Here is an 88344-nt window from a genome sequence, read left to right on the forward strand (position 1 = left end):
CCGACATTTTCAAACTCACGCTCGCCATGTTCATCTTCAGCGCGCATGTCATCACCCTTAAAGGCTTCGACACCCATAGTCCAATATAGGTCTGTTGGCGCAACATAGTCTAGACGTACACCATCATCAAAATAGTGACCGCCAAGGAAGGCGCGGTAAGCAGCAGGTCTGTCTGAGAAAGAATCTGTGTGGACATGCTGGTTGTTTAAGTAACCAACATCAGATAAGAATCGACCTGCGCGAACTGAAAAGCCACCTGGCATCGCCAGTGTTTGGATAAAGGCTTCTTCTAGCCCTAACTCTGTATCGCCGTCATGCATTTCAACGATGGCAGTGACTTTACCGTAAAACATATCATCGATATTGGCACTCATCGCAAACTCAGTATGACCAAGACCAAATCCTTCAACGCGCTCAGCCATTGGGCGTTCACCCGACTGATAGTAGCCATCTAATACCGCACTAATGTTTGGATTAGTCAGTGACGAATCCTGTGCAGAAGCTGACATAGATACCATAGCGCACGCTACCGCAACCGAAGATAAACGGGTAGTAAGGGTTTTCATATTTTCTCCAAATAACTCTAAGTCCCTTTCAGCTCGCAGCCAAAAGGTTAATTTATTAAATTTATTGTTAAATTAAGGAACGACTATATTTGGGGAGGCGCGCGGCTGTGGAAGTAGTGGCTTTGAGGGTTATCAACCTCTTGCACCAATTCCACCACAGGAATATGAACCTGCTTAGCAATTTCAAAACTATGCAGTGAGCAAGGTAGAGCGGTATTAAGCTGCAGCTTCTGAATACACAGCGTACAGTCATTAAGTGCACCATGGTCAATATGCTCAACGCTATGTGCGGATGTTGCAACAGAAAAGCAAAACAATAGGGCGCTAAGCCATATTGCTACTCCTCGTGTTATTTTCCGCCGCATTGAAAACATCAAAGTGTGCTCTAAATCAAAATTGTCACCAAGTTTAGGGATCACAACCTTGAAGTCAAGCGACTCTTTAACTACAAACTGCATTTATCTGCTAATAAAATGTAACGGTTTGAGTCATAATTTAGCTTAAAATAATGCAAAACCATGAGCTTGGTCACTAACAGCCTGATACAATTAATACTGGCTTAAGTTCGGCGCAGTAATATGGATTGATAAAATCGACTTAGCTAAAGTAAACTAATGTGAACCAGTTTACTCATCACTTTAACAAGACAGGAAACCTGACAATGAAGGAATTTTTTCGCGAGAACTTCAAAATGATCTTCTGGACAACAGTGTTCTTTATCGCTGTTGGTGGTGGTATCTACTATGTAGAAGCAGCACTAGAAGCTCAAGTTCAAGTGATCGATTAATCACTTAGCTTGTTAGCACTTGGAGTGACGTTGGCCCATATGATTACCAACGTCCTCCCGGTGAAAACACACAAGGCAAAGCCTGTACTGACAACCCCTTAGCAAAACCTCCCAGCAAACCACTTCTGCTTAACAAGTCAGCATTATCGCCAAGCAATGGATTGGTATTCACAACCCAAACAGCCATTATCGACTTAGTTTAGCTTGGGCCCAATGAGTTTACCGGCCAAATATCCTGCAAAGTACATTCCGACGACAAAGACAAAAATGGCCACCAATAACAGTAACGTTTTTTGCGGCACATTGCGCTTCGCCCACCAAGTCTGTAACCCGCTAAACATATCCCTATCCTTATTGTTGGTAATCGCGAATCATTAGCGATATTTTTGTCTGTGCTCTTCGTCCGCCGCATCATCCTGTTCCGGGGCTTCAATCACCTTAAGGTGGTCCATCATGTGACTAACCAATAGCATCATAGTCGACAAAATCGCCACTGGGGTTGTGACCGTTCGCCACTCGGCATAAAAGTAGCCAATCAGCAATGCAATAGCCCCAATGTAAAAACCGGTAATCTTGATATAAGACAACGCGACACTTTTACCCAACCAGGCAAAACAGTGCGGACACTGCACTTCAGCACTCAGCCCTTTTCCACGTTGGGCGTTAACGGTATCGACACGAAATGACTGACTACAATGGGTACACAACACAATACTGGCTCCGAATAATGGGGGCGCTAGTTTACCAGAAACTCACTATTTTCGCTGAACTCAATTTACATTCGGCAAAACAAAGGACTATCATAGTTAACTACAAACGTAACAGGATATTACCTATGAATCGCGTCCTTGCTATCGTGTTGCTCACCTTAGCGACACTTATTGCCTATCCGGCGGCCGCCGAAACCACCTACGCTGAGATCAATCAACTTCAAAACAACATCATTAAAGATGCAGAGACCCTTAAGAAGTCGAGCGGTGAGTTTAAAGGCTTTACCGAATACCGCATTAAAGAGCATGTAAGAAAGTTAGAGGCCAAGCTACAAGAGTTAATGGAGCGCCCTAACCCTGATGCGAAAAAAATGGTGCCACTTTTAGAAAGCCACTTAAACTTTTTAGATCAAGTATTACTGTACTTTCATAATGACATGGTCACTAAAGTGGCTGAGCTTGGTAAAGGCAATGATACCGATATCATGCTGGCATTGGCTAAGCGAGAGCGTGAACGAGATGAGATCTATTTATCCACCCACCATACATTACAATGGCTGGCGACTTTAGGTGTAGATGTCAGTAGCAAGCAAGCCACTTTTGTTAAAGAACTCAAAGAGCGCGCAGATAGCTTAAATAGCTTTGTGCAATATACTCAAGATCAGCTTAAATCTGCCGTCGAAGAAGCGGCGGCTGCGGGCAAAGATGTCAGCACTGAGCAAACAGCTCGTGTTACAAGACTCAATGAGCGGTTAGGGCTAAGCAACACCACCTTAAGCTCATTAATTGAATTACTTGACAGTTTAGGCCAAGACACCACCGAACTGAAACAAACCTTATTCAGTGTCTCCGGTGATATTACCCAAGATGTACTTAACTTTGATGTTGCCACCAGCTTACTCGAAGATTGGGCCACTGCCGCGCAAAACCAAATTGTTGAAAATGGCCCAAGTGCCATGTTCAAACTGTTTATTTTTGTGTTGATTATTTTTATCGCCAGCCTAGTAGGCAAAGGCGTGCAGCGTATAGTGAGCAAAACGGTCAGCAATTCTAAACTGCGCTTTAGTCACCTGTTGCAGGATTTCTTTATCTCACTATCTGGCAAAGCAGTAATGACGCTGGGGGTATTAATTGCCCTATCGCAGCTCGGCTTTGAACTCGGGCCACTACTCGCAGGTTTTGGTGTCGCCGGTGTGATTATTGGTTTCGCTTTACAAGACACGCTATCTAACTTCGCCTCAGGCATGATGATTTTGATTTATCGTCCCTACGATGTCGGCGACTTGATTAATGCCGGTGGCGTCACCGGTAAAGTTAGCCATATGAGCCTAGTGTCAACGACGATCAAAACCTTAGATAACCAACGCTTAATCATCCCTAATAATAAGATTTGGGGTGACACCATCAACAATATTACTGTGGAACATCAACGCCGTGTCGATATGACCTTTGGTATTGGTTACAGTGACGATATTGAAAAAGCGGAAAGGGTACTCAACAGTATTGTTGAAAAACATCCTAAAGTGCTACAAGACCCAGAGCCTATGGTGAAATTACACCTACTTGGTGAGTCATCGGTTGATTTTGTGGTGCGTCCATGGGCCAAACCCGAAGACTACTGGGATGTATATTGGGATATCACTCGTGAAGTGAAAATGCGCTTCGATGCGGAAAATATCTCAATTCCGTTCCCACAACGCGACGTTCATATCTACCAAACCAAAGATTAATCAACTAACAATAACGGGGCCTCTGGCCCTGTTATTGTATCGATTACCCTGCAAAATTCGGAGCCACTGTGTCAGATACCCCTTTAGAATTGTCTCGCTTTATTGCCGGCTTTTGGCGCTTGTGTGACTGGCAATACACCACCCAGCAAACCCTAAGTTTAATCGAACACTATCTTGAGCGTGGCGTGACGAGCATGGATCATGCGGATATTTATGGTCAGCAACAATGCGAGGTTCAGTTTGGTCAAGCATTGGCGCTAAAACCGCACCTGCGCGACAAGATGCAACTGATCAGTAAATGCGGTATTAAACCGGCTTTTGACCATACTCCTAAACGTTATGTCAATCACTACGATACCAGCGCAGCACATATCATTAGCAGCGCCGAGCATTCTTTGCGGGCCCTGCAAACTGATCACCTTGATCTGCTGCTTATCCACCGCCCAGATCCTTTGATGAATGCCGATGAAGTCGCGCAGGCATTTACCCAGTTACAGCAACAGGGCAAAGTCCTCAATTTTGGTGTATCTAACTTTACGCCAGCGCAATTTGAATTACTGCAGTCTCGCTTTAACAGCAAATTGGTCACCAACCAAGTAGAGTTATCGCCACTGAATATGAGCACATTAGAAGACGGCACCTTAGATCAGGCGCAGCGACTTGATTGCCCGCCAATGGCCTGGTCCTGTTTAGGCGGTGGCGAACTACTTTCTGGGCAATCTGCTCAAGCTAAACGATTACAAAGTTGCTTAAGCCACATTGCTGAGCAACATGGAACCGATGACATTAGCCAAATTGTCTATGCCTGGGTATTGGCGCTGCCCTGCAAGCCTCACCCTATTATCGGCTCAGGTAAACAGCAGCGGATTGATATGGCAGTAGCCAGCGAACATATCCAGCTAGACCGCCAACAGTGGTTCAGTATTTGGCAGGCAGCCAAGGGCCACAGCGTGCCTTAGTCGGCCTACCTCAGTGCAATAATAAAAAACCGAAGCATTGGCTTCGGTTTTTTTATCTAAAGACGACTTTATCTCAAAACGGCTTATAAGTAACTTATCGCACCGCTTAAGTGTGGTCGGCGGCCGCGGCTATCTCGCAGCTCGAAGCGCACGCTGTCATTGCCATCTTCCTGCACACACTCAAAGCCAAACTTAACATCAGCAGGTAGCAACAAGGGTAATTTAAAGGCCACATCCACAGTACAAGGTCTGTCAGCAATTTGTGGCGCTAACGCCGACACAACGCGCGCTTTTGACCACATACCATGGGCCAAGACACGATCAAACCCAAAACGCTTAGACACCACAGGATGCAGATGAATCAGGTTGTAGTCACCAGACGCTTTAGCGTAGCGGCGGCCTAAATCATCGTTTAGTTGCCACTCACTTGGATTCTCCCATGCCATTGGGCTAGCTTTAGGTGGACGCACTCGACGTCCACCGCTTTCAATACGATATAAGTAAGTCGACAAGGATTCCCACACTAGTTCATCGCCCACGTAGGCTTTAGAGACTAAGGTAAACTCAAGTCCAGCGTCTGTTTGTTGGCTGCTGGTAAGCGCACAATCAAGATTGAACGATTCATCAACCGACAAGCTGCGATATTGGGTAATGCTGTTTTTAAGGTGAATCATCCCCAGTAACGGGAACGTAATGGCTTTGTGGGTAAAAATTACCGCATGCAGACGAAAAGCCATCACATATAAGTAGGTCAATGGTAGTTTTTGGCCATCAAACTCAAAGCCGCACACTTGCGCATATTGCGCAACTTTGTCAGCGCTTAAACCAACATTGGGGCAATTGACTTCGATATGAGGTAAAGCCTGTTGATCCCAACCAGGTTTACGACCTAAAAAGATCTTACGATAAAGCGAAAACAGTGACGGCATCGCCTTTAAATCTACCGATATTTTACTTTCCACGCGTATTGGACCTTTTAAAAAAACACCACTGAAAATTTTAAGAGCGCGAGTATACCCAAAAATTTCATTGAAAGCTAAATTCAACGCTTGCATAGCAAGGCACCGCCAACCACGAGGCACTCACTCTATTGCAGCCAGTATCAGTGGCCGATTGACTCAACGCGCTGTTGGTAAACATCTTCAAGGCCGGCACCTGAAAACATGCTTGCTGCCTGCTTGAGCTATTCAAGCCAAAAGTAAGCAGCCCAAACGCACCCAAATGACCCGCTTTAGTGGCTCAGTTTCAACAGTAACCCGCTTAAACGTAGCAAAACGGGTTGCCTATCTCAGTATCACTAAATTTTTGCCGAGCGACCTAATCTTTATACTGATTAGCATGAGTTGTATGGCAAAATAACCCCGTAAGAATTAATAGCCCTGCGGGTGGAGTACACAGTTGCAAGACAAAAATTTTGACGCGTTGGCACACAAGTTTGCCAATAACATCTATGGCTCAGCAAAAGGTCAAGTACGGGAAACCGTTGTATGGCGCGATCTTAAATGGGCACTGCAACAACTAGGCAACGGTAAACAATCATTACGTATTTTAGACGCTGGCGGCGGATTTGGCCCATTTAGCCAGAAACTCGCTAAACTGGGTCATCAAGTCGTGCTATGTGATATTTCACAAAAAATGCTCGATATAGCCAAAGAGCAAATCGAGCAGCATCAACAACAGAGCGGCCAGCAGCTTGATATTCGTTTAGTTCACGGTCCAATTCAGGGTTTGTCTGCCGGCGAGCATGGCAAATTTGATTTGATTCTTTGCCATGCCGTCACCGAATGGCTAGCTGATGCGCAAACGACCCTTAGCCAACTGCCAAGCACGCTTAAAGACGATGGACTCCTGTCTTTGATGTTTTATAACAAAGAAGCCATGCGTTTCTTTAATCTCGTATCTGGTAACTTTGATTATGTGAACGCTGGGCTAAAAGTGAAGAAAAAGGTGGGCTTAACCCCTACGCATCCGGTTTACATCGATGAGGTGCGTGATTGGGTAACTAACTGGAATATGGGCATCATTTATCAATCCGGTGTGCGAGTAATATGTGATTACCTTAAAAATCATCAGCCCGAGAGCGCGACTTTCGAGCAACTACTGGCAATGGAGCTGACCTATTCAACGCAACCTACTTACATTCCACTGGGACGTTACGTGCACTTTATCTGCCAACCCAACTAATCTATTGCCCAATAGTCATGGGCTAGAACTGGTAACGGACTCCCGCTATTGCTTCTAGCTCAACACTGACGTTATCGATTAAGTAAACACTGGGCTGGGCTTCAATAAAAAACCGGAACTGTTCGACGGCGGTGTGGGCTCCAAATACCGCCCTGACAGCAAGCTTGGTATCTTTATCACCACTGAGGTTGTCGAGCTTACCGCCGAAGCCATAATAAAAATGCTGGGTATTAGCAAAATTGAACAGTTTGTCTGCCGTTAATGACACATCATCAAGTCCGACACCAATTTTTATATCGTCAAACTTAACGTTAATACCCGAATCAGAGCCTAGCATGATGCCAACTTGCGGGGCTGACATGGCTGCACTGCTTAACGTGGTTAACGCAGCAGCGACTAACAGGTGATTTAGGGCAATACGCGGCATGGCTTGAGTCTCTATTTACTAAAAACTAGCCAGCCTAATTAACTCTGTTGTTTTTGTAAAAGTGTCCTAATCGTAATCGGCTAATTTGGCGTCAAATTCAGAATCAAGCAACGTTATTCATGCTTATTTTCAGCACCATCACAACAGTTAAAGGCATAACAAAGCAACTTAACAACAGCTGTATCAGCAGCGTCATTAAAAGCAATGAGCCTACCAAAAGGCGCCCACTTGAAGTCTCAGCGTTAGCGAATTATTGACAACTTTGCTGCCAACAATTACGCACCTTACCACCGTGGCTGCGCATCTCATCGACAATACTCTGTTTACCGACAACATGTCCGGCACCCACCACAATAAATAGTGGCTCAGCAACCGTGGCATCTTGCATTAAACGGCGAATACCTGTAGCCATATCAACATTGCGCCGCCAAAGGATCTGTTCAATCATCTGAGTGTCGCCATCTTCGACCATCTGCTCGGTCATTAATTCACTTAAAGCCTGTTCATCACCGTTACGCCATGCCTCAACTAAAGCCAGCATCTCTTTATCAGAGCTTTCAATGGCATCGGCGACCATCTGCCATTGTTGCTCGCGATTGAAACCTGACAGTAGCTTAAATTGAAACTCACTGGATTCAAGCTCATACAGGGGGCGCTGACGATTTTGTTTTACAAAACGGCCATCAACGCCATATTCAGCACTGAACCCCAACTGCTCAAAACGCACCATGCCAATTTGCACTGACTGCAACCAAGGCGAGAAACTGGCAATAGACTGGCACAGCGGTTGCTGACTTTGGCAGTATGTGGTCTTTAATGACTGAGTGTGTGGATCAATACCTGAAGGATCTAGCCCGTACTGACGAATCATCGCCATTACATCAATATTGTCGGTATCCACTTCCACCACTAAGCCTGACGCGTTAGCAAACTTCTGTTCGATAATGTCCGCCATAGGGTAAAAGTCAGGCTGTCCGACATGGATTGAGCCAAGTAGATAGGCAGTCTTACCTTGGTAGTTAATTTGATAGAATGGCGGCGTATCGGCAGCGACAGCGGATGACCAAACCCAAATTGCCATTATGGATGCACCAATAGTTTGCACTAATCTGTTAGCGTGACTTGTTGCCATCTGCTTCGCCCCTTATAATTCGGCTAAATTTTTAACCCAGAGGCTGTTATGCCACATACTCGTGTTATAGAGCAACTTAAACAGAACTTACAAACAGCTTATCGCCAAGCCATTGATGCTGATGCCAAACTCGATGAACTTAAAAAAGTGGGACATGGCAAGTTTGCTAGCATATTTGGCAAACAACAAGGTTTTAGCACCGAGAGCAATCGCTTTGGTCCTTACGTGCAGGAGCTTGCACAGCAATTAACCGAAATATCAGCAGATAACGCTAATATTAATGAGCAAATAGAGCAGTTTGTGCCAAAGCTAGCTGTGCTACTGCAAACCTTGCAAGCGTTTAAAAACCAAGCAAAATAGTCAATTTGTGACAGCAAACAAATATTGTCATATTGCTGTCATTGTCTGGTAATAACATTTCGTCCGATATTAAAAAAGGCGGACGAAATGACAGCGATAGATCTTGGCAAGGAGCTAGATAGAATAATTGGTCAGCAAAAGATCAATGCACTATTTCAGCCCATTTTTAATATCAACACCCACTCGGTTCATGGTTTTGAGGCTTTAAGCCGCGGCCCCGAGCATAGCCCTTTGCACTCACCTGTGCCGTTATTTAAAACCGCTGCTTATGAAGGTCGACTATCAGAGCTAGAAGAGGTGTGCCGACGGATCTCCATCAACAGTTTTGATCAACATGCTCTACCGGGAAAACTGTTCATCAATATCTCTCCCAAAGCGTTGCTGGAGCCCAATCATGCGAAAGGGCTAACATTAGGCTTAGTACAAGAGCTGGGGCTCAACCCCAATCAAGTTGTCATTGAGCTTTCTGAGCAGTATCCAGCAGACGATATCGATCTACTCAAAGAGTGTTTGAATCATTACCGCAGCCAAGGTTTTATGACCGCCATTGACGATCTAGGTACCGGGTATTCTGGGCTAAGATTATGGTCAGAGCTGGCTCCAGATTATGTCAAAATCGATCGCCATTTCATTAAAGATATTGACCAATCGCCGGTGAAACAGGAGTTTGTTCGCTCCATTATTGATCTCTGCCAAAGTCTCACTTGTAAGGTGATAGCTGAAGGCATTGAAACCAATAGTGAAATGGCACTGCTCCAGCAGCTCGGTATCATCTATTGCCAAGGGTATTTACTAGGCCGACCGGAAGCACAGCCTAATAAGGTGTTTCAGCCCCTGTGCCTTCCCGACTTACCTAAGCAACAAACCCGCTATGCTGAATCGGCAGAAAGTTTATGTACCAACGCCATCACGGTATTACCAGGCACTAAACTCAAACATGTCAGCGACATGTTTATCGCACAATCTTCGTTGCAAGCCATTGCAGTAGTGGAGAATGAGTACCCGCAAGGATTGGTCGATAGGGCCCACCTTATGGAGCTGTTTAGCACCCCTTACGGTCGCGCCTTACATGAAAATACCAGTGTGGCCGAGGTCATGAATGGCAAAATTCTGAAGGTGGAAGCCAGTGACCCAATTTCGACAGTCAGCCAATCCCTTACTGCCGAGGATAATCACGGTAACGTTGCGCAACAGTTTATCGTGATGCGTCAGGGAAAATTCATGGGCATTGGCCACACCAAGGATCTATTGCAGCAGCTCACTGAACATCGAATTAAGATTGCCCGTCACGCCAACCCACTCTCTGGATTACCGGGCAATATCCCTATCCAAGAAGAGTTGCAACGATTGCGAAATCACCAGCGGGACTTTTATTTAGCTTACTTTGATATCAGTTACTTTAAACCCTATAACGACATTTATGGATTTTGTCGCGGTGATGAAGTGATTCAAGCGGTGGCACAATTACTGAATAAGCAACAAAGTAGCGACAATTTTATCGGCCATATTGGCGGTGATGACTTTGTGATCATCAGTACCAGCAATGACATCTTGCAGCAGTCGATGCAGATTTTAAAAGCCTTTGAACAAAGCAAGCAGCTGTTTTACAGTCAAATGCATTGGCAACAACAAAAAATGGTCGCCGAAGATCGCAAAGGCCACATGTGTGAACACGAACTCATTGGCTTATGCGTCGGCATTCTCCCGCCAATTGTGACATCTCGCTGCAGTGAGCAACAGCTATCGACTTATAGCGCCGCAGCTAAAAAGCAGGCCAAAACCGCCGCCAACTCTTTCAGTTTGTTTGAAGTCATCGACGAGCCCAGTGCAGCCTAAATAAAAGAAGGCGAATCGGATAACCGATTCGCCTTAATCAAATAATGTTTGACTTACTGCAATTTAGGCTCAATGCTCTTTTTAAGCCAATCTTCCATTAAGCGATATTCATACCTTAATGGCTTGTCATCCATGCGGCCGACTTTATGCATAAACCCTAAATCGGTCAGCTTTTCATCGCCCGCCATAATCACTTTGTCACCTTCTAGCACCTGATAGCTAAAATTCATGCGCGGTGGGTAAATATCTTTAATCACCCTAATATCGTTCATAGTGGCGCCAAATGTCGGCCGCACATCACCTGCTAAATCGACATCTGTGACTACTAGCTCCAGTTTTTGATTCGGCTGGAATCGCTTCTCAACCTGCTTGCTGAGCTCTTTGGTTAAATTATCAAAAGTACGTTGCTCGTAACGAGATTGAATGTCACTTGCTGCTTTGACATCGCGATAGCTACTCGGATCTTGCCAAGTAATCTTAACCTGACCCACTTCAGTGACAGGATCTGGCTTTGCTTCTTCCGCTACAGCCACATTAACAGAGGCAAGAGCGCCCACAAATAGTAGATGTTTTAACTTCATATCCGCCTCCTCAGGCTGCATGTTGTGATTTCAAGCCATACTCTACAAAAGCTAACCTGAATATTAGCTTAATGCAAAGCACGCTAATACTAAGCCACTGTCATTTGGATTTTTTCATGACCAAACAGCAGTTATCAATGCGGGCTCACACGCCGACACGCAAGATGTATCAATTAGTAACCCACAGCGTTAAACTCTTGCCGTAACTATATAGACAGGCGAAATCATGAAAAAATTCACTCCTTTTTTATTTATTGTCAGCATTATCGCTATTGTCGCGTTCGCAATAAGCCAAATAAATCAGTCGGAGCAGCACCATTACAGTGAGACTTGGTCTGCATTTGTCTATACCCACGGCTATAACTCCGGCCGCTACCAGAAAACCGATGACTTCAGTGATTATCAACAATGTAAGACGTTTGCTCAGCAACAATCTGCCGACCAGGGCGATGTGGTGTGGCAGTGTGGATTAAACTGCCGTTTTGATAGCAGCCGCCAGGGCTTTCAATGTGAGACAATGAAAAATCACTAATTCAGCTTAGATTCAAGTTCAGACTGCTAAAATACGCCTCTTTTGGCACTGGCAGCAACATGGCTACCAGTGTAATCGTATCACCGTTTATTTAGGAGTCATCAATGGCCCGTTCAATTAAGGCTTACCTGCCTCTATCCGCTGTCGCTTGTGTTCTAGTGCTTAGCCAAAGTGCCTTTGCTGCAAATTCAGATCAAGAAGCATCATTGGCCCACATCGAAGGAGTCAATGAAATACTCGCTGACAACACCCTGGCATTTCCCAGCGCTGAAGAACAGCTACAGCAAATTCAAGCGGAACTCGCCAATGAGGATCAAGGCAGTGCAAGCATCTATTGTGATGATACCCAAGTTCAAGATGAGTTTAGCACCTGTCTAGAGCGTGACAAATAAATCAATAACCGCTGTAAATGGCGCTTAGAAAAATGCTTGGTTTTTGTTCAGCAAGAGTTCAGCATCATTGTCGTAACATTCGTATCAAGCAAACGAGGTCACTAAAAACGACCTCAGCAACTAACCACTTTTAGCAGATACTTTGTGACCTTGAAATGATATCTCCACCATGGAGAACACCATTGCCGACGTTAGGTCAACGACATAAATTGGAGTGAACAACATGAGCAATTCAATCTCACTAAAGCAAGTTAACTTTTCTGGCAAAATGGCCCTATTTGCAGCAATCATTTTCGGACTAGCAGCCACGTCACAAGTGAAAGCGGAAGAGTTTACCGCAGCAGAACAGGCAGCTATAGATCACCACCACGCTATTCTTGATCAACAGCAAGCCGTTGTAGAAGACGCGATTATGGATGAGCAACAAGCCGAACTTGAGCAACAGATCGAGCAGCAAGAAACCGCATTTATGCACGAGACTTGCGCTGATTATGGTCGTGACTATGATGAAGAAACAGAAGTTTGTTACGAATAAGCACACAGCTGTGCGATAACAGTTAGTGAAAAAGCGGGCTAAGCCCGCTTTTTCTATTTGGTTTTTTTAAAAAGGGAATCGAGCACTTAACTGCGGATAAACCGCTTTGAGATGCTTTTTCTTGTTGTTGAACTTTTTGCCTTGAGGGCTTGCCTGTCCAGATGGCACAAAAGGCAACTCCTTACCTGTTCGGTCTTCATAAATTTGCCCAGCAATTAGATCATACTCATCAACAAACGGATAAGCGTAGCCATCTTTTTCAGGCCACTGTTCAAGCTGACCTAGCGCATCTGGATCGGCAATAGCTTGTTCAAACCATGTTTTTCCTAGCGAGATAACAAAACAGCGAAATTCCGCAAATGCATACTCTGAATCGCATCCGGTGACCACATAGGCAGCTCCCCATAGCGACCATAGGTAACTGCGGCGCATCTGTATCGCAAAGTGCTTATCAAATGCAGCGAGCTGCTCATCGGACAAAGCCATCAACTTATCATGGAGTTGTTCTGCGAGACTCTGCTGATCTTGCTCTGGGCTCTGGCGAGTGACTAGCTGCCAAAATTCTGCTTCATTCATACCGTACTCTATCTACAACATCAAAGCGCATTGTAACCATGTTAAACCCTTTGACCAATATCTCCCACCTGGATAATTGCTTTGGAAAGCTAAATAAATGGACTATAGACGATGATTTTTCTAAACTCGCATCCCAATATTATCGCCAATTGCTGAGCCATACGATGACCAGACCACCGCTACCTTTGCTTTTATTGATGTTAATGTATTTGCTACTGGCTATCGTTGCGCTGTGGCGAGCAATCGATACCCAGTCGATGGATCTGTTCAGTCTGGGGGTTATTCCGGTACTTATTGGCATGGTACTCAAAGCCAAATGGGCAACGGTTGTATTAAAAGTTTATATTGCAATTCAAGCGCTTGGTTTTAGCGCGTTGGCCACAACCGCCATTTTGGCCTATCAGATCAGTCCTGAAGATGTAAAAGTCGTGGTTGATGGCCAGTCGATTCCAATCCCACTTATCGCGGCGATTGCTATTTTACTGCTTGCTTTTCAGCTGTTTATCGCTTTTTCAAAATCAACAAAGAGTTACCTAACATCCGAACAATCAATCGGGTAGTATAGGTTATCACTATTTAACAACCCCGCTATTAAACGGGGCAATAATAACAAAAACATTTAGAGATCAGGGATTATGAACACTTTGCTCCCCAGTGAGCTGTCGATACTGCTTGTCGAGCCATCGGATACCCAAAGAAAGATTATTGCTAACCATTTGCAAAATGAAGGCATTAGCCAAATCCAAACGGCCAGCAGCATCAGCGAAGCAAGCGACATCATTCACCGCCACCAACCAGACTTGATTGCCAGCGCCATGCATTTTGCTGATGGTACCGCTATCGATCTCCTTAAAACCATCAAACAAAACGAAGCCTTACAAGACATTCAGTTTATGTTGGTGTCGAGCGAGTGTCGCCGCGAACAGTTAGAGGTGTATCGCCAGTCAGGCGTAGTGGCAATCCTGCCTAAACCTTTCACTGCAGAGCATTTAGGTAAGGCGCTCAATGCCACCATTGATCTACTCAGCCAAGATGAACTCGACCTAGCCCATTTCGATGTGCATAACTTACGGGTACTGGTAGTCGATGACAGCAAAATGGCCCGTAATATTATTCGCCGTACCATTACCAACCTGGGCCTAAAGCTGATCACCGAAGCCACCGACGGCGCTGAAGCCATTGAGTTATTACAAGAGCATATGTATGACTTAGTCATTACCGACTACAACATGCCCAATGCCGATGGTCTAGCCTTAACAGACTTCATCCGTAAACACAGCCAGCAATCGCATATCCCTATTTTAATGGTGTCATCTGAGGCTAATGATGCCCATTTAAGTAATGTATCCCAAGCTGGGGTTAACGCACTTTGTGACAAGCCATTTGAGCCACATATTGTAAAACAACTGTTATACACCCTACTTGATGATGAATAATCCACCAATTTGGCAATAATTAGCATTTTATTCAGCGTAAAGCTCTTTCCAATTGTTTCGCCTTATGGCATGTTAGGTCTCAGCGTTACTGAAATTGCTAAGAAAATCTACGGAAAGAAGAGAATATTCAAATGAATAAAACTGAACTTGTTGCAAAAATGGCTGAAAATGCTGAACTAACAAAAGCAGAAGCTGCACGTGCACTTAAGTCTTTCGAAGAGACTGTTGCACAGGCAATGAAAGACGGTGATAAGATTTCTATCGTTGGCTTTGGCTCTTTTGAAACAACTGAACGTGCAGCTCGTACTGGCCGTAATCCACAGACGGGTAAAGAGATTCAAATTCCAGCAGCAACTGTACCTAAGTTTAAAGCTGGTAAAGCACTAAAAGACAGCGTTAACTAAATCGTTACGCTTGTTATGATAAAAACCTCCTTACTGGAGGTTTTTTTGTGCCCCCATTTTATCGGCGCCGATATTGAATGAGCTCATAAGCAAACAACCACTATCGCCTTGAAATAGCCCACCAAATATCCCCTTAAAAAGATCGACTTGCTATACACGTCAATTTTGAACACTCCCTGCACCAAAATAGAGCGGCATTGCTCTTTTTTACACCAATTTGGACATGTATTTAGCCGGTGATTTATTAAGCTATTGATTAATAATGGCTTAATTTTTGGCACGTTCATCGCATTTATTTGTATCAGTACTTCCTAAAAAAATACTTATAGCGGAAGTGATAATTCAAATCACGATGAAGGAATGAATATGAAACAAGCAGTGTCAACATTGACCTTAGTGGCAAGCGCTATGCTAATGAGTTTGCCCGCCAGTGCAGCAGTCAGCGGAAATATTGGTGCAACCTCGAACTACCTATGGCGCGGTGTCAGCCAAACGGATGATTCAGTGGCTGTACAAGGTGGCATTGACTACGAGCACGACAGTGGATTTTACTTAGGCGGCTGGGCATCAAACGTTGATTTTGGCGACAGCACAACCTTCGAGCTGGATTTATACGGTGGTTATGCCGGTAGCATCGGCGAGGACTTCGGTTACGATGTGTATTACTTATACTATGCCTACCCCGATAGCGACGGCAGTATTGATTTAGGTGAAGTCACTTTAGCCCTCAGTTACAAATGGCTTAGTGTGAGCTACTCACATCTTGTCAATGCAGGTGATGATGTGGCCACTGAGCCCCTAAGCAACACAGACATGGGTTACCTCACTGTCGGTGTCTCTATTCCACTTTCTGATACATTATCGCTTAATGGCCACTATGGTTACTCTCAAGGTGATGTGGTATCTGCTTGGTATGACACTGAAAACTATTCTGATTACTCGGTTTCTATCGCTAAAGACACCGATTATGGCACCATCTCGTTTTTAGTCAGCGATACTGATCTCAAGGGTGACGATCCTAAACTTGTGCTTGGCTATAGCTATAGTTTTGATCTGTGATCTTGCTCTAATTGAGTTATTGCTCATGTAGCAATAACTCTGCTTCCCCTCTCCCTGTTTACCCCTTAAATTTCATAGATATAAGCCAGAACAATCTCCCTTTCAAACTGGACAAACCAGTGTTTTTTACAGATCTAAATAATGTTATCTCGATCGCATTTTTATTTTCAATGACTTGGTATCTTTCACATCAGCGCTTACTAATGTTAAAGCTAATCTACTGAAGTGTATTACTTTATTAGTATATCTCTAGCGCTTTTCGGAATTAACAATTGCAGTTTACGGCGAACGCATCGACGGAAACTCTACGTACTTAACGGCACAACGCATAGAGTGCCAACAAGTACTCACTTGCGAGGAGTTCATCATGACTCAGATTTTAGATGTAGTGCCAAATGATGTTGAAATTGAAGCGATGACCGCACCTAAAAATGCCCAAGCTTTGGACGATCTTAAACATCGACGTGAAGTAAAAAAACGCCTTGAGGAGCTGCTAGAAGAAGCAGAACTTAAACGAGCCATGGGTGGTGACTTTTACTAGCCCAAAGAAAAAGCGCCCAAGGGCGCTTTTTTTATCTCTGATTAAGCCTATCGCAATCAGATTATGATTTGGCTTTTAGCTCCGCGTCTTCTTGTCTTTTCTTCAAGAAGTATTCGCGAGTTAAACCAAACACCACAGGGCTAAGCAACGCAAGAGCTATCAGGTTAGGAATAGCCATCATTGCATTAAGTGTATCGGCAAGTAGCCAGATAAAGTCCAGTGAACTCACAGCGCCCAGTGGCACCACTAAAATCCAAATCACTCTGAATGGCTTAACCGCTTTAACCCCCAGTAAATACTGGACACATTTCTCACTATAAACACTCCAGCCCAAAATAGTGGTGAAGGCAAAGACGGCCAAAGCGATCGCGACAACATAGTTACCAATTGGCAACGCATGTGAGAAAGCAAAAGAAGTTAATGCAGCACCATTCTCACCTGATGTCCAAGCGCCTGAAACAATAATCGCTAGACCAGTAATGGTACAAACAATCAAAGTATCAATGAAAGTACCTAGCATCGCCACTAAACCTTGTGCCACTGGGTTGTTGGTTTGTGCCGATGCGTGGGCAATCGGTGCGCTACCTAGACCCGCTTCGTTGGAGAAAATCCCGCGGGCAACACCAAAGCGAATGGCCGCCCAAACTGCAGCACCAGCAAAGCCACCTTGGGCAGCAACCGGATTGAACGCACTGTGCACAATCAGTGCAATTGCATCAGGGATTTCTGCCGCGTGAACCACCAACACCGCCAAGCCCGCAGCAATATAGAACACTGTCATTAATGGCACAAGCTTACCAGCGACATCAGCAATACGTTTAATACCGCCCATGAGCACTGCACCAACAAGCACCATGAGAACTAAACCGGTGACCCAATCGGGCACACCAAAGTTACTTTGTAGTGCATCAGCCACAGAGTTAGACTGCACGGTATTACCAATACCAAAACCTGCGAACGAACCAAATAAAGCAAACGCAGTGCCTAGCCATGCCCACTTGCTGCCTAAACCATTTTTGATGTAATACATCGGGCCACCGATGTGATTACCGTTATCATCGACTTCACGGTACTTAACCGCCAATACGGCTTCGGCAAACTTGGTTGCCATACCGACCAAGGCGGTACACCACATCCAAAATAATGCGCCTGGGCCACCAATAAAGATTGCCGTGGCTACACCGGCAATATTACCAGTACCAATGGTGGCAGATAATGACGTCATTAAGGCGTTAAAGGGGCTAATCTCACCTTTGATTTGTTTATCTTTGTCTGGAATACGTCCAGACCAAAGTAGCTTAAAACCTGTTCCCAGTTTTAGGATCGGCATCAATCGGAGTCCGATTGATAAAAATAGACCGACACCTAAGATCATAACTAACATGGGTGTGCCCCAGACAAACCCGTTGATCATACTGATAATTTCAGTAATACCTTCCATTCAAACCTCGTTTTTCTTATCGCTATATGTTTGTGATCTACGCCACTATTCATTGATTGCTAAGCCAGAGTACAACGAATAGCGCGGGATTGGAAAGGGGCAAACAAGGCTGTCAGGCCTCATTTTGCTCATCATGACTCATTAAGTGCTGTTAGCATTGCCCTATTGCAATGCCTTGATAAGGGGAGAAAAGCTAAGCTGCCAGCTAAACTAACTGGCCTGCTGCGGCTGCTTAGGTAGGTAAACACTGATAGCCACTGTGACTAATAAAAACCCAGCGGCAATCCATAGACAAGCCACTAACCCGGCGACTTGATATACCCAACCAGACAAAATGGTACCTATGAGTCGTCCCATCGCATTGGCCATATAATAAAAGCCAACGTCTAATGAGACACCGTCATCACTGGCATAACTGACAATCAGATAGCTATGCAATGAGGAATTAATCGCAAATACGACCCCAAAGAGGATCAATCCAGCAATAAGCCACCATTGTGGATTTGGAAGTACTGTCATCGCGATTGCAATGACAATTGGGATGATGGCCAACATGCTCACCCAAAACAGGGCTGCGCGGCCACCAGGAGCTTGACCCGCCCCAGCAAATTGGCTACCCGTGATTTTAGGCGCGAAGCTTTGTACTACACCATAGGCAATCACCCAAGATGCGAGAAAACCACCAACCCAATAATGATCCCAGTCAAACTGGCTAGCTAAATAAACCGGCAGCGCGACAACAAACCAAACATCCCGTGCAGCAAACAAACACATTCTTGCTGCCGATAGAATATTGATGTTACGGCTCTTTGAAAAAATCTGATTAAACTTAGGCTTAGTCGATGCCTTACCTAAGTCTTGCTTGAGTTTCACTAAGCTCAAGCCCCACACTAGGCTTAGACCCACTGCCATCAGTAATATCGCACCATGGAAACCAAACAGTGCCAATAGCGCGCCGCCTAAAAAGAAGCCGACCCCTTTTAGGGTATTTTTCGACCCAGTTAATAGCGCGATATACTTGTACAGCGTGCCTTCAGCACCTTTGGCGACCAGTGCCTTAATACTGCTTTTGGCACTCATCTTATTTAGATCTTTGGCGATACCAGACAGCGCTTGTGCAGCCATAACCCAAGCGATAGTGAGTAACTCATTGGGCACTAATAACATGGCTAAGGCACCGATTTGCAAGCCTAAACCAATATTCATGGTGCGATTAAGCCCAAACCGCGCCCCTAAGTAGCCACCAAATAGGTTGGTAACAACACCAAAAAACTCATAGAAAAGGAACAACATGGCGATCGCCAACGGGCTGTAACCTAACTGATGAAAGTGCAATACCACTAACATCCTTAGCGCACCATCGGTGAGTGTAAATGCCCAATAGTTTGCAGTGACCAACATATACTGACGTATTTGCTCTGGTAGCGCCCGTAGACTGGCTAACATGTTGAACCCTTATCTCTTATGATTGAAAGCCTATTACGCTTTGTCTTGCTGACCCACTAAACGCGCCAGTTCCACGGTGCGGTTAGCGTAGCCCCACTCATTGTCATACCAAACATAAAGTTTAAGTTGTGAGCCATTGACTACCATAGTTGATAGGGCATCAACAATGGCTGAGCGAGGATCGGTTTTGTAGTCAACCGAAACCAGCGGACGCTCTTCATAACCTAGAATCCCCGCTAAATCAGTTGCTGAGGCTTGCTTAAGCATGGCGTTCACTTCAGCTTCAGTGACATCGCGTTGTAGTTCAAACACACAGTCAGTAATGGATGCATTGGCGAGTGGCACTCGTACTGCATGACCATTCAACTTGCCCTTTAACTCTGGAAAGATGTGGGTGATCGCAGTGGCTGAACCGGTTGTGGTGGGGATCAGTGACTGGCCACATGCCCGAGCGCGACGCAAGTCTTTGTGAGGTGCATCTAAAATAGTTTGGGTGTTGGTGATGTCATGAATCGTGGTCATTGAGCCGTGCTTAATACCAATTTGCTCATGAATGACTTTAACAACTGGCGCTAAACAGTTTGTCGTACATGACGCTGCAGTCACAATCGGATGTATCGCTTTATCATACAGGTCCTGGTTGACTCCCATAACAACGTTCAGTACCCCTTCCTCTTTCACTGGAGCGGTAACAACTACACGTTTTACACCTTGATCAAGATAGGCTTGTAGCTTGGCCTTGGTTTTCATCTTGCCCGATGCTTCAATAACCACATCACACGCTGACCAATCCGTATCTTCAATTCGGCTATTAGCGGTAGTTTTAATGTGGTGCTCGCCAATGATTATTCCTTGGTCATCTGCAGTAGCCTCATGCTGCCACGTGCCATGGACTGAATCGAAGCACAATAAATGCGCCAAGGTAGCCGCATCGCCGGCCGGGTCATTAATCTGTACAAATTCTACATCTGGCCATTGCCATGCTGCTCGTAGTGCTAAACGTCCCATTCGGCCAAAACCATTGATACCGATTTTAATAGTCATGCTTTCACCTTCATTAAGATTTGTTAAAACGTGTTTGTATCGTAAAGCCAATTTATTACTGAATTTGTTGCTGGTACTTTTCACGGCGACGATTAACAAACGCCACCAATGACAACATCACAGGTACTTCAACCAATACCCCGACAACCGTTGCTAAGGCTGCCCCAGAATGCAAACCAAACAATGATATCGCTACCGCCACGGCCAACTCAAAAAAGTTCGACGTAGAAATCATACAAGCCGGCGCGGCAATATCATGACTTAAGCGTAATTTTCTCGCAGCATAGTAGGCAATGAAGAAAATGCCATAGGTTTGAATTAACAAGGGTATGGCAATCAGTAAGATATTTTGCGGCTGAGCCAATATGGTTTGCGCTTGAAAGCCAAACAACAACAATACGGTAGCAATCAAACCAACCATAGACCAAGGTTTAAGCTTGGCGATAAACTGGGTAATGCGTTGCTCATCATGTTGTTTATTAAGCTGCTTGCGGGTCAACACCCCTGCGACTAAAGGTAAAACCACGTAGAGTAAAACAGAGAAAAGTAAGGTTTCCCATGGCACCTGAATATCGCTTACTCCTAACAGCAAGGCACAAATCGGGGCAAAGGCCACAATCATAATCAGATCATTCACCGACACTTGTACCAAGGTGTAGTTGGCATTGCCTTTAGTCAGTTGGCTCCAAACAAATACCATTGCTGTACAAGGCGCAACCCCGAGTAAGATCATGCCTGCGATATATTCGGTGGCAGTTTGTGGGTCAACCCAATCTGCAAATAAACCGCGGAAAAATAACCAACCTAGCAGCGCCATGGTAAATGGTTTAATCAACCAGTTAATCACCACGGTCAATATTAGCCCTTTGGGACTTTTGCCCACATCTTTAACGGCAGAAAAATCTATCTGTACCATCATCGGGTAAATCATTACCCAAATAAGGACCGCAATGACAAAGTTCACTTGCGCATACTGCAACTGCGCAATGTAAGCAAAAGGCTCAGGCGCAAAATTACCGAGTATGACGCCAGCAACAATCGCTAGGCCGACCCATAGCGTTAAATAACGTTCAAATAATCCCATCTCTTATTCCCCAATAAGCTATTTAAATCATTCGCTACAACAAGCTTGTGCTCGTTGTGGCCTTTCTCCCATGGCTTGCAATCTTGCCAAAGGAGCTTTAATAAGTGATTGATTTGCTGAAAATGTTTGTTCTAACAACTGTTTTACCCAAGTCGGAATATCGGGGTTCAGGTGATAAAAAACCCACTGGCCTTGGCGTCGGTCAACCAAAATCTGTGCCTTTTTCAACTGAGCTAAATGACGTGAGATTTTCGGTTGCACTTGCTCGAGCGCTGTCATTAACTCACAAACGCAAAGCTCATTTTCCGCTCTAATTAGCAATAGGCTTTTAAGCCGAGTCTCATCAGCAAGGGCTTTAAAGAATGTTGTTGGCATCATTTCTCACTTAGTCGCATCATATGCAAGCTTCAACATAACATACGAAAAATCATATATACGTTATTACGTATATGCAAGTTATTTTAAGCAAGAGATAAAAAATTTACGATATTGACCGGTAGATACCGAGACAATCCATTTGATTTTAAATCAGCAATCTACTATTTACACTATACTTAGCAAGTACTTAGCGGCATAGTTACTCAGGGACCTTTATCAATCATTGCATCAAGGAAAAGCAGGAATGCCACTCACACACAAATTATTATTTGCTTTAGTCCTGCTAATTCTGAGTGGCTGCGGCCAGTTTAAAGCCCTTAAACAGGAGTTAGTCACCTTAGATAATCAATACACTCAGTACCATATTAAGGTTAACGGCCGCCAAAGTAGCGATTCAGTGGTGTTAGTACTACTGAGCCAAGCCCACGCTGAGCAAATTGATGGCTTTGACGTGATGATAGGCGACAACGATATTGATATTCAGGCTTATAGTCATAGCCAGTTTTTGTTTGTATTTATCGATGAAAACCACGACCTGCGCTTTCAACCCAACGAGCGTTACGAATGGCTAGCCCTTGATAGCCAATCCGCCGACACTCCTCTTACACTCGACTTAAACAGCAGCGCAAAAGATTACCCAAAGCAATTGGTCGATAAACCGCTACAAAACATCACTAATATGCAAATCACTCAAGCCCGTTTTGACGAAGTTATCCCCCTAAATGACCCAATTTTTTCTCGAGAATATGCACAAATGGGCTTGTGGAAACCGATTAGTCATATCCAGAATGGCTATACCGGACTGTTTTTTCTTGAGCCATACCATACGAGTAAAATCCCAGTCATTTTGGTCCATGGTATGGCAGGTAGTGCCGCAGATTTCGCTCCGCTTGTGGCTAATATAGATCAAGAGAAATATCAAATTTGGGTGTTCAATTATCCCAGTGGTTTACCCTTGCTAATGATTGCCAAAGGGCTCGACAACTTAATCAATATTACCCGAGCTAAGTATCAATTTAGCCAGGCACATATTGTCGGTCATAGTATGGGGGGGCTTAGTGAGTAAGCGGTACCTTAACCATTGTTACCCCACTGCAAGTTGCCCTGAAATCCTCAGTTTTAGCTCAATATCTTCGCCTTTCCTTGGGGTTAAATCAGCGCAATACGGTGTGGACTATGCGCCAGTTGCTATTCCTGCTTGGCATGATTTACTGCCAGAGAGTCAGCTTATCTCTGAGCTGTTTACGCCAAATAAAGCTGCACCACACATGCTAAGCTTTGGCTACAAAATCTCAGGGGTGATTAATCAGCAAAGCGGAGATGGCGTGATCAACCTCAGTAGTCAACTTGCCCCCCAAGCACAGCGGCAAGCGATAAAGGTTCGAGGTTATAATGATGACCATGTCAGCATTTTAGCCAATGAAGAGCTCGCACAAGATATCATGCAATTTTGGCAACAGATCGAGAGCACTAACACTGAGCAATAATCTTCGTGGCAATAGTACGACTATGGTTCAGGTAATAAAAAAGCGAGCAGAGGCTCGCTTTTTTATATTGCAGGTATTTGTTGTCTAGCTGCCAGCTATTTTCATGCTTTCTAGCAAAATACCGCCTGTACGAATAGATGAGCGTAAGTCTCTATCATGGCTTACGGCGACGATATTGCGATACATATCTTTTAGATTGCCAGCAATGGTAATTTCTTCCACAGGATATTGGATCACCCCATTCTCAACATAAAAACCGGCAGCGCCGCGAGAATAGTCGCCGGTAACGGCGTTGACACCTTGGCCCATGACTTCAGTCACAATAAGCCCTGTGCCCATCTGCTTAATCAGCTCTGCAAAACTCTGATCGGTGTGGCTTAACGTCCAGTTATAAATACCACCAGCATGGCCAGTATTAGTCATGTTCAACTTACGCGCTGAATAGCTGGTTAATAGATAACTACTCAATATGCCATTGTCGATAATATTACGCTCTTGGGTAGCAACGCCTTCACTATCGTAATAACTACTGGCTAAACCACCCAATAAATGAGGCTGCTCATTAATGGTAAACCACTCTGGGAAAATCTGTGTATTGAGCGAGTCTTGTAAAAAGCTCGACTTACGATATAGGCTGCTACCACTAATCGCGCCAACGAGATGCCCCATTAAGCCTGTGGCAATATCTGGTGCCAATAACACAGGCAACTGTGTCGTCGGAATTTTACGGCCTCCAAGGCGAGACAAGGTTTTTGCAGCAGCTTTTTCTCCCACTTGTTGCGGGGTCCACAAATCGGCAAATTTACGCGCGACACTGTAGTCGTAGTCACGTTGCATCTGCTCATCTTGTTCACCAATCACCACACAGCTTAGGCTATAACGAGAACTTGCATAACCGTTAAGGAAACCATGGCTATTGCCGTAGACCTTCATCCCCACATGGGCATTGGCACTGGCACCATCTGAGTTGGTGATTCTACTATCACTATCAAGTGCTGCAGCCTCGGCTTGCACAGCTAGCGCTTCGAGATCTGCTGGAGAAAGTGACTCAGGATGATAAAGATCTAAGTCTTTAATCTCTGTCGCCATAAGATCAGTGTCAGCTAAGCCATTAAAACTATCTTCAGAAGTAAATTTAGCAATGTCATCAGCTGCTTTTACGGCGCGCGCAATGGCATCGGGGCTTAAGTCAGAGGTGGACGAGCTACCCTTACAATTACCACGGAACAGAGTAATGCCTAATGCACCGTCTTTATTAAACTCTACCGTTTCTACCTCTTTTAATCGGGTAGAAACCGACAAGCCTTGTTGCTTACTAATAGCAACCTCGGCACCGGTTGTCCCTAACTTTGCGGCGTACTCTAACGCAATGGCAACCGCATCTTTTAACGAATCTAATTCCAACTGAATGCTATCTGAAGACACAAATTTACTCTGTAGGTAACTGACAATGGCGTTAGCATAACAAACCCGCTAAACGATCACATTAAATAACTGGCTCGCTCATTGCAATTCTCCGCTTAAACCTAGGTGGACTCACTGCGATTGAAAATTTTCCTATCAGTCAGTTAGGCGAAATTCTGACTAAATGGTATTATTACTACAGTTATTGTTAGAGATTTTAAATATGAATATTGTTGGCGACTCCGAACACTTTAAACAACCTTTCGACCATGACGAAGATTACGTCAGCCGCGCAGATGCAAAACGAGAAATTGCGATTTACCAAGACTTAGGTAAACAGCTGGTTGTATTAAGTAAGAGTCAAATCAAAAAGCTTAACCTTGATGAGTTAATTTATGACAACCTCATGAAGGCTAAAACCATCAAGATCAACACCGAAGCCCACCGACGCCATCTTCAATATATTGGCAAACTGATGCGCGGCGTTGACATAGAGCAACTGCAAGCAGATTTAAAGAATGTGCTTAATCAAAACCGTAATGAGAGCTCAAAGCAAAATGTTGCAGAGAAACTTAAAGATCAATTACTTGAACAAGGCGATGGCGCCATTCAAGAACTGATCGAAGCCCATCCACAACTTGAACGTCAAAAACTGCGTCAACTTGTCAGGCAAAGTAAAAAAGAGCTTGAGAAAAAGCCTGAAGCAGTGTCAAAATCAGCAACAGAGTTAGTAAAATACTTACTGGCCGAAACAACAAAATAATCTTTGGCTCGCACACTATTAGCGAGCCACCTTTCCTTTTTTAGTGTCACAAGGATGTTGCTTATGCGACTGATAACTAAAACGCTTTTCTTGCACCTATCTCTACTTACCTTATTAATTCTCGGTGGTTGTAATGGCTCAGCCGACGGCACCGATCCTGGTGGCGGAGAAGGGGAAGAAAACTATACCCTGTCGCTTAGCTATAAGACTGTGGTCGAGGGGCAATGCGACGAGCCAACCGACAATATCAGTTTTGCACAAGGCGCTAGCATCTGTGTTGCAGCGACGCTGAAAAATAACAATAGCAACCAAAGTGGCGCACTCATTAGTTTTAGCACCACTTTAGGTGAGCTGTCCCCTACCACCAAACTCACTGACAGTAGTGGTGTTGCTGAGGTCATTTTAGGTGATAGCACAGCTTCTATTGGCGCTGGAACGGTAACGGCGAGTTTCACCCCAAGCAATACAGATATCACCACACTGACCGCCACTAAAAATTTCGAGTTTATTAATAGCGGTACAGCCCCAGAACAACAACCGAAATTCAGCGCAGGCGTGGTCAATAATGGCGTTGCTGTCACTCAGTTTAAAATTGGCGAGACTGTACAACTGCAAGCATTGTTTGTTGACGCCGAAAGCATCGGTATTGCTAATCAGCAAGTCACTTTTAGTGCGGGCAATGCCACTTTGTCGCCCAGCAGCACCTTAACTAACGCCCAAGGATTAGCCCAAGTTAGTTATACCCCACAAGACAGTGAACTTGGTGCAGCCAGCCTAAATGCAACACTAGACTATGACGGCACTAACTATCAATCAAACAGCCTATATGAAGTATTGCCTAGTGATGCTATCGGCGATGATGGCGAGATAAAAATTGGCCACTTTGATAGTAACAACCAGTTTATCGACGGCGAACTAGGGACCACATTAACTGACACTAATGGTCAATATGTAATCAGTGCAGGTGGCAGTTTTGGCGTGTTTGCCGACATTATCAGTCAAGCACAAGATGGCTCAATTACTCGCCTACAAACACCCACCTCGGTGAGCTTTACCTCGGACTGTGTTGCCAGTAACAATGCCAGTATTGATACCCCGGTAACGTCATTATCTGGTACTGCTAACTCAACATTCCAAGATACCAGTTGCAGTGGTAACAGCGAACGTGATGATATTATTGTTGCCACTACTCAGGTAGGCAACCAAACCTTGTCGGCAAGTTTAGCGTTTACGTTATCTCGTCAAACTTTGGCTAGCTTGAGCTTTATCTCGGCTGAGCCTACCAATATCCGCATTAAAGGTGCTGGAGGGACGGGTAGCAGTGAATCATCATTAGTCACCTTTATGGTCACCAGCGCCAATGGCCAACCTGCAGCTCAGCAACAAGTTAATTTTGAACTCGATACCGTGGTCGGTGGATTGTCTTTCTCAAATGGCGAACCTAGCGCATCAGGGTTAACAAATTCAGCCGGTCTTGCCAGTATTCGCGTATTAGCCGGCACCGTGCCGACACCAGTTCGCGTTGTTGCTTCTGCCACCGATGCAGATACTGGTGATACCATCACCAGTCAGTCTGAGCAATTGACGGTCAACACAGGCTTACCACAACAGTTAGGCTTTAGCCTCAGTAGCAGTATTCTAAACCCCGAAGCCGATAGCTATAACGGTGAAACCGCCACGCTGACGGCCTATGCTTCTGACAGCTTTGGTAACCCAGCACCCGATGACACTACAATCAACTTTACCGCTGAAGGCGGCCAAATCGTATCAAGTTGTTTAACCGTCAATGGCCGCTGTAGCGTGGAATGGACCTCTGCAGACCCTCGAGTGCCAGACCATCGTATCACCGTATTAGCTTATGCACTGGGTCATGAAACCTTTTTCGACACCAATGGCAATAACATCTTTGATGATGCCGATGGTGCAGCGGTAGATGCCTGCCTTGATAACAATGGCAGTGCCATTGCCTGTAGTGGTAATGGTATGGACATAGAAACCTATCGCGAAGGCGGCTTTAGTGATTTACCTGATGCGTTTAGAGATGATGATGAAACTGGCCTCTATACTGATGGCGAAAAGTTCTTTAATACCGCAGGCAACACTGAATATCAAACTCAAGATGGTTTATTCAATGGCCCCCAGTGTGAAGGAAGCTTATGTGGAACAGGACAAGCTAATAAAACCTACATTCGCAAAGCCTTAGTCATGACGATGTCTGGCTCTCACGCAAACTTTATTGTGTGGCAGGATAGCACTAAGATTATCGATACCACCGACGGCACCAATAATCCCGCTACCGCGATAGCCCCAGGCACCAGCTCAAACTTTACGGTACAGTTCTTTGATAGTGCGGGGCAAATAATGCCTGCCGACTCAAGCTTATCGGTTACAGCCAGCACGGGGACGCTCATCTTTACGCCGTTTACCGTACCCAATGCGACGCGAGCTGGGGGTAACACAACCGGCTTTACTGTGGTCAACGATATCGATCCTGGTAGCAGTGGCGAGCCGAGTAAAACCAGTACAGTTGGGATAGAAGTCGTGACACCAAAAGGCAATCAATCTCAAACTGGCTTTAATGTCACCTTGACGGGTACTTAACCGCTAACGGATTTCGCAATAATCTAATACCAATCAAAGTCATACTTTGGTTGGTATTTTTTTAACTAAAACCTAGCCTTTACTCTGATTCAAATAATTTGCTATATCGTTATAATCTCGCGGTCTAAACGCAAAAATAAAGGAACTATCATGCGCTTACCGTTACTTACTACCGCTATTGCTATCACTACACTACTGACAGCTTGTGCCGCGACACCACCGCGCGTCGCCCAAGAAAAAACCGTTGAAATCGAAGGCCAAACCATCAAATTTGGTGGTCAATATGATGAAGAAAAAAATCAACTTAAACTAACGGTCAATGGCGAGCCCCTAATGCAAGGCCGCTTTCCTCCTTACACCCCCACACAGAACTTCAATGCCAAATATGGTGACATTCGCATCAAAAGTGCCTGTTACTTTGGTTCAGTGTTAGGAAATCAAGGCGGAGCGTTTGGTGCCATTGCCGGTGCGATTCAAGCGAGTAAATCATCCAGTGCCGATAAATGTGAAATTATCGTTGCTGGCGACACAGTAGAGACACTGTACTTCTAACAAGGCAGCGACACGAGTGCCTAAGTAGATGTCACTGCTTATTACGAGCAGTGACCCCCCACCAACTCAGCGCTAGAAACAACCCAAATAGCCCCCATAGGTGCCACCACATTGGCATAATGCTAGACCAATCTGCGCCCATTTGATTCAGTGTTAGCATGCCTTGAATCGCTGGAATGGCTGGCAATAAATCAGCGATAACCAACAAAGCTGTGGGGATCAGTTCTACTGGCCAAACAAAGCCAGACACGAATAAGATCGGCATTGAGATAAGCAGTAGCACCTGAGTCGGTAAATCTCTCCGGCTAAATAGACAACTAAACGCTATTCCTGCCGCTGCTGTAGCCAATATGAATGGCAGTAAAAATAAACAGACAGCTTGCCAACTCGCTTGTACGCTCACATCGTAGATGTAGTAACAATAGCCGACATAAAATGCACTGAACATAAAATAAATAGCGCTGAATACTGTCAGCCTGGCACTAATTAACATCCACGGCGATAAGCCTTGCCAGTAGCCTTTGCGCCCCCACTGTCCGGCCCCCAGTATGCTCGCACCAATCAATAGCGTTTGATGTAGCACGAGCAGCAACACGCCTGGCACCACATAAGGCGTATAACCCAAACTAGGGTTAAAAGCCGGCACACTGTTAAGCACAATCGGATTGAGTTGTTCGTTGACGACCGCAGCGCTTGTGCCACTAGCCAGCAAACCTTTAAATTACACCCATTTAGCCATATCAATGCCGACACTGACTAAGCCTTCGGCAACAGCCGAGTAAATAAGAAAATAGTTAGCATCGCCACCGTAAACTAAGGTCACGCCCTTACCTTGCAGCAGATCTGCACGAAAACGGGGCGGGATAACCAGTAATCCATGGGCTCTACCAGTTTCAATCCAACGTTGTGCAGACTCAATACTGGTCACTTCGCCAACGACAGATAACTTCGGGCTGGTGTCGGCATAGCGCACCATCTTACGACTTAAGCTCGACTTGTCTAAATCCACCACCACCAACCGCTGCTCTGTGGGCACTTGGTTGAGATAAGGCAGCGGATACAATACCGAATAGAATAACACCCCGCCAAATAGGGTAATTGCAATCGCTTTGTCGGTGACAATAGCGCGAAAGTCAGCCAACATACATTGCCAGAACGTCATCGAATGCCTCCCGCTGCTGCCGGCCCAGACACACTCGACTTACGCAACCTTAGTATTAACCCTGCAGCCATAGGCAATAACAGTAAGAACCCCCAATAACCCGCTATTTGCTGCGCCAGTACAGCCCATGGCTGGCCATAACTCACGACGCCAACATGGGTATCAATATAATGGCTAGAAGGCATCAGCACGCGCCAATATTGCGCCAATGCCGGCATATCTTCAGTCGGAAAAGTGATACCCATAAACGGGAAGCCCGGAGCAAACAGTGCAGTACAAAAACTGATCACGCGAGCACTGTCTTGCAACAGCAAAAATATCACCAGCACTAACAATCCAACTGCCGTCAACATAGCCACCTGCGCTGCCATTAGCTGCCACAGTGACCCAGCTAAGGGCAGTTGCAAATATTGATATAAAAATGCCAATACCAAATAGCCCTGCAGTAACAGTAAGCTCATATTGACCAATAACTTACAGCTCAATATCTTAATCACACCCAAACGCGGCCACTCAGCCATGGTTGACCAACGTAACTCTCTATTTAAGCTGTTGGCAAACACTAGCATCGCCAACAACTGCCCTAATGCCACCAAGATAGGCGGCAATAGAAACACCACATAGTTGCTGTTGCTATTGTAAAGCGCGGTGGTTTGACTACTCAGCAGATTGATATTCACCTGCGCTTGCGGTTTAGGTACGCCCGCCGCCAGCTGTTTGAGCAAGGCTTTATGCTTTAAGCCATCGGCAAGACTCAGTTGAATTTGGCTTGATAACAACTTACCCACCAGCAAATACTGACTGTTGTAGCGAATATCGATGGTGGGTTGATCAGCTCGGAGTAGATCGCGGTTAAGGTTGTGGGGAAAAACCACCATGGCATAGGCTTGGCCCTGCTGCATGGCAGACTTGGCGGCCAGCACATCTTGATAATGCCTAGGACTGATGACAGAGCTAGCCTGTAGCTGGCGTACCAGCATACGACTGGTCTGACTTTGATCATGGTCCACTACGGCAACGGGCAACATCCGCGGGATGCCCGCACTGAACATCCACCATAAACATAATATGCCAATCAGCGGAATATAACTGAGCAAAGCCAGTTGCCATGGATCATGCCAAATACCATGGAGTTCTCGCCTGATGAGTGCCCTCATGGCTACAAGGCTAACATGGCTGACATACCCACTCTGAGCCCAGCAATGGGTTGGCTTGGGCGCAACTCCATCTCAAAAGTACGCATATCAAAATCATGGCCACTTTCAGTTGAGCGCCAAGTGGCAAATTGCCCCATGACACTAATATGGGCCACTTCAAACATCACTTGCTCACCTAAGGCGGGAATAGTGAGCTCCACTTGCTGACCTAGCTTGAAATCTTTAAGTTGATCTTCGCGCACATGGAACACCGCCCATGCATCTTGCATATCGATGATACTCACCACAGGAAAACCACTCGGTGCCAATTCTCCTCTTTGCAACAGCACTTCACTGACTTCACCAGACATTGGGGCTCGCATCTGACTATCGGCTAAAATTGCACTCACCTCATTGACTGCACCTTCCGCCATCAGGGCATTACCTGCCGCTGCGGCTTTGGTCTCTTCTCGAGCACCTTCTTCTGTCATCTGGTACATCGCGTAAGCGGCTTGCTCGGTATATTGGGCAGCTTGCCACTGCGTATACGCTTCATCACGCTTTTGACGAGCCAACACCCCTTCATTAAATAGTGCTTCAACCCGTTGATAAGTGGTTTTAGCTAAAGTCGCCGCCGCCTGAGCTTTTAGCCACTGCTCTTTAGAAGCCATAACTTGCTGTTTACGCGCGCCATTATCCGCTTCTTGCATCATTGCCTGCGCGGCATCGCGGCCGCCCTGCGCTTGCATCAGCTTTGCATTAAGCTCGGGGCTGTTAATAGCAAAAAGTAGATCGCCAGCAGACACTTGGTCACCGCGCCTCACCATGACCTGCTCCACTCGTCCCGGCACCTTTGAGGAGATGTTATATTCTCGCGCTTCAATTTGCCCCTGCAGCCGTTGCGCTTTAGGCGCCTGAGCGAGCCACATACCATAGGCTAAAATGATCACTAACAATCCCAATGCGCCAATGGCAAGTATTCGATTTATGCGCATTAACTTTTCTCCTGTGTAAGACTGGCTCGACCTATAAACTCATCGAGTTGACCACTGACGGCCATCAATCTGGCATAAGCCTGTATATAACGATACTGCGCGGCTAACTCTTGCATACGGACCGCGCTTAACTTAAGTTCAGCATCAACCTTTTCTATCGACGTCGACAAGCCTTGGCTAAAGGCAATATCCCGCAACCGTTTGTTCTCAGTCGCCAGTTCCATCGATAGTTGTAGGGAATTCACTTCTTCTTGCGCCTGCAACAACTGACGATAGCTTTGTTCAACCAACAAGCTTAAATCTTGCTGAGTTTGCGCCTTGGTATAGCGGGCCTGTAGCAACGCGCTTTTAGCGGCCTCTACTTTGCCACTGCGGCCATCACGGCTAAGTAGTGGCACTTTGACACCGACCCCCACCATCCAATCCGGCTCCATCTTGGCAAATAAGCTGTCATCTTCGTATAGGGTATAGTTACCGTACAAAAACACGGTGGGGTAATATTGACCTTGCTCTAAGGTGACTAACCCTTGTGCTTGCGCCTCTTTGGCCTCCAGTAATTTTAATGCCGGATGCTGAGATAGAGTTAACGATGTAAGCTGTGAGATTGCCGGTGGATTAGCTAACATAAACAGTTGTGACTGGGTGGCAACATCACGTTCGTGCAGCATTTTAGCCAAGGCAATTTGGGCCATCTCGAGCTGGCGTGTCGCGCTGGTGTAATCGACTTTGGCATTCTCTAATGCCACTTGTGCATTCAAACGTTCAACTTTTGCTATTTGGCCTTGCTGCTCGAGTATTTCAGCATGAGAAGCATGCTTTGTGAGCGAGTCGACTAGTTGGCCACGGGTATCGACCAAGGCCTGACTGACAGCCACGGCATAATAGCGATCCACTAGCTGGACAAACAAATCCCGTGCCGACAACTCGTGCTCATGCTCTTTTTCAGCGACATGAGCGGCTTTTATGCCCTGCGCCGCAGTGATCTTACCGCCGGTATAAATTGGCCACATAGCTTGCAAGCTTGAGCGAAACACATCTTGTTCGGTAAACGGGGTAATAAATAGCGATCCTGGAATGGCACCTATGGCACCACCAAGGGCTGACGGTAAGGCACTGGGATCTAACGAAGCAATGGGGTTAAGGTCGCGCAAATCCAATTCGAGGGGCTTTTCAAGCCGAGTGTAGCTGCCATTAAGACTTAAGGAGGGCATGTTAAGGTCATCAGCTGCGCGCTTTTCAGCTTCCGCCCGATGCACCTCTTGCACGCTCGCTTGCAGCTTATCACTGACTTGTAACAGCTGCTGCCAAGCCGCCGCAAAAGGGTAGTCTTTTGCTTGAACACTAGAAACACTAAAGGCCAACAATGGCCAAATTATCCACCTTGTATACTTCATTAGCACCTCTAGAGCCTTTACTCTAATTCCTTTTGGGCATGGTATCACTATTCACACGACGTGCGAAGTGATATTCACAGACCACATATGGCATGTCGTCTGTGCAATACTAATCGGTATAATTGATTGAAGTTACATAGTTTTAATGCCTAAGCAGTACCACCAACCGTCAAACTATCCAACTTCAAGCTTGGCTGACCCACGCCAACAGGCACGCTTTGGCCATCCTTACCACACACACCGACACCTTTATCTAATGCTAGATCATTACCGACCATTGAAATCTGCCCCATCGCTTCTGGACCATTACCAATTAAGGTCGCACCTTTAATCGCTTGGGTAATTTCGCCCTTTTCGATCAAGTAAGCCTCTGACGCAGAAAATACAAATTTACCTGAGGTAATATCAACCTGACCACCGCCAAAATTAGGGGCGTAAATGCCCTTTTCTACTGACTTGATCATCTCGGCAGGATCAGACTCCCCAGCTTCCATGTAGGTATTGGTCATCCTTGGCATCGGCAAATGCGCATATGATTCACGGCGGCCGTTACCTGTTGACTGCTCACCCATCAGACGTGCATTCAATTTATCTTGCATGTAGCCCTTGAGGATACCGTCTTCTATCAATACAGTCTTTTGAGTTTGTACACCCTCGTCATCAATACTCAAAGAGCCGCGACGATTAGCCATAGTACCGTCATCAACAACGGTCACTAATGGTGAGGCCACTTGTTGGCCAACTTTACCACTAAAGGCACTACTGCCTTTACGGTTGAAGTCACCCTCTAAACCATGGCCTACCGCTTCATGCAGCAATACACCTGGCCAGCCCGCACCGAGCACCACCGGCATTTCACCGGCAGGGGCATCAATTGCAGTTAGATTAACTGAGGCCTGACGAACGGCTTCTCTAGCAAAGGCAAAGCAGCTAGGAAGATTAAACTCGTCATCTTCAAAAAACACTTCGTAACCGTGGCGTCCGCCGCCACCGGCTGCGCCGCGTTCACGCTTTCCATTATGCTCAAGCACTACCGAGCAGTTAAAACGCACCAATGGACGAATATCAGCCGCAAGCGTGCCATCACTGGCAACCACTAAAATCTCTTCATGTACACCAGATAAGCTAATCACCACTTGGATAATGCGCTCATCTAAAGATTGAACATAAGCATATGCTTGTTGTAATAACGCGATTTTACGCACTTCTTCCATCGCGGCGATAGGATCGGCACTGCTATATAAACTGTGTTGTGCTGTACGTTTGAAGGCTTGAACTTGCTTATCGCTACCAAGATTAGCAATACCTCTTGCGGCTTCAACCGAGGCTAACAACGATGCTGGACTAATTTCATCGGCATAAGCAAAACCTGTCTTTTCGCCACTAATAGCGCGCACACCAACACCACGCTCAATATGAAAGCTGCCCTCTTTAACAATGCCGTCTTCCAACATCCAAGATTCGTGTCTGCTGCCTTGAAAATACAGGTCTGAAAAATCAACTTGGTGCTGATGGATACGCTTTAAGTAATCAGGTAACTGCTCAATACTTAAGCCGTCTTGCAGTAGGCTTTGCTCTACTTGATTTAAAAATGGCATTCAATCTCTCTCTTTTCGTTGTTGCACTTAGGCAAGCAAACTATGCATTCGCATCGCTATCTAATAGTTGTGGAGCAACAAATCGGTTATGACCTTGCACCGGCATTTTCTGTTTTAATTCGACATTGGCACTTAAATCAACATCAGCTGATACCCAGCCAGTCCCTTGGGCTTTCTCGGCCAATATCGTTCCCCAAGGATCAACCAACATAGATTGCCCCCAGGTTTCTCTTGAGCCTTCATTGTGTTGACCCCATTGCGCAGCGGCAGCAATGAAGCACTGATTTTCAATTGCACGAGCTTGCAATAACACTTGCCAATGTGCGGCGCCAGTCACTTTAGTAAATGCCGCAGGTAAAGCAATAATATCCGCGCCTGCCAGCGCCATGGCTCTAAATAGTTCGGCAAAGCGTAAATCATAACAGATGGCAATGCCCACTTTACCAAACGGCGTATCTATCACACTGATACGATCACCCGGACAGAAGGTGTCACTTTCGCGATACTGCCGGGTGCCATCGGCCACATCGACATCAAATAGATGCATTTTGTCATAATGCCCTAATGTGTCGCCTTGGGGTCCAAACAGATAACTGCGACTATACAGGCGTCCATCATCGGCTGTAATGGGAATCGTACCCGCGACCATGGTCACCGAAAATTCCTTTGCCAATGCTGCAAGCGCCTGCTGTAATTCACTGGCATCATGCTCTGCGGCAATGACTAGCTGATGACGTTCATGACCACCAAATAACAATGCACACTCAGGTAACACCACTAAGTGTGACCGGCTATCTACCGTTAACAGCTCAAGCTGCGACTTGATAAACGCCAAGTTGCTGCTGACGTCGCGACTGCTTTGGCACTGAAGTAGACTGACTTTCATCTTGCTGCTCCGCAGAAACCGCCGGCTCGGGTTTTTCAAGCTCTGGCTCTGTTGTTTTAGGTACTATAGGCACCACCTTATCATCAAACTGTGGCATAGCCTCTATTTGTTGCTGAGGTAACTCAACCCCTGAGGCAGGTTGTTCAATGCCTGCTGCTTGCTCATCGGCTAACTGGGTCGTGGTTTGCTCACCCACCTCAGCCGCAGGCTCGGCACTGCTGCTTGGCTCCCGCGGTAATACAGACTCAGGGATCTCAATTTCTTTGCTCTTACGCTCAAGTTCTTCAAGCTTAGGTTCTGACATAGTGCCCGTTAAACGGAAGCGAATTTCTGAGATCACTTCAATCACTGGTTCTAATACCTTAGTCAAGGCAAACGCCCCTAAGCCAAGTGTCCAACCACCGGTACTGAGCAAGACCACCGTCGGCACACTGGAGCCCAACTGAGGCGCAAATCGAATGTCATAATTGAGTGATTCGGTCATCAGATCAGTATAACCGCGCACGCGCATGGTGCCGGCAACGGCATTCATTTGAGTATCAGTGGTCTTAATCACCCCTTTATCAATATCTAAGGTACCGGAAAAGTCATTAAAATAAAGGCCTTTGCCAAATACATCTGAAAAGTCTAACGACAAGCGTCTCAGCAAAGAATCTAGACTAAACAGCGAAAATATTCGGGCGCCTTTATCGCTCACTTCTGACAAATGCCCCTTACCTAAATCAAACACGATTTGGCCATCTAATGTGGGCAGCGAGAAAGCATATGGTGCACCTTGCCAGCCTAAGGTTGCTTGGACATCAACCGGCGCTTCTTTCAAACCAGGGTCGATGCCTAAACGTTCTGACAGTACATCAAATTTGTCTGCTGTTAGAGCTAAATTAAACTCAGTTCGGTTCTGGCCGTCGGCCAGTGTCCACGTCCCATCACCCCTTAATTGACTGTCATCGGTAGTGATAGATAAGGTTTGAATACGGTAATTCTCTCCTTCAGGCGTACCCTGCAAAACTAAGTGACCCAGCGGCTTGCCATACATAGAAAACTCATCAACATCAGCGGCTAACGGCGGCATGTTTTGCATCACAGTATTATGCTCATAGACACGATTTTCAGCTGTTTTAGTTACCGGAGCCACGTCAAAGCGTTTAGCTACAATCTTTAGTCCCTGAGTATTCCAATCAGGATAGAAATCAATTCGCCCTTCAAACTCATCAGCCTGGCCATCAAAACGCCACGCATTGACTGTTGGGGTGGCATTGAATACCAAGTGGGTAAATGGCTGTCCCATCAAATCTAGCTGACCGATTTCTGCATCAATGGCCAATAATGGCGGGAAGAATGATCGGCGTTCGCGCATCAACTCATGGCTAAGTAAGTCATCCACGGCCGCGTTGGGGATGTTGCTGCTTTGGGTAGTAAAAGCATTGATAATTGGCAGCCAGGCATCAAAGTTGGCCTGTTTAAGATCGAGTTGTAGCCGGCCTTTATCGCGACTGAGTTGATCGCCTGGCTTGAAGGGCCGACCAAGTAAGATATCGAAATGGGACAAGTGATTGCCTGAGACTTCATCAAAGCCACCCCAAAATTCCATCTGATCGCTAAGGCGGATCCCTAACGATGATTGTTTGTTGTCACCAATGAGCTCAGCGGTCAACTTTCTGGGAGTCTCCACTGACTTATAAAATTCACCAGGTAAACGTAATTCAGTCCCCACTAAGTCACTACTGACTTGGGCTTGAATTCGGTAGCCGGTTTGGTCAAAAATCAGCGTCATTGCCCCGTCAAAGTCAAACTCCCCCTGGTAATAGGGGCTCAATGGGTTGGCAAGCACTTTAGGCAGCTTGTCCACCTGCCATGCACCATTCAGGTCCAGGTTTAATCCATAGTTTTTATTGACCCTTTCAGTATCAAAAGTCAGGCTAACCGGTTGATCGTACAGTAATGCTGAAATCTTCTCGCCCGTCACCACTTCATTGACAAAATCCACTCGACCAGTGACAGCATTTAATTGCACACCGGGCTCACTGATATAAACAGGCGTATTGTCGAAATTTACGCTGCCTTTAATCAGCTCATCCGCCCCGTCATACAGCGGAATACTTAAATCGAGTTCGCCTTCAATATCACCTTGAATTTGTACGACTTGTAATGTGGCACCAACATTATCCTTTAGGGGCGATTGCAACAAGACTTGAGTGGCGGCCTCTCCTGAGGTGGACAGGTCGGCTTTCACTGCTAACATGGATTCATGGTTCATCAAGGGAATGCCCACATAAGTCCCTGCGGCTGACACGTCCATCAGTTGCCCCTGCTTGACCCACAAATCCATTGCAGCATTTTCAAATAGCGCATCCAAAGTTAACCCTGTTACAGCAGGCCACTGCGGCTGGAACTTAAACTCCGCCTGTTGCAATGTAAAGCCCGCTTGAAAGATACCTTGCTGCTGACTATAAGGAAATTCACTGAATGCGCCACGCCAAATGACTTTTGCATCATCAGTATAGCCAGCAATTAGGGCGCCATTAAGATAACCAACTAGCGCGTCGCTCATCCCTTTTAGCGGGTAATAACGTCCAGCATTGGCAGCATTTTTGATACTGACGTCGGCGAGCAAGTTAAGGTAGGCACTGTCTTGTAAATCCAATTTGGCGGCAATCGCGAACTTAATGTCATTGTTCTCTAAATGTAAGTTTGGTGCGATTAACGATTGGTCGTCGATATCATATTCGAGTGTTGTCGCCTGACTGTCGAACACTAGCGGCGCGATAAAGCCATCGCCAAAATCAAGCTGTAACTCTTGCTCGGGCAGATCAACAATCAAACGTTCAGTGTTGGTTGTGACATTAACATCAAACATTTCAAGACCCGGCACCGAACCAAAATGGTTCCAACTCAAGGCTTTCGCATTCAAGCTTAATGCTAAAGGACTATTGGGCCTGTGCTGAATATGGATTTGCTGTAGCTGACCTGTTGGGGCAGCGATTTGCCATGACTCTAGGCCCGCTAAGGGCATGGATGGCACCAATGGCAAGAGCGGCAATAAACCGTTCAAGTTAAGTTTATTGAGCACAAAGTCATTACCGAAATCGCTATGACTTAGGCTAAAATCGAGATCCGGCCAAGCTTCATTATTGGTCGAAAAAGCTAAATCTTTACTGCGAATTTGCCAGCCACTTTCATCTGGTAAGTAATGAACACTACCGGCTTGAACTTCAAATCTCTGTGGCTGCTCATTTAGGTGCCACTGTAACCAACTGGGTTGAAACGCGACCATTGCCGAATCTATGTGGCGGCCAGCTAACGTTAACCAAGCTTCTAAATTAACCACACCTTCGAGCGCAAGAGTACGCTGATTATCATAAGGGTCGGTTTGACGTGATGCCCACTCTCCTAGATCTAAAGAGTTTGCCGCCAAGTAAACCTGACCCGTTAAGCTATCGGGTTGGTAACCACTACCCACGATATCAATGTCTAAAGATAGCTGCTCAACACTCACAGCTTCTTTGTCCAAATATACTTCGCCGCGACCTTGATGACGGCCATCGCTATTTAGCCAGCGCAAGTTTCTAATATGAATAGGTCGAAAGTCATGATGTTCGCTCAGCAGTTGTAAACTGGCATCTGATATCGCGAACCGATCTAACTGCTCAAGCAGCAAGGCGTAAAGCCAGTCAATATTAGTACTTGGCTGGCTATCGCTATTAGTCCGCGAAGATTGGGGGCTGGAACTAGAGTTAAGCTGGTCTATGTCTAAAGCAACATGCACGCCATCAAAAATCACCGTCTCAATTTGCGGTTGAGTGGTGAGCAGTGTTTGCCAAAAATCGAGCTTAATATGCACATTGTCAATGACTGCCGTAACCGGTATTCGCTCTTGATAAGGAATCACCATGCGCTTCATGGTTAATGCCGGGCCGTAGGCCTGCCATTCCGCCGCTAATTTGTCTAACTGAATCTCTATTTGGTATTGCTGCTCAATATAACTAATGACCTCATAGCGCACATCATCAAGCTTAGGCAGCAAGCCACGGATAAGGCTAACGACCAGAGCAAACAGGACGAGGATAATTGCTAAGGTTTGCCAACAAAGTCGGCCAAACTTTTTTGGACAAAAATTCAATGGCACTACATTATTACCACATCAAAACGATTTTGAGCATACATAGGTTCGTTTTGTAATCGGACTCGTTTGCCAATATACACACCTAGCTCTGCCACTAAATGGCTCTCTTCACCCGTTAAACTGTGGTGCACGGCTGGCGAGCAGTAGACTAAAAACTCATCGGCATCATAGGCACGATTAAGGCGAATCACTTCACGGAAGATCTCATAAGAAACTGTTTCTACCGTCTTCAGACTCCCCGTACCTAAACATGAAGGGCACTCGCCACATAACACATGCTCTAAGCTTTCACGGGTGCGCTTACGAGTCATCTCAACTAACCCTAGGCCAGAAAACCCACTGATATTGGTTTTCACCCTATCGGTAGATAATGCTGCTTCTAAGCTAGTTAATACCCGGCGCTTATGTTCCTCATCAATCATATCAATAAAATCAATAATGATGATGCCGCCTAAATTACGTAGCCGTAACTGACGGGCAATGGCTTGAGTCGCTTCAAGGTTGGTATTAAAGATGGTTTCTTCAAGATTGCGATGACCCACAAATGCGCCAGTATTAATGTCGACTGTTGTCATTGCTTCAGTCTGGTCGATAATCAAATAACCACCAGATTTGAGCTCAACTTTGCGCCCTAATGCCCGCTGAACTTCATTTTCAACATCATAAAGATCGAAAATAGGAACAGGACCTGAGTAATGTTCAATCTTTTCAGCGATTTCAGGCATAAATTCTTGAGAGAACTGCACGAGCTCCTCATAGGTTTGCCCTGAATCAACCTGTATTTGATCGAGTTCAGTGCCGACAAAGTCACGCACTATGCGCACTGGCAAGGCCAAATCTTGATATAACAGCGCCACTCCAGGACGTTTACGGCGCTCACTGACTTTCGCCCAGACACGACGTAAAAATGCCGCATCTTGCACTAACTCTTGTTCACCGGCGCTTTCAGCGGCGGTACGAATAATAAAGCCACCATCTTCGTCGACAAAAGGCTCAGTTAACCCTTTTAAACGCGCTCGAATTTCTTCCGACTCAATTCGCTGTGACACCCCAACATGGCTAGAGCCTGGCATAAACACTAAGTAGCGTGACGGTAAGGTAATATCAGTCGTTAAGCGTGCGCCTTTGGTGCCCAGCGGATCCTTAACCACTTGCACCATAATATCTTGGCCTTGGCGCACTAGCTCAGCAATATCGCGCACCACAAAATTGCCTTTCTCTACATCCGCCACACATTCAGTATGCGGCACGATATCTGAAGCATGTAAGAAAGCCGCTTTATCTAGGCCGATATCAACAAATGCCGCCTGCATCCCCGGTAAGACACGGCTGACTTTGCCTTTATAGATATTACCCACAATACCGCGTTTCATGCGGCGTTCAATATGCACTTCTTGCAATACGCCATGCTCTACCAACGCGACTCTCGCCTCGGTAGGTGTCACGTTAATGAGCAGCTCTGAACCGATTTTCTTCTGGACTTTATTTTTTATAAACTGGCTCATGATCTTCACTCACTTGCAAAAAGATTAAACACATCACCGCACAAAGCAGCGCCCAACACCTGATCATATCGCAAGCCTTAGCGATATGGCTCGGCGTTACAAAATGGCAAATTCAGCTAATAGTTGCCGAGTCTCAACCAATGGCAGCCCAACGACCGCAGAATAACTGCCTTCAATGCGGGCGACAAAACTTCCACCTAACCCTTGAATACCATAGGCGCCGGCTTTATCCATTGGCTCTTTAGTCGCGACATAAGCTGCTATGTCTGCAGAACTTAATTGACTAAAGGTCACCAAGGTTGTCACCACAACATGTTGCGTTTGCTTACCATCGGTCACCGCGACAGCTGTCATTACCTGATGCTGATTACCCGACAACGACGCTAACATACGTTTCGCATCTTCACTGTCTTTGGGTTTACCTAACACCTCTTCTGCCAATACCACAATGGTATCAGAGCCAATTACCACCGCTGATTCTTGCGCCGTTAACTCATAGCCCGCGAGTGCCTTTTCTTGAGCTAATCGAGCAACAAATGCTGCTGCGCCCTCGCCGGGTTGTATGGTTTCATCAATATCAGCTGCTAAAGATGTAAAACTAAAATCCTGATTCAGAAAGCTCAACTGCTGCAACAGTTCACGCCGCCTAGGCGACGCGGATGCTAATACCAATGACATACTTAGCGTACCTTATACAAACGCCTGACACGGCGTAAAATCCAAAATACCCACCACCAGATAAACAAGCTAGAAATCGCGGGCCAAAAAAGAGAAGCATCAAACGTAGCGCTGTCGACAACAAACTGCACCCAAAACACAATTAAATGGTACAAACTAACAATACAAGCCACCATCAAGGATTGTTGCCACATAGGGAAATTACGTAAACGCTGAAAATGAAGCACGACAACGTAAATCACCAAAGCCATCGCTAATGAGCGAATACCAAGATGGGCGCCGAGCAAAATATCAAGCAGTAATCCAAGTATCCAGGCAGTTAAGATGTTGTACCTATGGGGTAATGCCATAGCCCAATAGATTGTGACTAGCAGCAACCAGTCAGGTCTAAAGCCTTCAACAAGGTCTGGCAAAGGCATAATTTGAAATAGCATTGCCACTAAAAAGCTCAGCCAGACGACCCAACGGCCATTAGGAATATGCATGCTCACTGGCTAGCCTCCGGCGTTGAATCGGTTACCATTTCAGCGGAGTCAAGTTCTGCTTCTCGCGCTTCCTCTTGCACATCAGGCCAAAGCAGCAGTAGATATCGAATGCGATCTAAGGCAGCCAATGGCTGAGCCGAGACAGTGGCATAGTTTTGACCATCATCTTTGACTACATTCATGACTCTTGCGACGGGATAGCCCTCAGGAAAACGATTACCTAAACCCGAAGACACCAATAAATCTCCTACGCGAATATCGGTACTTTTGGCAACGTGCCGTAGCTCTAATTCATCAAGCACACCTGTACCATTGGCAATCATCCGCACGTCGTTACGGGTCACACGCACAGGAATGGCATGGGCAGGATCGGATAGCAGCAACACGCGGCTGGTCAAGGCGCTCACTTCAACGACTTGACCAACAACACCTTGGGCGTCAACAACGGGCTGACCAACAAATACGCCATTGCGCTCACCATGGTTAAGCACCACATAATGCCGATATGGATCACTGGCCACCTCCATCACTTCGGCAACGACTTTCTTGGCATCCATATGCACAGGGGAACCAAGCAACGCCCGCAACCGGTCGTTCTCTTGGCGCAGGTGCTCAAATCGCTGCAAACGTTCACTCATTAGCAACTGTTGGTTTAACAGTGCTTGATTTTGCTTAGCTAACATATCGCGGGTGGCGAAGCTTTCAGCAGACCAATCGAGCATGGCACCGGGAATGTTGGCAACAAATTGTAGTGGACTAAGGAGCGAGGAAACAGACTTTCTGGCGGGCTCTAATTTATCATTGGTCAGCAGTAGAAGTACCGACAGTAGAATCGCTAAGGTCAGGCGAAATTGGTTTGAGATACCACGAGCAAAAATGGGCTTCATAAAACACTTAAGGCAGCTTGAATTGACAACCCTGATTGATACATAAACATAACATACTTAGTTGGTGTTTAATATCAAGGGGCTGCCAGCTCAACGCTGCCTGCTAAACAAAATTAATTTTCGTCGGAGAATAGATCGCCGCCGTGCATATCAATCATTTCTAGTGCTTTACCACCGCCACGTGCAACGCACGTTAACGGGTCGTCAGCAACCATAACTGGAATCCCAGTTTCTTGCATCAACAGTCGGTCAAGATCGCGCAACAACGCGCCACCGCCAGTTAATACCATACCGCGCTCAGAGATATCCGATGCAAGTTCTGGTGGCGACTGCTCTAACGCGACCATCACTGCACTAACAATACCTGAAAGGGCCTCTTGCAATGCCTCTAAGATTTCATTGCTATTTAGGGTGAAGCTACGAGGTACACCTTCTGCAAGGTTACGACCGCGTACTTCAATTTCCAACACTTCATCACCTGGGTAGGCGGTACCGATACTATGCTTAATACGCTCGGCTGTGGCTTCGCCCACTAAGCTACCGTAGTTACGACGTACGTAGTTGATAATGGCTTCATCAAACTTATCACCACCAATGCGCACTGACGATGAATACACCACGCCATTAAGTGAAATGATAGCGACTTCAGTGGTACCACCACCAATATCAACCACCATTGAACCTGTTGCTTCAGAAACCGGCAAACCCGCACCTATTGCAGCAGCCATCGGCTCTTCAATGAGATAGACCTCACGGGCACCAGCGCCCATGGCAGATTCGCGGATTGCACGGCGTTCAACTTGAGTGGCGCCAACAGGTACACAAACCAGAACCCGAGGGCTTGGACGAAATACACTATTGTTGTGTACTTGCTTAATAAAATGCTGCAACATTTTTTCGGTAACATAGAAGTCGGCGATAACACCGTCCTTCATTGGGCGAATCGCTTGAATGTTGCCCGGCGTACGCCCCAACATTTGTTTTGCTTCTGTACCAACAGCTGCTACAGACTTTTGTCCACCACTACCGCGCTCGCCACGAATAGCCACAACTGATGGCTCGTTTAATACGATGCCTTCCTCGCGAACATAAATAAGAGTGTTAGCGGTACCCAAATCGATCGATAGATCGTTAGAAAAAATGCCACGCAGCTTTTTGAACATGTAACCAGCCTGTCTCAGTGGAGTCGGAAAAATAAAAATCAGGTAACTTTATCAATGCCACCCTGATTCCACAAGCGTCTTGAGGTTAACATTTGCTAATCCAGCGATTTTTTTTTAATTCCAACTAAAAAGAACAAAAAACAAACAGGTTACCGAGAAGTTTTACCTAAATACGCCAACAAACTGTCAGTATTCACTTGGTTTGTCATGCCGGAACTCTTTAGCGCACTTCACGCCAAAAAATCACTTTATCATGGCCTCTGTAGGTACCCCAAAATCCACTGGCCCTAGGGTCATACAAGGTAGAACCAGCACCATCCCAATTCCAGTACCATTTAAGCCAAGGTGCAACGTGTTGCTTCAATGGCACTTCCCCAGTGGTATTAGGTACCTGAAAGTAGATATTACCGACACCATTGCTGATAGTTGATGATTGGATAAGCAAACTCGGTTCAACAAAAGCATCAATTTCTGGGAACCCATTGGGGTAGTCCATAAATAACCCAGTCTCTGGTATTTCCGAATCATCGACTGATGCCAGCGTATTGAAAACCGAACAACTATCATCGGTATTGGTGATCCAAGTCGGATTGCCAGACACAGCATCAACTGCCGAAACATATTCAGTCCGTAGAGGCAAACGCAAGCTTTCTGATTGCGGACCGTAGCCATTGTCCAGCACTAGGCGACCATATCGTTGCCCAATGTTTTTATCTTCGCCTATGTTGGTGAAGGTATAACTCAAACAACTCCCGTCGTAGTCGGCTTTATAACAAATGCCATCTGCGTCGGTGACATCTTCAATGGCTAAGGTTAAATCAAACAATGCGTCAAAAGGTGCAACAGGCGCGGTACCGCGTTGATACTTCACGGTACCACTGGCGAGGTAGACGCTGTTTGCCGTTAGTGTTAAGTAGGAAACACTGCCTGACAATCCCGGCGCTTCGCCATCGACCACAGTCGCTACAGTACTTTTATCGGTATAACTGCGCCCGCTCCATTGGTTTTGCGCAGCAATGTCTTTATCCATATAGCGCCACCAATCACCATTTTGATAATTACTGGTTATCGCCCCAGATTTCGCATGACCAATAACTTCAATCTTTGGCTGTGCCCCGGCAGCATAGCTCATTGGCTGGTCCATATAACTAAAGCTGCCGCAAGCATCATCTAATTCGGGAGTATTGGCACTGATAGCTAAATACGCAGGAGTAAAACGGCCAAAGATTTCACTACTGTAATTTTCTTTAGCAATAGTCATATCAAAGTAAACTAAATCTTTACTGAGCTGCGCGGTTACCGTACCCACTTCATTCCATGTTTGCAGGACTTGCTCAGCGGATTCACCACTGGCTAAAGCAAAGTCGATACTGGTAACGCCAAAAGAGCTACTTGCACCATTGCTGGGTTGATGAACTTGGGGGTTAATTGCAATCGCCGAGTGTTCAAAATTTTGCAACGCGACATTGTCAGAGAAATCATTATCGCCTTCTGACTCCCACTTAACAGCTTTAACCAGCATCGTAAAACCTTCACCGGATTTAGCTAATATTTGGCAGCTCGCATCATAGGGATCGCCAGCGCTGCAGGTACCATTGTTAGTAGCATTATAAAAATGAAAACCGGCCGGCGCGGCAACAAAATTGTCTTGATGTTCTAATAAGACCGATTCGCCATCTTCAAGCACTAATACATGAGAAGCAGCAAGACTGACCTGACCCGCCTCTGGGTAGGTAGCCTGTAACCGTGCAATGCCATTGGCGTCAAAGCTAACATCAAGGCTTGCTGAACTGCCCCCATCAATGCTTTCAGACACGGCGACACTATTAAGACTCGCTAATGTCAAAGCAGCAGGGTTGTTTACAGAGCTGGGATTAAGGTAATCAAAGCTAAAATCGACTGTTTTAGTTTCACTACTAAATAGTGGGCCACACTGCTGAGTTTGCGTGTCTTTAGCTACTGCAAATAATTGAAATTCATCTGTCGTTTTGCCCGCTAGCGTATTTGGCACATCAAAATAAAAACCGTTATCGTCAAAGGTAAGTAGACATTGATCAATATTGGCAACTTCAACACCATCAATAAAGCAACGGTAAGGTCCACTGGGCGAAGTCGCCCCTAAACCAACCTTCACCGTACCGCCATCACCATGCCATAAATCTGCCGCTGGAACGGTTTGCCCAGTAAAGACCTCGGTACTATAAAAGGTATCATTCTTAGTCAGTTCAACGCTTGCGGTCACTGAAGTCAAACTCGTGCAGTCATCATTAGCGCAACTGCGAATAGTGATAGGTTTAGCAGCGCAGCTTAGTGCGCCAGAACTAAACTCAATGCGGTAATGATTAACCGCTGGCGGCTCTGGGGCATACTCAAAGGCAAAATAACCAATATCTTCAGCCAAATGATTTCTATCATTGTCAGAGTATTGGTCTTCATCAATAACAAAGCTAAGGGTACCGCTGAAATCATCTTTCAAACAGCGACGTGTCCAGCCACCATCGCCCCCACGGCGTGCCATCTTACTCGCGATGGTTAACGGTTGAGCGGGATAACTGTTTTGATAACTATTATTAAAATCGCACTGCTGATCTAACCTGCGAGTCCTATTGCCATCACCATGATTTAACGCTATGGCAAATTCGTAAAGCACTGCTTCACCATTAACCGTCATGGTGCCACGCCCCAACCCGGCTACATAACCTAAGGTCTCAGCGGTGGTAATATTGCCGGCGATTTCCGAAGTTTCAATGGCGATATCAAACTCGTCGCCATCACTGTCAACATTGTTCACCACGGGTGTGATAAAACGGTTATTGTTTCGGGATAATGTTTGTGCGACTACAGTGGGTTTGCTACCAAACTGATGATTAAACTCGACATCCTCGTAGCCTCTACCAGAAGCAGGCAATCTGCGGCCTTGATACTCAATAGTATCGACTTTGTCGGCTTGCAGGGCGCTGCCGCGGCTCAAAAAACGATACCCTGGCTCCATAACAAAATAGTCGATATCCACCATGGCCTTGGCATTGGTGCTGCTGCGTGGCGGGTTGTCTTGTAATATGCTCACAGAGCCATGATTAGCAGCATAGCTGCTTATACGTACATCAGACGGGCCATCAAAACGCGCATCGGAACCATCGATGCCATTGATAGTAGGCATCAGCAATACAACGGGAGCAGTGTCATATTGATTATCGAACTCAATGGTTGCGTTGCCACTGCCGTCTAAGGTCACACGACCAAACTCAAATTCAGGGAACGGACAAGTCAGGTAGGCGCTACTCGGCACTCTAACCAAGCTAGATGACGATGGTAGTTGCCAATACAAATCATAGGCTTCGTAGCCAGTTGCTTCATGGAAGCGCATCTCTACTTTATGGGTTCCGGCCTCTAGGCCAATAGTGCCTGTTTCACAGGCTGCGTTACAACTTGAGTGAAGGCCGTAAAACCCAACCACAACCTGATCATCTATCAACAGCTCAATAGCGTCATCGCCATCAATACCAAAAGTATAGACACCAGATTCAGGTACATTGATATAACCTTCAAAAATGCCCAAATAGAAGTCACCTTGGTCACTGTGCGGATTAATATCTAGCCCGTAACCCGAAATGCTCGACTCGATTGACTCTCCAAGTTGCTCAGTGGTTTTCTTCACTGTATCAATCAATTGATTGAATTCATCATGGTCTTCAGGGCTCGCGGTAACACCTGGCTTCCAATTGTTTGCATCGTAGGTACGATAAGTCACGCCGGCTATGCCATCTTGCTCAGCAGGGCATTGCAGTGGCACCGGCGGTAATAAAGGCTCTTCAGGCCCGTTTTCACACATGCCGCCAAAATCGGCATCTTCAATGGCTTCTGGGTCAAATTCCACATCACCATTTCCCGATATATCTAACGCTCCACCCGATGCAAGCGCACCATCTATGGACGCATTGCCACTCAAACTCACTGAGCCAGCCACATATACAATACCGTTAATAAAATTCTGACCAGCCACGCTTAAGCTACCACGTACGTAGATAATCAAATCTTCGGTATTCCCAAATTCGTTCAAACGAGCTTGGTTTAACGTCAAACTATCAAAATACAGGCGCGTACTTGCACCATCAGTGTTGATGTAGTTACCTTGACTAAAAGTACCAGCGGCAAAATTATAATCACCAGGGGTAAAATCATAATAGGCTGGTGTACATATTCTATTCTGACCTTGCTTACGACAGGTTAAATTTCCCAATGACGGGCCAATATCACTGGGTGGCTGCATGCCATTAGGAAAGTGATTACCGCTAGGTGGGTCGGTAAAAATCTCGTCACACTGAGGGACAGCCATGACCGAAAATGGCAACAAACAAACCAGCGCTATGATGGCTAATAATGGCTTATTCACGGGCCTGCACCTCCACTTCGCGGCTCACTCGCAAGCAATCTTCTGCGCCACTGGCACAACCGCTGCTCTCACAAGAAGCACGGCTGGTGATGCGATACTGAGTTTGACTATCAAAATTTTGTACTACACAGCTATAAGTTACGCTGCAATTGGCAAAACCCATCTCGTTAGGCGGTGTCCAGGTTTGATTTAACGCGCAAGTGCCTGTACTGCCGTCAATCGGCAACAATTGTGACAGGGCAAAATCGGCACCGCTGTTAGCCGCCGCTAACGCTCGCGTTCCCCACACTTCCAGGTTGACCTGCTCATCGGCATCACGGACAACATTAATTAAAGTCGCCGACATCAAAAACATCACGGTAATAATAAAAATACCAATGACCAAGGCGCTACCACGCTGACCATGAACCTTAGTCATCGCCTGAGAGCGAGATAATCGACTACGCTGATAGCTATGGGACATTAACCACCTGCACTTGATGTTGATATTGGAACTCTTGTAAGTTCACGCTAAACAGCGGCGTCAGTTGCACCACAGCATTATTTCTTAAAGTGGCATTGGTAAAATGAATCGGCGGTTGTGAGCTTATATTATTCACCACGTTTTCCGCCATTAGCACCCCATTTCCCATCACTGCGGGGCCTGGCTGATCTTGATTAAATTTGTTGTAACCTTGATAGCGGCGAATGGCACCATCACTTTCAAAACAATAACTCACCGCATCAGCAATCATAAAATACCGCGATTGTGGCGATGCTTCTTCAAACTGGACTGCTTGGTCAAAAGTAATGGTATTGGCAGCAATTGACTTCACATTAAAAACTCGCCCAGTTGCGGCGCTTGGATCGGCCTCATAAATATCAGCAGAGCTTAATGGATACACCACCATTTGGTCAGCAGATGACAAAGGAACTTGCGGCAGCATCACACTGGCTGTTTCACTGGCAGTAAAAGGTGATATTGGCAGTTGGGTGTATGATGCACTCGCCGTGATAGGCACAAACTCGATACATTGATAATTTGCCCCATTGCTTGCCACCCGGATACTTTGTGGCAGCGCATTACGTATTTCGCGGGTCATGCGCTCAATGGCGAAGCGGCTTTGACTTAACACTTGGTCAACCGATGTTGAGTCGACAAAAATACGCGTACCCAACAAAATGAAACTACTCACTCCAATAACCAATATCCCCAAAATGATAATCACAGTCACCATTTCTACCAAGGTAAAACCCTGACTGGATAATTTAAATGGTTGAGGTCTACGCGTTAATCTCACCATCAGTAATTACTCCTGACAGCATTGAAACGAATTAACTCACCGCTTGGCGTTGTGACATCAATGGCGATCAGTTTGGCGCTTTTATCACCGTATGGGTAAGTCACTGACACCGCCAGTTCATAGTTTGGATATTGCGAAGCGTAGCTTTCAGTGGAGTTAAGCATCAAGCTGGCTTGATTCAAACCATGGTAGTCATCAACATCGTTAAAATCATTTCTTGCGATACTGCCGCCGCCATCGCCAAAATCAACTTCATCGGTACAAGGTAAGCCTGCGGGTATCCCTAAATCTAAGTTTGCGACGGCATCACAGGCAGGCACGCCACCATTAGCATTAGTATTGCCATCATAACGTTTGGCCCAAATCTCATTTAATAGCGAATGAGCTAACTCAGCAGAGCGAACTCGATGTAAAGTCTCACTGGCTCGCTCAGCCTGAGGAAATAACATACTGGTAAGCATCACCATCGCGATACCAATCACCACCATGCCTACAACGAGCTCAACTAACGTAAACCCGTTATTTGATTGCTCAAGCTTGCTAACGCCCATGAATGTACCCCTGACTTTCGATCGTCAAAGTCAAACTGTCATCAGCCACAACATCGATACTGCAACCGCCCGCGCAAGCGGTTATTGTGCCACTGGTAGTAAACTGTAAAGCAAAGTTTGTCGCACCACTAAGCTTCAAGCTTGCGCCGTTGTGCAAAGGTTGTGGATCACGATTTCTAACAGAGGTGGCGCAATCAGACTGCAATACTAAAGTTTGGTACTGGCTGTCATCGACATTAATACGATAGCAACGATCTTGATTGTTCATCGCCATTAACTGCACTTTTCGCAGCTCAGCAATAAACTCATCACGCAGAGTAAACGCACTGTAATTTGACGTGGTAAATAATCGCGGTAATACCGTCACCGCAAGAATTGCGATTAGAATAATGGTGGTCACCAGCTCCACTAAAGTAAAGCCTGTATGCAATGACTGCTTCATGATCTGTTGACTACGCGCTCCCCCCAATTGAGCTTGCTGTTAGTATGCCAAACTCGGTTAAGTTTTTATACGTAAAATAATGGCTTAACCTATATTACTGGGGCCTTAAGCGATGCAAAATATCATAAGGCTAACTCATTCTTGACGGCTTGATATTTATGACGCTATCAGCAGCCAGTTTCGAGTACCTCATAACTAGGCGGGGTGATCACGCCGGCATCCTCTTCGGCCTCATTGTAAACAAGTCGGCAATCCCCATTAGCTGCTTTACCTTTAGGCACAATCGTAAAGGTATTTCCGGTAGAGCGCAGCCCCCAGTCCTCTGTAGCTAGAACTCCGTTACTGGTTAGCAACTCGAACGTCATGTCCATTGCCAGCTCTAAGTTATCTATGGTTGTTTGTTCATCACCAAAGCTTTTAATGTAGCCATAGTCAAGTTCAATAAAAACACCCGAAGACAGTTCGACATCTTGGTTGCCCTCAGTTTCAAGACCTTGGATGCTCGCCTTGGAAAGCACTAAAGTGTTCGCCGCTTGCAGTGCGCCCTTGACACCATCGAGGGTTGAGGCTCTTGCATCACTTTGTAGATTAATAAACTTAGGTGCGGCGACAACAGCTAAAATACCTAAGATGATGATCGCTACCACCAACTCAATAAGCGTAAAACCTTGGCCTTGTTTGTTGCCCATAATCCGTTCCTTTTTATTACCCAGTAAACCTAGCTTAATATAGAACTCGGTAACTCGCTACAAATCATCAACTTGTTGATGGATTTTGCTAACAAAAAAGCCTGCATCAGCAGGCTTTTTATTTATTCCATTTGGTTACTTAGCAACCGGTAGTAACACTTGAAATATCAAACGTACCGGCTGTGGCACTCGTTAACGCATTTTCATATTTAACATAGCAGGTACCAGGATCTGTGCCTGCTAGTGGGCTTACCACCCCTTGTGGATAGAAGTAAACAATACCAGTTGCGGTATCGTATACCCACTCAGTGTTATCATCATCAGCTGATTCGAGTGACACATTGATATCTAGCATGTGCTCCAAGCTACCAGTCCAGGCCCCTATAGCGTGACCATAATTCAACAATACGCTGTTTGGAACTGAATCTACCACAACTGAAGGTGGATTATTGCCACCACTTGCTTGTTTTTCATTACCCGCGATAAGCGATTTAGAATAAACCAAACTATCGGCGCCTTTAACAGCAGCTTCTAAACCAGTAACAGTGGATGCACGCGCATCAGATTGTAGATTGATAAACTTAGGCGCAGCGGTCACCGCTAAAATACCTAAGATAATAATCACTACAACCAGCTCAATTAACGTAAAACCCGATTGATTATTTCTCATATTTATATTTCCTATTAACAGCCTGTATCCACAACTGCATATTGTGCTGGTTGAGAGACTGAACCGGCTTGAGTATATAGTAGGTGACAAGCATCGGCAGTCGTACTAGAAGCGGTTTTTCCTTGTGGTACTAACTTAAATGTTGTCGCCGTAGAGCGAACGCCCCACTCTTCGGTAGTCACTGCTGTTGTGTCATCAGCAAGCGCTTGAAACTGCATATCTAATGCTTTTTCAAGGTTAGTCACTACATCTGCAACCGTTGCACTGCTATCTAAATTACCAAATGCAGTCGTCACAGTGATGTCATTTGTATCATCGGCATCGCCTAAGTCATCGATGATAACTGTACCAGTAGTGTTTTCTTTACCTTGAATAGCCGCCTTTGAATAAACCAAGGTATTAGCCCCTTGCAGCGCACCTTTTACACCTTGCACAGTTGATGCACGCGCATCCGATTGCAAGTTAATAAACTTAGGCGCAGCGGTCACCGCTAAAATACCTAAAATAATAATCACTACAACTAATTCAATAAGCGTGAAACCGTTTTGCTTATTCATGATATTTCCTCAAAAATGCTACGCGCAAATAATAAATAGCTTAGTTAGTAAAACTCACTACTGTGCCAGTACCAGGGTTATAGGTAATACCCTTACCCACATTCAAATCAGGTGTAGGTGAAGCCACGCCAGTAGTTTGATCTAAAGCAAGTGACGCAACTTGATGGTATACACACAAATCAATACCCGTTACGGTATCGCCATTAAGATCTGTTGCATCTCCACCGACACCGTCTAAGAATCTTACGGTATAACGCTGGTCACGTGCATCTTCGGTGTATTGCACGTTGCGTGGTGGGCTTTGTAAAATACTGTTAAATACCTGCTGACAGCGGTTGTCATTCATAGCGGTAACATCAGTACCATTGGCGCCGGTTCCCGTAGGAAAACCAAAGCGTGTATCCAGCGATACACTGGTACCATCAAGAATAACACTGTTGTTATTGCGACCATCAACTTCCCACTGGGCGCGAACAAAGCCAACAGCAGTAGCAAGACCGCCTGAAACACCATCAACACTGGCATCTTCTGCATCTTCAGTGACATTTAGAAAACGTGGAATAGCCGTTGCAGCCAATAAGCCTAGAATCACAATGACAATCACGAGTTCAATTAACGAGAATCCCGATTGTTTTTTAGCTAACTTACTTAAATGCATTTATAAAACCCCCATATGATATTTCATAATTCTAACAGTTAACTCAATTTTAGAAACCTTTGAATTGACTAAATTTCCTCATTAGTCAAAAAAATTACACGCCCGGATGTGAGCTGATAACTTATTCGATCGTTGTTGTTAGCAATATAGCTACAAACATCTCTTTTTGGGCCGACCTCAATTACAATTTGTTGCGAGCGGGTGTCACCGCCCAATAATTGTTGCCATAATTGCTCACAACTCGATTCATTCACATTGTTAACGGTTGGCCAACCACCGTAGCTTATCTTAACAAGCTGCTGATCTTGGCCATCGGTCACGTCAGTAAACTGCCAGTCTAACCGCATCATCTCGGGTCGGCCTTTGGCTAACCATTGCGCCTTAATCATACCCAACACGTTTAATAACCTTGTATGTTCAACGACTAAGCCTTGAGCCGACACTTGCTGAACCGAACCTAAGTAACGGAATCCTAATATCGCCAATACAATCAACAGCAAAATTAATGCCACCAATTTGGCATACACCTGCATTAATTCGCCATCGGCTTTTTGCTGTTGTTGCATGGTTACGGGCGCCCCATACTATTGACCGCCCTTAACCACGTTGAGCATATCCCACATAGGCAGATAAATACCCAATGCCAGTATCAATACAATACCGGCGACAAAACCGATCAATATCGGCTCGAGTTTGGCCGTTAAGTTCTTAAGGTCATAATCGACCTCGCCTTCATAAAAGTCTGCCGCATCGTTAAGTAGTTGGTCAATCTGGCCTGTCTCTTCTCCCACCGCAACCATTTGCAATACCAGCGGGGTAAATAAGCCACTTTGATTGGAAACCCGTAACATAGAATCACCGGACTCAATGCCTCGGCGCATAGCGACAATACTGTCATGCATATAAGCGTTATCCACCGCATCAGCCACTAGACTCAGCGCTTGGGTCATTGGCACACCCGCGGTCAACATCATTGAAAAACTGCGGCAATAGCGCGACAGAGTTGAACGCTCAATAATGCTGCCCACTGCCGGTATTTTCAGTTTCCAGCGATCCCACTGTCTCTCGCCATTCTCGGTGCTGTGCCAATAGCGAATACCCACAAATATGCCAGCCAACGCCACTAACATTAAATGCCAATAGTTAACGAAGAAATTAGAGGTGTTGATCAGCAGCTTAGTAGCCCAAGGTAGGTCAGCACCAAAGCGGGAGAACATATCAGCAAACTTAGGTATCACCATGATGTTAAGCACCACCATGGCCAGCGCTACGGCAATCAGCACAAAGATTGGATAACGCATCGCCGCTTTGATCCGCCGGCGAGTTTCTTGCTCACGCTCAATATATCCAGATAACTGAATGAAGGCGTCTTCTAAGCGACCAGTGTTCTCACCCACATGTACCATAGACACAAATAAGGCATCAAACACATCAGGGTGATGATTCATTGCCGATGAAAGTGGGCGACCCGATGTCAATTGCTCAGAAATATCATTGAGTGCATCTTTCATTCGCTTTGAATGCGTCGTTTCTGACAACCCAGCAATAGCACGTAGAATAGGGATGCCAGAACGGGTCAACGAGTACATTTGCCGAGTAAATATTTGTAACTCATCTAAGCCAACTTTACCTCTAAACAAGCTAGTTATATCAAAGTCGCGTTTAGGTTTAGCTTCATTGAGCTCTAGCGGAATCACAGCCCGGGACATCAATTGATCGGCGGCGGCACTTTCATTAGACGCATCTAGCTCGCCAGTCACCTGCTGGCCTTGTGCGTTGCGACCTCGATATTGATATATCGGCATGATTACTCCTCAAGCCCTTGCTTAGCAAAGACTTCATCAGATAGCGGCGTCGCAATATCCGACACATCTTCTACCAATTTGGCCACCTCTTCTATGGTGGTCATCCCTTGGGCTAGGTAGTTCAACGCCGACTCCGCTAACGGGGTGAAGTTTGGACTTTGATGGGCAGCTCTAGCAAAGTCTTGCGGATTACCCGTACGCATTGCATCTATCATCTCATCATCAAGCTCTAAAATTTCAAACACACCAATACGGCCGCGATAACCACTGCCATTACAGTGCTGGCAGCCTTGGCCTATTTTGAAGGTCGCCTGGGAGAAATCCATTTTACTGACGGTGCCTAACCAGACTTTATCTTGCTGGCTAAGCGTATAATCTTGGGTACAGTTCTGGCATACACGTCTAACAAGGCGCTGTGCAATGATCACCCTTAGCGCACTCGCCACCAAATAACTCGCAGCGCCCATATCAAGTAAACGCAACGCACTGGTTACGGCATCGTTAGTATGCAAAGTGGATAAGACAAAGTGGCCCGTTAGTGCACCTCGTAAACCTATCTCAACGGTTTCTTGGTCACGCATCTCACCGACCATAATAATATCGGGATCTTGACGCAAGGTCGTACGCAGTACGTTAGAAAAGTCGAGACCAATTTTATGATTAACTTGCACTTGGTTGATCCGTGGCAACTGGTATTCCACCGGATCTTCAACGGTAATAATTTTTCGATCGGCGGTATTGAGTTCACTCAACACCCCATACAAGGTTGTGGTTTTACCGCTACCCGTTGGGCCGGTAACCAGTAACATGCCGTGGGGACGCTTAATCTGCTTTCGTACCCGCGCCAAAATATCTGCCGGCATACCGGTCTCGTCAAGGGTCAGTAGACCTGCCGACTGATCAAGCAAACGCATAACCACTGACTCGCCATGATAAATCGGCATGGTCGACATACGCACGTCAATCTTATGCCCTTTGATCTCCATGTGAAAACGACCATCTTGTGGCAATCGTTTCTCTGAAATATCCAGTCCAGCCATCAGCTTTAAGCGCAGTACTAAGGCCGCAGCAATATTGGCCTCGGGCAGAGTATTCTCTTGGAGCTGGCCATCAATACGTTGCCGAATACGCAACACTTTTTCACCGGGCTCAATATGAATATCAGACGCCCGCATTTGCACTGCATCTTCAAAAATAGACTGCAGTAGCTTAACAACTGTGGTTTCATTGTCGCTATCGGCATCGGTTAAGCTCGCCAGATCAAATTGATCATCAGCTGCATACTCTTCTTCTAACTTACCGGCAATTTGGGCAATTTCATCGGTACGACGATACAGATTGTCAAAGGCATCGAGTAGCTGGCTTTCTGTTACTACTGCAATGGTTAACCGCTTCGGCATCAATTGCTCTTCAAGGTTATCCATCGCCTGCAGATCGGCAGGGTCACTCATGGCAACCAAAACGCTATCATCGTTATCTTCTACTACCAAAGCACGGTAGCGACGGGCTTGCACCTCGGGTAACAGATTGACGACCTCAGGTTTAATCGGACGCCTGCTGATATCTAAAAATGGAATGTTGAGCTGTTGCGACAAGAACTGCAGTAATTGCTCTTCAGTAATACTGTTGAGATCAATCAAGGTACGGCCAAGCTTTTTACCGGAGTTCTTTTGCTCACTGAGGGCTTGCATCAATTGAGCTTCACTGATGATGTGCTCTTGTACGAGCAGATCACCCAGGCGCATCTTTAACTTTGGTTTCACTCAATTTCTCCTAACTGCGCTAAGCGAGATTCAATATAATTGACCGCCTCACCTGATAAACCACGTTGCGATAATGCTTGCTGATAGGCGGCTTTTGCCGAGACATAATCTTGCTGGGCATCTAGTGCATAAGCTAGCCCCATCCACCAACGTGCTTGTTGCGGCTCCATACGCGCTAACTGACGATAGCTGTCTGCCGATAACGAATACTGCTGAGATTTCTGTGCGAGTACACTCTGTAGTGTCAGCTTTTGCTTTAAATAGCCAGCTTGATCTGGCACTCGGCTCAATGCATCTAACGCCAGTTCATAACTTTCGCCCGCTTCATAAACCTTAGCCGCTAACAATGCATATTCGTAGTGTTGTGGATACAAGGTAATGCCCTGATTTAGAATTTGTACCGCCAACGATAACTGCCCTTGACCATAATATAGTGCAGCCAGTTGTTTACGCGCCTGATGCAAACCATTATTGAGCTGCAGCGCCTCGGCATAATACAGCTCAGCATCGGGTTGCAATCCTTGATTTTCAGCCTCTGTCCCCAAGGCTAAACGCTTGTTAGCCAATTGTGCATTGGTGAGTTTGACCTCTTTTACCGCCATAGTGCCAGTTGCACGTGGTGAGTTAGCAACAGAGCTATTGGCACGGGGAGAGCTCACAACCGCCGCTGTAGATTGTTTAGTTGTAATGGGCTGCTTTTCAACTGGAGCAGTAACCTCGATTTGTTGCCTATCTGGGCGCTCTGCTACCTTTAGTGTCGGCGCGGGGTCATCGGTCTGCCGTTGATTGTCAGGCTGTGTTTGCTTGACGACAGACTCTTCAGTATTAGGAAGCGTTTTACTCGCCGGGATCGGATCACCCGCTAAGCGCTCTTTGTCCGCTGAGGGTTCTTTAACCGCTAAAGGCTCTTTTCCTGCTGAGGGCTCCTTACCCGCCAAGGACTTACTCGCTGCCGCTGAGGGCTCTTGATTAGCTGAAGGCTCTTGTCCTGCTAAAGGCTCTTGATCGGCTAAAGGCTCTTTAGCGACGGGATGACTCGCAGGTTGAGCAGATGCTAGGCTGTCAGTTTGAGTTTGCAGCTTGATTTGCTGTAGTTGTTGCCAGTTAATCACCACACCAATGAGTAATAACAAGCTGACCAGTGCCAATAAAATCCAAGGTAGGCGGCTGCTGGGCTTACTATGGTATTGCAGCGGAGCATTGACGACATCTTCAACGGGATGTCCTTGCTGACGCTTATCTAAATCTTTGAGCATGGTATTAATAACGCTCATATTGTGCCCCCACGCCAAAACTGGCTGGCTAAAATCGCGCTAATAATTACCGTGAGCACCACGATCCAAGGCCAAAATACTTTGGCGCTATGCTCGGCATCTTCTGTATCAATAACCGCAGCTTTAATATGTTTCTTATCAATATTGCTCGCACCTTCGCCAAAGGCCACCAATAATGCCTTGTGAGCCAATATGTTAATCAAGCGTGGAATCCCTCTGGCAGACTTGGCGAGATAACGGCTATTGCGAGCCGAAAAGAGTTCGCCAGACTGGTGACCCGCCACTCGCAATCTATGGTGCAGATAAGCCTGCGCCTCATCATCGGTTAACGGCCTTAACTGATAGCTAAACGTGATACGTTGTCTTAGCTGACGAAACTTTTTCAAACTTAAGCGTTCATCGAGTTCCGGCTGGGCAAACAGCACCACTTGCAACAACTTACGACTCTCTGTTTCAAGATTAGTAAACAAACGCAGTGCCTCTAAGCTCTCGTCAGGCAACGCTTGCGCTTCATCGAGAACCAGCACAATCGAATGTCCATGCGCCGACAGTGCCATTAACTGCTGCTGGATCAAACTGGTCAGCTGCTGCTGGTCGATATTGGCAGAGTATTTTAAGCCCAACTCAGCCGCCACTGCCCAACGTAACTCATCAGGCGTTAAGTAGGGGTTCGGCAAATAGGCACAATGAAAACGTTTCGGTAACTCATTAATGAGCTTTCGACATATCAGGGTTTTACCTGTGCCCACTTCACCGGTGACTTTGATAAAACCTTCACCGGTTTGTAGCGCGGTTTGTAATACTTGCAATGCCTCAACGTGGGGCGCGAGTCCAAAAAAGAACCCGGTATTAGGGGTTAATGAAAATGGCGTTTCCGCCAACCCAAAATGTTGCAAATACAAGGCTTATTGCTCCTGAGTTTCCTCTGGATACCAGCGATCAAGCAACTCTTTAGAGCGTTGCAACTCGTTACGCCAAGTATCACCGCCGACAACCGTAGGTTTTAATAAGATCACTAGCTCAGTTTTTTGCAGCGAATTAGCTCGGTTGGTAAACGCTTCGCCAATTAACGGAATATCGCCTAACAATGGGACTTTAGAAACTAACTCGATATTCTCGCTCTTCATCAAGCCACCGATCACCACCACATCGCCAGTTTTAGCCTTAATCACAGTATCTGATTCACGAATATCACTCTGTGCTAACGGCAGCTCTAGGGTGCTGTCTGAAATCTTAATCGACTTAGTTTGCTCTTTAATATCAATAACTGATGGGTGAATATGCAATAAAATATTGCCGTCAGCATCAATTTGCGGCGTTACATCTAATGCAATACCGGAAAAGAATGGCGTGAGCTCCACTTCTGGTGTGGTCACTGGTGTGGTACCCGCCACAGTTGTAGAGGAAACATCGGTAACAAAATACTCGTCCGTACCCACTTTAATCACCGCTTTTTGGTTATTTGACGCGGTAACTCTTGGGCTAGACAACACATCAACATCGCCTTGGGTATCAAGCAAACTGATCATGGTACTAAAATCTGAACCGGTAACTTGGAGCGACGTCACTCCACCAATCGCACTGGTGATCAGATCGCCAATACCATCGCCAGCTGGCGATGTACCAAACTCAATATTGGTATCGCCTACGTGGCCTAGTACACTTTCCCAATGGATACCTTGCTGGTAGCCATCTGACAATCTGACTTCTAATACTTTAGCTTCGAGAATCACCTGACGTTGCAGATGAGTTTCAGCGGTTTGCAAGAAGGTACGTACCTGGCGTAGCTCGTTAGGGTAAGCACGGACAGTCACTAAACCGGCTTGCGGGGTTACCACAACTTGGCGACCGCCGCCGGTATCACCCACAATTGACACTAGCGTTTCTTTTAACTCTCCCCAAAAATCAGTTTTGGTTTTAGAGCGTATAAACGTGCCGTTTGTGGTTTCATTGCTGTTGGAGCTTGACGAGTCACTGCCACTATTGTTGTTACTGCTATTGTTACTATTGCTGTTGTTATTGCTATTGCTACTATTTGAAGAGTTATTGTTGTTATCTGAAATACGCCCAGAATTAACCGATGTCAGCGACAACCCGTGACGTTCCATATACAAGTAATTTAATGGGAAGGTCTCAGTGCGCATGCCCGCAGGGAAAATCCGTAAAATTCGGCCTTCACGACTAACTTCATAACCATAAATATCTTCGACAACCTGAATCGCCTCACTTAACGTCACCGCTTTTAGTGATAAAGAGATGCTCCCCGTAACGGCAGGGTGCACTGCCACACTCAGTGGCGTGCCTTGCACTAAGCTTGGGAAAAACAGTTTGGCATCGACGTCTTGGGCTGATACATCAAACCGTCGCTCGGTCTGCATTCTTGGCTCTAGGCCAGACAATAACGACTGAGATGACAACTCTCTTTGCACTGAATCTGGCATCATTGCTGGCGGCGGTGTTGCCGCTTGAGTTTGCGTCTGTTCAACCGACTTTGACAGTGCCGCTTTAGACTCGACGGGTTGGGGTCTGTCGGTGCTTTGACAACCCACTAATGCCAACGCCAGCATTGGAGTGATAATTTTATAAACCGTCATCTAATTATTGTCCCTTAATCTCTGTTATTGCTTGGTACATATGCAATTTTCTGCCATCTGCAAACGTGACACTGTCAGACTGTATCTTTGCAATAATGACTCCCTGAACGCGTTCGCCTACAAGGTACATTTTATTATTAATCACTGCAGATGCATTTTTGCCTGACACCACAGTACTTTGTAGTACCAGCGCAGAACCACCAACCGAACTCGCTTCGCTCTGCTGTTGATAAAAGCTTGCTGAAGGCCGAGTAGGATCCCGCAGCGATTGCGCCTCTGTGGTCACTGATAGCAGCACTAATATCGACAGCGTTATGCTGTTAATCGCTTTTAGCAACACTGATAAAGTCCTTATTTATACTTAATGTATAGAGTTCTAATACCACACTCGAATCAGGATAATCCGCCACTGTGTAATCAAGTTGCTTCCAATACAGCTTGTTGGGCATGGCTTCTACCGCTTCAATAAACTTAAGCGTCGCAAAGTAGTCACCTTGCAACACCATACGAATACCGTGACTGTATAAATTTAATTTTTTATCCTGTTCACCCACTTCAAGTAACGGCACCGGTGCAATAGAAGCAAACTCTTGAAGCTTAACCCCTTTAACCTTGCCCAGTAGCTCACTCAGTAGTACCGGCATTTTATCAGCAGGAACCATATCAACCATTTGGAAAGTCAATTGCTCATCCAATGCTTGGGTTTGCTCTTCTATAGCCTGCAATCTTTGACGATAATCGGTATTAGGGTCCAGTGCCAACTGCTGTTGATATAACGCCACCTGCTCTGCTGACACCTTATTTTCGTTTTGCAACGCGCTGATCGAGCGTTGCAATTTTTGGCGTTCAAGTAGTTTCGACTCCAGTGGCAAGTAACACAGCATGCCAATAACAATCAATGCCGCAGCCGCGATCATCCCTCTTTCACGCTGAGTCAGTACGTCAAACTTCTCGCCCCAGCTTAACCAAAGTTGCTTCATGGCTGAGACTCCTCAGTCGCGTCACTGGTCAAAGTAAAACCTAATGGTTGCCCCTCACCACGGCTCATTGTCATCGCTGCAAAAGCATGACCTTTCAAGGTTTCTGTCGTGCGTAAACGCTCAACCCACTGCGGTACACCATTGGGGTCGACACTAAAGCCTTCAAACACATACTTATCTTCATTAACACGAATACGACTAAGCCAAATACTGTTATCCGCCACCCGAGCCAGATCCGTCAGCAACAAAGAATAACCTTGGCTAGTCAGGGCTTCACGCTGACTTAACTCTTTCAACAGCAAGCGTTTGAGTTCAAGCTGCTGGCCTTTTAACTCAACCGTATCAACCAGTCTTGCATCGGGCTTACGAGCTGCTAACTGCATCTCAAGCTGCTGCTTTTGTTGGTCAAACTGTCGTTTAGTGCTAGTTAACTGTGCTTTATCTGCCTGCAGGCTATTGACGCTTTGCCACGCAAGCGCAATCGCGACAACAAATAGCAATAACAAGGCGCCACTGCCCACCGCTAGACGTTGAAAAGATAAACGTAACTGTTTTGGTAGCAAGGATTTATCAAACAGGTTTACCCTGAGTTTCTGGCTCATGCAGCAACCTCTTCTGAAACTTCATCTGCGCGAGCAAACTCGGCAAAGGCTAATTGGGCAAGTAATTGATCAATGCTGTTGGCAGCGACCACATTGACTGTTTGGTTAAAGTTGCCAGCGAGCAGTTGGGCTAATGCTTGTGCTTGCCCACCCATTACCAGCTCAATTGATGCAACCGGAGACTGCCTTAGCTGACTTTCAAAGAAATCCATCGATCGTTGGATCTCTAGGCTTAGGTTATCTGCCATGCCAAAACCAAGCTCTTCTTGGGTCACTTTATCTAATCCGCTAAAACCTCGAACCCGACGTTGCATATACAATTTACCTTGGCGCACCACAGTTAACAGCAGCTCATGCTCAGGTAGGTGACACAGCACAAGTTTAGGTTGAGTATCATCGATAAACAGATTGCTGATCGCGAGCTCTTCGATAGAAATTCCCACAATATCGATACCATGTTGATTGGCATCGGTGACCAATTGACCTAACACCGCTTTATCAGCTACGACTGCGGTCAGCTTATTGCTACTCACTTCGGGGGCTTCGAAGTAGTCGACATGAATGTTAGCCACCGCGATTGTGACCATATCTTTGACAGACCAAATTAGCGCCTGATTCATCTCTTCAATATCAACGGCGGGTTTGTCGACTAACAATAATTGGTAGAAGCTAGGATTGAGAACTAACTGAGCACGGGTAGCCCCCAGCGCTTGTTGCATGGCACTAAACGCCTCACTAGGATCCGCAGTATATGCAAAACTATGATAACTCTCAGCAAGCGTATCATTAGCGGGCTGAAAAACATGTAGGGCCGATTCGGTCAAATACAGGCCAACATCAAGCTGTTGCCCTGTTTTCTTCCAGAAAGCTAACTTATTAAAAAGGCTTTTATCCATTTAAAAATTGCCCGTCCGTCTCAACTCGAGATAAAGAGTCTAATTGGCTAAAAATGACTGTTGCGTACAATACTGGGTAAAACGGTGAACCATTTTAGTAACACTTGCTTAGGTAAAGCGTCAAAAAACGATACAGTTATTGTAACGACTAATCTTATAATTTTATAGAAAAAACCAATAATGCTTCTATATTATATCTCTTAAGATAGCCCTCTAACTCAATAGTCACAAGCCCACAACATACTATCGAAATGTTGCATGGCTTAAATCTCTTCAACCGGGTCACTAAATAGCGAGCCTTGCGCGGCACTCACACCGAGGATCTTTAATGTCTGCCACTCTTCAAACACATCCACACCCTCAGCAAAAACTTGTACCTCTGTACGATAGAGCCCACCAATCAAGCTCCTCACAAACAACTGATTTTCCTGCCTTAAATGAATCTGACTCACAATTGATCGATGTAATTTGATCAGGTCGATCTGGCAAGTTTTGATGTATTGAGTACTGACAACCTGTAGTCCAACTCGATCCACACACAAACGGGCACCCATTTTATTAATCATATCCAGCGTCCCTTTTAAGCTTTCAGTATGATTAACAATAATATCTTCATTGATTTCGAAAATGAGCCTTGAGGTTAGATGCCGATACTCAAGTAAGGTGGTTCTAAGCCAACGCACAAAAGCACGACTGGTCAAAGTGTCGAGACTTAAATTGATGCTATAACTCATGCCATCTTTGCTGGCATTAAGCAGGTCAAACAACACAGTTTCTATCACTTGTCGTTCGATTTGAGGTGTTAGGCCACATTTGATGGCCATCGGCAAAAATAGCGTCGCCCGCACCAGTGTCCCCTGATTGTCACGCAGCCGAGACGAGACTTCGAGGTGGTGAGTTTGCATATCGCTATCCACAACAGGTTGCGAAAAAGCCACCACACGCTTGTTCACTAATGCATATTCAAGGAAGCTGCGCCAACGTACTGAGCCTTTAGCAAAACCTTCATCAACTGCGCCTTTGTCGTACATAAACCAGTTGGAACTGCCCTGAAATTGCGCCGCCCGTAATGCCATTTCAGCTTCTTCAACTAATTGCGTCTTATTGTCGCCAACCTTAAAGTACGCCACCCCGATATGGAAAAAGTCTTGCTGTTTAAGCAGTTCATCACTGAGCTGAGCTTGGCAAACTTTAAGCAGTTTGTTGGCGAGTTTTTCTGTATCCTGCAGAGAGATTTGTGGCACCACTAGGGCAAATTGATTCTGGCTACGCCGTGAAAAAATACTGTTGGCTTGACCATCGAGTACCTGGCCTATTGCGGCAATGACTTGCCCCAGCATCTCATTAACGGGCTCCTCGCCTAAATCTTGTTGTAACAGGTCAAGGTCTGCCATTTCTAGCAAATACAGCACACCGGGTGCCAACATGCCGGCATCGTTACTCAAGGCATCGAGACGATTTTTGAGAAATAGTTGATTACCTATGCCGGTTTCGGGATCCAGAAAAGTATTGGAGCGAATAAACTGATCAAAACGAGCACGCTGCTTTTCTGCATCGTCAAGTTCAAGCAGCATTTTAGTGAGGGCGCGATTAATCATTCTTGGCCTACCATGACCAGTTTCCGCTAAGGCTTTGTCATAGTCATCCGATAAAATTAAATGACTACGCTTTGCCAAATCTTCAACGCCCTCTAACTCCAACGCCAACCAACGGTAACCCCACATCACTAATAGGGCTGTAGCTATCAAACCGACCAGCAATAAAATCACTTCATACATACTAATGTCGTGCAGCAAGAACGGTTTAGGCAGGGTTAATTCCATGCTGTAGTTGGCGGGCGTCAGCAAGTTTCTTTGATAACTCACGCTACTGAGATGTTGTACTTCAGCCTGGTAGTGGTAAACACGTTGTTCACCTTCATAAAGTACAAAATTTTGAGTCTGAAACGCTTGTAGTATCTGTGGCAACCACTGTGATAACTCATGGGGCTGAGACAGTTGCTGCGCTGAATGTTGGCCAAGTAAGCTTTGAATTTCGTCGACTTTCTGCTGCTGAAACTTATAGGTTAGCTGCACAAAACTCAAACTGGCAGTGAGTAAAAAGATGCATGCCACGGCAACTAATGATAGTAGCCAAAAACTGGTCAACTTGCGGGTTAACATTTGAGTCAATTTCATCGCCGCATCCTGCATTATTATTGTTATTGTAATCGAAAAGGTCGCTCCTTGAACTCAGTAACCTCAAACGATTGATTCAACTAATACTAGCGACTTTGCTAGCGTAAAGTATCACCATACAAAGAAATAGTTACCGCCTCAATAAAAAAGGGCCTCGCGGGCCCTTTTTTCAATCACAGCTTTACCGTTATGCCATATAGTTCTCAGGTAGGCTGTCGATAGCCGCAACGCCAGAATCAATTGCAGCTTGAGCTACGGCCTTAGCAACATTAGACAGTAAACGCGGATCCATGGGTTTAGGAATCACGTAGTCTGCACCAAATGTGAGCGAATCAACATCTGGGTAAGCAGCCAATACATCAGCGGGCACTGGCTCTTTAGCCAATGCGGCAATGGCATGTACCGCTGCAATCTTCATCTCATCATTGATTTGTGAAGCACGTACATCTAACGCACCACGGAAAATGAATGGGAAGCAAAGCACATTGTTAACCTGGTTAGGGTAATCGCTTCGACCGGTACCCATGATCAAATCTTTACGGACGTCGTGCGCCAATTCAGGTTTGATTTCAGGATCGGGGTTTGAACAAGCGAAGATGACTGGGTTATCAGCCATCAATGCCACGTCTTCAGCGCCAAGTACGTCTGGACCTGACAATCCTAAGAAAGCGTCAGCACCTTTAATCACATCTTGCAGAGTACGCTTGTCAGTATTGTTAGCAAACAGTGCTTTATATTCGTTGATATCATCACGACGGGTGTGAATGACCCCTTTGCGATCTAGCATGTAGACATTTTCGCGTTGCACACCGCACTTAACTAGCATGGTCATACATGCAATCGCCGCAGCGCCCGCCCCCATACAAACAAAAATGGCTTCTTCAAGTTTCTTACCCTGAATTTCAAGCGCATTGATCATGCCCGCTGCGGTTACAATCGCGGTACCATGCTGATCGTCATGGAAAACTGGGACATTACAACGCTCAATCAGGGTCTTTTCAATTTCAAAACACTCTGGCGCTTTGATATCTTCAAGATTGATGCCGCCAAAAGTATCGGCAATGGCTTCAACCGTGTTAATAAATTCTTCAGTAGTACGGTGTTTGACTTCAATATCTGTCGCGTCAATATTGGCAAAGTGCTTAAACAGCAGTGCTTTACCTTCCATCACAGGCTTTGATGCCAATGGACCTAAATTGCCTAGTCCTAAAATAGCAGTACCGTTAGAAATCACCGCAACCGTATTACCTTTAGCGGTATAACGATAGGCATCGTCTGGGTTGGCAGCAATTTCACGTACAGGCTCAGCAACCCCAGGGCTATACGCTAGCGCCAGATCTTTACTGCTAGCAGCAGGCTTAGTCAGGCTAACAGCGGTTTTACCTGGTACGGGGAACTCATGATAATCTAGGGCTTGTTGACGGAAATCGGCCATTTTTTTAATCCTGCAAATGCGCAAATTAGTATCGAAGAAGAGGTCAACAGCCAACGCAGTGCCTAGCTGCCTTCATGGCGGCCTTAAGCTAGCGTGACTGAGGCTGCTAATGTACTCGAATCAACACACTTTTTAAACAAAATATTAGAAAATTTCAGTTTATTATGAACTAAATCGTTCTAAGGCTCATTTACCAAACTTATCTGCGAGGGATGATAGCTAATTAACTGCCACTTTTTGTAGGAATAATACAACTGACCACGGACAATAACGGGACTTTCAAGCAAGTTTAGGTTCAAAATGTTGCTAAACTTACGAAAATCTTCTCTAGGTATGCCTACGTAAAATTTTTCATCGATTATTAGCCACAAATGTTGAGCTTTTCTTTCAAAGCCGGTCACTGTACCTCGAATTTCACGCCACTGATTACGATCATCGCGGTTAAGTTGTGATATTTGCTTAGCTTGGTAACTTGGATGGTTCCATAAACCACGCTGCTTTTCACGTGCTAGCGCTTCAACACTATTTAAACATTGCCAGAAATAGTCATTTTGATAGACCCGTGCTTTCGCGTAGCCTTCACCCAGCAGAGCTTCTTGTACATGCTGGCCCTTTTCGGTGTATACATAAGCCAGCGTTCTGCCATAGGGGTCGAGCTTTCTTTGATCAAAGGCGAGTTGCAATGTTTGGCCTTTATGCAATAACTGCTGCATAAACTGCCTAGCTTGATTGGCATAGGGTTCTGATAATTCAGGGTACTGTCTATCAATTTCAGGAGAGTTCACCCCTATGAGCCTCACCGTACGGCCATCGCTCAACACTATAGTGTCGCCATCAATGACATAATCTAAGCTCACAGTTTCATCATATTGTGTAGGCACGCACTGACTTTCCGCCGCTAGCTTGAGCGAAAATAGCAGCATACTGGCTAACACCATCAATCTGACCATGATAAATCCTAGATACTTAAGGCAATCCTTAGACTCCCACATTATTGGCTAAAACACGACTGTTAATGCGCAAGCGCGAAAATATCCCGCTAGACACTCAGCGACAACCACAGAATTTTAGCCAATAAAAAAGGCGCCAATTAGGCGCCTTTTCTTGTTCTTTACAGAAGTAATAATTACTTCTTGCCAAGCATACCGAAACGCTTGTTGAACTTGTCGATACGTCCGCCAGTATCCATAACTTTCTGGGTACCAGTGTAGAATGGGTGACATGCACCACATACGTCCAAGTGCAGTGGCTTACCTGCAGTTGAATTTACTTTAATTACGTTACCACAAGTACAAGTTGCAGTGATTTCTGCATATTCAGGGTGAATACCTGCTTTCATTTGGATTACCTCAGTTGAAGGCCATGTCGCTCTCCCAACCCGAAGTCAGGCACCACATGCAGTTAATAAATAATTAGGCGGCGGATATTACAGCAACTGCCAACAAGATACAAGCATCGAAATTAACCCGTGCTTTTTGCTAACCACTTTGGCTTAAACGTTCAAACTGCTGCTTAGCACTTGCGCCATTGGCAAATTGCTCTATCACTGCAGTCGTCGGACAGTTTAGCAAAACATCCGCCCTTAAGCTGTTAATGTTTCCTTTATTAAAGGCTTTGGGATTCGCTTGGTATATCGCCAAAATAGCACCGTAAGTATTAACCTGCCACTGCTTAGCGTAGTTGCTACCAATACGCCACAGCGTCTGCGTGGGCTCTGTTTGCAACTGACAGCTCAAATCAGCATGTTCATTGGATTGCATTACCACTGGGGCAGCAACTTGACTCGCCGTAGCAATAGATTGGGGCTTTTTAGCCACTGGCGCCACCGCCGCAGTTTGTGTTTCACTCAATTCGGTAGGGATTTTCATTTCACCGTTAAACAGTGCAATCCGCTTCACTTCACGCCACTTGTTGACTCGATGCTCTTTGATAACCAGTTGGGCGTCAGGATCGTTAATGTCTTCCACACCGGTTAAGTGCAGCATAAAATTGTTGATGGGTTTAACCATCAACCTTTCCTCACCAGACGACTGCAGCACAATAAATTGCAGCTTATCTAAACTATCGTGCTCGGAGACAATATTAAGACGTAAATTGGGGTAGCCACCTAAAATAAAGCTCTGCTGATTGATACTCACATGGGTAACTTTTGCCATTGCGGCGCTTTGACATACCACAAGAAACAATACCGCAGACAACGCCTTGCCGATAAACTGTATTGACTGATTGTTGATACTCATCATTGACCCTATATCTTCCTTAATTCCGCTCACGACCGCTGTGCTTAATAAACTTTGTGCACCACATTACTTATCATTCATCACATAGTTCAGATAAAAGTAGCTCTCGATAATCTGTGTCGGTACACTGGTTTTATCGTCGAAATATGCTTAGAAGTTTATGTCTTTGTTTGTTGAAGTCGCACTGCCAGTTCCTATGCGACAATCCTTTAGCTATAAAATAACCCCTGAAGACGCACCGCGTGCCGTCCAAGGCGTAAGGGTAAAAGTCCCTTTTGGCCGCCAGCAGCTAATTGGACTTGTTATTGCCCAGACTGATCAATGCGACCTAGCAGAAAATAAAATGAAGTTCGTCAGCGAATTTCTCGACGACGAGCCACTGCTACCACAGTCACTTTATAAACTAACCTCTTGGGCTGCAAGGTATTACTTTTGCAGCCTAGGACAAATGCTATCGCAAGCTTTGCCTGTCGCCCTCAGAAAAGGGGCAGCCATCAACACACCAAGTCAACGTTTTTACCGAGTCACTGCCAGCGGGAAAGAGGTCGAACTCGATACCCTCAAACGCGCGCCAGCACAGCGAAAACTGTTACAACAACTGCAGCAACAATCGCTATCAGCAGACGAGTTCAACCAACTCGACTTCAGTAAAGCCGCACTTAAAGCGCTACTCGATAAGCACTATATTGAGATAAATGAACGCCTTAACCAAGTCGATTTAAGTTGGCGCGATAAGCTTCAACTCGATGAAGAGCCCCACCAACTTAATGCCGAACAAGCCATCGCGGTCGCGACCTTAAACCAACAGCAAGGTTACCGAACCAGCCTGCTTGAGGGGGTGACCGGCTCAGGTAAAACGGAAGTCTACCTGGCACTACTGGAAACCGTTTTAAAACAAGGTAAACAAGCACTGATTCTGGTGCCTGAGATTGGCCTAACGCCACAGACCATTAGTCGCTTTAAACGTCGCTTCAGTGTTGATGTTGCCGTCATTCATTCAGGGCTCACGGACAACCAGCGCTTAGAAGCATGGCGCCAAGCCAAAACCGGGCAAGCCGCCATTATCATTGGTACTCGCTCAGCATTATTTACCCCTATGCGCTACCCGGGCATGATCATCTTAGATGAAGAACACGACGCAAGCTTTAAACAGCAAGAAGGGGTCGGCTACCACGCTAGAGATCTCGCTGTGATGCGTGGTCATCTTGAAGATATCCCGGTATTACTTGGCAGTGCGACGCCATCACTGGAAACCTTACAAAATGCCCTTAGTGGCCGCTACCAGCAACTTACCTTAGGTCAGCGTGCTGGCCCTGCGGAGAAAGTGCGCCAAGGCATCATAGATATTCGTAATCAGCCATTAAAACACGGTTTATCCCATGGTTTGCTAAATGAAATGCGCATTCATTTAGAAGCGGGTAATCAAGTTCTATTATTTTTAAACCGCCGCGGGTTTGCCCCAGCTTTACTATGTCATGAATGCGGCCACTTACATGAATGCGACAGATGTGATGCTTTTTTTACTGTTCATCAAGGCTTAGGTGAGATCCGCTGTCATCATTGCGGCAATCAATACGCGATCCCCAAACAATGCCATCAATGTGGCAGCACCATGTTAATGGGCCAAGGGGTGGGTACCGAACAACTAGCAAACGCACTTGAAACACTGTTCCCTAAACACCCAGTGATCCGCATTGATCGCGACACCACCAGTCGTAAAGGCGCACTCGAAAGCCACTTAAATGCCATCCATAAAGGCGAGTACAAAATTTTGGTTGGTACCCAAATGCTGGCAAAAGGGCATCACTTCCCCGATGTGACCTTAGTTGGCCTATTGGATGTCGACGGCGCATTATTTAGTGCCGATTTTCGGGCACCAGAGCGATTTGGCCAGTTATATACTCAGGTTTCTGGGCGCGCGGGCAGAGCCAAAAAGCCCGGTACCGTGCTCATGCAAACCCATCAGTGCGACAATCCGATATTGCGCGAGCTGATGCATAAAGGCTATGGCGAATTTGCCCGCGGTCAACTCGTTGAAAGACAGCATGCACTACTGCCACCGGCATGGAATATGATACTGCTGCGCGCCGAAGCCCACCAAGCCGAAGATGCCGATGCCTTCCTCAGTCAAATAGCGCAACTATTGCCACAAAACGATGAATGTGAAGTCATAGGCCCGATGCCAGCCCCTATGGATAGAAAAGCCGGTAAATATCGCCGGCAGCTGATGTTTCAAACCAAGCAGCGCAACATGTTACAACAAGCATTTGAGCATGCCTTACCGCATATTGATGCCTTACCACTCGCCAAACGGTGCCGCTGGAGTATTGATAGAGACCCACAAGATCTTTTATAGCCGCTGCGACTTTGCTAATCATAAGCCATCTGCCGAACAGGATTTGTGTCACATTGCGCTAACATCTAGCGGTTATACTGCGCGGATTGACAGGTTAATCGGCAGAAAGGTGAAAAACAGCGACAAACTTGCCAACAAATGATAGCAATTAACCTAAGATAACGGCTAAAATACGCGGTTATCCCTGAATCTTTTTTACTTGAAAACTGTCGATTAAACGCCAATGAAATCACATATTGAATCTTTGCTCGCCCAAGCCCTTGAATCTCTCAAACAACAGCAAGTCGTCCCAGATGATTTTGCCGCGCGAATTCAAGTAGACCGAACCAAAGATAAAAGCCACGGTGATTTTGCGACCAACTTGGCCATGATGTTGACCAAGGCGGCACGTAAAAATCCACGTGATATTGCGCAGCTGATCATCGACAGCTTACCGGCCTCTAGCCATGTCGCTAAAGTGGATATTGCCGGACCAGGCTTTATCAACTTTTTCATCGACGAAAATGCCTTAGCCAACCAACTCATGGAAGCGCTAGCCGATGCGCACTTAGGCGTTAGCTTGCCAGAACAACAAACCGTTGTTGTCGACTATTCATCACCTAACCTTGCTAAAGAGATGCACGTGGGTCACCTGCGCTCAACCATTATCGGTGATAGTGTCGTGCGCGCCCTCGAGTTTCAAGGACACAAGGTTATTCGCCAGAATCACGTGGGTGACTGGGGAACTCAATTTGGTATGTTGCTGGCCTACATGGAAGAGCTTCGCGCTGCCAATGGTGAGCAAGCACAAATGGAGCTAGCTGACTTAGAGAGTTTTTACCGCGCCGCTAAAGTGCGTTTTGATGAGTCAGAAACCTTTGCGACTCGCGCCCGTAAACTGGTTGTTGAACTACAATCTGGCGACGAATACTGCAATAAATTATGGCGTGAGTTTAACGATATTTCACTGAGCCATTGCTACGAAGTTTATGACCGTCTTGGCGTCAGCTTAAGCCGCGAAGATGTACGCGGTGAAAGTGCCTATAATGATGACCTAGAAAATGTCGTTAATGAACTCGACAAGCAAGGTTTGCTGTCAGAAAGCAACGGCGCAAAAGTGGTTTTCCAAGAAGAGTTCCAAAATAAAGATGGCGAGCCACTGCCGGTTATTATTCAAAAAGCCGATGGCGGCTATTTGTACGCCACCAGTGATATGGCAGCAATGCGTTACCGCTCTGAAGTACTCAAAGCGGATCGTGCACTGTACTTTGTTGATTTACGCCAAGCATTACACTTCCAACAAGTCTTTAGCTTAGCCCGTAAGGCGCACTTTGTCCGTCCAGAACTCAGCCTTGAACATATGGGCTTTGGTACTATGAACGGCGAAGATGGCCGCCCGTTTAAAACCCGCTCTGGTGGGGTAGTTAAACTGGTTGATCTACTAACAGAAGCAGAAACCCGCGCACTAGAGCTAGTGCGTAGTAAGAATCCTGATATGGATGAAGCTGAACTGCAAAAAATCGCCAAAGTCGTCGGTATTAGCTCGGTTAAATATGCCGATTTATCTAAAAACCGTGCCAGTGATTACATCTTCAGTTTTGAGCAGATGTTGAGCTTTGAAGGTAACACCGCACCATACCTACTATACGCCTACACCCGTGTTGCCGGTATTTTCAAACGCGCAACCGATATTGATCTTAGCCAAGCAACAATTAGTTTAGGTCATGACAAAGAGAAAGAACTCGGCAACAAGTTAGCCCAGTTTGGCGAAGTACTTAACCGTATGGTCAGTAAAGGTCAGCCCCATGCATTATGTGGCTATTTGTTTGAACTAGCGGGAGCCTTCTCAAGTTTTTACGAAGCCTGCCCAGTACTAGCAGCGGACACTGAAGCACAAAAGAACAGTCGTTTACTGCTGGCTCAGCTCACGGCGAAAACCCTAAAGCAAGGCCTTGACCTACTAGGCATTGAAACCCTAGAGCGTATGTAGGACTGCCGACATGACCAGTCGTGATTACGCCAATAGGAAACCTGCCAATAAGGGGCGTGGCAAAGCGAAATCAAACCGTGGCCGCGGTAAAGCGGCTGCGCCAAAGCGCTTTCCATTGCTATTAGCCATTGTCACCTTAGCCTTGCTAGGTGGCTTTGGGTATTTCTTGTGGACCATTAACAACAGTGCCGGCACCGTCGAGACTGTTGAACCTGAAGTGGTCACGCCAGCACCTGCCGTGAAAAAGCAAGACCCTAATGCGCTACCGCCTAAGCCCACAGAGCAGTGGACCTATCAGCAAGAATTAGAAAACAAAACCGTTGAAGTTGATATTCCCGAATCAACCGCACCGACACGACCTTATCAGATGCAATGTGGTTCGTTTAGAACTGAGTCACAAGCCAATGAAATGAAGGCTGTGATTGCTTTCCAAGGCCTAGAAGCCCAAGTGCGCCGTACTACAGGCAAAAACGGCGTATGGTATCGAGTGGTACTGGGTCCGTATGAGCGTAAACGTGCCGCCGAAAAAGATCGTCACGTGATTCAACGGGCCGGTATCAATGGCTGCCAAGTTTGGTTCTGGGAAGGTTAATCGATACAAGCCAGTGCTGCCTGCCGGGGGCACTGGTTTATCATTTATTATTCACAGTCAATCTTGCTTCAACCCAAACCACAGCGCTCGCAACTAAGTCAACAACAGCATAGCCAATAAATAGTTAGCTTTTCCCATCACGTTTGACCTTGATTTTTTATTGGGTCTCCCCCATATATCTTCTATCACCCACTGATGTGGCATTACACGTCAGTTCGCGAAGAGGAAATATCTGTGACTACAATCGTATCAGTACGCCGTAATAACCAAGTCGTTATCGCTGGCGATGGCCAAGTCTCACTCGGTAATACCGTCATGAAAGGCAACGCCAAGAAAGTGCGTCGTCTCTACCATAATAAAGTGCTAGCAGGATTTGCTGGCGGTACTGCCGATGCCTTTACGCTATTTGAGCGCTTTGAAGCCAAACTAGAGATGCACCAAGGCCACTTGATGAGAGCCGCGGTAGAAATGGCCAAAGATTGGCGCAGTGACAAAATGCTGCGTAAGTTAGAAGCGCTATTGGCCGTTGCTGACACTGAATGCTCACTTATCATCACAGGTAATGGTGATGTGGTGCAGCCTGAAAATGATCTAATCGCCATAGGTTCTGGGGGCAACTTTGCCCAGTCGGCAGCGACAGCCTTATTAGAAAACACAGACCTAAGTGCACTTGAAATAGCAGAAAAATCGTTAACTATCGCTGGTGACATTTGCGTGTTTACCAACCAATACAAAACGATTGAAGAACTTAATTACTGAGAATGACTGTGGTGTAGAACACCGCAGCCAGAGAAGGAATACCTATGTCTGAAATGACACCACGTGAGATCGTTCACGAGCTCGATAGCCATATTATCGGCCAACAAAACGCCAAACGTTCGGTAGCTATTGCGCTGCGTAACCGCTGGCGTCGTATGCAGTTAAACGAAGACTTACGTCAAGAAGTGACTCCAAAGAACATTCTGATGATTGGTCCAACGGGTGTGGGTAAAACTGAAATTGCCCGTCGCCTAGCAAAGTTAGCTAAGGCCCCTTTCATTAAAGTTGAAGCGACTAAATTCACTGAAGTTGGCTATGTAGGTAAAGAGGTCGAGCAGATCATTCGTGATCTTACTGATGCGGCTATTAAGCTTACTCGCGAAGAGCAGATGGTGAAGTGTAAATTCCGCGCTGAAGAAGCCGCAGAAGAACGTATTTTAGATGCCTTGTTACCTAAGCCTAAAGAGGATTGGGACAACGAAACTAAAGACGATACCGGCACACGACAAATTTTCCGTAAGAAATTGCGTGAAGGTAAGCTTGACGACAAAGAGATTGAAATTGATGTCTCTGCGCCTCAAGTCGGCATTGAAATCATGTCGCCTCCAGGCATGGAAGAGATGACTAACCAATTACAAAGCATGTTCCAAAATATGGGCCCAGGCGCTAGCAAGCGTCGTAAAATGCCGATTAAGGAAGCTTACAAACTACTCATTGAAGAAGAAGCCGCTAAACTGGTCAACCAAGATGACTTGAAAGAACAAGCTATCGAACTTGTTGAGCAGCACGGTATTGTATTCTTAGATGAGATTGACAAGATCTGTAAACGTGGTGAAGCCTCAGGCCCAGATGTGTCTCGCGAAGGTGCACAACGTGACCTACTTCCTTTAGTTGAAGGCTGTACGGTAACGACTAAGCACGGCATGGTCAAAACCGACCACATCTTGTTTATTGCCTCTGGCGCTTTCCAAATGTCTAAGCCTTCGGATCTGATCCCTGAGTTACAAGGTCGATTACCTATCCGTGTTGAACTTGAAGCGCTATCAGCCCACGACTTCAAGCGTATTTTAACTGAGCCCCATGCCTCACTGACAGAGCAATACATTGCGCTAATGGCCACTGAAGGGGTCACTATCGAATTTGCTGATTCAGGTATAGACCGTTTAGCTGAAGCTGCTTGGCAGGTCAATGAGCGCACCGAGAACATTGGCGCACGTCGCTTACATACGGTAATGGAACGCTTAATGGAAGAGTTATCGTTCGAAGCCTCTGACAAGTCAGGTTCCACAACGGTAATTGACGCTGATTACGTCAATGCCCACCTAGATAACTTAGTTCAAGATGAAGACTTAAGTCGCTTCATCCTGTAAGAGTACAATTCAAGGCAAGGTTTACCGACCTTGCCTTGTTTGTTATACCTTGCTTATTCCTCTGTATATGGCTATCAATTATGTCCACAACTGAAGCGCCAATCGTTACCGATTTAAAACTCAAACGTAAATCACGCCTATTGGAAGTCACTTTCAAAGATGGCAAAACATACTCACTTAGCTGTGAACTGCTACGAGTGTATTCTCCTTCAGCAGAAGTACATGGCCACGGCAACCCCGTATTGGTTACCCATAAGAAAAACGTCAACATTGATGCGATAACCCCCGTGGGCAATTACGCGGTGAAAATCGTCTTTAGTGATGGTCACGACAGCGGATTATTTTCATGGGCTGTCTTGCATGATATAGCTATCAACCAAGTGGAATGTTGGGAGAACTACCTCGCTCGTTTACGCGCCGAGAATGGTAGCCGCGAACCACTGATTGATATGGCAGTGAAGTACCATAACTAGCACTAGAAAAGCCGCTAATTACCATGTCGAAACTCAAACCCGATATCAATATCATTCAATCAGGTATATTTACCCAATGGGATGAAAATAGCGATGCGCTGCCTAGGCTGCTCAAAGCCACAGTGCATGTTCCAGCAGAAATCGATATCGAGTTTGGTTTTATTGCCCAGATCAAAAAAGCCAAAAATCAGCGCCTACGCTACTGTATTTATCATCCCAATATTCCAGATAAATCAGGCAATATTCGCCCTCCCTTTGATGGCGAACTCTTTGTGCAATCCAACGACTGGAAGTTCTACCTTGGCGATACTATCTGGGCACCAGAACATGACAAAGTGGGCAAGTGGCGTATGACCTTAGAATTGAAGGGCAAAGTCATCGCCGATAAAACCTTTAATGTTCACCTCAATAACGAAGAAGATAAAATCGCCGCATTTTGGAAGCGTCGTCGCAGCTAAGCGCCCTCTCCCTTTTTACTAAAAACTTGAGTTTTTCACCAACCAAAAGTATGTAGCCTCGCAAGCAGTTTCAGACATTTGTGCTTAACTTAATAGAGTCTATTTTTTCACCGCTGCACCCCAAAAGCACTTAGGTTTGGAGAAAAACCATGAACTTAACCCTCGCTCAGCGTTTATACGCAGGCTTCGGTATCGTCATATTGCTGATGATCATTATTTCAATGACGATGTGGACCAAAAGCGATCAAATCCACGATATTTCCCTCGAAGTAGAAAAAGATGACGTACCCGGCGCCATCCTCTACTTGCAGGTGCTCGATGAGATGGGGGATATGCACACTAACGTGCTTGAATACCTCAACGGAGAAACCCAAGCCGCCGACAGCTTTTTAGCAAACTATCAAGAATTCACGCAAACCCTCGCTAAATTAACGTTGCTCGAGTCCGCTACACAGGCTGACAGAGATAAAATGGCTAAGATTAAGAATATTGGTGACACGATTGCGCAACGAGCAAAAAATGAAGTGTTTTCCCGCTACGACCCCGATGTTGAAGCCTGGGCATTTTCCCTCATAAAAGACCTTGAGCAAGGTGTTGGCGTTGAACTTGAGAGCCTACTCGACAGCCTTAAACAACAAGAATTTGATGAAGCACTTAACTCAACTGAACTTGAAGAATCACTGCGAGATGACTTACCTGGCGTACGCTTATATCTTGAGCTAATTGATGAATCTGGCGATATGCTGGCATCAATAACTAGCTATACTGCTGGCGACCTGACCAAAAAAGCCGCCTTTGAAAAAGATACCGCATCCTTTAATCAGTATTTATCCCAACTTAAGCCGTTGGAGCAGCGCCCACAAGAAATTGCAAACCTACAACAAATAAAAGCCTTGCAACAACAGATTATTGATGCAGCGGAGCAAATCTTTATCCGCTTTGATCCGCTGGGCCGCCAAGAGGCACTGGCCTCGGAAAATAACATGCAACACACCCTGTTTGCCGAACTAGAAAAAATTCTGGATGACTCAGCAGCAGAAGAACAACATGATGCTGAAATGGCACTAGAAGAGATTTTGGCCTTGCTGAGCTCGATGATTTACAGCTTAATCGCAGTCACGATAATTGGCGTAGTGTTGGCAATCGTCATCTCGTACTTGCTAGCAAAAGGCATTAATCGCCGCTTACTTGAAGTACTAAATGTCGCCCGCAGTATTAGCCAGGGAGACTTAACCGCCAAACCTATCTCCGAAACACCAGCGGATGAAATAGGTGCACTGGCCAAAGCGATGAATTCCATGACAGCCTCACTAAACCAGCTGCTGCAGGAAATTAGCCAAGTGGCATCAACCGTTGCCACATCCTCAGCAGAAATTCGCAGTGCCACTGAACACTCAACTGCAAGCTGCCATGAGCAAGTTAATCGCACCACTGCCATCGCGACGGCGGCAGAGCAAATGAGCGCAACTGTCGCTGAAGTTGCTCAACAGAGCGCCCAAGCTTCCACTAATGCCACTGAGTCGGGCGATTTGGCCAGCGAAGGTGGCAGTATAGTCACGCAAACCGTAGCTGGCATTAACCAGCTATCGGACATGGTCAGCCGCGCGGCTGAAACCGTTGATCAACTGGGCAAGCGCAGTAACGAAATTGGTGATGTGATTCAGGTGATTGATGGCATTGCCGAGCAGACTAATTTATTAGCGCTTAACGCAGCCATTGAAGCCGCTCGTGCGGGCGAGCAAGGCCGAGGTTTCGCGGTCGTAGCTGATGAAGTGAGAACCTTAGCAAGCCGCACAAGCGAGGCCACTCAAGAGGTGGCAAAATCCATAGGTGCGATTCAGGCAGATACCAAACTTGCTATCAGCAGTATTGGCGAAGGTACAGAGCAAGCCAGAACCAGTGTCGAACTAGCAGAACAGGCTGGTCGTTCGTTAGAGACCATCGTCAGTAGTGCGAGTGGATTGGCAGCCATGATCACCTCAATTGCGACCGCGACAGAGCAACAATCGGTTACCACCAATGAAATTGCTCAAGATGTCACGTCAATAAGAGAGTCATCCAACGAAGTATTGGATATCTCCAATCAAACAGCGAGTAAAGTTGAAGATATGAGCGCGCAAGCTGAGCAACTTGAGTCGCTGGTAAGCCAATTCAAGCTGCGCGGTTAAGTAAGCTCAAATTGATGACCTAATGTTTTGACTCACTCACACTGATATCAAGTGGCGTGAAAGCATTTATCACTTTTATGTCAAAAATGTGCCCCATGTAACTCACTGCTACAGCCAGATGATAAATTACTCTCTGGTTGGTAGCGTGAGTGATAGCATGTTGCCATCATCTTTAGCTGAGACACCCGATGACTGAGTTCGAAAAAATGCTGGCTGGCAAGGATTTTGACGGCGGCGCAGAGTGCATTAATGAAATTCGTGAAAACGCATCAAACTTACTGTTAGCAATTAACCAAAATACCCATCACGCGCAACGCACGGATCTATTGCAACAACTAATGGGGAATATAGCGACTTCCAGTATTATTCGCTCACCATTTCATTGCGAATTTGGCAAAACTATCTTTATTGGTGAAAAAACCTTTATCAATATGAATGTGACCATGCTTGATGGCGCTAAAATAACCATTGGTAACAATGTATTGATTGGTCCCAACACCCAGCTATACAGCGCAAGTCACGCGCTAAATTACCTTGCGCGTCGCAACTGGGAAACCACTTGCGCCCCCATAACGATTGAAGATGATGTATGGATTGGCGGTAATGTTGTCATCAACCTAGGCGTGACCATTGGCGCGCGGTCTGTCATCGCAGCGGGCTCAGTCGTCAACAATGATGTACCGGCAGATTCCCTCTATGGTGGCACGCCCGCTAAGCTAATTAGAACTATCCATGAAAATGAACAATTAACGGCAAAGCAGTAGCGGGCTTTAAACAATAGGAACCCGAGGGTTCATTGCAGCTAAAAAGCAAAAAGCCCGTCATCTTTCGATAACGGGTTTTTCTTAATATGGCGCAGAGATAGCTGACTTTAAACAACAGGAACCCTTGGGTTCAATGCTTTAAACGAAAAAAGGCTACTCTTTCGAGTAGCCTTTTTTCTTAATATGGCGCAGAGATAGCTGGCTTTTAACATGAGGAACCCGAGGGTTCATGCCGACTAAAAAGCAAAAAGCCCGTAATCTTTCGATAACGGGCTTTTGTTAATATGGCGCAGAGATAGCTGACTTTAAACAACAGGAACCCTTGGGTTCAATGCTTTAAACGAAAAAAGGCTACTCTTTCGAGTAGCCTTTTATCTTAATATGGCGGAGAGATAGGGATTTGAACCCTAGATGGGCTATAAACCCATGCCGGTTTTCAAGACCGGTGCATTCGACCACTCTGCCATCTCTCCAAGGCCGCTGATAATAAGGAAGCTACTGATAAATGTAAACCCCTAGCGCTAACAACTGCACAAGAAAACGACATTTAACTGTCATTTTTGCGTTGAGCGTAGAGATTATCGACAATCAGCTGAATTTTTCGACTTTACGGCAAGCCAAATACCATTGGCACAGCGCCGACTGCAGTAGAGTCCAAAGTGTGCTCACCGCATAACTCATGGCTATCGTCGCAGGGAAACTCATCAATGCAATAACCGCCACACCAGCGGGTAACAGCGCCATCCACCAAGACACCTCACCAGGCGCGACCATCATTGTCACAAACGTTAAAAAACTCACCACTAACGCCAATAGATAGTCGGGCTTGGCGATATTCTCAATCCAATAAAAGGCCGAATTGATACCAAGCTGCTTTAAACTGCTAAATAATGCCAGACCAACACCGGCTTGACCTGTGGCATTCACCAGTTGACTGATTGACATCATTTTAATGCCATGGCGCTGCCTAAGGGCTTGCATCACCTCAAATTGCTGTTCAAGCGGTAATGACGCCTTAATCTGTTCTAACTGTGGCGACAATTGAGCTAGCTTCGCCCGTTGCACATACTGCTGATAAGTCGCCCGTAAAGACAGTGGCAATAGCACTAGTCGAATGAGGCTAACAAATACAATGATGGCTAGCGCATCAGATAGCCCAAATTGCAGCTGCACTGCCAATAGACCACTATGAGTTAAGCTAAGAAGTTCGTTCCACATTGAACAAGTCATCCATGTAATAAGACATATTATGTCACACTAACATTGAGACATAATATGTCAACTACAATTTGATGACTTTTTAATCGCGGCTAAATAACCGCTGCTGTAATTCGGTAAGCGATTTCACCTCATAGTGGGGGGTAATATCCTCCGGCCGCGCCGCCCCAGCGGTATTAAGCCAACAGGTATCAAACCCTGCATTCAAGCCTCCCAAGATATCTGAATGGGGATTGTCACCCACCATAAGAACATGCTGGGGGTCAGGATTATCCATTAGATTGAGTGCGTGCTGAAAGATAGCCACATCAGGTTTAGCAACCCCCACCTCTTCACTAATCACTACCGGAGAAAAAGCATCTAATAGACCTGTGCGGGCTAAGCGCACGGTTTGTAGCTCAGTAAAACCATTGGTAATAATCCCCATACTGACCTTATCCCGCAATGCATCAATCAGCGATTGGGCGCCTGGTAGCAAAGCACATATATCTGCCATCGCCTGTAAAAAAGCGCTATTAAGCGTTTGTGTGGTTACCTGTAATTTTTCAGCCCACTCTTTAAAGCGGGTATGCTGCAACTGCTGCGCCGTGATCGCCCCATTTTGATAATCGACCCACAAAGGCAAGTTAACTTGCTGGTAATGACTGAAATCACTTGGGGTAAAATCCACCTTAAAGCGCGAAAACATCAACTTTAAACCTTGGTAAGCATCGAAATGAAACAGGGTTTCATCGGCATCAAACAGTATCCACTGGTACTTCATTTTCTCTCCAGTTTACCTAAGACTATTACGCCTTAGCGGGCGCTAAGGGCGAACTATAGCAATACTTAGCCATCACCAAAAACATATTTGGTTACTTTTTGCTAGATCGCCTTTTGGAACCGGTTACTCATATCAGGGTCTACTGATAAACAGTCAATCAACTGCTAAGGAAAGCATATGCTTAAGCACATTAAACTACTGCTGAAAAACAATCGCTCATTACTTCTATTTATCCTGCTGATGTGCATATTTAGAAGTGCCGTGGCTGATTGGAATCATGTGCCCAGCGGCTCAATGAAACCCACCATACTTGAGGGTGATCGCTTAGTCGTGAACAAAATGGCTTATGACCTACACATCCCTTTTACTCATATGTCATTACTTAGCTTTGCTGATCCTCAGCGCGGCGACATCATTATTTTCGACTCTGCTGCCGCAGACAAACGTTTGGTTAAACGGGTGATTGGTGAACCTGGCGATACCGTTGCAATGCGTGATAATCAGCTCATCATCAATAATCAGCCATTGGACTACACCATCCAAAAGCAAACTAATCACTATCAAGACAGCCAAGAACTACTAGGCCAACATCATTACCAAGTTCGCCAGCGATACTCTGCTACTAAGCGAGCTAACTTCGGCCCAGTAACGGTTCCCGCAGATCACTTCTTAGTATTAGGCGATAATCGCGATGCCAGTGCAGATTCAAGAGTCATAGGCTTCGTGCCGCGAAATGAGATCACGGGTCGAGCGCATACCATCGCCTTTTCAAATGATCTGGATAATTATTATCTTTTCCGCCCAGAACGTTTTCTCAAGCCAATATAAGCAGCGACTTACTCGGCACTGTCAATGTTAATGTCACTGTGATTGCCGCCAACAAACTCAGCGAGAAGTCGCGCAAATAGGATTATGCCCTGCTCCATCTCATCGTTCCAAGGCAGGGCAAAGGTGATCCGGAAAAAACCGGAGTAGTTGTTAGCAAGCGAAAACATACTACCCGGTGCAATCGCCAATTTTTGCGCTATCACCACATGCCAAAATTGCTCACTACTATAGCCACCTGGCAATCGAAACCATAAACAAGGCCCGCCCTCTGGTTGGCTCACATACACGCCAGCAGCAGAGAGCTGCGGTAAATATGGCCTTAGTATTACCATGGTACGCGTGTAATTTAAGCGTATCTGCTGCCTGAGTTTAACCAAGTGTTTTGCATAGTCGCCGGTCTCTAGCATGCGCTGCATCATGTGTTGTAAAGCAATGCTCGGGTCTTCCGCCAACACTTGCTTGGTCAATTGACACGCGGCAAAAGTATTAATGCACAGCAGATAACCTAGACTAATAGTCGGTGAAACCGTGTCATAGAAATCAGCAATACTGATTAACTTACACTTCGAACCCGATGCCACTAAACTCGCTAAAGTTATAGGTCGATGACGGCCAAAATAAAGCTCGCCGCGATCATACTCAATTAGCGTCACATCGTGCTGTATCGCCCAATCAATCAGTTTTTGCTTGTCTGTTTCTGACAATACCCGTCCGGTTGGATCGGCAAAGTTGGGATTAACAAGATAACCACTAAAGGGCTTGCTAGCATGGGCCGCAGACAATAGCGCGAGTTCATCGTCATAGTCCTGCTGCATGGGTATCTCAATCACCTCAGCATTAAGCTGTTTAAGCATCGACTGAAAATAAAACGACATGGGCGACTCGACCGCGATGGCTGACTGCAACACCTTTGCCGCATGCAGCGCCACTAACAACCCCTCTTGGCGACCGTTCGTTATTAACACCTGATCGATATTGAAAAACTGACCACTTAGCTTTAACTGCTGGCAAATACCTGCTCGCAATGGTGCAACGCCTTCAATGGGATCTTGCATCCATAACTGGTAAGGACGTTGCTTAATAGCGGCTTTATGTAAGCGATTAAGCGTTACCTCCAAATCGAGCACGGTACTGGGTGCTGTGCAGGACAGCGGTAAAATGGAGGGGTCATTAAACGAGTACTGCACTGCAGCATCCAAAGTTAACCCTGCTACCACGCGGTTAATTTGACGGCCATAGTTAGGCACAGTGCTCGCTGTTTCTGCCGCCATCTTTGGCAGCACAAAATAGCCTTGCTTAGGTTTAGCCTCAATCCAGCCCAAGCGCTCCAGCTGATGATAAGCCTGCACCACGGTCGATACACCACATTGTTTTCGCGCAGCCAAGCTGCGCACCGAAGGCAACTTATGTTGCAAGGTTCCGGCTTCAATATCGCTAATCATCTGTGCAACGATTTGTTGATATTTAAAGTTGGCCATACACTAATTATCATCTGTATTGGTTTTTATTTTTAATAACTGTATCTGTTTTGCTTTTTTAACTCTAGGTAAAGTTAATATCAACAAACCCACAATAGCTACAGGCAATAACACACTATGAAAATCATTACCGAAACCCCAAGACTAATTATCCGGCAGTTTACAATGGATGACGCCCAAGCCGTGCTTTACTTCAACGCACCTGAAGAAGTCAATCGCACACCGGTGATGCCGGTTTATGCAATAGCTTGGAAGATGCCGAGGGCATCATCAATAATGTTTGGCTTAAAGAATATGCCCAATACGGTTTCGCTCGTTGGGCTGTGGTAGAGAAAGCCAGCGGCAAAGTGATTGGCTTTTGCGGTTTTAAATTCGAAACCCGCATTAATGCGATCGATATCGGTTATCGCTTCCATCCTGACTATTGGGGCAAAGGTTATGCGACCGAAGCCAATCAAGCCTGTATTGATTATGCCAGAGCACACCTCGACATTGACCAAGTCTTTGGTGAAGTCTTGCTCGATAACCACGCCTCAGCGCATGTGCTAAAAAAACTGGGAATGCAATTTATACGTCAGTATCAAGATGAAGGCTACACTATCGACAGTTACGCAATGAACATCAAAGCACCATGAAAACACCACCTGAATTAGCGACATCACGCCTCATTTTAAATGAATGCGTATTAGCGGATACACAAGCGGTTTTCTCGCTGTTTGCCGATGACAAGGTGACCCAATTTTACGATTTGGCTGCGTTTGAAACCCTAGAGGCGGCCCGCGAACTCATCAAACAAGATGCCGTAAAGCATCAACAGCAACTGATGTTACGCTGGGCCATTAGGGATAAATTCACCCAGCAATTTCTTGGGGGTTGTGGTGTCAATCATTTTGAACCACAACGTCATGTCGCGGTCATCGGTTACGAGCTAATGCCGCAAGCATGGGGGCAAGGCTTGGCAACTGAAGCATTGCAGGCTGTCATAGATTATCTGTTTACGAAGTATCGACACCCGATTAATCGCATTGAAGCCTTTGTCATGCAGGGCAATATCGGATCAGAAAAGGTATTGAAAAAATTAGGATTTAAGTGCGAAGGCGTTTTGCGACAGCACAGCTATTGGAAAAACCAGTACCACGATCTGTCGCTATTTAGCCTGTTAAAGCACGAGTATTTACAACAAGAGTAAATGATCGATAAATGACTACTCAGCCTCATTTTCATAGTCTAGTCGACTCGCCGTGCTCGCATCGTCAGCAGCTTGTTCATCACTACCGCGCTCTAACTGCGGCGCAACAAGCATTGCGGTTGGGCAGCTTTCGTTACCATTAAGTACCTGATAATGCACCTGTCTAACGGTGCGGTACTCACACATGGTAATTTGACCTTCGGTCTTGTACTTAGTCAACTCCGCGGTGACTGCAGTATTAGGTGACGCGTTAGCGGCTGACATTAAACCCACACCTAAAATCAAAGCGGCAGTCTTAGCTAATGAATTGAAGCGAGCGCGAGTATTGAGTGCAGTCATAATGTGTCCTTTACGTGATTGTCTAAGCAACGTTTAACAATCTAACAGACACAAGCTGTACCTAAACTTAACACACGCTTCAAATCCTTTTCACCAAACTTTGGCTATGGCCGCCTGCCAATATGCTCACCTAAGAAACCGATAATAACTTGGTTCGATGCCACTATCAGAGTGCGCTTAAAGATATTAGCGGCATTTATTAGACCTTACATTTACGCTGTTGCAATAGAAGTGATTGCTATCTAAGTACGCAGCTCTTTTTTATCGTGAACTGAAAGGGTCGAAAACCTCACTCTTCCAATACAGTCCAAAACAAAGACACTGCCTATTGCAATTAGCCATAGCTTGACATCTGAGGACGACATCAGTTTTGCGAAAAAATAACCGTAGATGAATGTAATCCCAAACTGAAAAAATGCGCTTGGCTTATAAGTTAACGACAGTTCACCTCCACAGCTGTCACAAATAAATCGATTTAGCTTTTTAGGAAATATGACGCTTAAAAAGCGCTGAACACAGCCACACTGAGGACAAGCTAGCATAAAACTTCCTTTTAATAACTAGCTTGATTAACCACCTATATGTTTATCTAAGAAGCGCAAAATGGCCTGGTTAGCTTCTAGAATATTGGCTTCTTTATAAAAGCCATGGGCTTCTTTATCTTTAACCAGCCACTCATAGGGGTGGTTTTGTTGATCCAGCACTTCTTTCAATGCCTCAGCGTGTTCAATGGGGGCTCGCTCATCATCTTCACCATGAATAATGAGCACTGGTGCTTTTAACTCAGCAATGTGATGCACTGGCGATTGCGCGCGCTGCTCTGCCTTGTCAGTGCCGAGGGTCTTATCTAGGTAGGCATCCCCCCAACTATTATCTTTAACATCGCCTTCGTCGTAGAGCATTTCTAAGTCATAAACACCGGCGTAACCAATGGTACACTTGAACGTATCAGGTTCGCGGATCGCACTCTGGAGTGCACTATAGCCACCAAAACTCACCCCAAAGATACACAGGTTATCTTTGTCTGCGATGCCTTGCTGAACCGCGTATTTGGTTGCGAGTAAGATGTCATCTTGGATTTTAGTTCCCCAATTGCCGTAGCCCGCCTCTTCAAAGTTTTTGCCATAACCCGTTGAACCTCTGAAGTTAACCTGAACTACCGCATAACCAGCATTTGCCAACATTTGCACCTGTGGATCGTAACCCCAGTAATCCCTTACATGTGGGCCACCATGGGGCATCACCACTGTGGGCAGCTGTGTTGACTTGCCTTTCGGTAAAGTCATCAACCCATTGAGAATAAGACCATCAAGGGTTTGTCCCGTCCTGAGATAAGTTGACACTTTGGAGACTTATCTATGAAACCTTCAAGCACAATCAGCATTAAACGTACACAACGTGATTACACATTAGGCTTTAAATTAGCCGTTGTCAGTCAAGTAGAAAAAGGCGAGCTAACCTATAAGCAAGCTCAACAGCACTACGGTATTCAAGGTCGAAGTACGGTCCTTACATGGTTAAGAAAGCATGGTAGATTAGACTGGACGCAACCCATGGAGCACTCTCCTATGTCTAAATCTAAAGAAACACCTGCCCAGAAAATCAAACGATTAGAGAAACAAGTTTCTAATTTAGAAATGAAAAACATGATT

At 45.9% G+C, this 88344-nt stretch carries 87 protein-coding genes, 1 tRNA gene and 1 pseudogene (1 of these 89 only partly in view); 32 read left to right on the forward strand and 57 right to left on the reverse strand.

Going from position 1 to position 88344, the window contains the following annotated elements; genetic code table 11:
• Positions 1 to 566, reverse strand: the start of a protein-coding gene (locus L865_RS0120910; RefSeq protein WP_028775008.1) for a membrane protein. The gene continues 643 nt to the left of window position 1, outside the view; 566 of the gene's 1209 nt are visible here — the first part of the coding sequence; the start codon lies at positions 564 to 566; its stop codon lies off the left edge, out of view.
• An 83-nt stretch (positions 567 to 649) separates the two neighbouring features.
• Complete coding sequence (locus L865_RS0120915) at positions 650 to 1024, reverse strand: ABC-type zinc uptake system zinc chaperone (protein ID WP_157577694.1); 375 nt, start codon at positions 1022 to 1024, stop codon at positions 650 to 652.
• Positions 1025 to 1227: 203 nt separating this feature from the next.
• On the opposite strand from L865_RS0120915, the gene L865_RS26045 reads away from it, so the two are divergent.
• Positions 1228 to 1353, forward strand: coding sequence for a hypothetical protein (locus L865_RS26045; RefSeq protein ID WP_256870983.1), 126 nt, complete (start codon positions 1228 to 1230; stop codon positions 1351 to 1353).
• Between the two features lie 194 nt (positions 1354 to 1547).
• Here the strand turns inward: L865_RS26045 and L865_RS25695 are convergent, their stop codons facing one another.
• Positions 1548 to 1694, reverse strand: a complete 147-nt coding sequence (locus tag L865_RS25695; protein WP_157577696.1) for a hypothetical protein — start codon at positions 1692 to 1694, stop codon at positions 1548 to 1550.
• Between the two features lie 33 nt (positions 1695 to 1727).
• Complete coding sequence (locus L865_RS0120930) at positions 1728 to 2063, reverse strand: hypothetical protein (protein ID WP_028775010.1); 336 nt, start codon at positions 2061 to 2063, stop codon at positions 1728 to 1730.
• Positions 2064 to 2188: 125 nt separating this feature from the next.
• Between L865_RS0120930 and L865_RS0120935 the strand changes: the two genes are divergently transcribed.
• Positions 2189 to 3793 carry a mechanosensitive ion channel family protein gene (locus tag L865_RS0120935; RefSeq protein ID WP_028775011.1) on the forward strand — a complete coding sequence of 535 codons (1605 nt, stop codon included), beginning with the start codon at positions 2189 to 2191 and terminating at the stop codon, positions 3791 to 3793.
• A 68-nt stretch (positions 3794 to 3861) separates the two neighbouring features.
• Positions 3862 to 4752, forward strand: coding sequence for an aldo/keto reductase (locus L865_RS0120940; RefSeq protein ID WP_028775012.1), 891 nt, complete (start codon positions 3862 to 3864; stop codon positions 4750 to 4752).
• 83 nt (positions 4753 to 4835) lie between these two features.
• On the opposite strand, the gene L865_RS0120945 is transcribed toward L865_RS0120940, so the two are convergent.
• Positions 4836 to 5681: a MaoC family dehydratase gene (locus tag L865_RS0120945; RefSeq protein WP_028775013.1), complete on the reverse strand. Its 846-nt coding sequence runs from the start codon at positions 5679 to 5681 to the stop codon at positions 4836 to 4838.
• Positions 5682 to 6150: 469 nt separating this feature from the next.
• Here L865_RS0120945 and L865_RS0120955 point away from each other — a divergent pair, with 469 nt between their 5' ends.
• Positions 6151 to 6936, forward strand: a complete 786-nt coding sequence (locus L865_RS0120955) for a methyltransferase (protein WP_028775015.1) — start codon at positions 6151 to 6153, stop codon at positions 6934 to 6936.
• 22 nt (positions 6937 to 6958) lie between these two features.
• Here L865_RS0120955 and L865_RS0120960 read toward each other — a convergent pair whose 3' ends face one another.
• Both L865_RS0120960 and L865_RS0120970 read right to left on the reverse strand, forming a co-directional pair.
• Positions 6959 to 7363 carry a hypothetical protein gene (locus tag L865_RS0120960; RefSeq protein ID WP_028775016.1) on the reverse strand — a complete coding sequence of 135 codons (405 nt, stop codon included), beginning with the start codon at positions 7361 to 7363 and terminating at the stop codon, positions 6959 to 6961.
• Positions 7364 to 7613: 250 nt separating this feature from the next.
• Complete coding sequence (locus L865_RS0120970) at positions 7614 to 8495, reverse strand: TraB/GumN family protein (protein WP_028775017.1); 882 nt, start codon at positions 8493 to 8495, stop codon at positions 7614 to 7616.
• A gap of 48 nt (positions 8496 to 8543) precedes the next feature.
• Between L865_RS0120970 and L865_RS0120975 the strand changes: the two genes are divergently transcribed.
• Both L865_RS0120975 and L865_RS0120980 read left to right on the forward strand, forming a co-directional pair.
• Entirely contained in the window at positions 8544 to 8855 is a 312-nt protein-coding gene (locus tag L865_RS0120975; protein ID WP_028775018.1) for a hypothetical protein, read from the forward strand.
• An 87-nt stretch (positions 8856 to 8942) separates the two neighbouring features.
• Complete coding sequence (locus L865_RS0120980; RefSeq protein ID WP_028775019.1) at positions 8943 to 10691, forward strand: GGDEF domain-containing protein; 1749 nt, start codon at positions 8943 to 8945, stop codon at positions 10689 to 10691.
• A gap of 53 nt (positions 10692 to 10744) precedes the next feature.
• On the opposite strand, the gene L865_RS0120985 is transcribed toward L865_RS0120980, so the two are convergent.
• On the reverse strand, positions 10745 to 11272 hold the full coding sequence (locus L865_RS0120985; protein ID WP_028775020.1) for a DUF3016 domain-containing protein: 528 nt from the start codon (positions 11270 to 11272) through the stop codon (positions 10745 to 10747).
• A gap of 226 nt (positions 11273 to 11498) precedes the next feature.
• Here L865_RS0120985 and L865_RS0120990 point away from each other — a divergent pair, with 226 nt between their 5' ends.
• The 3 genes from L865_RS0120990 to L865_RS0121000 all read left to right on the forward strand — a co-directional run bounded on the left by L865_RS0120990 (position 11499) and on the right by L865_RS0121000 (position 12731).
• Positions 11499 to 11804 (forward strand): hypothetical protein, encoded by a 306-nt coding sequence (locus tag L865_RS0120990; RefSeq protein WP_028775021.1) that lies wholly within the window; start codon positions 11499 to 11501, stop codon positions 11802 to 11804.
• 104 nt (positions 11805 to 11908) lie between these two features.
• Positions 11909 to 12196, forward strand: a complete 288-nt coding sequence (locus L865_RS0120995; protein WP_028775022.1) for a hypothetical protein — start codon at positions 11909 to 11911, stop codon at positions 12194 to 12196.
• Between the two features lie 223 nt (positions 12197 to 12419).
• Positions 12420 to 12731: a hypothetical protein gene (locus L865_RS0121000; protein ID WP_028775023.1), complete on the forward strand. Its 312-nt coding sequence runs from the start codon at positions 12420 to 12422 to the stop codon at positions 12729 to 12731.
• 66 nt (positions 12732 to 12797) lie between these two features.
• Here L865_RS0121000 and L865_RS0121005 read toward each other — a convergent pair whose 3' ends face one another.
• Positions 12798 to 13307, reverse strand: coding sequence for a DUF4240 domain-containing protein (locus L865_RS0121005; RefSeq protein ID WP_028775024.1), 510 nt, complete (start codon positions 13305 to 13307; stop codon positions 12798 to 12800).
• A 164-nt stretch (positions 13308 to 13471) separates the two neighbouring features.
• On the opposite strand from L865_RS0121005, the gene L865_RS0121010 reads away from it, so the two are divergent.
• The 5 genes from L865_RS0121010 to L865_RS25760 all read left to right on the forward strand — a co-directional run bounded on the left by L865_RS0121010 (position 13472) and on the right by L865_RS25760 (position 16747).
• Complete coding sequence (locus tag L865_RS0121010; RefSeq protein WP_028775025.1) at positions 13472 to 13867, forward strand: hypothetical protein; 396 nt, start codon at positions 13472 to 13474, stop codon at positions 13865 to 13867.
• 75 nt (positions 13868 to 13942) lie between these two features.
• Entirely contained in the window at positions 13943 to 14743 is an 801-nt protein-coding gene (locus L865_RS0121015) for a response regulator (protein ID WP_028775026.1), read from the forward strand.
• A gap of 131 nt (positions 14744 to 14874) precedes the next feature.
• Positions 14875 to 15147 carry an HU family DNA-binding protein gene (locus L865_RS0121020; protein ID WP_028775027.1) on the forward strand — a complete coding sequence of 91 codons (273 nt, stop codon included), beginning with the start codon at positions 14875 to 14877 and terminating at the stop codon, positions 15145 to 15147.
• Between the two features lie 366 nt (positions 15148 to 15513).
• Positions 15514 to 16206, forward strand: coding sequence for a TorF family putative porin (locus L865_RS0121025; RefSeq protein WP_028775028.1), 693 nt, complete (start codon positions 15514 to 15516; stop codon positions 16204 to 16206).
• Between the two features lie 367 nt (positions 16207 to 16573).
• Positions 16574 to 16747, forward strand: a complete 174-nt coding sequence (locus L865_RS25760; protein WP_169732713.1) for a hypothetical protein — start codon at positions 16574 to 16576, stop codon at positions 16745 to 16747.
• Positions 16748 to 16808: 61 nt separating this feature from the next.
• Here L865_RS25760 and L865_RS0121035 read toward each other — a convergent pair whose 3' ends face one another.
• From L865_RS0121035 to L865_RS0121055, 5 genes are all read right to left on the reverse strand, one after another.
• Positions 16809 to 18188, reverse strand: a complete 1380-nt coding sequence (locus L865_RS0121035) for an alanine/glycine:cation symporter family protein (RefSeq protein ID WP_028775029.1) — start codon at positions 18186 to 18188, stop codon at positions 16809 to 16811.
• A gap of 210 nt (positions 18189 to 18398) precedes the next feature.
• Complete coding sequence (arsJ, locus tag L865_RS0121040) at positions 18399 to 19634, reverse strand: organoarsenical effux MFS transporter ArsJ (RefSeq protein WP_028775030.1); 1236 nt, start codon at positions 19632 to 19634, stop codon at positions 18399 to 18401.
• A 33-nt stretch (positions 19635 to 19667) separates the two neighbouring features.
• Positions 19668 to 20678, reverse strand: a complete 1011-nt coding sequence (locus tag L865_RS0121045; protein WP_028775031.1) for an ArsJ-associated glyceraldehyde-3-phosphate dehydrogenase — start codon at positions 20676 to 20678, stop codon at positions 19668 to 19670.
• Positions 20679 to 20733: 55 nt separating this feature from the next.
• Complete coding sequence (gene arsB, locus L865_RS0121050) at positions 20734 to 21762, reverse strand: ACR3 family arsenite efflux transporter (protein WP_028775032.1); 1029 nt, start codon at positions 21760 to 21762, stop codon at positions 20734 to 20736.
• Positions 21763 to 21789: 27 nt separating this feature from the next.
• Positions 21790 to 22140 (reverse strand): metalloregulator ArsR/SmtB family transcription factor, encoded by a 351-nt coding sequence (locus tag L865_RS0121055; RefSeq protein WP_028775033.1) that lies wholly within the window; start codon positions 22138 to 22140, stop codon positions 21790 to 21792.
• A gap of 244 nt (positions 22141 to 22384) precedes the next feature.
• Between L865_RS0121055 and L865_RS24680 the strand changes: the two genes are divergently transcribed.
• Both L865_RS24680 and L865_RS24685 read left to right on the forward strand, forming a co-directional pair.
• Positions 22385 to 23206, forward strand: a complete 822-nt coding sequence (locus L865_RS24680) for an esterase/lipase family protein (protein WP_051484725.1) — start codon at positions 22385 to 22387, stop codon at positions 23204 to 23206.
• A complete protein-coding gene (locus L865_RS24685) occupies positions 23199 to 23627 on the forward strand; it encodes a hypothetical protein (protein ID WP_051484726.1) in 429 nt (142 codons plus the stop codon). The genes L865_RS24680 and L865_RS24685 overlap by 8 nt, the downstream gene beginning before the upstream one ends.
• An 84-nt stretch (positions 23628 to 23711) precedes the next feature.
• Here the strand turns inward: L865_RS24685 and pmbA are convergent, their stop codons facing one another.
• On the reverse strand, positions 23712 to 25052 hold the full coding sequence (gene pmbA / locus L865_RS0121065; protein ID WP_028775034.1) for a metalloprotease PmbA: 1341 nt from the start codon (positions 25050 to 25052) through the stop codon (positions 23712 to 23714).
• A 202-nt stretch (positions 25053 to 25254) separates the two neighbouring features.
• Between pmbA and yjgA the strand changes: the two genes are divergently transcribed.
• From yjgA to L865_RS0121080, 3 genes are all read left to right on the forward strand, one after another.
• A complete protein-coding gene (gene yjgA, locus L865_RS0121070) occupies positions 25255 to 25794 on the forward strand; it encodes a ribosome biogenesis factor YjgA (protein WP_028775035.1) in 540 nt (179 codons plus the stop codon).
• A gap of 63 nt (positions 25795 to 25857) precedes the next feature.
• Entirely contained in the window at positions 25858 to 28395 is a 2538-nt protein-coding gene (locus tag L865_RS0121075; RefSeq protein WP_051484727.1) for an Ig-like domain-containing protein, read from the forward strand.
• Between the two features lie 150 nt (positions 28396 to 28545).
• Complete coding sequence (locus L865_RS0121080) at positions 28546 to 28947, forward strand: hypothetical protein (protein ID WP_342666137.1); 402 nt, start codon at positions 28546 to 28548, stop codon at positions 28945 to 28947.
• Positions 28948 to 28978: 31 nt separating this feature from the next.
• Here L865_RS0121080 and L865_RS24310 read toward each other — a convergent pair.
• The 36 genes and pseudogenes from L865_RS24310 to L865_RS0121260 form a co-directional block, all read right to left on the reverse strand.
• Positions 28979 to 30109, reverse strand: a pseudogene (locus tag L865_RS24310) (ABC transporter permease).
• On the reverse strand, positions 30106 to 31266 hold the full coding sequence (locus tag L865_RS24315) for an ABC transporter permease (RefSeq protein WP_037471714.1): 1161 nt from the start codon (positions 31264 to 31266) through the stop codon (positions 30106 to 30108). Before L865_RS24315 ends, L865_RS24310 begins: the two are co-directional and overlap by 4 nt.
• A 2-nt stretch (positions 31267 to 31268) precedes the next feature.
• Complete coding sequence (locus L865_RS0121095) at positions 31269 to 32240, reverse strand: HlyD family secretion protein (protein ID WP_028775038.1); 972 nt, start codon at positions 32238 to 32240, stop codon at positions 31269 to 31271.
• Entirely contained in the window at positions 32240 to 33634 is a 1395-nt protein-coding gene (locus tag L865_RS0121100) for a TolC family protein (protein ID WP_028775039.1), read from the reverse strand. The genes L865_RS0121095 and L865_RS0121100 overlap by 1 nt, the downstream gene beginning before the upstream one ends.
• A 149-nt stretch (positions 33635 to 33783) precedes the next feature.
• Positions 33784 to 35232 (reverse strand): metalloprotease TldD, encoded by a 1449-nt coding sequence (gene tldD / locus L865_RS0121105; RefSeq protein ID WP_028775040.1) that lies wholly within the window; start codon positions 35230 to 35232, stop codon positions 33784 to 33786.
• Positions 35233 to 35272: 40 nt separating this feature from the next.
• Positions 35273 to 36118 (reverse strand): carbon-nitrogen hydrolase family protein, encoded by an 846-nt coding sequence (locus tag L865_RS0121110; RefSeq protein ID WP_028775041.1) that lies wholly within the window; start codon positions 36116 to 36118, stop codon positions 35273 to 35275.
• Positions 36042 to 40244: a YhdP family protein gene (locus tag L865_RS0121115; protein ID WP_028775042.1), complete on the reverse strand. Its 4203-nt coding sequence runs from the start codon at positions 40242 to 40244 to the stop codon at positions 36042 to 36044. Before L865_RS0121115 ends, L865_RS0121110 begins: the two co-directional genes overlap by 77 nt.
• Complete coding sequence (gene rng, locus L865_RS0121120; protein ID WP_037471716.1) at positions 40244 to 41746, reverse strand: ribonuclease G; 1503 nt, start codon at positions 41744 to 41746, stop codon at positions 40244 to 40246. The genes L865_RS0121115 and rng overlap by 1 nt, the downstream gene beginning before the upstream one ends.
• A gap of 96 nt (positions 41747 to 41842) precedes the next feature.
• Entirely contained in the window at positions 41843 to 42424 is a 582-nt protein-coding gene (locus L865_RS0121125) for a Maf family protein (RefSeq protein ID WP_028775044.1), read from the reverse strand.
• Positions 42425 to 42426: 2 nt separating this feature from the next.
• Positions 42427 to 42915 carry a rod shape-determining protein MreD gene (mreD, locus tag L865_RS0121130; RefSeq protein ID WP_028775045.1) on the reverse strand — a complete coding sequence of 163 codons (489 nt, stop codon included), beginning with the start codon at positions 42913 to 42915 and terminating at the stop codon, positions 42427 to 42429.
• Complete coding sequence (gene mreC, locus L865_RS0121135; RefSeq protein ID WP_028775046.1) at positions 42912 to 43796, reverse strand: rod shape-determining protein MreC; 885 nt, start codon at positions 43794 to 43796, stop codon at positions 42912 to 42914. Before mreC ends, mreD begins: the two co-directional genes overlap by 4 nt.
• Before the next feature lie 113 nt (positions 43797 to 43909).
• Positions 43910 to 44959, reverse strand: a complete 1050-nt coding sequence (locus L865_RS0121140) for a rod shape-determining protein (RefSeq protein WP_028775047.1) — start codon at positions 44957 to 44959, stop codon at positions 43910 to 43912.
• A 220-nt stretch (positions 44960 to 45179) separates the two neighbouring features.
• Entirely contained in the window at positions 45180 to 49352 is a 4173-nt protein-coding gene (locus L865_RS24690) for a DUF6701 domain-containing protein (protein ID WP_051484728.1), read from the reverse strand.
• On the reverse strand, positions 49345 to 49815 hold the full coding sequence (locus L865_RS0121150) for a hypothetical protein (RefSeq protein WP_037471719.1): 471 nt from the start codon (positions 49813 to 49815) through the stop codon (positions 49345 to 49347). The genes L865_RS24690 and L865_RS0121150 overlap by 8 nt, the downstream gene beginning before the upstream one ends.
• Entirely contained in the window at positions 49805 to 50635 is an 831-nt protein-coding gene (locus L865_RS0121155; protein ID WP_028775049.1) for a prepilin-type N-terminal cleavage/methylation domain-containing protein, read from the reverse strand. The genes L865_RS0121150 and L865_RS0121155 overlap by 11 nt, the downstream gene beginning before the upstream one ends.
• The gene (locus tag L865_RS0121160; RefSeq protein WP_028775050.1) at positions 50635 to 51186 is read right to left on the reverse strand and encodes a prepilin-type N-terminal cleavage/methylation domain-containing protein; all 552 of its coding nucleotides are present in this window, start codon (positions 51184 to 51186) and stop codon (positions 50635 to 50637) included. The genes L865_RS0121155 and L865_RS0121160 overlap by 1 nt, the downstream gene beginning before the upstream one ends.
• Entirely contained in the window at positions 51176 to 51628 is a 453-nt protein-coding gene (locus L865_RS0121165; RefSeq protein WP_037471722.1) for a type II secretion system protein, read from the reverse strand. The genes L865_RS0121160 and L865_RS0121165 overlap by 11 nt, the downstream gene beginning before the upstream one ends.
• A 167-nt stretch (positions 51629 to 51795) precedes the next feature.
• Complete coding sequence (locus L865_RS26050; protein ID WP_037471725.1) at positions 51796 to 52317, reverse strand: type II secretion system protein; 522 nt, start codon at positions 52315 to 52317, stop codon at positions 51796 to 51798.
• A 139-nt stretch (positions 52318 to 52456) separates the two neighbouring features.
• On the reverse strand, positions 52457 to 52987 hold the full coding sequence (locus L865_RS0121175; protein WP_037471728.1) for a type II secretion system protein: 531 nt from the start codon (positions 52985 to 52987) through the stop codon (positions 52457 to 52459).
• A 14-nt stretch (positions 52988 to 53001) separates the two neighbouring features.
• On the reverse strand, positions 53002 to 53544 hold the full coding sequence (locus L865_RS0121180; protein ID WP_028775054.1) for a prepilin-type N-terminal cleavage/methylation domain-containing protein: 543 nt from the start codon (positions 53542 to 53544) through the stop codon (positions 53002 to 53004).
• A gap of 40 nt (positions 53545 to 53584) precedes the next feature.
• Positions 53585 to 54202, reverse strand: a complete 618-nt coding sequence (locus L865_RS0121185; RefSeq protein WP_028775055.1) for a type II secretion system protein — start codon at positions 54200 to 54202, stop codon at positions 53585 to 53587.
• Positions 54203 to 54270: 68 nt separating this feature from the next.
• Positions 54271 to 54768: a hypothetical protein gene (locus tag L865_RS0121190; protein ID WP_028775056.1), complete on the reverse strand. Its 498-nt coding sequence runs from the start codon at positions 54766 to 54768 to the stop codon at positions 54271 to 54273.
• Positions 54769 to 54786: 18 nt separating this feature from the next.
• Complete coding sequence (locus L865_RS0121195) at positions 54787 to 56007, reverse strand: type II secretion system F family protein (RefSeq protein ID WP_028775057.1); 1221 nt, start codon at positions 56005 to 56007, stop codon at positions 54787 to 54789.
• Between the two features lie 2 nt (positions 56008 to 56009).
• Positions 56010 to 57770: a GspE/PulE family protein gene (locus L865_RS0121200; protein ID WP_028775058.1), complete on the reverse strand. Its 1761-nt coding sequence runs from the start codon at positions 57768 to 57770 to the stop codon at positions 56010 to 56012.
• Positions 57767 to 59044 (reverse strand): tetratricopeptide repeat protein, encoded by a 1278-nt coding sequence (locus L865_RS0121205; RefSeq protein WP_028775059.1) that lies wholly within the window; start codon positions 59042 to 59044, stop codon positions 57767 to 57769. Before L865_RS0121205 ends, L865_RS0121200 begins: the two co-directional genes overlap by 4 nt.
• Positions 59041 to 59946 (reverse strand): ExeA family protein, encoded by a 906-nt coding sequence (locus L865_RS0121210; RefSeq protein ID WP_028775060.1) that lies wholly within the window; start codon positions 59944 to 59946, stop codon positions 59041 to 59043. Before L865_RS0121210 ends, L865_RS0121205 begins: the two co-directional genes overlap by 4 nt.
• A gap of 3 nt (positions 59947 to 59949) precedes the next feature.
• A complete protein-coding gene (mshL, locus tag L865_RS0121215) occupies positions 59950 to 61638 on the reverse strand; it encodes a pilus (MSHA type) biogenesis protein MshL (protein ID WP_028775061.1) in 1689 nt (562 codons plus the stop codon).
• Positions 61639 to 61642: 4 nt separating this feature from the next.
• Positions 61643 to 61978 carry an MSHA biogenesis protein MshK gene (locus L865_RS0121220; protein ID WP_245608474.1) on the reverse strand — a complete coding sequence of 112 codons (336 nt, stop codon included), beginning with the start codon at positions 61976 to 61978 and terminating at the stop codon, positions 61643 to 61645.
• On the reverse strand, positions 61959 to 62618 hold the full coding sequence (locus L865_RS0121225; RefSeq protein ID WP_028775063.1) for a hypothetical protein: 660 nt from the start codon (positions 62616 to 62618) through the stop codon (positions 61959 to 61961). The genes L865_RS0121220 and L865_RS0121225 overlap by 20 nt, the downstream gene beginning before the upstream one ends.
• On the reverse strand, positions 62615 to 63220 hold the full coding sequence (locus L865_RS0121230; RefSeq protein WP_028775064.1) for a PilN domain-containing protein: 606 nt from the start codon (positions 63218 to 63220) through the stop codon (positions 62615 to 62617). Before L865_RS0121230 ends, L865_RS0121225 begins: the two co-directional genes overlap by 4 nt.
• Positions 63217 to 64116 carry a hypothetical protein gene (locus L865_RS0121235; RefSeq protein ID WP_028775065.1) on the reverse strand — a complete coding sequence of 300 codons (900 nt, stop codon included), beginning with the start codon at positions 64114 to 64116 and terminating at the stop codon, positions 63217 to 63219. Before L865_RS0121235 ends, L865_RS0121230 begins: the two co-directional genes overlap by 4 nt.
• Before the next feature lie 263 nt (positions 64117 to 64379).
• Entirely contained in the window at positions 64380 to 66293 is a 1914-nt protein-coding gene (csrD, locus tag L865_RS0121240) for an RNase E specificity factor CsrD (protein WP_028775066.1), read from the reverse strand.
• A 187-nt stretch (positions 66294 to 66480) separates the two neighbouring features.
• On the reverse strand, positions 66481 to 67728 hold the full coding sequence (locus tag L865_RS0121245) for a malic enzyme-like NAD(P)-binding protein (protein WP_028775067.1): 1248 nt from the start codon (positions 67726 to 67728) through the stop codon (positions 66481 to 66483).
• A gap of 179 nt (positions 67729 to 67907) precedes the next feature.
• Entirely contained in the window at positions 67908 to 68678 is a 771-nt protein-coding gene (locus tag L865_RS0121250; RefSeq protein ID WP_028775068.1) for a thermonuclease family protein, read from the reverse strand.
• 176 nt (positions 68679 to 68854) lie between these two features.
• The gene (rpmE, locus tag L865_RS0121255) at positions 68855 to 69067 is read right to left on the reverse strand and encodes a 50S ribosomal protein L31 (protein WP_028775069.1); all 213 of its coding nucleotides are present in this window, start codon (positions 69065 to 69067) and stop codon (positions 68855 to 68857) included.
• Positions 69068 to 69206: 139 nt separating this feature from the next.
• Entirely contained in the window at positions 69207 to 69971 is a 765-nt protein-coding gene (locus L865_RS0121260) for a FimV/HubP family polar landmark protein (RefSeq protein WP_051484729.1), read from the reverse strand.
• Between the two features lie 157 nt (positions 69972 to 70128).
• Here L865_RS0121260 and priA point away from each other — a divergent pair, with 157 nt between their 5' ends.
• From priA to L865_RS0121305, 9 genes are all read left to right on the forward strand, one after another.
• The gene (gene priA, locus L865_RS0121265; RefSeq protein WP_028775071.1) at positions 70129 to 72324 is read left to right on the forward strand and encodes a primosomal protein N'; all 2196 of its coding nucleotides are present in this window, start codon (positions 70129 to 70131) and stop codon (positions 72322 to 72324) included.
• A gap of 223 nt (positions 72325 to 72547) precedes the next feature.
• The gene (argS, locus tag L865_RS0121270) at positions 72548 to 74293 is read left to right on the forward strand and encodes an arginine--tRNA ligase (RefSeq protein ID WP_028775072.1); all 1746 of its coding nucleotides are present in this window, start codon (positions 72548 to 72550) and stop codon (positions 74291 to 74293) included.
• A gap of 10 nt (positions 74294 to 74303) precedes the next feature.
• Entirely contained in the window at positions 74304 to 74885 is a 582-nt protein-coding gene (locus L865_RS0121275) for an SPOR domain-containing protein (RefSeq protein WP_028775073.1), read from the forward strand.
• Between the two features lie 234 nt (positions 74886 to 75119).
• Positions 75120 to 75644: an ATP-dependent protease subunit HslV gene (gene hslV, locus L865_RS0121280; protein ID WP_028775074.1), complete on the forward strand. Its 525-nt coding sequence runs from the start codon at positions 75120 to 75122 to the stop codon at positions 75642 to 75644.
• Between the two features lie 44 nt (positions 75645 to 75688).
• On the forward strand, positions 75689 to 77014 hold the full coding sequence (hslU, locus tag L865_RS0121285) for an ATP-dependent protease ATPase subunit HslU (protein WP_028775075.1): 1326 nt from the start codon (positions 75689 to 75691) through the stop codon (positions 77012 to 77014).
• Positions 77015 to 77094: 80 nt separating this feature from the next.
• Complete coding sequence (locus L865_RS0121290; RefSeq protein ID WP_028775076.1) at positions 77095 to 77487, forward strand: gamma-butyrobetaine hydroxylase family protein; 393 nt, start codon at positions 77095 to 77097, stop codon at positions 77485 to 77487.
• A 23-nt stretch (positions 77488 to 77510) separates the two neighbouring features.
• Positions 77511 to 77945, forward strand: coding sequence for a DUF3859 domain-containing protein (locus L865_RS0121295; protein ID WP_028775077.1), 435 nt, complete (start codon positions 77511 to 77513; stop codon positions 77943 to 77945).
• 149 nt (positions 77946 to 78094) lie between these two features.
• Positions 78095 to 80113: a methyl-accepting chemotaxis protein gene (locus tag L865_RS0121300; protein ID WP_028775078.1), complete on the forward strand. Its 2019-nt coding sequence runs from the start codon at positions 78095 to 78097 to the stop codon at positions 80111 to 80113.
• A 188-nt stretch (positions 80114 to 80301) separates the two neighbouring features.
• Entirely contained in the window at positions 80302 to 80877 is a 576-nt protein-coding gene (locus tag L865_RS0121305) for a sugar O-acetyltransferase (RefSeq protein WP_028775079.1), read from the forward strand.
• A gap of 382 nt (positions 80878 to 81259) precedes the next feature.
• Here L865_RS0121305 and L865_RS0121310 read toward each other — a convergent pair.
• From L865_RS0121310 to yjjG, 3 genes are all read right to left on the reverse strand, one after another.
• Positions 81260 to 81350 (reverse strand) — tRNA-Ser (locus L865_RS0121310).
• Between the two features lie 115 nt (positions 81351 to 81465).
• Positions 81466 to 82095: a YidC/Oxa1 family membrane protein insertase gene (locus L865_RS0121315; RefSeq protein ID WP_028775080.1), complete on the reverse strand. Its 630-nt coding sequence runs from the start codon at positions 82093 to 82095 to the stop codon at positions 81466 to 81468.
• Between the two features lie 82 nt (positions 82096 to 82177).
• Positions 82178 to 82858: a pyrimidine 5'-nucleotidase gene (gene yjjG / locus L865_RS0121320; protein ID WP_028775081.1), complete on the reverse strand. Its 681-nt coding sequence runs from the start codon at positions 82856 to 82858 to the stop codon at positions 82178 to 82180.
• A gap of 177 nt (positions 82859 to 83035) precedes the next feature.
• Between yjjG and lepB the strand changes: the two genes are divergently transcribed.
• Positions 83036 to 83686 carry a signal peptidase I gene (gene lepB, locus L865_RS0121325; protein WP_028775082.1) on the forward strand — a complete coding sequence of 217 codons (651 nt, stop codon included), beginning with the start codon at positions 83036 to 83038 and terminating at the stop codon, positions 83684 to 83686.
• 8 nt (positions 83687 to 83694) lie between these two features.
• Here lepB and L865_RS24325 read toward each other — a convergent pair whose 3' ends face one another.
• Positions 83695 to 85164: an aminotransferase-like domain-containing protein gene (locus L865_RS24325; protein ID WP_051484730.1), complete on the reverse strand. Its 1470-nt coding sequence runs from the start codon at positions 85162 to 85164 to the stop codon at positions 83695 to 83697.
• A gap of 248 nt (positions 85165 to 85412) precedes the next feature.
• Between L865_RS24325 and L865_RS24330 the strand changes: the two genes are divergently transcribed.
• Both L865_RS24330 and L865_RS0121340 read left to right on the forward strand, forming a co-directional pair.
• Positions 85413 to 85799 (forward strand): GNAT family N-acetyltransferase, encoded by a 387-nt coding sequence (locus tag L865_RS24330; protein ID WP_342666138.1) that lies wholly within the window; start codon positions 85413 to 85415, stop codon positions 85797 to 85799.
• The gene (locus L865_RS0121340) at positions 85796 to 86353 is read left to right on the forward strand and encodes a GNAT family N-acetyltransferase (RefSeq protein WP_028775083.1); all 558 of its coding nucleotides are present in this window, start codon (positions 85796 to 85798) and stop codon (positions 86351 to 86353) included. Before L865_RS24330 ends, L865_RS0121340 begins: the two co-directional genes overlap by 4 nt.
• Positions 86354 to 86368: 15 nt before the next feature.
• Here the strand turns inward: L865_RS0121340 and L865_RS0121345 are convergent, their stop codons facing one another.
• Positions 86369 to 86692, reverse strand: coding sequence for a hypothetical protein (locus L865_RS0121345; RefSeq protein WP_028775084.1), 324 nt, complete (start codon positions 86690 to 86692; stop codon positions 86369 to 86371).
• Positions 86693 to 87261: 569 nt separating this feature from the next.
• Complete coding sequence (locus L865_RS24335; protein ID WP_245608475.1) at positions 87262 to 88035, reverse strand: alpha/beta hydrolase family protein; 774 nt, start codon at positions 88033 to 88035, stop codon at positions 87262 to 87264.
• A gap of 15 nt (positions 88036 to 88050) precedes the next feature.
• Between L865_RS24335 and L865_RS0121360 the strand changes: the two genes are divergently transcribed.
• A partial coding sequence (locus L865_RS0121360; protein WP_037471732.1) for an IS3 family transposase occupies positions 88051 to 88344 on the forward strand: 294 nt, incomplete at its 3' end.

Source organism: Shewanella waksmanii ATCC BAA-643 (genome assembly GCF_000518805.1).
Lineage (GTDB): Bacteria > Pseudomonadota > Gammaproteobacteria > Enterobacterales > Shewanellaceae > Shewanella > Shewanella waksmanii.

Bases quoted from the DNA above. Each gene is read 5' to 3' on its own strand.
- L865_RS0120915 (WP_157577694.1), bottom strand. From the start codon at position 1,024: ATGCAGTTTGTAGTTAAAGAGTCGCTTGACTTCAAGGTTGTGATCCCT.
- L865_RS26045 (WP_256870983.1), top strand. From the start codon at position 1,228: ATGAAGGAATTTTTTCGCGAGAACTTCAAAATGATCTTCTGGACAACA.
- L865_RS25695 (WP_157577696.1), bottom strand. From the start codon at position 1,694: ATGTTTAGCGGGTTACAGACTTGGTGGGCGAAGCGCAATGTGCCGCAA.
- L865_RS0120935 (WP_028775011.1), top strand. From the start codon at position 2,189: ATGAATCGCGTCCTTGCTATCGTGTTGCTCACCTTAGCGACACTTATT.
- L865_RS0120945 (WP_028775013.1), bottom strand. From the start codon at position 5,681: ATGCCGTCACTGTTTTCGCTTTATCGTAAGATCTTTTTAGGTCGTAAA.
- L865_RS0120960 (WP_028775016.1), bottom strand. From the start codon at position 7,363: ATGCCGCGTATTGCCCTAAATCACCTGTTAGTCGCTGCTGCGTTAACC.
- L865_RS0120970 (WP_028775017.1), bottom strand. From the start codon at position 8,495: ATGGCAACAAGTCACGCTAACAGATTAGTGCAAACTATTGGTGCATCC.
- L865_RS0120975 (WP_028775018.1), top strand. From the start codon at position 8,544: ATGCCACATACTCGTGTTATAGAGCAACTTAAACAGAACTTACAAACA.
- L865_RS0120980 (WP_028775019.1), top strand. From the start codon at position 8,943: ATGACAGCGATAGATCTTGGCAAGGAGCTAGATAGAATAATTGGTCAG.
- L865_RS0120985 (WP_028775020.1), bottom strand. From the start codon at position 11,272: ATGAAGTTAAAACATCTACTATTTGTGGGCGCTCTTGCCTCTGTTAAT.
- L865_RS0120990 (WP_028775021.1), top strand. From the start codon at position 11,499: ATGAAAAAATTCACTCCTTTTTTATTTATTGTCAGCATTATCGCTATT.
- L865_RS0120995 (WP_028775022.1), top strand. From the start codon at position 11,909: ATGGCCCGTTCAATTAAGGCTTACCTGCCTCTATCCGCTGTCGCTTGT.
- L865_RS0121000 (WP_028775023.1), top strand. From the start codon at position 12,420: ATGAGCAATTCAATCTCACTAAAGCAAGTTAACTTTTCTGGCAAAATG.
- L865_RS0121005 (WP_028775024.1), bottom strand. From the start codon at position 13,307: ATGAATGAAGCAGAATTTTGGCAGCTAGTCACTCGCCAGAGCCCAGAG.
- L865_RS0121010 (WP_028775025.1), top strand. From the start codon at position 13,472: ATGACCAGACCACCGCTACCTTTGCTTTTATTGATGTTAATGTATTTG.
- L865_RS0121015 (WP_028775026.1), top strand. From the start codon at position 13,943: ATGAACACTTTGCTCCCCAGTGAGCTGTCGATACTGCTTGTCGAGCCA.
- L865_RS0121020 (WP_028775027.1), top strand. From the start codon at position 14,875: ATGAATAAAACTGAACTTGTTGCAAAAATGGCTGAAAATGCTGAACTA.
- L865_RS0121025 (WP_028775028.1), top strand. From the start codon at position 15,514: ATGAAACAAGCAGTGTCAACATTGACCTTAGTGGCAAGCGCTATGCTA.
- L865_RS25760 (WP_169732713.1), top strand. From the start codon at position 16,574: ATGACTCAGATTTTAGATGTAGTGCCAAATGATGTTGAAATTGAAGCG.
- L865_RS0121035 (WP_028775029.1), bottom strand. From the start codon at position 18,188: ATGGAAGGTATTACTGAAATTATCAGTATGATCAACGGGTTTGTCTGG.
- arsJ (WP_028775030.1), bottom strand. From the start codon at position 19,634: ATGTTAGCCAGTCTACGGGCGCTACCAGAGCAAATACGTCAGTATATG.
- L865_RS0121045 (WP_028775031.1), bottom strand. From the start codon at position 20,678: ATGACTATTAAAATCGGTATCAATGGTTTTGGCCGAATGGGACGTTTA.
- arsB (WP_028775032.1), bottom strand. From the start codon at position 21,762: ATGGGATTATTTGAACGTTATTTAACGCTATGGGTCGGCCTAGCGATT.
- L865_RS0121055 (WP_028775033.1), bottom strand. From the start codon at position 22,140: ATGATGCCAACAACATTCTTTAAAGCCCTTGCTGATGAGACTCGGCTT.
- L865_RS24680 (WP_051484725.1), top strand. From the start codon at position 22,385: ATGCCACTCACACACAAATTATTATTTGCTTTAGTCCTGCTAATTCTG.
- yjgA (WP_028775035.1), top strand. From the start codon at position 25,255: ATGAATATTGTTGGCGACTCCGAACACTTTAAACAACCTTTCGACCAT.
- L865_RS0121075 (WP_051484727.1), top strand. From the start codon at position 25,858: ATGCGACTGATAACTAAAACGCTTTTCTTGCACCTATCTCTACTTACC.
- L865_RS0121080 (WP_342666137.1), top strand. From the start codon at position 28,546: ATGCGCTTACCGTTACTTACTACCGCTATTGCTATCACTACACTACTG.
- L865_RS24315 (WP_037471714.1), bottom strand. From the start codon at position 31,266: ATGAGGGCACTCATCAGGCGAGAACTCCATGGTATTTGGCATGATCCA.
- L865_RS0121095 (WP_028775038.1), bottom strand. From the start codon at position 32,240: ATGCGCATAAATCGAATACTTGCCATTGGCGCATTGGGATTGTTAGTG.
- L865_RS0121100 (WP_028775039.1), bottom strand. From the start codon at position 33,634: ATGAAGTATACAAGGTGGATAATTTGGCCATTGTTGGCCTTTAGTGTT.
- tldD (WP_028775040.1), bottom strand. From the start codon at position 35,232: ATGCCATTTTTAAATCAAGTAGAGCAAAGCCTACTGCAAGACGGCTTA.
- L865_RS0121110 (WP_028775041.1), bottom strand. From the start codon at position 36,118: ATGAAAGTCAGTCTACTTCAGTGCCAAAGCAGTCGCGACGTCAGCAGC.
- rng (WP_037471716.1), bottom strand. From the start codon at position 41,746: ATGAGCCAGTTTATAAAAAATAAAGTCCAGAAGAAAATCGGTTCAGAG.
- L865_RS0121125 (WP_028775044.1), bottom strand. From the start codon at position 42,424: ATGTCATTGGTATTAGCATCCGCGTCGCCTAGGCGGCGTGAACTGTTG.
- mreC (WP_028775046.1), bottom strand. From the start codon at position 43,796: ATGAAGCCCATTTTTGCTCGTGGTATCTCAAACCAATTTCGCCTGACC.
- L865_RS0121140 (WP_028775047.1), bottom strand. From the start codon at position 44,959: ATGTTCAAAAAGCTGCGTGGCATTTTTTCTAACGATCTATCGATCGAT.
- L865_RS0121150 (WP_037471719.1), bottom strand. From the start codon at position 49,815: ATGTCCCATAGCTATCAGCGTAGTCGATTATCTCGCTCTCAGGCGATG.
- L865_RS0121155 (WP_028775049.1), bottom strand. From the start codon at position 50,635: ATGGTGAGATTAACGCGTAGACCTCAACCATTTAAATTATCCAGTCAG.
- L865_RS0121160 (WP_028775050.1), bottom strand. From the start codon at position 51,186: ATGGGCGTTAGCAAGCTTGAGCAATCAAATAACGGGTTTACGTTAGTT.
- L865_RS0121165 (WP_037471722.1), bottom strand. From the start codon at position 51,628: ATGAAGCAGTCATTGCATACAGGCTTTACTTTAGTGGAGCTGGTGACC.
- L865_RS26050 (WP_037471725.1), bottom strand. From the start codon at position 52,317: ATGGGCAACAAACAAGGCCAAGGTTTTACGCTTATTGAGTTGGTGGTA.
- L865_RS0121175 (WP_037471728.1), bottom strand. From the start codon at position 52,987: ATGAGAAATAATCAATCGGGTTTTACGTTAATTGAGCTGGTTGTAGTG.
- L865_RS0121180 (WP_028775054.1), bottom strand. From the start codon at position 53,544: ATGAATAAGCAAAACGGTTTCACGCTTATTGAATTAGTTGTAGTGATT.
- L865_RS0121185 (WP_028775055.1), bottom strand. From the start codon at position 54,202: ATGCATTTAAGTAAGTTAGCTAAAAAACAATCGGGATTCTCGTTAATT.
- L865_RS0121190 (WP_028775056.1), bottom strand. From the start codon at position 54,768: ATGCAACAACAGCAAAAAGCCGATGGCGAATTAATGCAGGTGTATGCC.
- L865_RS0121195 (WP_028775057.1), bottom strand. From the start codon at position 56,007: ATGCCGATATATCAATATCGAGGTCGCAACGCACAAGGCCAGCAGGTG.
- L865_RS0121205 (WP_028775059.1), bottom strand. From the start codon at position 59,044: ATGAGCGTTATTAATACCATGCTCAAAGATTTAGATAAGCGTCAGCAA.
- mshL (WP_028775061.1), bottom strand. From the start codon at position 61,638: ATGACGGTTTATAAAATTATCACTCCAATGCTGGCGTTGGCATTAGTG.
- L865_RS0121225 (WP_028775063.1), bottom strand. From the start codon at position 62,618: ATGAAGCAACTTTGGTTAAGCTGGGGCGAGAAGTTTGACGTACTGACT.
- L865_RS0121230 (WP_028775064.1), bottom strand. From the start codon at position 63,220: ATGAGCCAGAAACTCAGGGTAAACCTGTTTGATAAATCCTTGCTACCA.
- L865_RS0121235 (WP_028775065.1), bottom strand. From the start codon at position 64,116: ATGGATAAAAGCCTTTTTAATAAGTTAGCTTTCTGGAAGAAAACAGGG.
- csrD (WP_028775066.1), bottom strand. From the start codon at position 66,293: ATGAAATTGACTCAAATGTTAACCCGCAAGTTGACCAGTTTTTGGCTA.
- L865_RS0121245 (WP_028775067.1), bottom strand. From the start codon at position 67,728: ATGGCCGATTTCCGTCAACAAGCCCTAGATTATCATGAGTTCCCCGTA.
- L865_RS0121250 (WP_028775068.1), bottom strand. From the start codon at position 68,678: ATGGTCAGATTGATGGTGTTAGCCAGTATGCTGCTATTTTCGCTCAAG.
- rpmE (WP_028775069.1), bottom strand. From the start codon at position 69,067: ATGAAAGCAGGTATTCACCCTGAATATGCAGAAATCACTGCAACTTGT.
- L865_RS0121260 (WP_051484729.1), bottom strand. From the start codon at position 69,971: ATGATGAGTATCAACAATCAGTCAATACAGTTTATCGGCAAGGCGTTG.
- priA (WP_028775071.1), top strand. From the start codon at position 70,129: ATGTCTTTGTTTGTTGAAGTCGCACTGCCAGTTCCTATGCGACAATCC.
- argS (WP_028775072.1), top strand. From the start codon at position 72,548: ATGAAATCACATATTGAATCTTTGCTCGCCCAAGCCCTTGAATCTCTC.
- L865_RS0121275 (WP_028775073.1), top strand. From the start codon at position 74,304: ATGACCAGTCGTGATTACGCCAATAGGAAACCTGCCAATAAGGGGCGT.
- hslU (WP_028775075.1), top strand. From the start codon at position 75,689: ATGTCTGAAATGACACCACGTGAGATCGTTCACGAGCTCGATAGCCAT.
- L865_RS0121290 (WP_028775076.1), top strand. From the start codon at position 77,095: ATGTCCACAACTGAAGCGCCAATCGTTACCGATTTAAAACTCAAACGT.
- L865_RS0121295 (WP_028775077.1), top strand. From the start codon at position 77,511: ATGTCGAAACTCAAACCCGATATCAATATCATTCAATCAGGTATATTT.
- L865_RS0121300 (WP_028775078.1), top strand. From the start codon at position 78,095: ATGAACTTAACCCTCGCTCAGCGTTTATACGCAGGCTTCGGTATCGTC.
- L865_RS0121305 (WP_028775079.1), top strand. From the start codon at position 80,302: ATGACTGAGTTCGAAAAAATGCTGGCTGGCAAGGATTTTGACGGCGGC.
- L865_RS0121315 (WP_028775080.1), bottom strand. From the start codon at position 82,095: ATGTGGAACGAACTTCTTAGCTTAACTCATAGTGGTCTATTGGCAGTG.
- yjjG (WP_028775081.1), bottom strand. From the start codon at position 82,858: ATGAAGTACCAGTGGATACTGTTTGATGCCGATGAAACCCTGTTTCAT.
- lepB (WP_028775082.1), top strand. From the start codon at position 83,036: ATGCTTAAGCACATTAAACTACTGCTGAAAAACAATCGCTCATTACTT.
- L865_RS24325 (WP_051484730.1), bottom strand. From the start codon at position 85,164: ATGGCCAACTTTAAATATCAACAAATCGTTGCACAGATGATTAGCGAT.
- L865_RS0121340 (WP_028775083.1), top strand. From the start codon at position 85,796: ATGAAAACACCACCTGAATTAGCGACATCACGCCTCATTTTAAATGAA.
- L865_RS0121345 (WP_028775084.1), bottom strand. From the start codon at position 86,692: ATGACTGCACTCAATACTCGCGCTCGCTTCAATTCATTAGCTAAGACT.